The organism is Pseudarthrobacter sp. PS3-L1 (assembly GCF_030063285.1).
In the GTDB taxonomy this organism is placed as follows: domain Bacteria; phylum Actinomycetota; class Actinomycetes; order Actinomycetales; family Micrococcaceae; genus Arthrobacter.
Window position 1 is genome coordinate 571,335 of record NZ_JASISU010000002.1, and the last position, 115,343, is coordinate 686,677.

General features: G+C 61.5%; 96 protein-coding genes, 6 tRNA genes and 1 pseudogene (2 of these 103 cut by a window edge). 45 read left to right on the top strand and 58 right to left on the bottom strand.

Going from position 1 to position 115,343, the window contains the following annotated elements:
• Together QMG79_RS07045 and QMG79_RS07050 are read right to left on the bottom strand one after the other, a co-directional pair.
• Nucleotides 1-799 carry the 5' portion of a cytochrome gene (locus QMG79_RS07045; RefSeq protein ID WP_283537854.1) on the bottom strand. It extends 86 nt beyond the left edge of the window, so only the first 799 of its 885 coding nucleotides appear in the window; the start codon lies at nucleotides 797-799; its stop codon lies beyond the left edge, outside the window.
• Nucleotides 800-906: 107 nt separating this feature from the next.
• Nucleotides 907-981: transfer RNA gene (locus QMG79_RS07050), tRNA-Val, on the bottom strand.
• A gap of 340 nt (nucleotides 982-1,321) precedes the next feature.
• Here QMG79_RS07050 and QMG79_RS07055 point away from each other — a divergent pair.
• The 7 genes from QMG79_RS07055 (at nucleotide 1,322) to QMG79_RS07085 (ending at nucleotide 3,686) form a co-directional block, all read left to right on the top strand.
• Nucleotides 1,322-1,394 (top strand) — tRNA-Gly (locus tag QMG79_RS07055).
• A 54-nt stretch (nucleotides 1,395-1,448) separates the two neighbouring features.
• A tRNA-Cys gene (locus tag QMG79_RS07060) sits at nucleotides 1,449-1,519 on the top strand.
• Nucleotides 1,520-1,558: 39 nt separating this feature from the next.
• Nucleotides 1,559-1,633 (top strand) — tRNA-Val (locus QMG79_RS07065).
• A gap of 55 nt (nucleotides 1,634-1,688) precedes the next feature.
• Nucleotides 1,689-1,761: transfer RNA gene (locus QMG79_RS07070), tRNA-Gly, on the top strand.
• Between the two features lie 42 nt (nucleotides 1,762-1,803).
• Nucleotides 1,804-1,878: transfer RNA gene (locus tag QMG79_RS07075), tRNA-Val, on the top strand.
• 178 nt (nucleotides 1,879-2,056) lie between these two features.
• Nucleotides 2,057-2,326 carry an antitoxin gene (locus tag QMG79_RS07080; protein ID WP_502934708.1) on the top strand — a complete coding sequence of 90 codons (270 nt, stop codon included), beginning with the start codon at nucleotides 2,057-2,059 and terminating at the stop codon, nucleotides 2,324-2,326.
• Nucleotides 2,327-2,459: 133 nt separating this feature from the next.
• On the top strand, nucleotides 2,460-3,686 hold the full coding sequence (locus QMG79_RS07085) for a benzoate/H(+) symporter BenE family transporter (protein ID WP_283538037.1): 1,227 nt from the start codon (nucleotides 2,460-2,462) through the stop codon (nucleotides 3,684-3,686).
• Here QMG79_RS07085 and zapE read toward each other — a convergent pair.
• A complete protein-coding gene (zapE, locus tag QMG79_RS07090) occupies nucleotides 3,683-4,726 on the bottom strand; it encodes a cell division protein ZapE (RefSeq protein WP_283537856.1) in 1,044 nt (347 codons plus the stop codon). The two genes, QMG79_RS07085 and zapE, sit on opposite strands and share 4 nt — an antisense overlap.
• Nucleotides 4,727-4,927: 201 nt before the next feature.
• Here zapE and QMG79_RS07095 point away from each other — a divergent pair, with 201 nt between their 5' ends.
• From QMG79_RS07095 to ybaK, 3 genes are all read left to right on the top strand, one after another.
• Nucleotides 4,928-5,839 carry a sulfurtransferase gene (locus QMG79_RS07095; protein ID WP_283537857.1) on the top strand — a complete coding sequence of 304 codons (912 nt, stop codon included), beginning with the start codon at nucleotides 4,928-4,930 and terminating at the stop codon, nucleotides 5,837-5,839.
• 72 nt (nucleotides 5,840-5,911) lie between these two features.
• On the top strand, nucleotides 5,912-6,382 hold the full coding sequence (locus QMG79_RS07100) for a SufE family protein (RefSeq protein ID WP_283537858.1): 471 nt from the start codon (nucleotides 5,912-5,914) through the stop codon (nucleotides 6,380-6,382).
• A gap of 39 nt (nucleotides 6,383-6,421) precedes the next feature.
• Nucleotides 6,422-6,919, top strand: coding sequence for a Cys-tRNA(Pro) deacylase (ybaK, locus tag QMG79_RS07105; protein WP_283538038.1), 498 nt, complete (start codon nucleotides 6,422-6,424; stop codon nucleotides 6,917-6,919).
• A 47-nt stretch (nucleotides 6,920-6,966) separates the two neighbouring features.
• Here the strand turns inward: ybaK and QMG79_RS07110 are convergent, their stop codons facing one another.
• Entirely contained in the window at nucleotides 6,967-8,235 is a 1,269-nt protein-coding gene (locus QMG79_RS07110; RefSeq protein WP_283537859.1) for an alpha/beta hydrolase family protein, read from the bottom strand.
• A 75-nt stretch (nucleotides 8,236-8,310) separates the two neighbouring features.
• Between QMG79_RS07110 and QMG79_RS07115 the strand changes: the two genes are divergently transcribed.
• The 9 genes from QMG79_RS07115 (at nucleotide 8,311) to QMG79_RS07155 (ending at nucleotide 18,641) form a co-directional block, all read left to right on the top strand.
• Nucleotides 8,311-8,802, top strand: coding sequence for a hypothetical protein (locus QMG79_RS07115; protein ID WP_283537860.1), 492 nt, complete (start codon nucleotides 8,311-8,313; stop codon nucleotides 8,800-8,802).
• A gap of 14 nt (nucleotides 8,803-8,816) precedes the next feature.
• On the top strand, nucleotides 8,817-9,326 hold the full coding sequence (gene msrB / locus QMG79_RS07120) for a peptide-methionine (R)-S-oxide reductase MsrB (protein WP_283537861.1): 510 nt from the start codon (nucleotides 8,817-8,819) through the stop codon (nucleotides 9,324-9,326).
• A 322-nt stretch (nucleotides 9,327-9,648) separates the two neighbouring features.
• Nucleotides 9,649-11,043: a DUF6421 family protein gene (locus QMG79_RS07125; RefSeq protein ID WP_283537862.1), complete on the top strand. Its 1,395-nt coding sequence runs from the start codon at nucleotides 9,649-9,651 to the stop codon at nucleotides 11,041-11,043.
• Nucleotides 11,040-11,768, top strand: a complete 729-nt coding sequence (locus QMG79_RS07130) for an SDR family NAD(P)-dependent oxidoreductase (RefSeq protein WP_283537863.1) — start codon at nucleotides 11,040-11,042, stop codon at nucleotides 11,766-11,768. Before QMG79_RS07125 ends, QMG79_RS07130 begins: the two co-directional genes overlap by 4 nt.
• Before the next feature lie 55 nt (nucleotides 11,769-11,823).
• The gene (locus tag QMG79_RS07135) at nucleotides 11,824-12,906 is read left to right on the top strand and encodes a threonine aldolase family protein (RefSeq protein WP_283538039.1); all 1,083 of its coding nucleotides are present in this window, start codon (nucleotides 11,824-11,826) and stop codon (nucleotides 12,904-12,906) included.
• A 150-nt stretch (nucleotides 12,907-13,056) separates the two neighbouring features.
• Nucleotides 13,057-13,698: a DUF3000 domain-containing protein gene (locus QMG79_RS07140; RefSeq protein ID WP_283537864.1), complete on the top strand. Its 642-nt coding sequence runs from the start codon at nucleotides 13,057-13,059 to the stop codon at nucleotides 13,696-13,698.
• A 54-nt stretch (nucleotides 13,699-13,752) separates the two neighbouring features.
• The gene (locus tag QMG79_RS07145) at nucleotides 13,753-15,084 is read left to right on the top strand and encodes an HRDC domain-containing protein (protein WP_283537865.1); all 1,332 of its coding nucleotides are present in this window, start codon (nucleotides 13,753-13,755) and stop codon (nucleotides 15,082-15,084) included.
• 144 nt (nucleotides 15,085-15,228) lie between these two features.
• A complete protein-coding gene (locus tag QMG79_RS07150) occupies nucleotides 15,229-16,506 on the top strand; it encodes a thiolase family protein (protein ID WP_283537866.1) in 1,278 nt (425 codons plus the stop codon).
• Entirely contained in the window at nucleotides 16,503-18,641 is a 2,139-nt protein-coding gene (locus QMG79_RS07155; protein ID WP_283537867.1) for a 3-hydroxyacyl-CoA dehydrogenase NAD-binding domain-containing protein, read from the top strand. Before QMG79_RS07150 ends, QMG79_RS07155 begins: the two co-directional genes overlap by 4 nt.
• A 76-nt stretch (nucleotides 18,642-18,717) precedes the next feature.
• On the opposite strand, the gene QMG79_RS07160 is transcribed toward QMG79_RS07155, so the two are convergent.
• The 3 genes from QMG79_RS07160 to QMG79_RS07170 are packed head-to-tail and all read right to left on the bottom strand — an operon-like array spanning nucleotide 18,718 to nucleotide 21,912.
• Nucleotides 18,718-20,313 carry an ABC transporter ATP-binding protein gene (locus QMG79_RS07160; RefSeq protein WP_283537868.1) on the bottom strand — a complete coding sequence of 532 codons (1,596 nt, stop codon included), beginning with the start codon at nucleotides 20,311-20,313 and terminating at the stop codon, nucleotides 18,718-18,720.
• The gene (locus QMG79_RS07165) at nucleotides 20,310-21,059 is read right to left on the bottom strand and encodes an energy-coupling factor transporter transmembrane component T (protein ID WP_283537869.1); all 750 of its coding nucleotides are present in this window, start codon (nucleotides 21,057-21,059) and stop codon (nucleotides 20,310-20,312) included. The genes QMG79_RS07160 and QMG79_RS07165 overlap by 4 nt, the downstream gene beginning before the upstream one ends.
• A gap of 31 nt (nucleotides 21,060-21,090) precedes the next feature.
• Nucleotides 21,091-21,912, bottom strand: coding sequence for an ECF transporter S component (locus QMG79_RS07170; protein WP_283537870.1), 822 nt, complete (start codon nucleotides 21,910-21,912; stop codon nucleotides 21,091-21,093).
• A gap of 282 nt (nucleotides 21,913-22,194) precedes the next feature.
• Between QMG79_RS07170 and QMG79_RS07175 the strand changes: the two genes are divergently transcribed.
• The gene (locus QMG79_RS07175; protein WP_283537871.1) at nucleotides 22,195-23,637 is read left to right on the top strand and encodes a mycothione reductase; all 1,443 of its coding nucleotides are present in this window, start codon (nucleotides 22,195-22,197) and stop codon (nucleotides 23,635-23,637) included.
• 45 nt (nucleotides 23,638-23,682) lie between these two features.
• Here the strand turns inward: QMG79_RS07175 and QMG79_RS07180 are convergent, their stop codons facing one another.
• From QMG79_RS07180 to QMG79_RS07210, 7 genes are all read right to left on the bottom strand, one after another.
• Entirely contained in the window at nucleotides 23,683-24,708 is a 1,026-nt protein-coding gene (locus QMG79_RS07180) for a nucleoside hydrolase (protein WP_283537872.1), read from the bottom strand.
• 6 nt (nucleotides 24,709-24,714) lie between these two features.
• Nucleotides 24,715-25,692 carry an aldo/keto reductase gene (locus QMG79_RS07185; protein ID WP_283537873.1) on the bottom strand — a complete coding sequence of 326 codons (978 nt, stop codon included), beginning with the start codon at nucleotides 25,690-25,692 and terminating at the stop codon, nucleotides 24,715-24,717.
• 97 nt (nucleotides 25,693-25,789) lie between these two features.
• Nucleotides 25,790-26,347, bottom strand: coding sequence for a hypothetical protein (locus tag QMG79_RS07190; RefSeq protein WP_283537874.1), 558 nt, complete (start codon nucleotides 26,345-26,347; stop codon nucleotides 25,790-25,792).
• Between the two features lie 143 nt (nucleotides 26,348-26,490).
• Nucleotides 26,491-28,464: a 1-deoxy-D-xylulose-5-phosphate synthase gene (gene dxs / locus QMG79_RS07195; RefSeq protein ID WP_283537875.1), complete on the bottom strand. Its 1,974-nt coding sequence runs from the start codon at nucleotides 28,462-28,464 to the stop codon at nucleotides 26,491-26,493.
• 133 nt (nucleotides 28,465-28,597) lie between these two features.
• Entirely contained in the window at nucleotides 28,598-31,408 is a 2,811-nt protein-coding gene (gene acnA, locus QMG79_RS07200; RefSeq protein WP_283537876.1) for an aconitate hydratase AcnA, read from the bottom strand.
• A gap of 148 nt (nucleotides 31,409-31,556) precedes the next feature.
• On the bottom strand, nucleotides 31,557-32,993 hold the full coding sequence (locus tag QMG79_RS07205; protein ID WP_283537877.1) for a class I SAM-dependent RNA methyltransferase: 1,437 nt from the start codon (nucleotides 32,991-32,993) through the stop codon (nucleotides 31,557-31,559).
• Nucleotides 32,990-34,966 (bottom strand): APC family permease, encoded by a 1,977-nt coding sequence (locus QMG79_RS07210; protein WP_283537878.1) that lies wholly within the window; start codon nucleotides 34,964-34,966, stop codon nucleotides 32,990-32,992. Before QMG79_RS07210 ends, QMG79_RS07205 begins: the two co-directional genes overlap by 4 nt.
• Nucleotides 34,967-35,178: 212 nt before the next feature.
• Here QMG79_RS07210 and QMG79_RS07215 point away from each other — a divergent pair, with 212 nt between their 5' ends.
• Both QMG79_RS07215 and QMG79_RS07220 read left to right on the top strand, forming a co-directional pair.
• Nucleotides 35,179-35,850, top strand: coding sequence for a potassium channel family protein (locus QMG79_RS07215; RefSeq protein WP_283537879.1), 672 nt, complete (start codon nucleotides 35,179-35,181; stop codon nucleotides 35,848-35,850).
• Entirely contained in the window at nucleotides 35,850-36,590 is a 741-nt protein-coding gene (locus QMG79_RS07220; RefSeq protein ID WP_283537880.1) for a potassium channel family protein, read from the top strand. The genes QMG79_RS07215 and QMG79_RS07220 overlap by 1 nt, the downstream gene beginning before the upstream one ends.
• Here the strand turns inward: QMG79_RS07220 and QMG79_RS07225 are convergent.
• The 4 genes from QMG79_RS07225 to dut form a co-directional block, all read right to left on the bottom strand.
• Nucleotides 36,557-37,306 (bottom strand): DUF3159 domain-containing protein, encoded by a 750-nt coding sequence (locus QMG79_RS07225; protein ID WP_283537881.1) that lies wholly within the window; start codon nucleotides 37,304-37,306, stop codon nucleotides 36,557-36,559. The two genes, QMG79_RS07220 and QMG79_RS07225, sit on opposite strands and share 34 nt — an antisense overlap.
• The gene (locus QMG79_RS07230) at nucleotides 37,303-37,647 is read right to left on the bottom strand and encodes a single stranded DNA-binding domain-containing protein (RefSeq protein WP_283537882.1); all 345 of its coding nucleotides are present in this window, start codon (nucleotides 37,645-37,647) and stop codon (nucleotides 37,303-37,305) included. Before QMG79_RS07230 ends, QMG79_RS07225 begins: the two co-directional genes overlap by 4 nt.
• Entirely contained in the window at nucleotides 37,640-38,401 is a 762-nt protein-coding gene (locus QMG79_RS07235) for a DUF3710 domain-containing protein (RefSeq protein ID WP_283537883.1), read from the bottom strand. The genes QMG79_RS07230 and QMG79_RS07235 overlap by 8 nt, the downstream gene beginning before the upstream one ends.
• A gap of 68 nt (nucleotides 38,402-38,469) precedes the next feature.
• Nucleotides 38,470-39,003 carry a dUTP diphosphatase gene (dut, locus tag QMG79_RS07240; RefSeq protein ID WP_502934709.1) on the bottom strand — a complete coding sequence of 178 codons (534 nt, stop codon included), beginning with the start codon at nucleotides 39,001-39,003 and terminating at the stop codon, nucleotides 38,470-38,472.
• A 128-nt stretch (nucleotides 39,004-39,131) separates the two neighbouring features.
• On the opposite strand from dut, the gene QMG79_RS07245 reads away from it, so the two are divergent.
• Both QMG79_RS07245 and sepH read left to right on the top strand, forming a co-directional pair.
• Nucleotides 39,132-39,626, top strand: coding sequence for a DUF3093 domain-containing protein (locus QMG79_RS07245; protein WP_283537884.1), 495 nt, complete (start codon nucleotides 39,132-39,134; stop codon nucleotides 39,624-39,626).
• Nucleotides 39,627-39,775: 149 nt separating this feature from the next.
• Complete coding sequence (gene sepH, locus QMG79_RS07250; RefSeq protein ID WP_283537886.1) at nucleotides 39,776-41,140, top strand: septation protein SepH; 1,365 nt, start codon at nucleotides 39,776-39,778, stop codon at nucleotides 41,138-41,140.
• Between the two features lie 106 nt (nucleotides 41,141-41,246).
• Here the strand turns inward: sepH and QMG79_RS07255 are convergent, their stop codons facing one another.
• Genes QMG79_RS07255 through QMG79_RS07270 form a run of 4 tightly spaced genes read right to left on the bottom strand, consistent with a single transcriptional unit; the run spans nucleotide 41,247 to nucleotide 46,707 of the window.
• Nucleotides 41,247-41,972, bottom strand: a complete 726-nt coding sequence (locus tag QMG79_RS07255; RefSeq protein WP_283537887.1) for a thymidine kinase — start codon at nucleotides 41,970-41,972, stop codon at nucleotides 41,247-41,249.
• Complete coding sequence (locus QMG79_RS07260; RefSeq protein ID WP_283537888.1) at nucleotides 41,965-43,188, bottom strand: alkaline phosphatase family protein; 1,224 nt, start codon at nucleotides 43,186-43,188, stop codon at nucleotides 41,965-41,967. The genes QMG79_RS07255 and QMG79_RS07260 overlap by 8 nt, the downstream gene beginning before the upstream one ends.
• Nucleotides 43,189-43,923 (bottom strand): DUF5998 family protein, encoded by a 735-nt coding sequence (locus QMG79_RS07265; RefSeq protein ID WP_283537889.1) that lies wholly within the window; start codon nucleotides 43,921-43,923, stop codon nucleotides 43,189-43,191.
• Between the two features lie 42 nt (nucleotides 43,924-43,965).
• Nucleotides 43,966-46,707, bottom strand: coding sequence for a bifunctional acetate--CoA ligase family protein/GNAT family N-acetyltransferase (locus QMG79_RS07270; protein ID WP_283537890.1), 2,742 nt, complete (start codon nucleotides 46,705-46,707; stop codon nucleotides 43,966-43,968).
• A gap of 66 nt (nucleotides 46,708-46,773) precedes the next feature.
• Between QMG79_RS07270 and QMG79_RS07275 the strand changes: the two genes are divergently transcribed.
• Complete coding sequence (locus tag QMG79_RS07275; RefSeq protein ID WP_283537891.1) at nucleotides 46,774-49,326, top strand: DNA gyrase/topoisomerase IV subunit A; 2,553 nt, start codon at nucleotides 46,774-46,776, stop codon at nucleotides 49,324-49,326.
• A gap of 102 nt (nucleotides 49,327-49,428) precedes the next feature.
• On the opposite strand, the gene QMG79_RS07280 is transcribed toward QMG79_RS07275, so the two are convergent.
• On the bottom strand, nucleotides 49,429-50,232 hold the full coding sequence (locus tag QMG79_RS07280; protein WP_283537892.1) for a GNAT family N-acetyltransferase: 804 nt from the start codon (nucleotides 50,230-50,232) through the stop codon (nucleotides 49,429-49,431).
• A 96-nt stretch (nucleotides 50,233-50,328) separates the two neighbouring features.
• On the opposite strand from QMG79_RS07280, the gene QMG79_RS07285 reads away from it, so the two are divergent.
• The gene (locus tag QMG79_RS07285; RefSeq protein ID WP_283537893.1) at nucleotides 50,329-50,847 is read left to right on the top strand and encodes a DinB family protein; all 519 of its coding nucleotides are present in this window, start codon (nucleotides 50,329-50,331) and stop codon (nucleotides 50,845-50,847) included.
• Between the two features lie 10 nt (nucleotides 50,848-50,857).
• Here the strand turns inward: QMG79_RS07285 and cydD are convergent, their stop codons facing one another.
• The 3 genes from cydD to QMG79_RS07300 form a co-directional block, all read right to left on the bottom strand.
• Entirely contained in the window at nucleotides 50,858-54,385 is a 3,528-nt protein-coding gene (cydD, locus tag QMG79_RS07290) for a thiol reductant ABC exporter subunit CydD (RefSeq protein WP_283537894.1), read from the bottom strand.
• Nucleotides 54,386-54,392: 7 nt separating this feature from the next.
• Complete coding sequence (gene cydB / locus QMG79_RS07295; protein ID WP_283537895.1) at nucleotides 54,393-55,442, bottom strand: cytochrome d ubiquinol oxidase subunit II; 1,050 nt, start codon at nucleotides 55,440-55,442, stop codon at nucleotides 54,393-54,395.
• Between the two features lie 79 nt (nucleotides 55,443-55,521).
• Nucleotides 55,522-57,138: a cytochrome ubiquinol oxidase subunit I gene (locus tag QMG79_RS07300; RefSeq protein ID WP_283537896.1), complete on the bottom strand. Its 1,617-nt coding sequence runs from the start codon at nucleotides 57,136-57,138 to the stop codon at nucleotides 55,522-55,524.
• 258 nt (nucleotides 57,139-57,396) lie between these two features.
• Between QMG79_RS07300 and QMG79_RS07305 the strand changes: the two genes are divergently transcribed.
• Nucleotides 57,397-57,783 carry a BlaI/MecI/CopY family transcriptional regulator gene (locus tag QMG79_RS07305; protein ID WP_283537897.1) on the top strand — a complete coding sequence of 129 codons (387 nt, stop codon included), beginning with the start codon at nucleotides 57,397-57,399 and terminating at the stop codon, nucleotides 57,781-57,783.
• A gap of 6 nt (nucleotides 57,784-57,789) precedes the next feature.
• Nucleotides 57,790-58,815 (top strand): M56 family metallopeptidase, encoded by a 1,026-nt coding sequence (locus QMG79_RS07310; RefSeq protein ID WP_283537898.1) that lies wholly within the window; start codon nucleotides 57,790-57,792, stop codon nucleotides 58,813-58,815.
• Between the two features lie 80 nt (nucleotides 58,816-58,895).
• On the opposite strand, the gene QMG79_RS07315 is transcribed toward QMG79_RS07310, so the two are convergent.
• The gene (locus QMG79_RS07315; RefSeq protein ID WP_283537899.1) at nucleotides 58,896-61,004 is read right to left on the bottom strand and encodes a DNA gyrase/topoisomerase IV subunit B; all 2,109 of its coding nucleotides are present in this window, start codon (nucleotides 61,002-61,004) and stop codon (nucleotides 58,896-58,898) included.
• 221 nt (nucleotides 61,005-61,225) lie between these two features.
• Between QMG79_RS07315 and QMG79_RS07320 the strand changes: the two genes are divergently transcribed.
• Nucleotides 61,226-61,447 carry a DUF7455 domain-containing protein gene (locus QMG79_RS07320; RefSeq protein ID WP_283537900.1) on the top strand — a complete coding sequence of 74 codons (222 nt, stop codon included), beginning with the start codon at nucleotides 61,226-61,228 and terminating at the stop codon, nucleotides 61,445-61,447.
• A gap of 203 nt (nucleotides 61,448-61,650) precedes the next feature.
• Here the strand turns inward: QMG79_RS07320 and QMG79_RS07325 are convergent, their stop codons facing one another.
• From QMG79_RS07325 to QMG79_RS07340, 4 genes are all read right to left on the bottom strand, one after another.
• Nucleotides 61,651-62,958 carry an RNA polymerase sigma factor gene (locus QMG79_RS07325; RefSeq protein WP_283537901.1) on the bottom strand — a complete coding sequence of 436 codons (1,308 nt, stop codon included), beginning with the start codon at nucleotides 62,956-62,958 and terminating at the stop codon, nucleotides 61,651-61,653.
• A gap of 262 nt (nucleotides 62,959-63,220) precedes the next feature.
• Nucleotides 63,221-64,558: a DUF4192 domain-containing protein gene (locus tag QMG79_RS07330; RefSeq protein WP_283537902.1), complete on the bottom strand. Its 1,338-nt coding sequence runs from the start codon at nucleotides 64,556-64,558 to the stop codon at nucleotides 63,221-63,223.
• Between the two features lie 221 nt (nucleotides 64,559-64,779).
• On the bottom strand, nucleotides 64,780-66,114 hold the full coding sequence (locus tag QMG79_RS07335; RefSeq protein WP_283537903.1) for an MFS transporter: 1,335 nt from the start codon (nucleotides 66,112-66,114) through the stop codon (nucleotides 64,780-64,782).
• 115 nt (nucleotides 66,115-66,229) lie between these two features.
• Entirely contained in the window at nucleotides 66,230-67,168 is a 939-nt protein-coding gene (locus QMG79_RS07340) for a proteasome assembly chaperone family protein (RefSeq protein ID WP_283537904.1), read from the bottom strand.
• A 269-nt stretch (nucleotides 67,169-67,437) separates the two neighbouring features.
• Between QMG79_RS07340 and QMG79_RS07345 the strand changes: the two genes are divergently transcribed.
• From QMG79_RS07345 to QMG79_RS07365, 5 genes are all read left to right on the top strand, one after another.
• The gene (locus QMG79_RS07345; RefSeq protein ID WP_283537905.1) at nucleotides 67,438-68,958 is read left to right on the top strand and encodes a leucyl aminopeptidase; all 1,521 of its coding nucleotides are present in this window, start codon (nucleotides 67,438-67,440) and stop codon (nucleotides 68,956-68,958) included.
• Between the two features lie 314 nt (nucleotides 68,959-69,272).
• Nucleotides 69,273-70,655, top strand: a complete 1,383-nt coding sequence (lpdA, locus tag QMG79_RS07350; RefSeq protein WP_283537906.1) for a dihydrolipoyl dehydrogenase — start codon at nucleotides 69,273-69,275, stop codon at nucleotides 70,653-70,655.
• Between the two features lie 113 nt (nucleotides 70,656-70,768).
• Nucleotides 70,769-72,520 carry a 2-oxoglutarate dehydrogenase, E2 component, dihydrolipoamide succinyltransferase gene (gene sucB, locus QMG79_RS07355; protein ID WP_283537907.1) on the top strand — a complete coding sequence of 584 codons (1,752 nt, stop codon included), beginning with the start codon at nucleotides 70,769-70,771 and terminating at the stop codon, nucleotides 72,518-72,520.
• A gap of 137 nt (nucleotides 72,521-72,657) precedes the next feature.
• The gene (locus QMG79_RS07360) at nucleotides 72,658-73,008 is read left to right on the top strand and encodes a hypothetical protein (RefSeq protein WP_283537908.1); all 351 of its coding nucleotides are present in this window, start codon (nucleotides 72,658-72,660) and stop codon (nucleotides 73,006-73,008) included.
• A gap of 169 nt (nucleotides 73,009-73,177) precedes the next feature.
• Nucleotides 73,178-73,606, top strand: coding sequence for an OsmC family protein (locus QMG79_RS07365; RefSeq protein WP_283537909.1), 429 nt, complete (start codon nucleotides 73,178-73,180; stop codon nucleotides 73,604-73,606).
• Nucleotides 73,607-73,709: 103 nt separating this feature from the next.
• On the opposite strand, the gene QMG79_RS07370 is transcribed toward QMG79_RS07365, so the two are convergent.
• Nucleotides 73,710-77,312 (bottom strand): S41 family peptidase, encoded by a 3,603-nt coding sequence (locus QMG79_RS07370; protein WP_283537910.1) that lies wholly within the window; start codon nucleotides 77,310-77,312, stop codon nucleotides 73,710-73,712.
• Nucleotides 77,313-77,386: 74 nt separating this feature from the next.
• Between QMG79_RS07370 and QMG79_RS07375 the strand changes: the two genes are divergently transcribed.
• The gene (locus QMG79_RS07375; RefSeq protein ID WP_283537911.1) at nucleotides 77,387-78,280 is read left to right on the top strand and encodes a TIGR01777 family oxidoreductase; all 894 of its coding nucleotides are present in this window, start codon (nucleotides 77,387-77,389) and stop codon (nucleotides 78,278-78,280) included.
• Between the two features lie 5 nt (nucleotides 78,281-78,285).
• Here the strand turns inward: QMG79_RS07375 and QMG79_RS07380 are convergent, their stop codons facing one another.
• Complete coding sequence (locus QMG79_RS07380; RefSeq protein ID WP_283537912.1) at nucleotides 78,286-80,124, bottom strand: serine/threonine-protein kinase; 1,839 nt, start codon at nucleotides 80,122-80,124, stop codon at nucleotides 78,286-78,288.
• A 139-nt stretch (nucleotides 80,125-80,263) separates the two neighbouring features.
• Between QMG79_RS07380 and lipB the strand changes: the two genes are divergently transcribed.
• The 4 genes from lipB to QMG79_RS07400 all read left to right on the top strand — a co-directional run bounded on the left by lipB (nucleotide 80,264) and on the right by QMG79_RS07400 (nucleotide 83,225).
• Nucleotides 80,264-80,932, top strand: coding sequence for a lipoyl(octanoyl) transferase LipB (gene lipB, locus QMG79_RS07385; RefSeq protein WP_283537913.1), 669 nt, complete (start codon nucleotides 80,264-80,266; stop codon nucleotides 80,930-80,932).
• Nucleotides 80,929-81,936, top strand: a complete 1,008-nt coding sequence (lipA, locus tag QMG79_RS07390) for a lipoyl synthase (RefSeq protein ID WP_283537914.1) — start codon at nucleotides 80,929-80,931, stop codon at nucleotides 81,934-81,936. The genes lipB and lipA overlap by 4 nt, the downstream gene beginning before the upstream one ends.
• Nucleotides 81,937-82,022: 86 nt before the next feature.
• Complete coding sequence (locus tag QMG79_RS07395) at nucleotides 82,023-82,766, top strand: DUF4191 domain-containing protein (RefSeq protein WP_283537915.1); 744 nt, start codon at nucleotides 82,023-82,025, stop codon at nucleotides 82,764-82,766.
• Nucleotides 82,767-82,865: 99 nt separating this feature from the next.
• Entirely contained in the window at nucleotides 82,866-83,225 is a 360-nt protein-coding gene (locus QMG79_RS07400) for a DUF3817 domain-containing protein (protein WP_283537916.1), read from the top strand.
• A gap of 6 nt (nucleotides 83,226-83,231) precedes the next feature.
• Here QMG79_RS07400 and QMG79_RS07405 read toward each other — a convergent pair whose 3' ends face one another.
• Nucleotides 83,232-83,669: an RDD family protein gene (locus QMG79_RS07405; protein ID WP_283537917.1), complete on the bottom strand. Its 438-nt coding sequence runs from the start codon at nucleotides 83,667-83,669 to the stop codon at nucleotides 83,232-83,234.
• Nucleotides 83,670-83,929: 260 nt separating this feature from the next.
• Here QMG79_RS07405 and glnA (QMG79_RS07410) point away from each other — a divergent pair, with 260 nt between their 5' ends.
• On the top strand, nucleotides 83,930-85,354 hold the full coding sequence (gene glnA / locus QMG79_RS07410; RefSeq protein WP_283537918.1) for a type I glutamate--ammonia ligase: 1,425 nt from the start codon (nucleotides 83,930-83,932) through the stop codon (nucleotides 85,352-85,354).
• An 85-nt stretch (nucleotides 85,355-85,439) separates the two neighbouring features.
• Here the strand turns inward: glnA (QMG79_RS07410) and QMG79_RS07415 are convergent, their stop codons facing one another.
• The 6 genes from QMG79_RS07415 to glnA (QMG79_RS07440) form a co-directional block, all read right to left on the bottom strand.
• Nucleotides 85,440-85,955, bottom strand: a complete 516-nt coding sequence (locus QMG79_RS07415) for a GNAT family N-acetyltransferase (RefSeq protein WP_283537919.1) — start codon at nucleotides 85,953-85,955, stop codon at nucleotides 85,440-85,442.
• A 24-nt stretch (nucleotides 85,956-85,979) separates the two neighbouring features.
• Nucleotides 85,980-86,435, bottom strand: coding sequence for a VOC family protein (locus tag QMG79_RS07420; protein ID WP_283537920.1), 456 nt, complete (start codon nucleotides 86,433-86,435; stop codon nucleotides 85,980-85,982).
• Nucleotides 86,436-86,541: 106 nt separating this feature from the next.
• Nucleotides 86,542-87,291, bottom strand: coding sequence for an amino acid ABC transporter ATP-binding protein (locus tag QMG79_RS07425; RefSeq protein WP_283537921.1), 750 nt, complete (start codon nucleotides 87,289-87,291; stop codon nucleotides 86,542-86,544).
• Nucleotides 87,288-88,745, bottom strand: a complete 1,458-nt coding sequence (locus QMG79_RS07430; RefSeq protein ID WP_283538041.1) for an amino acid ABC transporter substrate-binding protein/permease — start codon at nucleotides 88,743-88,745, stop codon at nucleotides 87,288-87,290. Before QMG79_RS07430 ends, QMG79_RS07425 begins: the two co-directional genes overlap by 4 nt.
• 186 nt (nucleotides 88,746-88,931) lie before the next feature.
• Nucleotides 88,932-91,943, bottom strand: coding sequence for a bifunctional [glutamine synthetase] adenylyltransferase/[glutamine synthetase]-adenylyl-L-tyrosine phosphorylase (locus tag QMG79_RS07435; protein WP_283537922.1), 3,012 nt, complete (start codon nucleotides 91,941-91,943; stop codon nucleotides 88,932-88,934).
• A 6-nt stretch (nucleotides 91,944-91,949) separates the two neighbouring features.
• Nucleotides 91,950-93,290 (bottom strand): type I glutamate--ammonia ligase, encoded by a 1,341-nt coding sequence (gene glnA / locus QMG79_RS07440; protein WP_283537923.1) that lies wholly within the window; start codon nucleotides 93,288-93,290, stop codon nucleotides 91,950-91,952.
• 279 nt (nucleotides 93,291-93,569) lie between these two features.
• Between glnA (QMG79_RS07440) and panB the strand changes: the two genes are divergently transcribed.
• Nucleotides 93,570-94,463, top strand: a complete 894-nt coding sequence (gene panB, locus QMG79_RS07445; protein WP_283537924.1) for a 3-methyl-2-oxobutanoate hydroxymethyltransferase — start codon at nucleotides 93,570-93,572, stop codon at nucleotides 94,461-94,463.
• On the opposite strand, the gene QMG79_RS07450 is transcribed toward panB, so the two are convergent.
• Both QMG79_RS07450 and QMG79_RS07455 read right to left on the bottom strand, forming a co-directional pair.
• Complete coding sequence (locus QMG79_RS07450) at nucleotides 94,423-94,770, bottom strand: hypothetical protein (RefSeq protein WP_283537925.1); 348 nt, start codon at nucleotides 94,768-94,770, stop codon at nucleotides 94,423-94,425. The genes panB and QMG79_RS07450 overlap by 41 nt on opposite strands.
• A 92-nt stretch (nucleotides 94,771-94,862) precedes the next feature.
• Complete coding sequence (locus QMG79_RS07455) at nucleotides 94,863-95,024, bottom strand: SPOR domain-containing protein (RefSeq protein ID WP_283537926.1); 162 nt, start codon at nucleotides 95,022-95,024, stop codon at nucleotides 94,863-94,865.
• Between the two features lie 84 nt (nucleotides 95,025-95,108).
• Between QMG79_RS07455 and map the strand changes: the two genes are divergently transcribed.
• The 3 genes and pseudogenes from map (at nucleotide 95,109) to QMG79_RS07470 (ending at nucleotide 97,621) form a co-directional block, all read left to right on the top strand.
• Nucleotides 95,109-95,987 (top strand): type I methionyl aminopeptidase, encoded by an 879-nt coding sequence (gene map / locus QMG79_RS07460; RefSeq protein ID WP_283537927.1) that lies wholly within the window; start codon nucleotides 95,109-95,111, stop codon nucleotides 95,985-95,987.
• Nucleotides 95,988-96,051: 64 nt separating this feature from the next.
• Nucleotides 96,052-96,855, top strand: a complete 804-nt coding sequence (gene ppgK, locus QMG79_RS07465) for a polyphosphate--glucose phosphotransferase (protein ID WP_283537928.1) — start codon at nucleotides 96,052-96,054, stop codon at nucleotides 96,853-96,855.
• A gap of 29 nt (nucleotides 96,856-96,884) precedes the next feature.
• Nucleotides 96,885-97,621 (top strand): annotated as a pseudogene (locus tag QMG79_RS07470) (SDR family oxidoreductase).
• Nucleotides 97,622-97,643: 22 nt separating this feature from the next.
• Here the strand turns inward: QMG79_RS07470 and nrdR are convergent.
• The 3 genes from nrdR to QMG79_RS07485 form a co-directional block, all read right to left on the bottom strand.
• On the bottom strand, nucleotides 97,644-98,141 hold the full coding sequence (nrdR, locus tag QMG79_RS07475) for a transcriptional regulator NrdR (RefSeq protein WP_283538042.1): 498 nt from the start codon (nucleotides 98,139-98,141) through the stop codon (nucleotides 97,644-97,646).
• A gap of 122 nt (nucleotides 98,142-98,263) precedes the next feature.
• On the bottom strand, nucleotides 98,264-99,637 hold the full coding sequence (gene hisD, locus QMG79_RS07480) for a histidinol dehydrogenase (RefSeq protein WP_283538043.1): 1,374 nt from the start codon (nucleotides 99,635-99,637) through the stop codon (nucleotides 98,264-98,266).
• A 93-nt stretch (nucleotides 99,638-99,730) separates the two neighbouring features.
• Entirely contained in the window at nucleotides 99,731-100,306 is a 576-nt protein-coding gene (locus tag QMG79_RS07485) for a hypothetical protein (protein WP_283537929.1), read from the bottom strand.
• A gap of 175 nt (nucleotides 100,307-100,481) precedes the next feature.
• Between QMG79_RS07485 and QMG79_RS07490 the strand changes: the two genes are divergently transcribed.
• On the top strand, nucleotides 100,482-100,940 hold the full coding sequence (locus tag QMG79_RS07490; RefSeq protein ID WP_283538044.1) for a flavin reductase family protein: 459 nt from the start codon (nucleotides 100,482-100,484) through the stop codon (nucleotides 100,938-100,940).
• A gap of 15 nt (nucleotides 100,941-100,955) precedes the next feature.
• Here QMG79_RS07490 and dnaE read toward each other — a convergent pair whose 3' ends face one another.
• From dnaE to ftsW, 13 genes are all read right to left on the bottom strand, one after another.
• On the bottom strand, nucleotides 100,956-104,513 hold the full coding sequence (gene dnaE, locus QMG79_RS07495; RefSeq protein ID WP_283537930.1) for a DNA polymerase III subunit alpha: 3,558 nt from the start codon (nucleotides 104,511-104,513) through the stop codon (nucleotides 100,956-100,958).
• A 24-nt stretch (nucleotides 104,514-104,537) separates the two neighbouring features.
• On the bottom strand, nucleotides 104,538-105,464 hold the full coding sequence (locus tag QMG79_RS07500; RefSeq protein WP_283537931.1) for an RluA family pseudouridine synthase: 927 nt from the start codon (nucleotides 105,462-105,464) through the stop codon (nucleotides 104,538-104,540).
• Nucleotides 105,457-106,089, bottom strand: coding sequence for a signal peptidase II (gene lspA / locus QMG79_RS07505; protein WP_283537932.1), 633 nt, complete (start codon nucleotides 106,087-106,089; stop codon nucleotides 105,457-105,459). The genes QMG79_RS07500 and lspA overlap by 8 nt, the downstream gene beginning before the upstream one ends.
• 72 nt (nucleotides 106,090-106,161) lie before the next feature.
• Nucleotides 106,162-106,893, bottom strand: a complete 732-nt coding sequence (locus QMG79_RS07510; protein WP_283537933.1) for a DivIVA domain-containing protein — start codon at nucleotides 106,891-106,893, stop codon at nucleotides 106,162-106,164.
• 172 nt (nucleotides 106,894-107,065) lie between these two features.
• Entirely contained in the window at nucleotides 107,066-107,353 is a 288-nt protein-coding gene (locus QMG79_RS07515) for a YggT family protein (RefSeq protein ID WP_283537934.1), read from the bottom strand.
• Nucleotides 107,354-107,478: 125 nt separating this feature from the next.
• The gene (locus tag QMG79_RS07520) at nucleotides 107,479-107,994 is read right to left on the bottom strand and encodes a cell division protein SepF (RefSeq protein WP_283537935.1); all 516 of its coding nucleotides are present in this window, start codon (nucleotides 107,992-107,994) and stop codon (nucleotides 107,479-107,481) included.
• Between the two features lie 84 nt (nucleotides 107,995-108,078).
• Entirely contained in the window at nucleotides 108,079-108,825 is a 747-nt protein-coding gene (locus QMG79_RS07525; protein WP_283537936.1) for a YggS family pyridoxal phosphate-dependent enzyme, read from the bottom strand.
• A complete protein-coding gene (locus QMG79_RS07530) occupies nucleotides 108,818-109,513 on the bottom strand; it encodes a purine nucleoside phosphorylase YfiH/LACC1 family protein (protein ID WP_283537937.1) in 696 nt (231 codons plus the stop codon). Before QMG79_RS07530 ends, QMG79_RS07525 begins: the two co-directional genes overlap by 8 nt.
• 6 nt (nucleotides 109,514-109,519) lie before the next feature.
• Nucleotides 109,520-110,752, bottom strand: a complete 1,233-nt coding sequence (gene ftsZ / locus QMG79_RS07535; protein ID WP_283537938.1) for a cell division protein FtsZ — start codon at nucleotides 110,750-110,752, stop codon at nucleotides 109,520-109,522.
• Nucleotides 110,753-110,943: 191 nt separating this feature from the next.
• Nucleotides 110,944-111,876 carry a cell division protein FtsQ/DivIB gene (locus QMG79_RS07540; protein WP_283537939.1) on the bottom strand — a complete coding sequence of 311 codons (933 nt, stop codon included), beginning with the start codon at nucleotides 111,874-111,876 and terminating at the stop codon, nucleotides 110,944-110,946.
• Nucleotides 111,860-113,242 carry a UDP-N-acetylmuramate--L-alanine ligase gene (gene murC / locus QMG79_RS07545; RefSeq protein WP_283537940.1) on the bottom strand — a complete coding sequence of 461 codons (1,383 nt, stop codon included), beginning with the start codon at nucleotides 113,240-113,242 and terminating at the stop codon, nucleotides 111,860-111,862. Before murC ends, QMG79_RS07540 begins: the two co-directional genes overlap by 17 nt.
• A complete protein-coding gene (murG, locus tag QMG79_RS07550) occupies nucleotides 113,239-114,336 on the bottom strand; it encodes an undecaprenyldiphospho-muramoylpentapeptide beta-N-acetylglucosaminyltransferase (protein ID WP_283537941.1) in 1,098 nt (365 codons plus the stop codon). The genes murC and murG overlap by 4 nt, the downstream gene beginning before the upstream one ends.
• A 6-nt stretch (nucleotides 114,337-114,342) precedes the next feature.
• Nucleotides 114,343-115,343, bottom strand: the 3' portion of a protein-coding gene (gene ftsW, locus QMG79_RS07555) for a putative lipid II flippase FtsW (RefSeq protein ID WP_283537942.1). The gene runs 505 nt beyond the window's last position; only the last 1,001 of its 1,506 coding nucleotides appear in the window; its start codon lies beyond the right edge, outside the window — the gene reads right to left on this strand; the stop codon is at nucleotides 114,343-114,345.

The window sequence follows — 115,343 nt, forward strand, 5'->3', positions numbered from 1 at the left end:
CCTCGGTGTCAGCAGACATTTCCCAGACCCGGCGTAGCGCACAGAACTTCCACCAGTGATGCCTGAGGACGTCCGGATTGGCCCGCACGGGGCGGACCTCAGTCTCGCCAATGGCGACCGCGAGGAGCAGCGGCGAATCACCGTATTTCCACCCCTCCCACGTTCCAGCCTCACCATCCACCAGGCTTTCTTCGGCCTTCATGCCTGCCACCAGCTGCATGACGACCTTGTCATCGAGCGGTTTAACTGTCCCGTCACGGGACGTGCCCTTGGTTTTATAGTCGATCAGGCACGTACGTCCGTTAATCTTCGCGACCAGGTCCAGCGTGCCAGCGTAGCCAACCGTGGCATTCCACACTGTGATCTCCGGCGCGAGGGGTTCGACGTCGTACAACTCCCACCATTCATCGAACCGTGCGGCAAATCCCTCTTCGCCGTTGGCGCCAAGTAACTCCCGGGTTTCCGTCACCGTGTGTGGCCTGCCCAGGGCGCGTAGCGCAACCTGCTCGCAGTAGTTGTGGACGCGATCTCCACGCCGGGCAGCATCATCCCGGTAAGTCTCTGCTGACTTCGCTGCCCTGGAAACGACCTGCCGGAGTTTGCCAGGGCTTCCGAGACTGTCAGCGAGGGCAGGGTCCTGGGCGAGGCTGTTCGCTCCCATATAGCCAAACCAGCCATCCAGGCCATGTGGCTGCTGTCCAATCACTGTGGTGATGGACGGCACGGTGTAGGGGACCGAGGTGGAGCGCGCGTACATGCGGCCATAATCCGTGGCATGGGCCAGAAGTGGTGCGGTCATGGAACAACCCTTTCACTGGGGTCCGACAACTTTCCCAGGCATGGGGGTCGGGAAAACAAAGATCCCCGCCAGCGCCGCGACGTTCTCGGGCTGACGGGGATCTCTACTGGTGGGCGATACTGGGTTCGAACCAGTGACCTCTTCGGTGTGAACGAAGCGCGCTACCACTGCGCCAATCGCCCCAGTGCCCTTGAATCCTAGCGGACCCTGCAGTCAAATGGGAAATCGATCCCGCAAAAACCGCCACCACAGGGCCGCACCCAAACGTCAGTCCCGCCAGGGGGCTCTACACAGTGTCCGGAACGGTGTCCGGGTTCAACCACGACCCTTCCAACAGGTCAACGCCACCTGCCGCAAATTACACCCGTGTAATTCGATCAGTTCCGCGCCGTTACAGGCGAGAAAGGCGCTCGGCCCGTGCCTCACTGGCAACGATTTGGCGAACCGGACAACCTCCTATAGAGTTCTTACTCGTTGGAAGCGAGGGAATGCCACTGCGGTATTGACGTTGTCTCCATTGTTGCGGACGTAGCTCAGCTGGTAGAGCACCACCTTGCCAAGGTGGATGTCGCGAGTTCGAATCTCGTCGTCCGCTCGCAGGACACCTTAATGATTCTGGTCCAGAGTAGATCTGGGCTGGTATCGACAGGGTGGGTTGGCCGAGAGGCGAGGCAGCGGCCTGCAAAGCCGTTTACACGGGTTCGAATCCCGTACCCACCTCGGTTTATCCATTGTTTCCAGTGAAAACTGGAAGACATTGGGCGATTGGCGCAGCGGTAGCGCGCTTCCCTGACACGGAAGAGGTCACTGGTTCGATCCCAGTATCGCCCACCAAACGGGGAAACCCGTTTCATGCGGTTCGCAGAATTTCTTCGGCGTTCTTCATACTGCGGACGTAGCTCAGCTGGTAGAGCACCACCTTGCCAAGGTGGATGTCGCGAGTTCGAATCTCGTCGTCCGCTCTCTGATCTCTTGGAGATCCCACCCCACCAAGTATTTGGTCGGGGCGATTGGCGCAGCGGTAGCGCGCTTCCCTGACACGGAAGAGGTCACTGGTTCGATCCCAGTATCGCCCACCATGACGACACCTTCGGCCGAAGGTGTCTTTTTTTGCGTCATTGCCACGTAATGCCTGCTGGCTTACGCTGTGGGCGCACACTGGCGAAAAACGGCCCGGTCGCCTAGGAAGTCGACCTCGGTCTGGGTACTATCAGTCGCAGAGGGGCAATTTGGCTCCGCGATTGAAGGGAGGTGCTCGTGGGACTAATTGACGATCTCAAGGGCAAGGCTCAGGGCCTCGTTAAGGGCAACGAAGAGGCCATCAGGAACGGCATTGAAAAAGCCGGCGATTTTGTCGATTCGAAGACGGGCGGAAAGTACGCCGGTCACATCGACAAGGTCCAGGATGGCGCTGGTAAACTCGTTGACAAGGTAGACGGGGATTCGACTCCCAGCAGCACGGACAAGCAGCCACCGGCGCAAACGCCGCCGCCTGCTTTCCCACCCACTGCGGACAAGACTCCGTAACTCTCGAGATTCTGCAGTCGTCTGACTGCCCAAGTACGTCAAACAGGGCACAGATCCGCCGTGAGGCAGCGTCTGTGCCCTTGGCGTTTAACAAATAAACATGAACCCCACGCTGCGGGTAGGGTTCATGTTTATGCGCCAACCACGGGGTACCCAGTCCTCCCCCGCCACAGCCGAGAACCTCGCACAGCCGGTCATAGCCGGAATCGTGACGGCACTGGTCGGCTTTACCTCATCGTTTGCCGTGGTTCTTGCTGGACTTCAGAGCGTCGGCGCAAGTCCAGCCCAGGCAGCGTCAGGACTGCTGGCCCTGACGCTGGTGTTCGGTGTAGGTGTCCTCTGGCTCTCGTGGCGCTCCAGAGCCCCTGTCACGCTGGCATGGTCCACCCCTGGGGCGGCCCTTTTAGCTGGGTCCGCAGCACTCACAGCAGGGTGGCCAGCCGCCGTCGGAGCCTTTATAGCCGTCGGATTCCTGATCGTCCTGACAGGACTCATCCCGGCCCTTGGCAGGTTGCTGACCAGAATCCCGGATTCCCTGGCCCAGGCAATGCTTGCGGGCGTCCTGCTTCCGCTGTGCCTGGCCCCCATCCAAGCGCTCGGAACAGTTCCCCTGCTGGTGGCACCGGTCATTGCCTGCTGGCTGGTCATGATGCGATTTGCGCCGCGCTGGTCAGTCCCCGCCGCCCTGCTCGTTGCCCTCGCTGTGATCGGGATCAGCCTAGCGCTGGCTGGGACGCCCGTCCGAACAGGGACCCTCCTCCCAGCACTGGTGTGGACCACCCCAGCATTCAGCCCGCAGGCCCTGGTCGGAATCGCGATTCCCCTTTTCATCGTCACCATGGCCTCGCAGAATATCCCGGGGGTGGCGGTGATGACGTCCTTTGGCTATCCGACGCCGTGGCGTCCGGCCATGCTGGTCACAGGCGTTGGCACAGCGCTTGCCGCGCCTTTTGGGGGCCATGCCATCAACCTTGCCGCCCTTAGCGCAGCCCTCTCCGCTGGCCCCGAGGCAGGGCACGACCGTTCCCGGCGCTGGATTGCCGCTTTCACCTCTGGCCTGGCATACCTGGTGCTGGCAGCGTTTTCTGCAGCACTGGTGACGCTTGTCTCCGCCGCACCCCAGGGCATGCTGGAGACTGTTGCCGGCCTGGCGCTCCTGGGAACACTCGCTGCCGCTATTTCGGCTGCGCTGGAAAGGGTTGAAGACCGCATCCCGGCTGCCATCACCTTCCTGGTGGCAGCGTCCGGACTCGCCTTCGCAGGCATCGCGGCGGCGTTCTGGGCCCTGCTGGCTGGACTCCTCGTCCGATCGGTTCTTCGTAGGAGGAAGGAGCCGGTGGACCCGGCAGCCACGGTCTAGGCCGCGGCTACTTTGCCTTCCTGGCCCTCGCGTGCAAGCGCGGTAAGGCGTGAGACAGCCCGGAAGTACTTCTTCATGTAGCCCCCGGTCATCATCTCCTCAGTGAAGAGGTTGTCGAACGCCACGCCACTGGCCAGGATGGGTACGTCCTTGTCATACAGCCTGTCAGCGAGGACAACGAAGCGAAGTGCCACGGACTGCTCGGTGATGGTGTGGACATCGCGCCAGACCACACCGTCAACACCGTCAAGAAGCTGCCTGTAGCGGCTGGGATGCACGCCGGCAAGGTGGTCGATCAGGGTTGCAAAATCGTCCTGGGCTACTGTTTTTCCTTCAAAGTCGGACGCGATGCGACCGGAGAGCTCGCTGTTTCTCAACGGCGCAGGAGCGTCGGGCAGCCCACGGTGCCGGAAGTCCTCCCCGTCAATACGCAGAACGTCGAACTGGTCCGCCAGGACCTGGATCTCCCGCTGGAAATCGACGGCAGCAAACCGGCCATCACCCAGGGACCCCGGCAGGGTGTTTGACGTGGCAGCCAGCTTCACCCCGGCGTCGGCCAGTTCCCGCATCAGCCGGGACATCAGCACAGTGTCTCCCGGATCATCCAGTTCAAACTCATCGATGCACACCAGCCTGTAGCTGCTCAGTGCTTCCACAGTCTTGCGAAACGACAGCGCACCGACAAGGTTTGTGTATTCCACAAAGGTGCCAAAAGCCTTGGGCCCAGGAGCTGCGTGCCACAGGGAGGCGAGGAGGTGGGTCTTGCCCACACCAAACCCGCCGTCAAGGTAGATCCCTGCACGTGAGGTCTCCTTTTTGCTGAACATCTTCTTGAAGAAGCCGCCGGAATCGCCGGTTCCTACACCAGCGGCAAAACCCTCGAGCGCCTGCACCGCAGCGCCCTGGCTGGGCTGGGCCGGATCCGGACGGTAGCTGGCAAAGGACACCTCACCAAACCTGGGCGAGGGATAAAATCCGTTGAGGAGCTCGTCCACCGAGACTTTCGGCGTCCGCGCGGTGAGCTGTTCAATCTGTGCCAAGGGGATCCATTCTGGAAGTGCGGGTATCTCCCACAGAATACCGGCAAGCTGGCATGGGCCCTGCCGCGTCGAAGCCGGCGCACGGACGTGAGCAAGAGCATATTTCCCAACGTTAACGTTCTTACGCAGCAGGCTGCAGCCATGACTAGGGTGGAAGGTGGGTACACCCACCGAGTATTTTCCAGTGAAAGGCCATGCACCATGCCCTACGCAGTTGAAGAGAACGAGAAATTTTCCGCCTACGCCCACCCCGAGCGCCTCGTCTCCACAGAATGGCTTGCCGCAGCCATCGAGGCTGGCGACGTTGCAGGCGGCGACCTGGTTGTTGTGGAGTCCGACGAGGATGTCCTCCTCTATGAGATGGGCCATATCCCCGGCGCTGTCAAGATCGACTGGCATACAGACCTCAATGATGAAGTCACCCGCGACTACATTGACGGCCCAGCGTTTGCAGAATTGGCTGCCGCCAAGGGAATCTCCCGCGACAGTACAGTGGTGATCTACGGCGACAAATCCAATTGGTGGGCTTCCTACGCGCTCTGGGTCTTCACCCTCTTCGGTCACGAGGATGTCAGGTTGCTCGACGGCGGGCGCGACAAGTGGATCGCAGAAGGCCGCGAACTGAGCCACGAAACGTCAACACCAGCACCGGCCACCTACCCGGTGGTGGAGCGCAACGACGCTCCCATCCGAGCTTTCAAGGATGACGTGCTGGCCCATCTGGGCAACCCACTCATCGATGTCCGTTCTCCGGAGGAATACACCGGGCAGCGCACCCACATGCCCGCCTACCCTGAAGAGGGCGCCCTGCGTGGCGGCCACATTCCCACGGCTGCTTCCATTCCCTGGGGGCGTGCGGCGGCAGAAAACGGCACCTACCGCAGCCGGGCAGAACTTGAGGCCCTCTATCTGGACGAGGCAGGGCTCAAAGCCGGTGACGACGTTGTGGCCTACTGCCGCATCGGGGAACGCTCGAGCCACACCTGGTTTGCCTTGAAGTACCTGCTGGGCTTCGAGTCGGTGCGCAACTATGACGGATCCTGGACTGAATGGGGCAATGCAGTCCGCGTGCCCATTGCCAAGGGCACCGAACGTGGCTCCCTGCCCGCCTAGGTGGACGCGCGGCGTCCCCTGCGCGGGATGCCGGCGAGGGGGTAGGGGCACGCATTGCGTAGGATTGGTCCAATGACAACCTCTCCCCTGCCTCCCGCCCTGGCTGAAATAGTTGACGACTTCCAGGCGCTGACGGAACCTGACCGCCTCCAGCTCCTCCTCGAGTTCTCACGTGGCCTTCCGGAGCTTCCGAGCAGGCTGACCAACCACCCTGAGCTTCTGGAACAGGTAGTGGAGTGCCAGTCGCCGCTTTTCCTGACCATCGAGAAAGAACAGACTGACGACGCCGACATCTTCAGGCTGTTCTTCAAGGCACCTCCGGAAGCACCCACCACGCGTGGTTTTGCAGCAGTCCTGCACGAAGGCCTGGACGGGCTCAGCGGCGACGACATCCTCGCTGTCCCGGATGACATGCCGGAGCTTTTGGGCCTCACCCGGGCCATCACGCCCCTGCGGATGCGTGGCATGACAGCCATGCTGGGACGGATCAAGCGCAAAATCGCCGCCGACATGGCGCACACGCGCGCCGCAGCGGATTCCTGACCCTACGCGGCAATGTACCTGGATGGGTAGGGTCCGATGATGAAGCACAAGGTTGCCGCAGCGGGAACCCCGGCCCTGGTGGCCCTCACGGCCGCAGGCGTCGACTTCACAGCGCATCCATACACACATGAGCCAGGTGTGACCCAGTACGGGCTGGAAGCTGCGGCGGCCCTGGAAGTCAGCCCCGCAAAGGTCTTCAAAACCCTGATGGTGGAAGTTGATGGCTCCCTTAGTGCCGCCGTCGTCCCCGTCACCGGCACCCTTGACCTGAAAGCGTTTGCCGCGTCGCTAGGGAAAAAGAGGGCCGCCATGGCGGCCCCGGCGCTGGCCGAAAAACGGACGGGCTACGTCCTCGGCGGAATATCTCCACTAGGACAACGCCACCCTGTCCCCACCGTCATCGACGACTCGGCGCTGACCCACAGCACCATCCTGGTATCAGGGGGAAAACGCGGACTGGACGTTGAGCTTTCTCCTACGGACCTGATTCGACTCACTGGCGCGATAATAGGTCCCATCGGGCTACCCGGAGGATAGCTTCCTTGGGATGCCGGGGTGACTCCGCCTGGAGCCCAGACCAGGCCTCAGAGTGGCGGCGCCGCCGGGGCTGGATCCCCGGGATTGGCGCGGGGTGCCAGCTGCTGCTGAAGCCAGGAGCGCACCAGCGATTCCCACCGGCCCGGATCTACATTCCATTCCTTGGTGTGACGTGCTTCCTGGAAGGTCTCGAAGCGCACCATGTCAGGATTTCGTTCCGCGAGAGCCGCGGAGGGTCCGTACGGCACGTACTCATCATCGACGCTGTGCAGAATAAGGGTCGGCGTCCGTAGCTCCACTGCCCGGCTCACCCAGTCCATCGCCTTGAGGTCAACGGGCGCTGACAGGCCGGTAAGCCGACGACCAAGCGGGTGGGCAAGCATCAGTTGTCCGTAGCGCCCCACGAGGTTGGGGATCCGGTTGAGGACGGCATGGTGCGCCAGCACGTTGATCCAGTCGATGACGGGCGCATCGAGCACCATGGCGCGGATCAGCTGCCTGTAGCGGGAAAGATCAGCTGCCTGCAGGCAGATGGCCCCACCCATCGACCATCCAAAGAGCATGACCTCCGCAGCCCCGTGGGCCAGGGCATAGGCGATTGCAGCATCAACGTCTTCCCATTCGGTACTCCCCAGGCCGTAGCGTCCATCATCGGCAGAGGGCGCCTCGCCGTCGTTTCGATAGGAAATGAGCAGGCTGGTCAGCCCGGCGGCCTGGGCTACCGGCACTGCCCGGAGCGTTTCCTGCCGCGACGCACCACGGCCATGGACCATGATGGCCCAAACCGGGCCCGGCTCTGCTGGCCTGATCAGCCAGGCGGGTGCCTGTCCGTTTTGGACATCGATCAGTACATCCTCCGCATCAAGACCCATGGCTGCCGGATCGGGGAAAATCGCCCCACCCCACCAGCCGCGCGTAGCGGTCTCCAGTGTCCCCTGGTAGACCTCCTCCACGTCCCGAAGGACAGTCCGTTCAGCGGGTGAGTAGGAAATGATCCGGCCTATGCGGGCGTGCCCCTGGCCACCATCGAAGTACAGGCTGTAGACACCGTCCACGGTCGTGTCATCAGTGGCGGCCAGGATGACGCTGAGGCCACCGTGCTCGTCACGCGGGACAGCGAGGATCTCTTGATCGGCCACGCGCTGGCGGGAGGGCGTGATGACGCGCCGTGCGAAGTAGACGGCCAGGGCAGAGGAGCCACCGGCCAACACCCCAGCCAGCGAACTGCCACCAATAATGCCGCCAATGGTCCATTTGGTCCGCAGGGACATACCGGATTCGACCCGCAAGGCTGGGGACTTGGTTGAAGATGCCATGTCCCTATTCTCACCGGTCGGACCGCTTCCGCCACATCGGTCAACGATCACTGCGCCGCGTACTAGGCTGAACCCATGAGTGATCCAATTGTCATCCTGACCGAAGAACCCCTTGGCCCCGAAGATCGCGCCAACATTGCGCAGTTGGCGGATGGCCGCGAGACACAGCTGGTGGTGCTGGTGCCAGGAAACACCGAGCGCCACCTCCTGGTGGACTTCCTCGAAAATCTTTCACTCTTGGAATTTGCCAAGGCATTCCGCGATCTTACGTCCACCACGGCGGACGCCACCGAACAGCGTGCAGAAGCCCAAGAGACTCTCGATACTTCCCTGCAAACGCTCGCGGGGATCAGCACGGACCTGAGCGGTGAGGTCCTGGCCGGGACCGCCGTGGACGGCCTTGTCGCCAAGGTCAACGAGATCGGGGCAACGCAAGCCGTCGTCATTACCCGTCCGCACGCCGTCTCGGACACCTTCCACACTGACTGGGCCAACAAGGCGCAGGACCAGCTGGGAGTCCCCGTCCTGCATCTCTACGCAGGATCGGGATTTATCGGCGACTCCTGAGCGTTGACCCTGATATGAGTATTTTCGGAAAAAAATCCACTGATTCCGCATCCTCGCCCGTAGCCGAGTTTGTCCCTTCACCTCACCAGCCTGCGGCACCCACCGTCGTAAAGAGTGATGAGGAGTGGCGCCAGGAGCTTTCTGCGCAGGAATTCCAGGTCCTGCGCCAGTCAGGAACTGAACGGCCCTATACGGGTGAGTACTGGGATACCCATACAAAGGGTGTTTACCAGTGCCGTGCCTGCGGTGCAGACCTGTTCACCAGCAATGAGAAGTTTGATTCACACTGTGGGTGGCCATCGTTCTGGGCCCCCCTCGCGGAGGAGAAGGTGCGCTACATCCATGACCGCACCATGGGCATGGCACGCATCGAGGTCCGCTGCGCCACCTGTGATTCCCATCTGGGACACGTTTTCGAGGGTGAGGGCTACGGCACCCCGACTGACCAGCGCTTCTGCATCAATTCGGTCTCCATGAAGCTGGTCACCAGCACTACAGACCCAGCGGATGCCACGGACGGCTGAACACCTTCTGCTGGAGCAGCTGGACCCTGTAGAGAGAAACGATGCACGTGGCGACAGGCGGGTACCCCACCTGTCGCCACTGGCATCTCAGGTCCCGTCGGATCCCCCGCGTCAGGTCCTCGGGAGCCAGCGCGGGCCACTCCTGGATGAGCGCGGTGTACGTGTCGATGATGAGCGTGGCGAGGCCAACGCCTCGAAGGGCTCGAACCGCTGAAGAGCCGATCCAGCACCAGAGTTGCTTACCCTTCTGGCAAATTTGAGTTAGAAACCCTGTCTTGTTGCTACGCTCATTGAACACCGCAACAAGGGAGGCGCAGCAGCCATGACCATCACCACCACAGCCCGCTCAGAGTCCATCACCGGGAGCATCACAGCGACCAACGCGGACTGGCTCAGCCTCCGACGTGCCGCAGAGTCGCTTCAGCTGCTCCAGGTTAAAGACGGCTCGATCCCTGATGCGGAACAGCATGGCACCGCCGCAGAACACGTGGATCAGCTGGTCGCTGGCATCGAAGCACTTGCGCCAGCATTCCCGCACGACGCCGACTACCTCACTGCAGTGGTTCAGGACTTCCGCCGCTGGAGCTTGGCGGGCTTCCCCGTCCCGGACTTCCTCGATTCCCTGCTTGAATTCAGCCCCCAGCGCGACAGGCTCAATGGCCGACAGCATTTGGTGGTCTTTCCCATGTATACCCAGAACGGCAGTACCAACAGGTTTGTTGAAGCAGTGTTGATCGAGGTCATCTGGCCAGATTTCATTGCCGAACTGGAAGCTGGCGAGTACTCAAACAAGCTATTCGTCCCCATCCGCTTCATCGACTTCACGCCCGGTTATGACACGAACTCAGCGGTTCTCTTTCCCGAATCCGTTGGCGTACGGACCACGCCGACATTCACGTGGGGCGGGATTTTCGCAGACCGCGAGGCTGCGCGTTTCCGGCGTGTGCTGCGCGCCGCCGCGGAGATCACCTCCCTTGAGCTTCCTGCCGGTGCACTGGACCTCCTTGAGAGCCAGGAACTCACCGAAAAAACCTTTGTCATGTGGGACCTGATCCACGACCGCACCCACATGCGTGGCGACCTGCCCTTTGATCCCTTCATGATCAAGCAGCGCATGCCGTTTTTCCTCTACTCCCTCGAGGAGCTTCGCTGCGACCTCACAGCGTTTCGCGAATCCGTGCGGATTGAGAAGGACGAGGACGCCGACCCGGCGGCCAGGGAACACGCGAAGCTAGTGCAGTACGCCGTCATTTTCGACCGGATTTTCCGCTTTGCCATCACCGGTTCCCGGGTGCGCAACTACGACGGACTGGGTGGCCAGCTCCTCTTTGCGTGGATGCACCAGCACCATGTCCTGCATTGGACTGACACCAAGCTGACCATCGACTGGGACGAAGCGGCCGACGTCGTTATCGCCCTGGGTGCAGCAATTGAGGAGCTCTACTGGCGCTCAATAGACCGTCCCAAGACCGCCCACTGGTTGGCCGCCTACCAGCTGGTCTCATCGACAGTGACCCCCAACCCAGCATCAGTCTGGGCGCGGGGTCCGCAGGCCCTACCCCTGGATGGCCCGCCCCGTGGACTGACCGACCAGGTTCTTGATGATGAGTTCCCGCTGTCAATGTTTTACGAGGCATTGGAGAAGAAAATGCGCGGAGTTATCGAATCCACAGCCGGCATAACAGGCGCCACTCCCGCGCCGGCTGCGGGCGCATGACCGGGCAGCAGACCTCCGCAGTACCAGCCGCTGCTGACATCCGTACGGTCCTCGTGACCGGCGGCAGCGGCCCCTCGGGCGTCGCGGTCTCCACCGCACTTGTGGCTGCTGGATTCCGTGTTGTGAGCATTGGATCCGACAGGGCACGCAGCGAGCAGGCCGCCGCCATCAGTGGCGCCACCGCCATGGTCTGCGATCTTGAGGACGCGGCGGACGTTGAGCACCTGCGTGAGCGGGTGATGGCGGCCAGCCCCGGACTGGCCGGAATCATCCATCTCGTCGGCGGCTGGCGTGGTGGCGCTGACTTCACATCCCAGAGTGACTCAGACTGGGACTTCATGGTGGCTCGTGCCGTGACCACGCTACGCAACGTCACACGCACTTTCCACCACGACCTCGCAACACAGGAGGGCTCCCGCTTCGTTATGGTGTCCTCAACGGCCGTAGGGAAACCGACGGCGAAAAATGCCAACTACGCGGCAGCAAAAGCGGCCGCAGAATCGTGGACACTGTCGCTGGCCGACAGTTTTGCAGCGAACAACAACGACAGTGCAGCCGTTGTCCTGGTGGTCAAATCCCTGGTGGACGACGCGCAGCGCACGGCTCAGCCAGAACGCAGGTTCCCCGGAGCCACGGATGTACACGACCTGGCATCGGCCGTCGTCAGGCTCTTTGATACTCCAGGGCATGAGATCAACGGGCACCGCATCACGCTGGCACCTTGACCATCATGCGACGGCGCTGCCCTGGCAACCCTAGACTGAGAACGTGAGCGAGAACATGACAGCAACCCAGACCAACCCGGCACGGATCCACGACACCTCCGTCCGGGGATTCGCATCCGATAACTACTCTGGAGTCCATCCCGAGGTACTTGAGGCCCTGGCCGCAGCCAACACCGGACACCAGGTGGCTTACGGCGGAGATGACTACACCGCACGCCTCCAGGAAGTCCTTGAGGATCATTTTGGACCTGGCATTGAAATGTTCCCGGTGTTCAACGGCACCGGAGCCAACGTCCTCGCCCTGCAGTCGATCCTGCCCCGCTGGGGTGCGGTTGTATGCGCCACCACAGCACACATCAACGTTGATGAAAATGGTGCGCCTGAGCGAATTGGCGGAATTAAGCTCCTGCAGGTCGCAACTCCGGACGGAAAGCTGACACCGGAACTTATCGATCAGGAGGCATGGGGCTGGGGCGACGAGCATAGGGCACAGCCGTTGGCTGTCTCCATCACGCAGACCACTGAACTAGGCACCTGCTACACCCCTGCAGAAGTTAGGGCCATCGCGGACCACGCCCATGCCCGCGGAATGAAGCTGCACATGGACGGAGCTCGATTGGCCAACGCAGCAGCTTCCCTGGGAGTGCCCCTGCGGGATTTCACCACCGATGCCGGGGTGGACATCCTGTCCTTCGGTGGCACCAAGAATGGCCTGCTTTTTGGCGAGATTGTCGTGGCCCTCAATCCTGCTGCGGCCGACGGGCTGCTATACCTGCGCAAGATGAACATGCAGCTGGCCTCGAAAATGCGCTTCCTCTCTGCCCAGTTCATTGCCCTGATGCAGGACGGTCTCTGGCTCCGGTCCGCACAGCACGCAAACACCATGGCTGCCCGCCTCCGCTCCGGAGTGGATGGCCTTGCAGGAGTCGTGCCCACGCAGGCGACGCAGTCCAACGGCGTCTTCGCCGTCCTTCCTGCTGGCGTAGCAGACAAACTCCGCGAATCCTTCCGTTTTTATGACTGGAACGAGGCCACCGGTGAAGTTCGATGGGTCTGCTCCTTCGACACCACCGAAGAAGACGTGGACTCCTTCGTCACAGCTCTGCGACGCGAATTGGCTGCCACTTCGTCGCAGTAAGCCCCTGCTGGCCAGTACCCGAGGGCACACTCCGGGCCGCTGGCCAGCGGGAAAACGGTGCACCGGCAGCTGTCACTGCGCCGTGTCCCAAAGGCACAACGGGCGGCGTGCCTGCGAAGGATACTTCGCTTTCCTGAGTATTCTTCGAGAGTGAACGATCTTACCCATGTGCCTGCAGACTTCCTGCACGCACTGGGAACCTTGCGCAAGGCCAGGAACCGCAGCGAAGTCCGACTTGCCGAAATCCCTGCGCCATCCCGACTCGCGCCCTTTGCAGTCGCTTTGGGGGCCGAAGTCATGGCCGGACAAGCGGGTGCGGCAGCTCCCGTTCACGGTCCGGCCGCATCGGCATTGAGCTCCACTGTCGGACAGGCTGAGGATGAGGAAGTGGCCACAGGTCGTTTTATCCTGCTCCATGATCCGGCGGGCTCCCCCGTCTGGGATGGTGAATTCCGGATCGTCACCTACATCAGGGCCCAATTGGAACCAGAGATGGGCAATGACGAGATGCTCGGCACCGTTGCCTGGACGTGGCTGGTCGAGGCACTGGAGAATCATCAGGCCCCCTACCGGTCCGCCGGCGGAACAGCTACGCGCGTGCTGTCGGAAAGCTTCGGAACGCTGTCCGGCCGTCCTGGGACCATTGACCTGGAACTGCGTGCATCCTGGACTCCTGCGGGGCCCAATGTGCAATCCCACCTGGAAGCCTGGTCAGACATGGTCTGCACGTTTGCCGGACTGCCGCCCCTTCCCGAAGGTGTTACGGCACTGCCGGGACGACGCAGGAACTGAACCGATGAAGTTGAATCTGGGGGCGTTCGCGTGTTTCGGTAAACTGTATTCACCATGACCCCTAACATTCCGGACGTAACCGCAGCTGGCGCTCCTGCTGCCGAGTCCCCTCCCCACATCAACGTCGATGGATTCGAGAAATCCATCCCGGAAATCGTCGCCCTCTCAGAGCCACGCGAAGGTGTCCCCCTGGTCATCGAAACCGCCGCCGGGCTTCAACGCTGTGCCGCTGCACTCGCGGCCGGTACCGGTCCGGCAGGAGTCGATGCCGAACGGGCATCGGGATTCCGTTACGGCCAAAGGGCTTTCCTGGTCCAGATCAGGCGCGAGGGCGCCGGGTCCTGGCTTATTGATCCCGAGCCTTTTGAGGATCTGTCCATCATCAATGAAGCGCTTTCCGGGGTGGAATGGATTCTGCACGCCGCCAGCCAGGATCTCCCGTGCCTGTCCGAACTGGGCATGTGGCCGGACCGCCTTTTCGACACGGAACTGGCGGCACGACTTGCTGGCCTTCCCCGTGTGGGGCTGGCCGCGGTTATCGAACAACTCCTTGGTTTCGGACTCGCCAAAGAACACTCCGCTGCGGACTGGTCCACTAGGCCGCTACCCGAACCCTGGCTCCGCTACGCGGCCCTTGACGTCGAAGTCCTCGCGGAACTGCGCGAGGAGCTGGTGGAGCTCCTGGAAGCCGACGGGAAGCTGGAGTACGCGGAACAAGAATTCGCAGCGATCCTGACCGCAGGCGTGGCACCACCCCGGATCGATCCCTGGCGTAAAACCTCTGGTCTGCACCAGATCCGCGATCGTCGTCAGCTGGCAGCGGTTCGCGAACTGTGGATCGAGCGCGATGCACTGGCCCGCAAGCGGGACGTGGCCCCTGGCCGGCTTATCCCCGATTCGGCCCTGGTTGCAGCAGCAAAAGCCATGCCCTCGACGGTCCCCCAGCTCCTCGGGACAAAAGGCTTTCATGGCCGAGCTGCCCAGCGGGAAGCTCCGCGCTGGCTGCGTAGTATCGCCGCAGCACGTGACCTTCCAGAGCTGCCACCTCTGCACTTGGCCACCAACGCACCCCCACCTCCGCGCGCCTGGGCTGACCGTGACCTTGCGGCAGCCGAGCGGCTCGCCACAGTCCGGCCCGTGCTGCAGGCCAAATCGGAGGAAGTCAACATCCCGCTGGAGAACCTCCTCACCCCGGACTTCCTGCGCCGCGTTGCCTGGCGCCCGCCGTCTGACATCAGCATGGAGACTGTGGCGGAAAGCCTGCGGGACTTGGGCGCGCGTGAATGGCAGCTGGGACTGGTGGTCCCCCTGATCACCCATGCCTTCCTCAATCCCCAGCCGCTGCCGGAAAAACCCACCGGCGAAAACACCCAGGCCGCCTCCTAGGGGCTCGGCCCCGCGGGGAACCCGGTTGCGTGCTGGACAGGCGCTCCTGGGCACTCTTGCGCCGCAAGTTACTCACCAGTAACATTAGGGTCACTGCTGTTCGCGCAGGCTTGAGCTACAGACCGTCTCGATGAGGAGCACTTTGTGAGTCCAGAACGTACCCCCGGAACCCCCCGAGCCGTCCGCGACGTCGTCTTTGTTGATGGCGTCCGGACACCCTTTGGGCGTGCGGGCGAAAAGGGTATTTACGCCGGTACCCGCGCCGATGACCTCATGGTCAAGTGCATCCGAGATCTCATGCGGCGCAACCCAACACTTCCTGCGGAACGAATCGACGAGGTAGCTGTCGCTGCCACCACGCAGACAGGGGATCAAGGCCTGACCCTCGGCCGGACAGCGGCCCTCCTCGCCGGACTGCCTAGGACAGTGCCGGGCTTTGCGATCGACAGAATGTGCGCTGGTGCCATGACGGCTGTAACGACCACAGCCAGTGGAATCGGGTTTGGTGCCTACGACGTTGTCATTGCTGGTGGTGTCGAGCACATGGGAAACCACCCCATGGGGTCCGGGGTCGATCCCAATCCACGTTTCATGTCGGAGCGGCTGGTGGATCCAGCAGCCCTGAACATGGGAAACACGGCCGAAAATCTCCATGACAGATTCCCGGCAATCACCAAAGACCGGACAGATGCCTACGCTGTCGCATCACAGCAGAAATTTGGCGCAGCCCTCGACGCAGGGCATATACAGCCAGATTTGGTTCCCGTGGCCACCATGAAACCTGGACAGGGATGGACAGTCCACACCACGGACGAGCCGCCGCGCCCCGCAACCACACGCGCTGACCTCGCGGGGCTCAGGACTCCCTTCCGAGCCCATGGGCGGGTAACTGCCGGAAACGCCGCCGGGCTTAATGACGGTGCCACAGCCGCAATCCTCGCTTCCTCGGAGACAGCACAGGAGCTCGGCCTTCCCGTGAAGATGCGTCTTGTCAGCTTTGCCTATGCCGGAGTAGAGCCGGAAGTCATGGGGATCGGCCCCGTGCCAGCCACGGAAAAAGCACTCCGCAACGCTGGCCTGGACATCAACGACATTGGCCTGTTCGAGATCAACGAAGCCTTCGCCGTCCAGGTTCTCAGCTTCCTGGACCACTTCGGGATCGCCGACGACGACCCTCGCGTCAACCGCTATGGCGGGGCGATCGCCGTCGGCCATCCCTTGGCGTCCTCTGGTGTCCGGCTGATGACCCAGCTGGCGCACCAGTTCGCTGCGGATCACAGTGTTCGGTACGGCATCACCACCATGTGTATCGGGCTGGGCATGGGTGCCACAGTGATCTGGGAAAACCCCAACCACGCTGAGTACAGCGGCCAGGCCACGAGTTCCCTGGGCGCAGCAGCAGAAAAAGGAGCACAGGCATGAGCGCCAAGGATTTCACCAGGCTCGCTGAACTTTTCCCGGACGAAACCATAACGCACTCTTATGTGCAGGACATAGTCCTGCCGGGTGTCGATGGAGCCAGCCCCGGTACTTTCGCGCTCATCACACTGGACAATGGCCTGGACCACACCAAGCCCACCACCCTGGGCCCCAACACGTTGATCGAACTGGGTGCCGTCCTAGAAGCACTGCGCGACCGGGCCGTCAAGGGTGAGATTGTTGGTGTTGGCGTCACTGGCAAACCCTATTTCCTGGTGGCTGGCGCAGACCTCTCTGCGGTGAAGACCCTTGATAACCCAGAGCACGGGCTGTGGATGGCCCAACTGGGCCACGATGTCTACAACACCCTCGCCACCATGGGTGTCCCCAGCTTTGCATTCATCAACGGCGTCGCACTGGGCGGCGGGCTGGAAATCGCACTGCAGTCCACCTACCGCACTGTGTCCACCGGCGCCGGAGCCCTGGCATTGCCCGAGGCTTTTATCGGCCTTGTCCCCGGCTGGGGTGGGGTCTACCTCCTGCCGCGCCTGATAGGGCCGGAAAACGCCACCAAGGTGATGATCACGAATCCGCTGAGCAACAACCGCACGCTGGGCGGGCCTGAAGCGTTTGCCATGGGAATGGCAGATGCTCTTTTTGAACCAGCAGATTTTGTGGAGCAGTCAGTGGCCTGGGCAGCCCAGGTCATCGCTGGAAACATCGTGCCGGAGCGGACCCAGAGTGTTGATCCGATGGATAAGGTCGTGACGGAACGCTGGGACGCGGCCATTGCGGCGGCGAGGACCTTCGTGGAGTCCAAGACTTCCAACGCCGCGCCGGCACCAGGAAGAGTCCTGGACATCATGGCAGCGAACCGGACCATGACGGCAGCAGAATCCGCTGAGCTCGAATGCACGACGCTGGCGGAACTCATGCAGACCGACGAATTCCGCTCTACGGTCTATGCTTTCCTGGACCTGGTGCAGCGTCGTTCCAAGCGCCCAGCCGGTGCACCGGACCGCAAGCTTGCCCGCCCCGTCACCAAGGTGGGTGTCGTGGGCGCCGGACTCATGGCCGGGCAGTTAGCGTTGCTTTTCGCCAAACAGCTCAAGGTCCCCGTGATCATGACGGATATCGACCAGGAACGGGTGGACCGCGGCATAGCGCATGTGCACGCCGAGGTAGACAAGCTGCTGGCGAAGAAGCGCGTCAGCCAGGACGCTGCCAACCGAACGAAGGCACTGATTACGGGGTCCGTATCGAAAGAGGCGTTTGCTGACGCTGACTTTGTGATCGAGGCTGTCTTTGAAGAACTTGGTCTCAAAAAGCAGGTGTTCGCCGAGATCGAAGCGATAGTCCGGCCGGACTGCATCCTCGCCACAAACACGTCGTCGCTCTCTGTCACAGCCATGGCGGAGGACCTGGAGCACCCAGAGCGGCTGGTGGGATTCCATTTCTTCAACCCAGTGGCTGTCATGCCATTGCTGGAGATCGTCCGTGCCCCAAAAACTGATGACGCGGTCCTGGCAACCGCCTTCGAGCTGGCCAAGGGCCTGAAGAAGAAAGCAGTGCTGGTCAAGGATGCCGCAGCATTCGTGGTGAACAGGATCCTGCTCCGACTCATGGGAGAGGTCATTGCTGCGTTCGACGAGGGAACACCCGCAGACGTTGCCGACCGGGCGCTGCGACCCATGGGACTTCCCATGACCCCTTTCACCCTTGGTGCAATGGTGGGCCTTCCCGTGGCACAGCATGTCCAGGAATCCTTGCACGAGGCTTTCGGCGACCGCTTCCAGGTTTCCGCCAACCTCCAGACGATGATCGACCACAAAATCCCAGCGCTCTGGGCGCCTGCTGAAGACGGCGGCCACGTCATTCCGGCGTCCACAAGTGAGTTGCTGACCTTCGGCTCCAATCCCTCAACGGCAGCGGAAGTTCTTCGCAGGACCGAAGACGCCCTGGCCCAAGAGGTGGGTTTCATGCTTGATGAAGGCGTTGTTGCGGGGCCAGAGGACATCGACCTCTGCATGATCCGCGGTGCTGGCTGGCCGATGTTCCTTGGCGGCATTACGCCGTACCTGGACCGCGTGGGCGCTTCCGAGCGGATGACTGGGCGACTCTTCCACCCGGCTGGGTAGGCTGGCCTGGACGTACCCGTTCCACCATTGATGCAGCAGGGCACCGTCCCATCGCGTGGGACGGTGCCCTGCTGCATCACGGCTCCGCAGGCACCAGTATGCCGTCGGACAAAACCAGGGTTTTGTGCGCTGCCTCAGCGGCAAAGTCAACGTCGTGGGTGACCAGCACGACGGCGGCGCCCGCCGCTGCGGCTACGTGGATTGCCCGCACCAGGAACCGCCGCCCATGACCGTCAAGGGCTACTGTCGGTTCGTCCAGCAGCAAAATGGCGGGACGACGAGCCAGGACGGTGGCGAGGGCAAGGAGACGCTGCTGGGAAGCTGGCAGCTCGGCAGGGTGGCGCGAGGAGGCTCCGGAGAGTCCCACCACGTCCAGGGCATGGGTTGCGGCGGCAGCGATCGTGCCTGCCGAGCCAGACAGGCCGAAAGCCACCTCACGTTGCGCCGTACGTTCGAAGAGCTGGTCCCTGGGCTGTTGAAAAAGTAGTCCCACCGCCGCGGCAACCGTCCCTGTCGCCTGCCCGGCAATGTCCTTCCCCTCGATCAAGACAGAACCGCTGTCCGGCTGCAGCAGACCATTGAAGTGCCGCAGAAGCGTGGATTTCCCGGCACCGTTAGGGCCCGTTATTGCGATGACCTCACCCGCCTGAAGCGACAGGTTGACCCCGCGCAGGACCGTGTTCGGGGGAACGGCGCGCTGGGCGTTGCGCCGACGCAAGGGCCTGCGTTGCCGGGCCACCGGGCCAAACGCGAACTGGACGTCAGTCAGTTGTGCGGCAGGGAATTTTGAGCCGCCGAGATCCGGGGGTAACGCACGATGGGCTGACCCATCTGGCATCAGCTGGGCATCGACGGGTAGATCGGTTGCTGGGGTGCTCCCCACCCCGCCGCAGCCTGCCGAGACCACCAGGCCCGCAGCAGCGAGTGCCGTAAAGTCAGGCAGTTCAGCCATGATTCCACCAGCACTCAGGCTACCTTCCTGCAGGAGGAACCAGTGACCAGCGGCACGCACCAGGGCATCCACGCACTGGCTGAGGACAAGGACTGCCGTCCCCCGGCCAGCGAGATCGCGCATGAGGGTTACCAGCCCTGCCGCTGCTTCCGCGTCAAGGGATGCAGCCGGCTCGTCGAGAATCAGGACCTCCGGATTCATGATGACAACGCACCCGATGGCAAGCTTTCGCAGCTCTCCACCGGAGAGCGTGGTGGGGCTGTGCTCCAGGAGGTGCGTCAACCCAAGACGTCCGGCAACATGCTGCACGCTCTCCCGCATGGCAGCAGGGCTCACCCCACGGTTCTCTAGTCCGAAGGCAAGCTCCTCCCCCACTGTCGCCCGGACCATGGAGAGCACAGTTGTGCTGTCCTGCGGCACATACCCCACATGGCGGGCCCACTCCGCGGCATTGATGGCTGGATCATCGTCGGTTCCCTCGAAATGGAGTATCTGGCCAGCGACCTCAAGGACACCGGAGAGAAGGCCTGAGTTCCCTGGCCTCGACCACCCGCCCAGCAGTCTGCCGAGAGTGGTTTTTCCGCTGCCGGAGGCTCCAAGAAGGGCCGTGATGGTACCTCGTCGCAGGGCGAGTTCCAGCCCCGTCAGCACGGGACCTGCTTCGTCGTGGAAGGTGAAGTGCTCCACACAGGCGCGGAGAACCGAGCTTTCTTCGGTCACCAGTTCCCACCCGGCAGACTACTGGAGAGCCGGAGGCCCACAACAACGGCGGCGCATAAGAGAACGAGCCAGCGCAGGATCCGCTGCGGCAACGGATCCTGGACCTGTCGGTAACTAGTCGGCCTGGCGGCCGAAACAAATCCCCGGGCCTCAAGGGCCTGGGCCCGGCCGGAAGCTTCTTCCACCAGTGACAACACCAACGGCAAAGCCTGCAGCCGGAACGCTGCAATACGGGAGGGAAGATGCCGTCGGATGACCAGGCCGCGCGCTTCCTGGGCCTGGCGGATACGTAGCTGTTGCTGACCGATGGCAGGTACCAGAGCCAGCGTTGCGGCCAGCACAAATGCCACCCGGCCGGAAACGCCCCTGGCGGAGAGTGCTGCCACCAGGTCGGGAACACTGACCGTGCACGAAAATACCAGCAGGGGCACCACTGCGGCGCCAATCCGGGAGGCGCGTTCAGCGGCAAAAGTGAGCCCCTCTATGGTCACTCGGGCCGGTCCCCACTGTGCAATGACTGTGGTTCCCTCCGGGAAGAACAGCCCGTGCACCATGAACAGCGCCAGGCAGAGAGGCACCAGGATCATAGCCGAGGCAGCAAGAACCTGGGCTCCACGCCCGGACATGAACGACAGCGCTGCTGCCGTCGCCATGACCGCAAGGGACAACGGCACGCTTGCTGCCGCCGTCGTCACGACGGCGGCACTGCCAGCGATGGCCAGGGACGTGAGCGGGTGGAGTTTCATGGGTACCTAGGCGGAACCGCGGAGAAGGTCGTCAGTTGGTGGCGTCGTCGCGGCCCGTCCCGGCAAGGACGTTATGGCGTCGGACAAAGGGGAACTGCAGCCGGGCCCGCCGCGGAAGTGCATAGACCAGGAGAGCCACAAGGGTAAAGACGATCGCCTTGTCCATGGGGTCCGAAAGGAGCGCCTGCTTGGTAATGGCGGCGAAGAGCGTATCGCCCATGGCGCGAAATGCGCTCACAATGGCGCCCGTAGCGACCCCGGAGGTACCGCCAAAGACAAACGCCGCCACGGGTGCTGACACCACGCCACCAATGATCCCGGTGAGGAAGCCTGCGATCGGCGCGAAATAGAAGCGGCGGAAGAGACCGTAGCGTGCGGCCAGTCCGGCGAGGGCACCAATGAGTGCAGCTCCTGCTGCGAACGGCAGGACTGTCGGGTTGAAGAAGGACCAGATGATGCTGCTCAGTGCGCCTGTTGCAGCTCCGGCAGCGGGTCCCGCCAGCACAGCAATCAGCACGGTGCCTATGGCATCAAGGTAAAACGGCACCAGGGTACTTCCGACAAATTGTCCGAGCACAATATTGAGCACCAGGGCCACCGGGATGAGGACCAGCGTGCTCGCCGGCAGGGTAGGCAGAACGGCCATGATAAGGAGAATGGCGCCCACGAGGAAACCAGACAGCGCGATCAACGCCGCTGCACTGCCGGGACCGCCCGCGATGTCAGAAGGTTGGTTGAGGACCAGATAGGCATAGGTTCCCGCAATGGCGAGGGCACCAAGAATTTCGAGCAGGCGCCGCTTGCGCGCAGCCGCGGGGGCCGGCGCGGGCAGCGTCAGGGAGGTCGATGACATTGAAGTTCCTTCAGGGTTTGGGGCGCTGGTCCGAATACTTCCAGATCCTGCTTTTCCAGACGCGATGCACCCACCACCTCCGCAGTATGCGGCGGCAAAGGTCGGAACATCATGGACGCCGCCTATGTCACCTGAGCGGCAACCGGAGGTACTCATTGCCCTTCCGGTCCAGCACTGAGTCTACCGGGAAAGCCATCGGGGCTCGCCGCGCTGCCGCATGGAGTGATGATCCCCTAGGCTGGTTCTGGGCGGCTGGCCGTCCACTGACCCGAAAGGCCCAGAATGCCGCATTACGATCTCGCCATCATTGGTTCCGGTTCCGGAAACTCACTCATCACTCCCTTCTGGGATGACAAGCGGGTTGCCCTCATCGACGGTGGCACCTTCGGGGGCACGTGCCTGAACGTGGGCTGCATCCCCACCAAGATGTTCGTCTATCCAGCCGGCCTGGCCGCCGCACCTACAGAGGCCGGGCGGCTTGGCGTTGACCTGACACTGGACGGCGTCCGCTGGAATGAAATCCGGGACCGGGTCTTTGGCCGGATCGATGCCATCTCTGCGGGTGGACGCAGATACCGGGACGAAGAGCTGGATAATGTTGATCTGTATGCGGAGTACGTGAAGTTCACCGGCCCAAGGGCACTGCGCACGGCTTCCGGAGTTGAGATCACCGCAGACCGCATCGTGATCGCCGCCGGCTCCCGAGCCCGCATACCCGACGTTCCCGGCGTCGATCTTCCGCAGGTGCACACCTCCGACACCGTCATGCGCATTGATGGACCACCCAAAAAAGCCGTGGTCGTGGGTGGCGGCTACATTGCAGCGGAATTTGCCTCGATTTTCCACGGCGTGGGCGCCGACGTCGTCCAGGTGAACCGCTCGCAGTCACTCCTGCGCGGCAACGACCAGGAGATCTCCCGCCGGTTCGCCATAGCCGCCGCCGGGCGATGGGACCTTAAACTTGGCTGGCGCCTCCTGGAGATTCAGGCGGGTGATAGTCAGCGGCCGGCCGACGGTGCCGAGGTAACAGTGGTGTTTGGCAACGACGCAGGAGAGACGCTGAAGCTCCAGGCTGACGTCGTCCTGCTGGCTACCGGCCGCATTCCCAACTCGGACACGCTTGACCTTGATGTGGCAGGATTCGACCTTAGTGCTGACGGAACGCTCGACGTCGATCCGTTCCAGCAGGTCCTTTCCAACGGGGTCGCCGTGGACGGAATCTACGCCCTTGGCGACATTGCCAATCGCCACCAGCTCAAGCATGTGGCCAATCGCGAAGCCCGCGTGGTCTCCCACAACCTCGAACATCCGCAGAGCCAGCGCCCCCTGGACACGAGGGCCGTGCCGTTTGCAGTCTTCAGCACTCCGCAGATTGCAGCCGTTGGATTGACGGAGGATCAAGCCAGGGAGCAGGCCGGCGAGGGCGTCGAAATTGTCACGGCCATCCAGGACTATGGAAGCACCGCCTATGGCTGGGCCATGGAGGACAGGGAAGGGATCGTCAAGCTGGTTGCGGAAAAAGCCACTGGCAAACTGCTCGGTGCCCACATTATGGGACACGAGGCCTCCCTCCTGATTCAACCCCTGATTCAGGCAATAACCACCTCAGTGCCGGTGTACACCATGGCACGCGGACAGTACTGGATCCATCCGGCACTGACCGAGGTGGTGGAAAATGCCCTCCTGTCGCTCGGTGTTGACGAACCGGCGGATGCGCCGCTCTGAGCCAGCGATGCTGGCGTCCGCCGTTGTGGACCCTTGCTAGCCTCCCTACCCCAGGGTGACGGCGAGAGCCCCGACGGCAGATATCAGTTCCTGAAACGCTGCGTCCGGATGGTTCACTGAGACTATCCGGGCGTTGGGCGGCTGGGCCCAGAGCCCACGGAAGTCGGCCACGGTTGTGCCCATCAGGAGCGCGGATTCAGTCTCCACGTCAACTGTCGCAAGCCTGGTTTCCACCGACAGCGTCCCTGCAGCCACACCGGCCGCAAAATAGTCGTGGACGTGCGCCAGGTATCCCTGGTCATAGTGCCGATGGAATTCGAAGTAAAATCTCAGAGCATCCGAGAGCTGTCGAATCAGGGCATTGTCGGCAGTGCTCCGCTGCCCTTCCGGCTGATCTCCGTCCACGTGTTCAGGCAATGCCAGGCCAGCAGCCTCAGCCAGGAGGCGGACGTGCTCCGGGTGCATTTCAATCCGTTCCGTGGTGTCCAACGAACAGACGACGGGCAGCTTGTCCACGGCCCGGCCCCGGTACGCTGCAAAGACCTCCTTGGCCGCATGGGGATCCACATGGGTATTCCACTCCGCCGTGGGAGTGGTGTTCCCCTGGTGGTAGAAGCTTCCGCCCATGATGACAACTCCTGCGAGGAGCTCGGGCAGCGCAGGCTCCCTACGCAGGGCCAGGGCAAAGTTGGTCAACGGAGCAGTGATCAACGCCGTCAGCTCACCAGGCCTAGCCCGGGCATGGGCAACCCACAGGTCTACGGCGTCATGTTCCGATAAACTGCCCTGCGGATCTGGGAGCTCTGCGTAGCCCAATCCCTGTGGTCCATGGGTCTCTGGTGTGGTCACAAGCGGTATGTGCAATGGAGCGCGAGCACCAATGGCGACTTCGATGCCCGGCCGGCCGCACAGTTCCAGAATCGCTAGCGTGTTCCTAGCGACCTGGTCCGCATCCACGTTGCCGGGAGTGGCCGTGACGGACACAAACTCTGTCTCCGGCAGCGCGGAGAGGTAAACGAGGGCAAGGGCATCATCAATGCCGGTGTCCACATCCAGCAGGAAGGATGTCATGGCTGCCTAGAAGAGGGCTACTTTGGGGACCTTCGGAAAAATGGCATCCAGCTCCTCACGCTCCGCGTCAGAGGGCAGCCAGGATGCTGCTGCCGCATTCTCGACAACCTGTTCGGGCCGGGTGGCACCAGCAATGACGCTGCCCACCGAGGACTGCGCGGCAAGCCAAGAGAAAGCCACCTGGATCTCACTCAGATTCCGGTTTTTCGCAAACTCGCTGAACTGGCCCAACTGCTGCCAGTCGGCGTCGTCCACGAGGTTACTGCGGGTGTGGCTGAGGCGCGAGCCTGCAGGCGCCTTGCCCTTCGTGTACTTTCCGGTGAGAAGGCCGTTGGCCAAAGGGAAATACGGAAGTACTCCGAGTCCAAATTCCTCTGCGGCGGGTGTGACTTCGAGCTCGGCGCGGCGGTCCAGGAGATTGTAGTGGTTCTGGGTGGAAATAAACCTAGTACTGCCAAGTTCCCTGGCCACATATTCGGCCTGGGCGATCTGCCAGCCTGACCTGTTGGAGTGGCCAAGGTAGCGGACCTTCCCGCTGGACACGAGGTCATCGAGTGCACTCAGGGTCTCGTCGATGGGCGTCAGCGGGTCAGGAGTATGGAACTGGTAGAGATCTATCCAGTCGGTCCCCAGGCGGCGCAGGGATGCTTCCACGGCCTGCACAATGTAGCGCCGGGAGCCCCGAGCACCAAAGTCCGGTCCACTGGCACCCTTCATGTCCATGCCAAATTTGGTGGCCACAATCGCCTCGTCGCGACGGCCATGAAGCGCCTTGCCAAGCATCTGCTCACTGAGGCCCGGTGAAGAACCATAGGCGTCAGCTACATCAAAAAGGGTGATCCCGGCGTCAAGGGCCGCGTGGACCACAGCATCGGTTCCCTGCTGGGATTCTGTGGCCGTCCCGGCCCGGCCGAGGTTGTTGCACCCCAGGCCAACAACGGAGACGGACAGTCCGGACTTTCCAAGGCGGCGGTAAGCAGTCATGTTTTCCACCCTACAACGCATCATCAACCTCCACCGTAGCCGGGCCCCGCATGGGCGTCCTATGGCGGCAGGTGTCCCCGTCGGAGAGGAGCCGGTCTTAGAGGGCGAAGCGCGTGGCGTTCTTGGGGCCGTGCTTGAGCTTCAGCACTGTCGGCTCGCCATACGTGGCTGAGCCGATACTTAGCTTGGTAAAATCGAGGTCCTCGGTCCGAATGCACACCTTAATGGCGTTGACAGCCTTGTTCACATCAGGGCAAAGGCAGAAAATGTTCAGTTTTCCGTCAGAAAATTCCGAGCGGTCAACGATGCCGAGACCTCGCCAGGCCAAATGGCTGATGAGTGCGTCCTTGGCCTTTTCCTCAAGGTAGCGGTCCCGGTCCGTGCCCACTTTCGTCTTGAGTGCATACTGCGCAACCACCCAGTGCTGCTGATCATCCGGGATCTCTGCGTAGCCATCCTCGGCGCACTGCACGGCAAACGCATCCATCAGGCCCTCTGCCGCATCGGCTGCAACGTCTGTCTCATCCGTGCTGCTCTGATGCCCCACGACTCCGTGGTTCATGACGAACTGGCTGTAATCCTCGTCAAACCAGGCCTCGCGAAAATGCAGGACCTTGTCCTCGTCGCGCCTGTAGACCCTGATAATTCCGCTCATGACTGTCCTCTCGTGAACCACTCCGCCGACATGCCGGAAAGGGGGATTGCCGGACAGTGTGTGTCCGGTACATCTGTTCTTCGCATCCAGCCGTGTGATGCGGCCACCACGTCCCTTCGCGGACAGGAGCCAGCTGAGAGCAACTATATAATCGGCAGGCTGCCTGTCGCCGGGTGTTCCTGGCCCGGAAGAGGCCTCGCAAAGGGGACCTTGGTCCCCAACACCTGCGCGACGACGTCGTGAGTGATCTGCTGGGCGGTGATACCCACCCGCTCAAGGACTTCCTGGCGGCTGCCGTGGTCCAGGAACTCCACGGGAAGACCCACCTCATTGAGCGCAGTATCCACCCCGGCAGCCCGCATTTCCTGGCGAATCCGCGACCCCACTCCACCAGCCCGAACACCGTCTTCCAGGCAGATGACAAGCCGATGGTGGGAGGCGAGGGCAATGATCGACTGGCGCACGGGGAGCACCCATCGGGGATCCACCACGGTGGTGCTGATGCCTTGATCACCAAGACGATCGGCCACGTCAAGGGCCAACTCCGACATGGTGCCGACGCTGACAATCAGGACGTCATTCCCGGCAGAACCTTGCGGCCTGCGCGCGAGGACGTCAACACCATCGCTGAGTCGCTCGATGGCATCGACCTCGGCCCCGACCGTTCCCTTGGAATACCTCACGACGCTCGGCGCATCCGCGATCGCCACGGCCTCACGGAGTTCTTCGCGGAGCCTGGTTGCATCCCGTGGAGCAGCCAGGTGAAGCCCCGGAATAATCTGGACCATGGACATGTCCCACATACCGTGGTGGCTTGCCCCATCAGGTCCCGTGACACCCGCCCTGTCCAGGACGATTGTCACACCGGCCTTATGCAGCGCAACATCCATCAACAACTGGTCAAAAGCCCTGTTCAGGAAGGTGGCGTAGATTGCGACCACAGGATGCAGCCCACCAAAAGCCATGCCAGCTGCCGATGTCAGGGCGTGCTGTTCGGCGATACCGACGTCAATGACGCGTTCCGGGTGCCTGGCGGCAAACTTGTGCAGACCAACCGGAATAAGCATGGCGCCGGTGATCCCGACAATATCTGGACGTTCATCGGCAATATCCGCGATCTCGTCGGCAAAGACGGAGGTCCAGGATGCAGCCCCTGCCTCGCCGGTCGGTGCGCCGGTTTCTGGATCAATAATGCCGACCGCATGGAACTGGTCTGCGTCATGGGCGCGAGCCGGCGCATACCCGTGGCCCTTTTCCGTCATGCAGTGGACAATCACCGGACCCGCATAGGTACGGGCTGTGGAGAGCGCGTTTTCAAGGGCTGCAAGATCGTGGCCATCAACGGGCCCAATGTACTTCATGCCCAGGTCCTCAAACATGCCCTGGGGTGCCCACCAGTCCTTGATGCCCTTTTTCATGGCATGCAAGCTCTTGTAACTGAACTGGCCTACTGGGCCGCCGTTCTGGAGCTTCTTTTTGGACCAGTCCAGTGCGCCCTCGTAGGCCGGTGCTGCACGGAACGAGTCGATGGTGGGCCGCAACGACGCGAGGTAGTCAGCGAAGCCACCCACGGTTGGCGCATAGGAACGGCCGTTGTCGTTGACCACAACAACAACGCGACGGCGCTTGTCGGCGGCAATGTTGTTGAGGGCCTCCCAGGCCATGCCGCCAGTCAGTGCGCCATCGCCCACCACGGCTACCGTGTACCGATCACCCTCACCCGTCAACTGGCGGGCACGTGAGATGCCATCCGCCCACGACAGGGACGATGATGCGTGTGAACTCTCGACAATGTCGTGTTCTGATTCCGACCTCGACGGATAGCCAGAGAGCCCACCCTGCTGCCTGAGGGTGGAGAAGTCCTGACGCCCGGTCAGCAGCTTATGCACATACGACTGGTGGCCGGTATCAAAAATGACGCTGTCACGAGGTGAATCAAAAATTCGGTGAACCGCCACTGTCAGTTCCACCACACCGAGGTTCGGGCCCAGGTGTCCGCCCGTCTGGGAGACATTGCTGATGAGGAAAGCCCTGATCTCCGTTGCAAGCTGTTCCAGCTCAACCTCGGTAAGGCCTTTCAGGTCCTGCGGGTTCTGGATGGTTTCCAAGATGCCCAACGGTCCCTCCTTCGGGTGGTAGACGTGCCTGTTAACTCTAACGCCTCGCAGAAATTGCGAGACACGCAGAGCCCCGGCTGGTCGGTGACCGGCCGGGGCTCTGCAAGGGATGAACTCAGCTAGTAACTATTGATCAGCTGGCTGAGATCTGGCGCAGGACGTACTGCAGGATGCCACCGTTGCGGTAATAGTCGGCTTCGCCAGGGGTATCGATACGCAGTACAGCGTCGAAGGAAGAGGTGGAACCGTCCTCCTTGGTAGCCGTAACCTTCAGCGTTTTCGGGGTCGTACCCTCGTTCAGGACTGTCACGCCCTCAACGGCAAAGTGCTCGGTGCCCTCTAGTCCTAGCGTTGCTGCTGACTCCCCTGCGGGGAACTGCAGTGGCAGGACACCCATACCAATCAGGTTGGAGCGGTGGATGCGCTCATAGCTCTCGGCCATGACTGCCTTGACACCCAGGAGTGCCGTTCCCTTGGCAGCCCAGTCACGCGAGGACCCTGAACCGTATTCCTTGCCAGCCAGGACCACTAGCGGTGTGCCTGCTGCGTGGTAGTTCTGGGCTGCATCGTAGACATAGGCCTGTGGACCCTGGTCCTGCGTGAAGTCGCGGGTGAACCCACCCTCGACGTCCTGCAGGAGCTGGTTGCGGATACGGATGTTCGCGAACGTTCCGCGGATCATGACCTCGTGGTTACCTCGGCGTGAACCGTAGGAGTTGAAGTCCTTGCGCTCGACACCATTGGCCAGCAGGTACTGCCCGGCGGGAGTGTCCGACTTGAATGAACCAGCAGGCGAGATGTGGTCAGTGGTGACTGAATCGCCCAGCTTGAGCAGAACGCGTGCACCGGAAATGTTCTTGACGGCGTCCGGCTTGGCGGGCATGCCATCGAAGTAAGGGGGCTTCCGCACGTAGGTGGAGTTCGGATCCCAGGCGAAAGTGTCGCCGGCGGGAGTGTCGAGTGCCTTCCACCGGTCATCCCCGTCAAATACGCCTTCGTAGCCCTTGGCAAACATTTCGCTGTCAATCGAGGAGTCGATAACCTCCTGGACCTCCACGGGGTTGGGCCAGATGTCCTTGAGGAAAACGTCGTTGCCGTCAGTGTCCTGACCCAGGGCGTCAACACCAAAGTCGAAGTCCATGGAACCAGCCAGGGCGTAGGCGATGACCAGGGGCGGTGAGGCCAGGTAGTTCATCTTGACGTCCGGGTTGATGCGGCCTTCAAAGTTGCGGTTTCCGGAAAGCACAGCCGTGACCGACAGATCGTGCTCCTGAATCGCCTCGGAGATCTGGCTTTCCAGCGGGCCCGAGTTGCCAATGCAGGTGGCACAGCCGTAACCCACCGTGAAGAAACCGAGCTTCTCCAGGTAGGGGTTCAGGCCTGACTTCTCGTAATACTCCGTGACAACCTTGGAGCCGGGAGCAACAGAGGTCTTCACCCAGGGCTTGGACATCAGGCCCTTCTCGACGGCGTTGCGTGCCAACAGCGCGGCGGCGAGCATCACCGAGGGGTTGGATGTGTTGGTACAGGACGTGATGGAAGCGATGGAGACCGCTCCATGGTCCAGTTCGAACGTCCGGCCATCATCCATGGTGACGTGCACCGGATTGGACGGCCGGCCGTGGGCGCCGTCAGCAGCGGAGACCAGACGCGGGGCGTCAGTGGTCACCGAATCAGCGTGCGTGAACGACGGCGCATCAGATGCCGGGAACGATTCGTCCAGGGCCTCGTCAACGCTGCCACCACTGAGTGCCACATAGTTATGGATGTCCTTGCGGAACTGCTCCTTGGCATCCGTCAGCTCAATACGGTCCTGGGGACGCTTGGGTCCGGAAATGGAAGGAACAACCGTGGAGAGATCCAACTCGAGGTACTCGGAGAAGCGGATATCCCTTGCGGCGTCGTGCCAGAGTCCCTGCTCCTTGGCGTACGACTCCACCAGAGAGACGTTTTCTTCTGAACGGCCGGTGAGGCGCAGGTAATCGATGGTGACATCGTCGATCGGGAACATGGCAGCCGTGGAGCCGAACTCCGGGCTCATGTTGCCGATGGTGGCGCGGTTTGCCAGCGGCACTGCCGCAACACCTTCGCCGTAGAATTCGACGAACTTACCCACGACGCCGTGCTTACGCAGCATCTCGGTAATGGTGAGCACGACGTCAGTGGCGGTAGCCCCTGCCGGAATGGAACCGGTCAGTTTGAATCCCACAACGCGGGGAATGAGCATCGAGACAGGCTGGCCCAGCATGGCAGCTTCGGCTTCGATGCCGCCCACTCCCCAGCCCAGCACGCCCATGCCGTTAACCATGGTGGTGTGTGAGTCCGTCCCGACGCAGGTATCCGGGTATGCACGGGTGACTCCATCGATCTCGCGCGTCATGACGGTGCGCGCCAGGTATTCAATGTTTACCTGGTGCACAATGCCGGTTCCCGGTGGCACCACCTTGAAGTCGTCAAAGGCAGTCTGGCCCCAGCGAAGGAACTGGTAGCGCTCACCGTTGCGCTGGTACTCGATCTCCATGTTGCGTTCCAGGGCGCCGGCGTTGCCGAAAGCGTCGATCTGGACGGAGTGGTCGATCACCATTTCGGCGGGTGCCAGGGGGTTGACCCGCTTGGGGTCACCACCCAATTCCTTGACTGCCTCACGCATGGTGGCGAGGTCGACGATGCAGGGAACTCCAGTGAAGTCCTGCATGATCACACGGGCAGGCGTGAACTGGATCTCTGTATCAGGCTGGGCATCTGGATCCCAGCCAGCCAAGGCGCGCACGTGATCGGCGGTGATGTTCGCGCCGTCCTCGGTCCTCAACAGGTTCTCTAGCAATACCTTGAGGCTGAACGGAAGGTTTTCTGCACCTTCAACGGAGTTCAACCGGAAAATTTCGTATTCGGTTCCGGCTACATTAAGTTTGCCTTTTGAACCGAAGCTGTCCACAACGCTCATCGCAGGACTCCTCTCGCAACAGTTTCATCTTTGCCGCGCGGTTGACCCGTTACCAGTTAGGCAGTCCTAACGGAAATGCGGATTGCACCCCCTACCCGGAGCAGGTTGCAGGAGCAACCGTACGCGACGTGGATTACTCTCCCCCATCCTACGGGGTGGCGCCCTTGGGAGTCAGCAGCGCCACAGTTTCCAGGTGATGGGTGTGCGGATAGAGGTCAAAGGCCCGCAGTTCGGAGAGCTCCCAGCCGCCTTCCTGAACATATCCGACATCGCGCGCAAACGATGCTGGGTCGCAGGAGACGTAGGCAATGGCTTTGGGTGCCGAGGCCAGGAGCTGGCCGATGACAGCCTTGCCTGCACCTGCGCGCGGCGGATCGAGGACAATCGAGTCAAAGGACCTTTGGGCGGACCGTAGGACTTTTTCCACACGCCCCTCAATGATCTCCACCTGCGCGGCTCCGCGGACGTTCTTTCGGGCATCCCTGCTGCTGCCGGCTGCGCCCTCAATGCTCAGGACCGTGCCGCTTTCCCCCACGGCAGCGGCCAGTGGCACGGTAAAGAGACCGGCGCCAGCGTAGAGATCGGCGACTGAGGATCCATCCCGTAGGTGGCCTGCACCGGTCAAAAGTTCCAGCACGGCAGCCACCAGGGTGTCCGGGCCAGCCTTGTGGATCTGCCAGAACCCGCCACCGGAAACACGGTAGTCGTGGCCGGCAGCGGTTTCCTGGAGCCAGGTACGGCCACGGAGCTGGGTCACAGCGCCCGTCGCTGCGTCGAGGGCGGCGACAGAGGCATCCCCAGGAACCTGGGCAGCCAGCATGCGCAGCCGTCGCGGTTTTGTGCCTGCTGCCGGAACCAGGAGGACCAGGGGGGCGGAGCCATTGGCGGGTGCGGCCACCTCTACCCGTGTTATCCCGTCAAGGTCCAGGTCCCACAGGGCAAGGTCGTTGATGGCCTGCACAGCAAGCGGCATTTCCCGTACTGCAAGGATATCTTCGGAACGGTGGGCGTGCATTCCCAGGCGGCCACCACGCGTCATGGAGTAGGCTGCCCGCGTCCGCCACCCCAGACCCTCGGTGCCGCTAGCACCGAGGCGACTGCCGGCGTCGGACGCCGCATCAGGTCCAGTACCGCTAGGTTCTGACGGGGCAACACCAACCCCCTGGACCTCAACGGAGACATCGAGGCCTGCCAAACGCTGCAGCTGTTCCGTCAGCACTGCGGCTTTGAGTTCGCGCTGCTTGGCCAGTGTCATATGCCCAAACTCAGCTCCCCCCACCGGTGCATGCCCATTGGCCCATGTCCGCAGCGGATCCGCAGCATGCCAGAAGTGCTCCACGCGCTCCGGGTCGGCCGCCAGCACTTCAATGGTGTCGGCACGCCAGAATTTTGCGTTCTCACCGGCGTCGGTGATCCTGACTTTTACCTTCTCGCCCGGCACTGCATGCCGGACAAAGATGACCCGTCCCTGGTACCGGGCAACGCAGTGCCCACCGTGGGCAACCGGTCCGACGTCGATCACCACTTCGGTAGGTTGCTGGGCCTCGCTGGCTGCCGCGGAGTTGGGCTGTGTGAATTCATTCATCGCATATCCTGCATATTCTTTGCTTCTTCGGAAGATTTCAGTTGCCACGGGACGCTGGCCACCATGACGCCGGGCTCAAAGTGCAGCCGGGTCTTGATGCGGAGCGCCGTCTGGTTGTGGACCAGCTGCTCCCACCACTTACCCACTACATACTCCGGGATGTACACCACAACAAGGTCCCTCGGGGAGTCCTTTCGCATGGTCTTGACGTACTCCATGATGGGCGTAATGGTCTCCCGATAAGGGCTGGAAAGGACGGTCAGGGGAACAGGGATGTCCAGCTTGTCCCAGTCCGCAATGGTCTGCGCAGTCTCATCGGGGTCGATATCCACAGTAATGGCATCCAACTGGGACGGCCGCGATGCACGTGCGTAGGCCAGCGCGCGAAGAACAGGTTTGCGCACGTGGGAGACCAGGAGAACTGCGTGGACCCGGGTGGGCAGCGCACGTGGCGAGGAATCCTCATCCACTGCGAGTTCCTTCGCAACATTGTCATAGTGGGCCCGGATGCTCCACATGATCAGGTACAGCACCAACATGGCTAGGAGTGCAATCCAAGCACCCTGCTGGAACTTCGTTATCAGCACAATGACCAGGACAAGTGCCGTCATGCTGAAACCGATGGTGGTGATGATCCTTGACTTCATGATCTGGCGACGCACTGTCTTGTCCCTGGCCAGCTTCAGGGCCCGGCCCCAGTGCCGGATCATGCCGAGCTGGCTGGCAGTGAAGGAGATAAAGACACCAACAATGTAGAGCTGGATCAGCTTGGTGACGTCAGCGTTGAAGGAGATGATGAGCACCAGCGCCCCTGCGGCCAACGCGAGGACGCCGTTACTGAACGCCAGCCTGTCGCCACGGGTCCGCAGCTGACGGGGCAGGTAGCCATCCTGGGCGAGGATGGAGCCAAGGACCGGGAACCCGTTGAAGGCCGTATTGGAGGCAAAGACCAGGATGACACCCGTGGCGGCTACCACAATGTAGAACGGCAGGGACCCGGCCCCAAAAATAGTCTGTGCAATCTGGCTGATGGCCGGGTTCTGAATGTAGTCCTCGGGCAGTGGCTGGCCGTTGAGCAGGAACTCTGTTGCTGGATCGAGCACAATATGAACTTTGGTGGCGTTGGCCAGGTACATGATGCCGGCCAGCATGGAGGCACCAATGACGCCGAGAAGGAGCAGGGTGGTCGCCGCGTTTTTGCTCTTGGGTTTTTTGAAGTTGGGAACACCATTGCTGATGGCCTCCACGCCAGTGAGCGCCGCAGCCCCCGAAGAAAAGGCCCTGAGGAGGAGGAAGGCCCCGGCGAGGCCCACCATCCCCTCATCGAAGCCGGGGGCAGGCACGATCGTGAACGCCGCCGAGGGTGCCTCCGCGAGGGTTCCCGTGGCCGCCTGGAAGACCCCCACGGCTGTCATCCCGAGGATGGATGCCATGAAGATATATGTCGGAACGGCAAAGACGTTGCCCGCTTCCTTGATGCCCCGTAGGTTCACCAGGGCAAGGATCACGACGCCGACAGTGGCAATGATGGCCTGCCTGCCATGCAGGGAAGGTACAGCAGTGGTCAGGTAGGAAGCCGCCGAGGACATCGACACTGCGACGGTCAGGACATAGTCGACCAGAAGCGCCGAGGCCACCGTCAATCCTGCCGGCTTTCCCAGGTTGACGTTGGCAATCTCATAGTCACCGCCGCCGGAGGGGTACGCGTGGACGTTTTGCCGGTATGAGGCAACAACAGTCAGCAGAACGACCATGACGGCCAGACCTACCCAAGGCGAAAAAGCCACGGCGCTGACACCGGCGAGGGCCAGTGTCAAGAGGATTTCATCCGGCGCGTAGGCCACTGACGACAACGCATCGGAGGCAAAAATGGGCAGCGCAATACGCTTGGGAAGCAGGGTGTGGGCCATCCGGTCGTTTCTGTACGGCCTGCCCACCAGCACGCGCTTGGCGGCATTCAGAATGTTCAACACGAGGGTTCCTTGAGGCTACTCACAATGTCCCACACCGGTTGAGGACTAGAGCAACCTTACGACACGTCCGGCAGCCCGGATCTGATCCTTGGCGTTCCGGGCTGTCTTGGCACGGCGGGGAATCGCCTTTGTGCCTCGCGCCTGAAATGAATCCCCCGTGACTGTAGAGTTTTGTCCTGCAGTGCAGGGATGCAAGAACTAAGGAGATCCGCGTGGCGCACTTTGTGATCATGGGTTGTGGGCGCGTTGGCGCCACGCTCGCCCACACACTCGAAGATGCCGGCCATTCGGTGGCCATCATCGACCAGGATGACAGGGCGTTCCGGCGCCTGCGGGTAGGTTTCACCGGCCGTAAGGTCACGGGAGTGGGATTCGACCGCGACACCCTCAAGCAGGCAGGCGTGGCTGAAGCCTATGCATTTGCCGCTGTCTCCAGCGGTGACAACTCGAATATCCTCGCAACCCGGGTGGCGAGGGAAACTTTCCATGTCCCTCACGTGGTGGCGCGTATTTACGATCCAGGGCGGGCGGAAATCTACCAGCGGCTCGGGATCCCCACGGTTGCTGCAGTCCGATGGAGCGCCGACCAGGTTCTCCGCCGCATTCTCCCGGAACAACACCTGACAGGCGATTTCCGGGAACCCTCGGGCCGTTTGGTCCTCGCTGAACTTGACGTAGCCGCAGCCTGGATCGGACATCGCGTCGCTGCCATCGAAGACGCCACCGGGATCCGGGTGGCTTACCTCACCAGGTTCGGCGAGGCCATGCTGCCCACAGCTGGCACCGTCTACCAGGAGGCCGACACAGTGCACGCCATGCTTCCCATTGACAGGACCTCAGAAGTCGCCCACATTCTGGCCAAAGCGCCCGCCAAGGAGCTGTAGTGAAAGTTGTGATCGTCGGGGCTGGCAGTGTCGGTTCCTCCATTGCCCGCGAATTGCTCTCGCACAAGCACGAGATTCTGCTCATTGACGTCAAACCGGAAGTAATCGGTCGCAGCGGGCTGAGGGGTGCGCACTGGCTGGTGGGCGATGCCTGCGAACTCAGCACCCTGAAGGGAGCCAAACTGGACGAAGCCGACGTCGTCGTGTCCGCCACGGGGGACGACAAGGTCAACCTGGTGGTGTCCCTGCTTGCAAAAACAGAATTTGGTGTGGGACGGACAGTGGGTCGCGTGAACAATCCAAAGAATGACTGGATGTTCAACGATTCCTGGGGTGTCGATGTAGCTGTGAACACGCCCCAGCTCATGACGGCGCTGGTGGAGGAAGCGGTGGAGATCGGCGACCTGGTGCGCCTGCTGACACTTCAGACGGGCGTTGCTTCACTGGTGGAGTTCACAGTCCCCCACGATTCGCACGTCATTGGCGCGACCGTCGGAAGCATCAGCTGGCCCGAGGATGCCACCCTTGTGGCGATCCTGCGCGATCACGCCCCCATCACACCTACGCGTGACGAGACCATCGATGGGGGCGACGAGCTGTTCTTTGTCACCACGATTGCCGCCGAGGACGACCTCCGGGCGTTGTTGTCGCCGGAGAGCGCCGGCCACGAGGGTTCCGACGCCGAGGATGTCACCCGAACGGAATCTCACGGAGCCGACGACGATGGGTTCGACGGCTGATCGGAACCGGCGTTGACGGGCCGGGTCACCAGCCAGGCGATCCAGATCCCGAGAATGTAGAGCGGCGCTCCCATGATCAGCCGCGTCGTCGCCAGGGCGGCAAGGCCGTCCGGTCCCATCAAGTACAGCGGCACCTGGACAATCAGGCGCAAGGCCAGCACCGAGACAATGATCCAGGTACCCAGGCGGTAGGCCCTGACACGAAGTGGGTCCTTGCGCCATTCCAGACCCTCATTGCGGACAAGCCCAAACAGCAGGCCGGCAATGGGCCACCGCACGGCAATCGACAAGACCATGGCCACGATATATACGGCATTGGTCAGCAGCCCGGGCAAATAGAAGTCCTCTGCTTTGCCGGTGCTGTTGGCGAACCAGGCAGAGATCCCGACTCCCACCACCCCAGCGAGTGCCTGTGTCAGTGGCTTGCGCTGGACCAGCCGAGTGATGGTAAAAATTGCTGCCGCTCCGAGGGCCGCGATGAGCGACGGCTGGAGATCGCGGGTGAGCGTGAAGGCAACCAGGAAAACAAGACCCGGCAGGATGCTCTCCGCGATTCCCTGGACACCTCCAGCGCTCCCCAGAACATCAACATGTCCTGCCGCGGTTCGGCGCAGGCCAGCTTTTTCTGCGTAACCTTGGGCCAGCCCGCTACTCGGTTCGGCGGCGTTCGTCCGCGGTGTTTCGTCGTCGGGCGGTGGGTGTTGGGCGGACGTCATGACTTCTCCTGGCGGGACAACAATTCATAGCGGGGATTGAACATGGTGGGCATGCCCTGGTTTCGGGCCAGCATGCCCTCCAGTTGGACTTCCACCCCGGCCGCGATGCCCGGGATCCGCCGCCGGCCTATCCAGACCACCTTCAGGCGGGGCCGCCCTGCTCCAGCGGGCGCATCCGAATCCGAGACAACTGCCGTGAAGTACGACGTGCTCTCGGCTGATGGATAGGTGACAGATTCGATGTGGCCACGGCAGAGAACCCGGCCGCGCGCGGGAAGACCACTGATGGAGTGGGCCGTTCGGTGCACGTGCGGCCGGGGAATCCTGGCATGGTCAGCCAATCTGGGTAGTCTCCGGTCCCCGTTCAGGCTTACGAAGTTCAGGAGCGGCTGCCGGTGCAGCTTGTTGCGCGCCAGCCCCAGGAGGCACAGCCCCAGGAACGGGAGACTGGGCAGCCTCTTTTGGAAGCCGCAACTGGAGAAGATCCCGTGGTGGCATGGGGCTGTCTCCGCGGAGGACCACAACCTGTCGGAAGAGCGCCTCAAGATCCTTGGCTGCGTCAGCTTCAAGCGCCGCAGGTCCGCCAAAGACGCCGCGCAGGAACCAGCGGGGTCCGTCCACACCCACGAACCTGGCGACACGGTAGCCCTGGCTGCCGTCAGCGGTGGTGGCCGGCAGTTTGGCAATCAGTTCGGTTCCGAAGCTGCCTTCGACGTCATCGATCTGACCGCCCTGTCCGCCAACTGACTGGCCGATCTGGACCCGGATCTCGTCCCACAACCCCTCCGTCTTGGGTGCGGCAAACGCCTGCAGCTGAAGGCTCGAACCATTGAGGTCCAGTGTTACCGCAATGACCCGCTGCGTTGCCTCTTCAATTTCAAGCCGCAGCTGGAGGCCCTCACTGGGTGCGATCAGCAGTGCACCCAGGTCGACGTAGCCGTCGGTGCTGTCAATATCCGCGAAATCGAAAGGACCTACGGGCGCATCGCTTCCCACGGGATCCGCCGTGTCTTGAGGAGCATCAAGCTCCGCCGGTGACACCCCGGATTTGTCCGACTGGTTCTGCTTAGCTTTCTTGCCACGCCCAAAGACCATGTGTTTTCCGACTCCTCGTTAGTGTGAACATCAATCGTGTGCTGAGTATGCAGCAGGTGCTGCGCCAGTCAATGCGCTGGCGTTTGGCTCTCTGCTCCGAAACCGCCGGTGGATCCGAAGCCCCCGACGCCGCGGACTGAGGAACCGAGCTCTGGGACGGAAATGAACCGAGCATGCTCCACACGTTGGATGACAATTTGTGCAATTCTATCGCCGCGGCGGAGAACGATTGCAGATTTACGGTCCGTATTCAGGAGCGTGACCGAAATTTCGCCCCGATATCCTGCATCCACGGTTCCCGGTGCATTGACCACTGTCAACCCGTGTTTGGTGGCCAACCCCGAACGGGGATGAACCAGTGCCACAAAACCGAAGGGCAGCGCGATCGAAACTCCCGTGGGCACCAGGCGGCGCTCCCCTGGCTCAAGCACAACATCCTCGCGTGTCCGCAGGTCCGCCCCTGCGTCACCAGGGTGCGCATACGACGGCGGCTCCAGCCCGTCGTCGAGCATCTTGAGTTCGATATCAATGGTGCCCGCATCCTGGTTGGTCACGGACGAGGGCTCGGTTGGCACAGCATCTGCTGCATGGTGTTCAGTCACAATGCTTCATCCTAACTCCAGGCAGGGCGTGGCGGCACGGTGCGCGGCGGCACTGTGGCAGCCGCGACAGCCTAGAGGAATTGGGGGTGCGGGATGAAATACCCCCGCAAAGGTGGGAAGCTTGGACCATGCCCGATTCACGTTCCAGCGCCCCGAGTCCAGCCAACAACGTCAGCCCAGCTACTCCTGTTTACCGGGAAAAATTGTGGCCCGCCCTGTGGATCTGGGTTGTGGTGGCCGGTATTTCAGGCGCTGGAATCCTTGTTTTCGCTCCGATTAGCTTTGGTGCTGGCCTGACTGCGGCTGCAGTGCTCTTTGTCATCATGGCCGTACTTCTCATCCTCTCGACCCCCCTCATTGAGGTTACAGACCGGACCTTCACCGTAGGCCGGGCCACGATTGAACGTCAGTTCATTGGCGAGGTTGCTGCCTTTCGCGACGGCGAGGCAACTGCCGAGCGTGGAGTCCGGCTCAACGCCGTGGCTTACCTCTGCATCCGTGGCTGGGTCAGTCCCGTTGTCCGGGCCACCATCACTGACCCCTCAGACAGCACGCCCTACTGGCTTACTTCCAGCAGGCATCCTGAAGACCTCGTGGCGGCACTCACCACACGGCCGGAGTAGGCCTGACTGTCAAGAGCGCCGCAGCGGAAAATCGCGGCAACGTGTGATTCCCGAACGGAATATCACGGCGCGCCCTCACAGGTGCAGCACTTTACTGCCCATCAGTGGCAGAGTTTCGATAGATATTAATGCCATAGTGGAGGACTTGTATGCAGGATCTACGGCTTGTAGGCGTCCACGACGACGGAGAACATCTCCTGTTGAGCGGAGCCGGCAGCGAGATGTTCCGGCTGCCACTTGATGAGGCACTGAGGGCTGCCAGCCGCCCGGTCGCCAAGAGCCCAACGCGCAGCGCGCCCGTTGCGCTCTCGCCACGCGATATCCAGGCACGGATCAGGGCCGGAGCGACGGCGACTGAAGTATCCGAGCTCTCAGGCATCCCGTTGGCCAAGGTTGAACGCTACGAAGGGCCTGTGCTTGCTGAGCGCGATCACATTGCCCAGCAGGCTCGCAAGGTCGAAGTAGCTGCTCCCTTGGCGGGCCAGGATTCGTACCGATCAGCCTTCGGCGACGAGCCTGCGTCGCTCGATGAGATGGTGTCCCACAGGCTCTCCGCCTATGGAGTGGACCCCGCTACCGTGGAGTGGGACTCGTGGCGCCTTCCGGACGGAACCTGGGCAGTCGTCGCGCGCTTCGAAGATACCTCGGAGCACCAGAGCGCGATTGGCGAGGCACCTCCGGCCCGCTGGGTATTCAGCCCGCTCCGGAAATCGCTCCAGAATGCCAACCGCTGGGCGCAGCAGCTCAGCGAGCTTGAGCCTCTGGACGGACCGCTCCCCTCCCGCCGACTCTCAGCCGTGTCCGACCAACCCTTTGATTTTGAGTCCGACGCTGCAACCAAAAGTCCTGACGGAACCCCAACTGCCTCCCAGGTATCAGTCCCTACGCCGGAGGACGACGTGGCGTCGGCGGCAGACGCGGATGGCCTTCTGGATATGCTCCGCTCACGCAGGGGCCAGCGCCTCGGTACTGACGAAGATGGAGATGACGCTCTCGCCCTTCTCCTCACCAACGGAGTCCCCGCGGCACATCCGCGTCCCAGTGAACACCCCGACGTCGTCCAGGAGGAGCAGAACTCCCCTGCCGCAACGGGTGGCCCTGAGTCTCGTTCAGATTCGACGGAAACAGCAGAGCGCGAACGTCGGCCGTCCACGGGTTCACGGCTGAGCCTTATTCCACCGCTGCGTGATTCTTCCGACGATTCGTTAAGGCTGCACGATGGCGTCAGCACGGAGACCCGTGAGGTAACGATCCAGGCTGCGCCGACCCCTCGGGAGAATCCTTCCGGTGCAGAGGCCCCAGCCCGCCCGTTATCCGGAAAGCCGCGAAGTAGTGGCCGGAGCGGTCTGAACGAACTCCTTGGTTATGGCAGGCCACGGACGGACACGTCGGAGGGCAGCGGAGAAGACGATGCAGCATCCGATGCCAAAACACCCGAGCGTCAACCGTCCAAGCCGAAAAGATCAAGCGTACCGAGCTGGGACGACATCGTCTTCGGTACTCGAGGCGACTGACCGTTAGCTCTACCGCGCCCCGTTGCCGTGACCCGTATGCGGTCTCGCGTCATGCCCGGTGTTCCTCCATCGGGGCTAAAAAGTGGTGCGGTGCTCACCGCGAGGTTCACGGTGCTGCAGCGGCAGGCTGGTCCTTTCGTGGCAAAGATTCAACATCAAAAGGCAGCAACTGATCCTGCTCATCGATCATCGTCGCTGCGTGGGCGCTGACTCGGCGCATGTAGTGCCTACGACACAGGGTTTCATACCCCACCACGTCGGCAGCCGGGCCTGTTGCATGGGCTGCGTCGGAATCCCTGGCCATGTCGACGTCACCCACCACCACCTGGGCACCTTCCACCACCATGATGCCGTTCACCGTGCGCGCATTCTGCGTGGCCCGGCGTCCACACCAGCAGAGTGCTTCTACCTGTAGGACCTGGACACGGTCAGCAAGCTCAATGAGCCGTTGGGAGCCGGGGAAGAGCCGCGTGCGGAAGTCAGCCGTGATCCCAAAGGCAAAAACGTCCAGTTCCACCTCATCAACAAGGCGCGCAAGTTGCTCAACCTGCTCTGGCGTATAGAACTGCGCCTCATCACAGATGAGATAGTCCACACGCTGGCCACGCGTGCGCCTCTCCATGACTTCGACCCAAAAGTTCGTCCGGTCACTGACTTCCACGGCGGCTTTCTGCAAGCCAAGCCTGCTGGAGATCATTGACTCTCCTGCACGGTCATTCCTGCTGAATCGGATTCCGCCCCTGCCACGGACCCGATGGTTATGGTCCATCTGCAGCGCCAGCGTGGACTTTCCGCAGTCCATGGTTCCTGAGAAAAAGACAAGCTCAGCCACGGGTGGACTTCTTTCCCTCAGCCGCGAAACAGAGCAGGGGTACCTCGCGCTCGGCCCGGGTCAGTGACCCGTGTTGTCCCACCACCTCCATGGACTCGGCCCGTACGCGGCGGGTGTCGTACAAGGCCATTGTTTCGCGGACCGCAATCATGATGTCCCCAATCCGCCCTTCAACTTCTGGGCGAACGTCCCCAAAGAGCCCGGCAGCGATACCCTCCGCACGGGTAAAGGCCCAGATTCGGTCGCCGAAGCGGTTCCGCCAGGAAGCCAGCAGTTGGGCGTGCTCCGCGGGTGTTGCGTCAGGTTCAAGGTACAGGTGCACCATCCGGGGTTCCCCGGCCGTGTGCCGGACTCGGTGTATCAATGAAGGATCCGCCGAGTAGTCGATCCGTTGTGATGCGGGAATGTCCACCATTCCATGGTCCGCAGTGACCAGAATGGTTGTCCCAGCGGGTAGGACACTGTTCAGTCGCTTGACCGTTGCATCAAATTCCTCGAGTTGGTGCTCCCACTGCGCAGATTCGGCGCCGTAGCGATGCCCGGCCTTGTCCAGGTCATTAACATAGAAGTACATCAGGGTCCTGTTGCTGGACCGCATGGCCTCTGCCGCAGCTGACGTCAGCGCATGCGGATTGCTGCCTCCAGAAAACCGGCCCCCGCGAAGCGCTGCCCGGGTCATGGCCGAGTCGCTGAACCGGGGAAGGGCCACCGTCACAACATCAACTGTTGCAGCAGACCGTTCAAGAACTGTGGGAAAGGGTTGCCACTGGAGGGGGTCGACGGCGGCATCCCAGTTCCCCAGCATATTAACCACCGTGTCGTGGTCGGGATCCACGACGTCGTAGCCCACGAGTCCGTGCTGGCCTGGCGGGAGCCCTGTGCCAAGGCTTGCGAGCGAGGAAGCGGTGGTAGACGGAAATCCAGAATCGAGCCAGGTCGGGACAACGCCCTGGCCACGCTGCTGGATGGAGCGGAGGAACGGAGTGTGCGCCGACTTCTTTCGAAGAAGGCTTCGGCCGAGCCCATCGGCAAGGACAACGCAGACACGCTGAGCTTGTGGAAGTCCCAACCGGTTGGTAAATTCCGGCACGCCGATACTTGCCGCCGCACTGGACAGAACTTCCGCAATGGACCGCTGCCCGAAAGCAGGGGCAACGGGGACATCAGCTGAAGCAGGATTACGGACGGCGTCAGTGCCAGAGGTCGACTGGTGCATCTAGCGCTGGTGCCCGCGGCTCAGGCGCGTGCCGAACACACCTGTACGGGGCCTCGGAGTGGACGGAATGTGTGCACTCGGGGCGGCAGATCCGGTATTGACGGCACGCAGGGCCCGAGCAAAAAGCTTGGCGTCCTGGACTGCTTGGGGGCCATCAGCTTCGGCGCTGATCCGCAGGACGATGTCCTCCTGGGCAATGCTGCCCGTGTACCCGTGGTCCGCTTCGCACTGCGGATCGCCACAGCTTGCGGGCCCCATGTCAAGGCGCTGTCCGCCGGACCAGGCAATAGCAAGCGTCAGTTCACGCACCGGGTCGCTCGGCTTGTAGTTCTGCGGCTGGGCATACATGTAGCTGAGCACCACGGAACGGATCTGGGCCACTGGCACTGATTCAGTGGAAATTTGGGCCACGATCTGCTCGCCGGCGTCATCAAGCTGCTGGTCATCGACGTGGGTGATCACCAACATGTCCCGGGTCAGCACCAAGACGGTGATGTGCCTGCGAACTTCGGCTCGGTCGAAATGGGTCTCCAGGTGGACCAGGTGTGCAACACAGTCACGCCCGTCCAGGGCATCGTTAACAACGTCAGCAACGAGGAGCGGATAAAAACCTGCCTGCTGCAGCGCTGTATCGAGGCTTTGGCCCTGGGCGCTGTGGGTGTGGGAGCCGTGGTGGCCTGCCGCCTTCTTGCCGCCTGCCTGCTGCGGGTCCGGCGTGGGGGGCTGTGAAGTCATAGGTCCATTTTCACAGATCAGCCGGTCACTTGCTAACTCCGGTCAGCCGCGCATGGCGCGCCGTGCGCTGTCCGTTCTGCGCGCTGGGTTGCCAATTTTGATGTCCGCCGCAAGGATGGCAAGTCCATCCGTACCGGCAAGCACGGGATTGAATTCCACCAGTGCAATTTCTGGATGGGTGTCCTTGAGGAATGTCAGCCGGGCCACGAGGTCCTCGAGTGCGGCAACGTCCACCGAGGGCAGTCCCTGGTAGCCAAAGAGTTTCTTCGAAGCCCGCGGGGCCCTGATGAAATCCCTGACATCGGATCCGGACAGTGGTGGCACGCGGTGTGCCCAATCGTCGAGCAGGTTCACAGCATCCCCCGCCATTCCGAATGACACAACGGGTCCCAGCAGTGGGTCCTCGATCGCGCGCATGACGCAGGCTTGACCGACGGGTGCCATGCTCTGGACCTCCAGCGAAGGAGAGCCATACCCGGCCAGGGCACGTCGGGTAGTCGTGATATCGCGCCGCAGCGCCTCCGCATCCTCGATGTCCAGCCGGACTCCGCCAAGGTCAAGACGATGGCGCAGGCCCGGGTCGGTGGTTTTCAGGACCACCGGCCAGCCAAGGGTTTCCGCAGCCGCAATTGCCTGATCTGCGGTGTCAAAACCCATTGAGGGAAGCACTGTGATGCCGTAGTGCCCCAGGAGGCTTGCTGTCTGCGTCTGGTCGAGAGCCAGGAGCTGCTCTCCGGTTACCTTGACCAGCAGTTGTTCCACCTCCGCCCGAGCCTCCTCGACGCGGCAGCCCTCAGGTTCCTCGAAGACACCGTGATCGCGGTCGACCCACTGCGAATAGTTCACAGCTGATGCGAGCGCGGACACTGCAGAGCCGGCATTGCTGAATCCGGGAATTCCCCGTGCGCCCGGCACTTCCGCACCCTCGGCTGGGCCAGGGCCGCCAGGGGCTGCGGCTGGGGCAGCTGCACCTAGGATTCCTTCGACATGGATGGCTGGGTCCAGTATCCCCGTGAAGGCGGCGACCACTGGTTTGCCCGCCGCGACGGCGGCCTCGGCCAGGACCGCTGCGATCTTCTCTACTGTCAGGCCCCGTGCAGGAATCAGGGCTACCACCACGGAGTCGACAGTTCGTGCGTCAAGTGCCTGGTCCAGGACGGCCCGCAGTGCGGGCAGCGCCAACGACATGCCCTGGTCAAGATCCACGTCTGGAATCATTCGGTCCACTTCAAGGCCGTGGACTGCCGCACTGTCGGCCACGACCAGGCCGAGTGCCCGGGAATTGCTGATCACGGCCACCCGCGGCCCTCGCGGGAGCGAATGTCCTGCCACTACTTCCGCCACGTCCAGCAGCTGTTCCACTGTCTGAACGCGGATGACGCCGGACTGCCGCAGCATCGCGTCCAGGGCGCCAGCGGGTGCCTGCGTGGTGCGGACGGCATGTCCAGGAGGGAGTTGCAGACCCATGGAATCGGACTTGGCGACGATGACGGGCTTGGTCCGCGCTAGGCGTCGGGCAAGCCGCGAGAACTTCCTGGGGTTGCCAATCGACTCCAAATAGAGCCCGACGGCGGTTGTGTCGGCGTCGTCCTCCCAGAACTGCATCATGTCGTTGCCGGAAACGTCAGCACGATTGCCCGCTGAAAGGAATGATGACAGGCCAAGGCTGCGCCGACTTGACGCAGCATAGAGAGCTATTCCGATGGCCGCTGACTGGCTGAAGAGGCCCAGGCTGCCCCGCGCCGGCAACGTGGGGGCCATGGAGGCGTTGAGGGAGACATCCGGATGAGTATTGACGATCCCCAGCGACGCCGGTCCAATGACCCGCATCCCGAAGGACCTAGCATTGCGCACCAGGGCCCGTTGCCGAGCCAGTCCGCGCTCGCCGTCGTCGGCAAATCCGGCACTCGCAATGACGAGGCCTTTTACCCCTGCGGCGGCGCACTCACTGACCACGCTGTCCACCTGTTCGTAGGGAACGGCAATCACGGCAAGCTGGACTGGTTCCGGAACGTCGGCCAGCGAACCGAAGGACATCATGCCGGCAAGCTCTAGCGCCTCGGGGTTGATGGCATAGACGGGTCCGGTGAACCCACCTTCAATGATGTGCTCCAGCAACTGGTACCCCACTGTCCCCCATGTGCGACTGGCGCCGATAACGGCAATGGAGCTTGGAGTCAACAGGTCCCTGACGCTGCGCGCGTCGGCGCGGTGTTCACGGGCCTCCATGACTGCAAGGGATTTCTCCGTGGGGTCGATAGTGAATTCAAGGCTGATCACACCATCGTCAAAGTGCCGCTGAACGTCGTAGCCGGCATCGGAGAACACCATCAGCATCTTGCGGTTCTCCGGCAGCACTTCAGCGGTGAACCGGCGGATTCCGTTGTCCCTGGCCGCAGCAGCAAGGTGTTCGAGGAGGATGGATCCAATGCCGCGGCCCTGGTGGGCATCGGCAATGTTGAACGCCACCTCTGCATCGGTGGGATCGTCGAGGCGGTCATAGCGGCCAATCCCCACTATCGCCCCACCGATGGTGATTACCAGGGCCACCCGATCCCTGTAGTCAACTTCCGTGAAGCGTTTGAGTTCACGGCTGCTCAGCCTTGCCTTGTAGGCAAAAAACCTCATGTAGACAGAATTCTGTGACTGCCCGGTATGGAAGAGTTGAACGGCGTCCGCGTCAGCAGGGTGGATCGGGCGCAGATGTGCAGTGCCGCCGTCGCGCAGAACGACATCCGCTTCCCAATATTCTGGATATACGCCGTCCACCGGCTGTTCCACCATAGGCTTAGCCTAGCTAAAATCTGTTCCCGCACACCCGTTTATTCGTATAAAGGATCCCTCGCCTCCATGGCCCGCCGCCAAAGCCCCACCCCCGCCGGGGATACCGGCGCGGATTTCACCGAGAACATCGTCGATATTGACGTCACCTCCGAGATGGAGGGCTCATTCCTGGAGTACGCCTATTCGGTGATCTACTCCCGCGCCCTCCCCGATGCCCGCGACGGGCTCAAGCCGGTCCAGCGCCGCATCCTGTACATGATGAGCGAGATGGGCCTGCGGCCGGACAGGGGCCATGTCAAGAGCGCCCGTGTCGTTGGCGAGGTCATGGGCAAGCTGCACCCCCACGGAGACACGGCCATCTATGACGCACTGGTGCGGATGGCACAGGACTTCTCCCTGCGGCTGCCCCTGGTGGATGGCCACGGCAACTTTGGCTCGCTCGACGACGGTCCAGCAGCTCCGCGGTACACAGAAGCACGGCTTGCAGCGGCTGCGCTGACGCTGACGGACCACTTGGATGAAGACGTTGTTGACTTCGTCCCCAACTATGACAACCAGCTGACCCAGCCTGAGGTCCTGCCTGCAGCATTCCCCAACCTCCTGGTCAACGGTGCCACGGGAATCGCCGTCGGCATGGCCACCAATATGGCTCCACACAACCTCGTGGAGGTGATTGGAGCTGCCCGCCACCTGATTGCCCACCCGGACGCCACACTTGAGGACGTGATGCGGTTTGTTCCCGGCCCGGATCTTCCCACCGGCGGGCGGATCGTGGGCCTGGACGGTATCCGTGATGCCTACGCCACCGGGCGGGGGTCCTTCAAGACCCGAGCCAAGGTGGAGATTGAACAGCTCTCGGCCCGACGCACTGGATTAGTGGTCACGGAGTTGCCGTACATGGTGGGTACGGAAAAGGTCATCGAAAAAATCAAGGATGCCGTCAACGCGAAGAAGCTGGCCGGAATCAGCGACATCGTGGACCTTACCGACCGCAAACATGGGCTGCGCCTGGTAATTGAACTCAAAAACGGCTTCAATCCGAACGCGGTGCTGCAGCAGCTGTACAGGTACTCGCCCATGGAGGATTCCTTTGGAATCAATAACGTCACACTGGTGGACGGCCAGCCACAAACGCTGGGATTGCTTCCGCTACTGACGGTCTACGTCAACCATCGCCTGGACGTGGTGCGGCGACGGACGGCCTTCAGGCTTGGAAAAAAGCAGGACCGGCTCCATCTTGTCGAAGGCCTGCTGGTGGCCATTGTCGATATTGACGAGGTCATCCAGATCATTAGGTCCTCTGACGAACCATCCGCCGCCCGCCTTCGCCTGATGTCCATCTACGACCTCACCGAGACCCAGGCAAACTACATCCTGGAACTGCGGCTCCGCCAGCTCACCCGCTTCTCGCTTATCGAACTGGAGAAGGAACGGGACGAACTCCTGCGGGAGATTGCGGAACTCGAGGCAATCTTGGGGTCCGACCAGCGCCTGCGGTCCCTGGTTTCGGACGAACTTGCTGTTGTTGCGGAAAAGTACGGCACTCCCCGGCGCACGGTACTGCTCGAATCGGAGGCCGTCTCGCCTACAGTTGCCTCCGCACTTGCAGCAGCTGGCACGGGCAAGGGCAAGGCATCTCCCCTGGCCCTGGAGATTGCGGATGATCCCTGCTGGGCCATCCTCACCGCTTCAGGACAGATAGCGCGCACCACGGGCCAGGATCCGCTGGCTGAATCCGGACCGCGTGCCAAGCACGATGTCTTCCGGTCAGTGGTCAAGACATCTGCCCGCGGAGAAATAGGCGCTGTTACCTCCAAGGGCAGGATGCTCCGCCTCCAGGTCATGGATATGCCAGCCCTGGTTCCCATGTCCGGACTGCCAAACCTGGCAGGCGGAGTACCGGCCAAAGACTTTGTCACGCTGCTGAAGAATGAAACGCTCGTCGCCTTCGTCCCCCTCGATGAGGTTCTGGCTGTTGGCACCTCGCAGGGCATCGTCAAACGTGTCCAACCGGAGTATCCACTCAACCGGGAAGACTGGGACATTATTGCCCTCAAGGACAAGGACGCCATCCTAGGCGTCGCTCCTGCTGGCAACGACGACGACCTTGCTTTCGTCACGAAACAGGGCCAGCTCCTGCGATTTGGCGCCTCCGTTGTTCGGCCGCAGGGCCGGACCGCAGGTGGCATGGCAGGTATCAAACTCGCCACCGACGACGTTGTGATCTTCTTCGGTGTTGTCGCGGCACTCGATGATGCCGCCGTCGTCGTGACCATTGCGGGAACGCAGGGCGCCCTCCCCGGCACGGCCCCGGGGACCGCCAAGGTCACAGCATTCTCGGAGTACCCGGCCAAGGGACGCGCGACAGCCGGCGTCAGGGCGCATCGCTTCCTGAAGGGGGAGGATCTCCTTCTGCTGGGGTGGGTGGGCCATGGCCCGGCAAAGGCTGCTTCCGCTGCTGGAATTGCACGTTCCCTCCCCCAGGAACACGGCAGGAGGGACGGCTCGGGCATCCCGCTGTCCCAGGCGGTGGATGCAGTTGGACCTGCCATGGCGTGGCCGGACCCTGCGCCGACGGAAGACGCTGATGCAGCAGAAACGCGCCCCGGCCTCTTCTGAGTACTGACCCCACTGGCTTTCCCCACCTTTCAGGGGCGCGCACGGCGTTTCCCCAGCGACACGCCGTCGTCCTGCTGTCTCGGCCGCCAAAGGTGGGGAATCTCAGCGGCGCCATTCATACGGTGTGGTGGTGGAGACCTTGATGAGGCCATACGCCTCGAGGATGGGCCGTGAAAACTCGGTGGAATCGCTGTGCATCAGGGTTTTGCCTAGGCGAAGTGCCGCACGCGCCCGTTCGGCAGTCAGCGCCCGGTAAATGCCCCTGCCGCGCCACGCCTCAAGGGTTGCTCCTCCCCACAGGCCAGCAAAGTCGGTGCCTGCCACAGGTTCGAGCCGGCCCGCGCTCACCACGCTCCCGTGGTGCTCAGCCACCCACAGTTCCATGCCGTCATCACGCTCCAGCCGGTGAAGCACGTCGTTGGCACGGGACTCCGATACTTCGTCGCCGAAGGCGGTGTCCTGCATTGCGCTCATGGCCCGCACATCACTTTCACCGGTGATGCGACGGAGGGTGACACCTGCGGGCAAAGGAATGTCTGCTACCAGGCCAGCCGAATGACCGATCATGATGGACTCTGGATCATCCGGGACAAAGCCGTTGCCCAGCAGCGCATCGTGAAGTCCTGGTGCTGCGTCGTGACCCCGGGACTTCCACTCGACCCTCGTCATGGCGGGGTCTTCCCCAAAGTGGTTCAGCACCTCACGTACCCATCCCTGAAGAGTGGACTTCCCGGCGCCCCCGAGATCCGCATAGGTAACAAAGCCTCGTCCACCAGCGAAAGTCACCAACCGTAACGGGCCTAGTTGCTTGATCTTGAGGGCACTTGGGGTTTCGGCATCGGTACGGAGTTGGCTGTCATATGCGTGGAGGAACTCGGCCCTGCGCGCGTCCTGAGGGGTATGCATCGTGTGCCACGCTAACAGCAGAACGGGAAAGTCCGGCTCCCGTAACAAGGTCTTCGCCCTGGTTTATGAGAACGCCACACCCCTTAGACTTCTGGCATGCCAATCACTCCTGATCAGAAGGACTGGACCTGGGTCCTGTCCCGCCCTTGCCCGGACTGCGCCTTTGACGTTGCGACGGCCACCCCTGCCACTGTTCCAGGCATTATCAAGAGCTTGCTTCCGCGGTGGCGGGCGGCACTCCGACGTCCGGACGCAGCTCAGCGCTCCACCCCAGATTCTTGGTCAGTGCTTGAGTACGCAGCGCACGTCCGCGATGTGTTTGCGCTTTTTGACCAGCGGCTACACCTCATGCTTGACGTCGACAACGCCGAGTTCGCCGACTGGGATCAGGATGCGGCGGCACTGGATAGCGGATACGCATCCGCAGATCCTGCGGTGGTCAGTGCGGAGCTGACCGCGGAAGGGGAACAGATCGCCGCGTCATTTGCCGCAGCACCGGAATCAGAGTGGTCCAGGACAGGAAGACGCAGCAACGGCTCTGCCTTCACAGTCCTGACGTTCTCGCAGTACCTCCTGCACGACGTGGTGCACCACACACACGACATCGACGCCTAAGTACCGGCGCTCACGCCACGTGAGCCAACCGGAGCAACTGGTCGTCGCTGCTGATGTCCGCGGCGTTGTGCGTCACGAGGATTACCGTGCGGTTGTTGAGTCCGCGCCGGAGATCATGCAGCATGGTCTCCCCAATCTCGGCGTCCAGGTGTGCTGTGGGCTCGTCGAGAAGCACGACGTCGGCGCCCGACATCAGCGTTCGGGCCACCGCAAGCCGTTGCCGTTCGCCGCCGCTGAGGAACGCACCGCCCGGACCGATTCGGGTGTCGAGTCCTTGCGGCAGCCGGCGCAGCAGGCTCGACAGGCCAACGCATGCGAGCGCATCGCGCATGGCCGGTTCCAATGCCGCGGATCCACCACCTGCACCTGGTTCACAGGCAACAAGGAGGTTGCCGCGGATCGTGGAATCGAACAGATGGGCTTCCTGTGGACACCATGCTGCCCGCCCCGTGACCTGCACCGATCCAGCAGCTGGCGCGAGGAAGCCAAGCAGTACTGAAAGAAGCGTCGACTTCCCTGAACCGGAAGGCCCCGTGACTGCGAGCCAGCGCCCAGGTTCCACTGTGGCATTGAGTCCCCTAAAGACGGGTTCCCCTCCCGACCACGCTGCGGAGAGGTGCGACAGCTTCACGCCCTCGGATCCACCGTTGAGCGGCGCAACGGGAACCAACCCGTCGCCGTCGGCCGCGTGCTCACGCTCAAAAACTCCGGCAGCGGCCATGCGTCGCGTGACAGCCCGCAGTGCAGGGAACTGCCGCACTGCTGTTGTCATCCCAGCGTAGGATTCCACAAGTGCCAACTGCATGAGGACAACAACTGCGGCTATTTCCGGGGCAATGCTGCCGTCGGCAATCCCTGGCCCGGCGAGGAACAGGCTCAGCAGTGCCGCGCCACCGCATGCTGCAACGGTGATGCCCTGGCCCAGGCCTTCGGCCCACGCAGTACGCTGCGTGGCGGCAGTTGCTTCCCGGTCCGCTTTTCGGAGCCGGGCAAGGATTGTGGGCGCAACAGCGTTGACCTGCAGTGCCGCGCGGCCATCGAGAGCCGAAGAAATACGCCGCAGGACGCCTTGCCGCAGGAGCTGCTCCTGGACGGCAGCCCGACGGTCAGCAACGAGGGACACTACGGGAGCCACCAGCAGGCTCAGGATCAGCGCTCCCACCGTCGCAGGCAGTGCCGCTGGAACGAGAAGCGCAGTGGTGATGACGGCGGCGGCACCCACGCCCAGCGCTGTCACGGGGGGCAACGCCACGCGGGGAATCAGGTCACGGACAGTGTCTACGTCGTCAATGACGGTACCCAGCACGCTCCCACCCTGCAAAAGACGACGCAGTGACAGGGCCCGCCGGCTCAGGGATTCCCAGAGCCTGCCACGGAGAGTTGTTAGGGCCGAAAAGACAGCGTCGTGGAGGACAAGTCGCTCCGTGTATCTCAGGACAGCCCGGCCAATACCAAAGAACCTCACACCAACTATTGCCGTAAGCAGGTAGAGGATGGGCGGTTGCTCTGACGCCCTGATGATCAACCACCCCGAGAGGCCAGAAAGCGCGACGGCGAACAGCGCTGCCAGGGTGCCCAGGAGCCCTGCCAGCAGGAACTTTGCCCGCACCGGAGCCAACAGGCGGCGCAGAATGGTCACGGTACCCAGGCCTGCGCTGGCAGGCAGGTTCCCCGGCGCCACGTCGTCGGAGCCTGCCGAGGCGGCTAGGACCGTCTGTGGGACATCGTGCGCATCGCCTGTTGTCACACCGGCCAGGCTACTGGTGGCCACGTCAGCGTGTGGACGTACAGCGGTGGTGCCGCGGGCACTGGCGCCCACCCACTCGCTGCGCCCGACGCGGGCGCTTGCATGGGCAGCAACTCCGAGGGGCAACCCCGCGCCGACGCTCACTGTCCGGTCCGCGATCTCGCGCGTCGCGGAATCGTGTGCAATGAGGATGGTTGTCACACGTCCGCGGAGGGTTTCGATGGTAGTCCGGAGCAGCGTAGCTGACGCATCGTCAAGGTGCGCAGTCGGCTCGTCAAGGAGTAGGAGCGTGGCACCGGCATGGATCCGGGCCAGCCCACAGGCGAACGCCACCCGACGTAGTTCCCCGGGGCTCAGTTCAGCAGGGTGCTTGTGTGCCAGATGACCAGCAGCAGCAGCTTCGAGGCACTGCTGCGCGGTCGCGGCAGAGATTGCCGATTCATGGGCCGCAGCCCCTACTCCCACGTGAGTGTCGGCACTGGCAAGGTAGAGCTGTACTTCCTCCAGTGCGCTGTCTTCGACCAGGACGGGATGCTGCGGAACATAGGCGATCCGTTGACGGTCCACTCCGGTCAGGGCACCCACCACGGTGGTCCCCGTTCCCCCGCGCACAGCCCCGGCCAGCACCGCTAAGACAGTACTCTTGCCAACGCCGCTGGGCCCGTCGAGGGCTGTGACAAGTCCAGCAGGGGCGCTGAAATCCAAGGGCCCCACCGCGGCGGCCTGCCGTCCGGGGTACGTCACGCTCAGGCCGACGGCGGTGATCGCCCTTGGCGCCGAGTCGCCGGCAGTCCTGCGGGAGGGATGGGCGATGGGCAATGCCAGGGGCTCCGGAGCTTCAGTTGTGGCGCGGGCGGCAGACAGAGCTGCCCTGCCATCATCGCTGGCATGGTGAGCGGTACCGAGCTCCCGCAGTGGCAGGTAGCAGTCAGGAGCAAGGATCAATGCCAGCAGCCCTGCCTCAAGGGGCATATCCCCATGGACCAACCGCACTCCGATGAAGACGGCTACGACTGCGACCGACAGGGTCGAGATCAGTTCCAGCGCCAACGCCGACAGGAATGCGGTCCGGAGGGTACCCATGGTCTTGTCCCGATAGTCCCCCGAGATGTCTTCCAACGCCTGTCGCTGCGCGCTCGCACGGCCAAGCCCAACCAGGACCGGGAGGCCCTTCGCCAATTCGAGCATGTGGCTGGAAAGCCGGGACAGCGCTGCCTGCGCGTCGCTGACCTTGTCCTCTGTGTAGCGTCCGATCAACACCATGAACAGTGGAACCAGCGGCACTGTTAGTACCACCACCAGGGCGCTGACCCAGTCAGCGAAAAGGATCCGGACACCGATCAGGAGGGGGATCGTCGCACAGTTGACCAACGCCGGGAGGAACTGTGTGTAGTAATTGTCCAGCGCATCCAGGCCCCGTGTGGCCAGGACTGCCAGGCCGCCGTCGCGCCCTCCACCGTCCCCCGGCGCGTCCCGCAGTGCCCGCGAAAGAAGGCTGGCCCGCAGTTCTTCCTTGACCCCGAGGGCTGCCCGGCGAGCTGCCACGCCCTGTGCCCATACGGTCACGGCCCGCAGGAGTACTCCAGCGGCGCCAAGATACATCTGGGCCTGCCAGTCCAGGACCGGGCCAACAGAGCCCGCTTCAGCGACTGCACTGCTGGCCAGGCTGGACAACAGTGAAGCGACTGCCTGGGCCATGAGGACCAGAGACAGCGCCTTCAACGCGGCAATCAGGCCCAGGATGTAAAGGGCTGCCCGCGCTGCGGGACCCTTGGGAAGTTCAGGACGCACGGAAAAATCAGTCTTTCTTTAGGAGTGCTTTGGCAGCAATGGCCGGTAAGAAACTATGGGCTTCCGGGATATGGGCCGCGCTGACACGACGGCGGAACACCCAGTAGGTCCAGGACTGGTAGGCGATCACCAGGGGTAGTCCTACGGCCGCCACAATGCTCATCAGTCCCAGGGTGTAGTCAGACGAGGAGGCATTGCTGATGGTGAGGTTGAAAGCGGGATCGAGCGTCGAGGGCAGGACCACAGGGAAAGCCGCACCGAAGATTGCCCCGGTTGAACCCACCAGCGCGATACCGAGAAGGACAAAAGCTTTGCCTTCGGCGCCCTTTCGCTCGGCAGACCATGCAGCCGCAGCGGCTATAACCGCACCCATCAGAACCAACCAGGTCCAGAGTGTGCCAGTCAGGAGCTGGACGCTCACAGCCCACCCCACCAGGGGAACCAGAAGAGCCGGCAGGAGCCTGACAAACCACCGACGTGCCCGGACACGGATCTCGCCGTCTGTCTTGAGCGCCAGGAAAGCAAGCGCATGGATCAGGGAAAAACCAACGACGCCGAGACCACCGAGCAGCGCATAGCCACTGAACCAGGCAAGCGGACCACCCTCGCGGTCGCCGTTGGCATTCAGCGGCAGGCCCGTGGTGGTCAAGGCCAACGCCGCGCCAACACCGAACGCTGCAAAGAATGAGCCAAGGGCAATGGCCCAGTCCCAGCGGTTCCGCCACTGCCGCGTATTGATTTTGCCGCGATATTCGAACGCCACTGCTCGGAAGATAAGGGCTGCAAGAACCACCAGGAGTGGGAGGTAGAGTGCAGAAAAGAGGGAGGCGTACCACATTGGAAAGGCCGCGAAGGTTGCGCCCGCCGCTGTCAGAAGCCAGACTTCGTTTCCATCCCAGACCGGACCGACAGTGTTGAGCAGGACTCGACGCTCGGTGTTGTTGCGGGCAAAGAGCTTCATGAGCATGCCGACGCCAAGATCGAATCCCTCAAGGAAGAGGTAGCCGGTCCAGAGCACCGCAATGGCGATAAACCAGATGGTGGGGAGTAGTTCCATACTGTAGTCCTATGCCGTTCTGTTGAGCTGTGCAGTGACCGGACGGATCTTCTGGGTACGTGGGCCATCACGCACTGGGTCAGTAGGCGAAGGCAAGGACATCGTCACCCTCCTTGGCGTTGCGGCCACTTGCTCCGGGGTCATCCTCATCCTCAGTACCGTCATGGCCACCGGATGCGTCCCCGCCGTGAGCGAGTTCGGGCATTGCCGAAACGACACCGCCCCTCACGTAGGTGACAAGGAGCTTGACCTCCACCACCAGGAGCACACCGTAGATCGTCGCGAGCACCACCAGCGAGGTGAGTAACTCCCCTGCTGTAACGCCAGGGGACACCGCAGCCGCAGTAAACATGAAGACCTGGTCTATTCCGTTCATGTCAGGATTGGGAGCCACCACAAAGGGCTGGCGCCCCATCTCGGTAAAGATCCAGCCTGCCGCGTTGGCCCCGAAGGGGGCCATGATGCCAAGAACAGCGAGACGCATCAGCCAGGGCGATGCTGGCACGGTGCCCTTACGTGTGATCCAGAGCGCCACAAGCGCTGCTAGGGCAGCCAGCCCGCCGAAGCCGATCATGGCTCGGAAACCCCAGTAGGTGACTTCCATGACCGGAACGTAGTCGATTTCCTGGCCCGCACGCTCGCCGTAGATCGGGTTGTCCGGCAGATTGGTTCCATAATCGGCCTTGTACTGGTCCAGCAGACTGTTGACACCCTGGACCTCGGTGGTGAAGTCGCCCTTGGCCAGGAAGGAGAGGATTCCGGGAACCTCGATAAGGGCCTTGATGTCATCACAGTTCTTGGAACCGAGGTTGCCAACGCTGAGAATGGAGAAGCCGGTACCGTCATGGCAGGCCGCCTCGGCCGCAGCCATCTTCATGGGCTGCTGTTCGAACATCAGTTTGCCCTGCACATCTCCGGTAATAGCGGTGCCTGCAAAGGAGATCATGGCAACCACTGCACCGATCCGAAGGGACCGGATCCAGACGGTATGGTCGCCCTTATCCCGCCCAGGAGTGGTACTGGATCCGGGAACGACCTTCCCATCGGGACCAACAGTGTCGATCCCGTCCTTGCGACGGCGCCACAGGTGATACCACGAGATGCCGAGGAGGAAACCGCCAGCAACGGCCAAGGCGCCAAGGATAGTGTGCGGGACGGCCACTAGGGCCGTGTTGTTGGTGAAGACTGCCCAGGCGTCCGTCATGACGGGTCGGCCATCGATCATCTCAACACCAACCGGGTGCTGCATCCAACTGTTGGCCACGATGATGAAGTAGGCGGAGAATACGGAGCCAATCACCGCAATCCACAGGCACGCCAGGTGAACCTTGGGTTTCAGCTGCTTCCAGCCGAAGATCCACAGGCCCAGGAAGGTCGATTCAACGAAGAAGGCCAGAAGCGCTTCGAGAGCCAGGGGGGCACCGAAAACATCTCCTACGAACCGGCTGTATTCGCTCCAGGCCATCCCGAACTGGAACTCCTGGACGATGCCCGTGGCAACACCCATGATGAAGTTGATCAGGAACAGCTTGCCCCAAAACTTGGTCATCCGCAGGTACTCCTGCTTGCCGGTACGCACCCATGCGGTCTGGATGACAGCGACCACGAGGCCTAGGCCGATGGTCAGCGGCACCATCATGAAGTGGTAGACGGTAGTAATTCCGAATTGCCACCGGGCAATTTCCAAGGCGTCCAAGGCGGTCCCAACTGTTGGCGGGGTTTCTTCAGTTTGAATTCTACAGAACGTAGAAATCAACTTCTGCCGAGTGTAGAACACATGAAGTATCCCAGCGAAATCCAACCGCCACTAGGGTCCAACGACTCATAAGGCACCGGCGTTAGTTCTACTGAACGTAGAAACACGCGCGAAAACCCTGTAAAGTTTGGTGAAGTATTTAAGAACGATGACGGCCGGACATCAGCAGGCGGCCGCTGGAACCGAAAGAAGAATCGAATGGCAAGCCTTGGGGATCTGGAAAGAGCGGTCATGGACCTCCTGTGGGCTGGTCGTGAAGCGGCCACAGCAAACACCCTGCGCGATCAACTTGCGCAAACCTCGGTTGCCGTCGGAGGAACTGCCGGACACGAGGGCAAGGAACTTGCCGTCACCACGGTGTTGACGGTTCTTTCCCGGCTGGAGAAAAAAGGCTTGGTCGAACGGGAGCGCGGAATGCGCCCGCACCGCTACCAGGCCGTCTCAAGCAGGGCTGACCACACTGCCGAACTCATGCACGAAGTCTTGGGCTCCGCTCCAGACCGGGAGGCGGTCCTCGCCCGTTTCATTGGCTCCGTCACCTCGACCGAAGCGGAGACCCTGCGTAAGCTCCTGGGTCGCGACTGACCGACCATGTTCTGGACCTCATATCTTCTGGCGGTCCTCGCGATAGCGCTGGCATGGCCAGTGCCTATCATGCTCTCCCGTGCGCAGTGGCCCGCACGGGCGCCCTTCACCGCCATGATTCTTTGGCAAACCATCGCCTTGGCGGGTGGTTTGTCAATGATTGGCGCAATGCTTGTTTACGGTCTCGAACCTGCGGGCGAAAACCTCATTGCCGGAGTGCGTGCCGTCGCCGGCATGGTCTTGTTCAACGCTCCCACCACAGTTCTGGGCTTCTGGCACATCTTTGCCCTCTCGGCAGCAGCGTTGTTGACTGTCCATCTTCTTTTCACACTGCTGCTGACGTACCTGCGCATCCAAAGGCAACGCGGTAGGCATCGGGAACTCCTCGACCTCCTGGCCAAGCCGACCGCAGACGGTTCAGCGACCATGGTCATCAACCACGACTCTCCGGTGGCTTACTGCCTACCCGGAGGTGCGAGGTCCGTGACTGTCCTTTCCGATGGGCTCATGTCCGCACTGGAGCCTGACGAACTGCGGGCCGTCCTGCGCCATGAAAATGCCCACCTGAGCCAGCGACATCACCTGCTGCTTTGGGCATTTGCCGCCTGGCGTCAGGCCCTGCCATGGCTGCCAACGACCCGGCTTGCACAGGACGCAGTCAACTCCCTGATCGAGATGCTGGCTGATGACGTGGCCCTTAAGACGGAGAGCAAGGCGTCCCTAATCAAAGCTATTGCGATAGTGGCCAGTGCGCCAGAACGCGCGAAGGCGGCTGCACGCTTCGCACAATCCGGACCTGACGCCCAAGAGCGCACTGACACCCTCTCGCCTGCGGTCGGTTACCCGGCGTCCCCGTCGCTAGAGCTCATGCAAGCGTCGGATTCCGCGCGGACCACAGCGTCCCGGGTGAGTCGTCTTTTGTCCCCGCAGGAGCCTCTGGCGCCAGTCACCACAGGTGCTGTGCTGCTCCTGTGCGGGATGCTGCTGGCCGTCCCGACGGCACTCCTGATTGTGCCGGGCCTGCTCGGCTGACACTGCTTGCGCCGTGAGTGGTGGGCCAGCAGCTGGACCCCCTCCCCCAATCTTGGAATAGTGTCGAGCCGTCCCTCATCTCAGGCGTCGATGCGCTCTCGGTCCAGGCCAGCGGCACCAGCGATGATGAAGTCCTTGCGAGGGGCAACATCTGATCCCATCAAAAGATCAAACATTGATTCAGCCTGCTGGGCGTTTTCTATGTTCACCTTGCGCAGCATGCGATGGCGGGGGTCCATGGTGGTCTCGGCCAGTTGCTCTGCGTCCATTTCGCCGAGGCCCTTGTACCGCTGGATGGGCTCCTTATAGCGCTTTTTTTCTTTGACAAGCCGCTTGAGTAGCGTGTGAAGTTCCGACTCAGAGTAGGTATAGATCATCTCGTTTGCCTTCTGACCGGAGTTAATGACCTCTACCCGGTGCAGCGGCGGGACAGCGGCGTACACGCGACCATCATCGATCATCGGACGCATGTAACGGAAGAACAGCGTCAGGAGAAGTGTCCTGATGTGCGCGCCATCGACGTCGGCGTCTGTCATGAGAATCACTTTCCCATAGCGGGCAGCCGCAATGTCGAAGCTGCGGCCTGAACCAGCACCCACCACCTGAATCAGCGCGGCACATTCGGCATTGGAAAGCATGTCCCCCACCGATGCCTTCTGTACGTTCAGGATCTTGCCTCGAATCGGAAGCAGGGCTTGAAAATCCGAGGACCGAGCGCGCCGGGCAGTGCCCAGCGCCGAGTCACCCTCGACTATAAACAGTTCAGATCTAAGAACATCGTCCGTGCGGCAGTCGGCAAGCTTGGTAGGCATGGACGAGGTCTCCAACGCATTCTTTCGACGTTGGGTTTCCTTATGCACTCGCGCCGAAATACGCGATTTCATCTCGGCGACGATTTTCTCGAGCAGCTGTGCGCTTTGCGCCTTGTCGGCACGCTGCGCGGAGCCGAGCTTGGCAGTGATTTCCTGCTCAACAACGCGGGATACGATGGCCCGAACGGCTGAGGTGCCAAGGATTTCCTTCGTCTGGCCCTCAAACTGCGGCTCGGCAAGGCGGACTGTCAGTACCGCCGTCAGGCCGGCAAAAATGTCATCCTTGTCAATCTTGTCGTTCCCCGCTTTGAGTTTGCGGGCGTTGGCTTCAACTGCCTTGCGGAACGTCTTGACAAGGGCCTGCTCAAAACCGGACTGGTGCGTGCCGCCCTTCGGGGTAGAAATAATGTTCACGAAGCTGCGCACAGTTGTGTCGTAACCTATTCCCCAGCGCAGCGCTATATCAACTTCGCAGTCCCGTTCAATTTCGGCCAGTTCGCTGTGACCTTTGTCGTCGAGGACAGGGACCGTCTCCTTGAACTTGCCGGAACCATGCAGGCGCCAGACATCAGTAACTCCTGCATCGATGGCCAGGAAGTCGACAAATTCCGAGAGCCCCCCGTCGTGGTGGAAAACTTCCTCATGCGGACCAGCCTCCCCGGGCGTCCCCGGGACTCGGCGTTCATCGCGCACTGTAATTTTGAGTCCGGGGACGAGGAAGGAAGTCTGACGGGCCCGGGAGGCGAGTTCGTCATAGGAGAATTTGGCATCCTTCGTGAAGATCTGCCGGTCAGCCCAGTAACGAATCCTGGTTCCGGTCACCCCTCGCTTGGGCTTCCCCGCGATGTCCAGCACTGAATCATCCACAAAGGGAACGAACTCCGCCGCAGGATCTGCGCGCCGGCCAGCGTCCTGGAACCGGCCTGGCTCACCGCGGCGGAAGGACATCCGGTAAGTCTTACTGCCCCTGTCGACCTCAACGTCCAAACGTGCCGACAGTGCATTCACCACTGACGCACCAACACCGTGAAGGCCACCGGAGGCAGTGTAGGAACCCCCGCCGAACTTTCCGCCGGCGTGGAGCTTCGTGAAAACCACCTCAACACCCGTCAGGCCGGTCTTCGGCTCCTTGTCAATCGGAATGCCACGACCGTCGTCGTGGATTTCCACGGAATTGTCGGCATGCAGGATCACCTTGATGTCATGACCAAATCCTGCCAGCGCCTCGTCAACAGAGTTGTCGATGATCTCCCACAGGCAGTGCATGAGACCTCGGGAGTCAGTGGAACCGATGTACATGCCCGGTCGCTTCCGAACAGCCTCAAGACCCTCCAGGACAGAGAGGTGCCGTGCAGTGTAATCAGAACTTGGTGCCACGTCGGGGTGCGCTCCTTTGGTACGTCAATCTTGGCCCGTAGGGGCTGTACCAAGCCTAGTCGGCAGCGGGCCTGGACTCTTGTCGCAACACCGGCAACCCCCGGCTCGGACACCGTCGTTACGGACACGTGATACGCGGACAGCGAAAGTCGGCCATCCGTAGCCTAGTCTGACTCCGAATGCTGGTTATATAGAGGAACAGATCTACTGAGGAGGCCGAAATGACAGCAGCAATTGCGGACCGCATGCTCAATGCACTGGACCGGTGCGATCGTTGTGGAGCACAGGCATATGTCCGTGTTGTACTTGAGTCCTCCGGCGGTGAGCTGCTCTTCTGCGGCCACCACGCCCGTTCAGTCGAAGCGAAGCTCAAGCCGCTGAGCTCCGACTGGCACGACGAGACCGGCAGGCTCCACGAAAAGGAACCGGTCTCAGCCGACTGATTTCACGACACAGGCCACAATGCAGCATTGAGCTGCAGAGCAGGGTATCCCCAGAGGGGATGCCCTGCTTTTTTGTGTGTTCAAGAGTGTCTAGTGCCACACGTCGGGCAAGGACACGACACTGGCCGTGTAATAAACGAACCAAAAAAAGAGGCACCCTTCACAATGTGAAGAGTGCCTCCCGACGAAACATTGTTCAGCTCTCAGTCCAGGTAGTCGCGCAGTACCTGAGAGCGTGAAGGATGGCGGAGCTTAGACATAGTCTTTGATTCGATCTGGCGGATGCGTTCCCGCGTTACACCATAGACCTTGCCGATTTCGTCTAAAGTCTTCGGCTGTCCGTCAGTGAGCCCGAACCGCATGGCCACCACACCGGCCTCACGCTCGGATAGCGTGTCCAGGACCGAGTGGAGCTGCTCCTGCAGGAGGGTGAAGCTCACTGCGTCTGCCGGGACCACTGCCTCAGAGTCCTCGATGAGGTCACCGAACTCGGAGTCGCCGTCTTCACCAAGGGGTGTATGGAGCGAAATGGGTTCCCGACCGTACTTCTGGACCTCGACGACCTTCTCGGGGGTCATGTCCAGCTCAAGAGCGAGCTCTTCCGGTGTTGGTTCGCGTCCCAGGTCCTGAAGCATCTGGCGCTGCACACGGGCAAGCTTGTTGATGACCTCGACCATGTGGACGGGAATACGGATAGTACGCGCCTGGTCTGCCATGGCGCGGGTGATTGCCTGGCGGATCCACCACGTGGCATACGTGGAAAACTTGAATCCCTTGGTGTAGTCAAACTTCTCAACAGCGCGGATCAGCCCGAGGTTACCCTCCTGGATGAGGTCAAGGAACAACATTCCACGGCCTGTGTAGCGCTTGGCGAGGGAAACAACAAGGCGAAGGTTCGCTTCCAGGAGGTGATTTTTTGCACGCTTGCCGTCGTGGATGATGAATTCGAGCTCACGCTTGAACTTCGGATCCATCGCGCCGTCGTCTGCAGCAATCTTCTCCTCGGCAAACAGCCCGGCCTCGATGCGGAGGGCAAGGTCGACTTCCTGCTCAGCGTTCAGCAGGGCGACCTTGCCGATCTGCTTCAGGTAGTCCTTTACAGGATCCGCCGTGGCGCCTGCGGACATGACCTGCTGCACGGGGGCATCGTCGTCATCCGCATCGGAGTAGACGAAGCCCTTCCCCGTAGCCGCGGCAGCAGCCTTGGCACCGGCAAGATCGGAGTCCTCGGCAGGCTCGGAACCATCCGGCCCCAGGTCGTCCTGGTCTTCGTCGGAGTCATCATCAGCGGCTTTACCTGCTGCCTCAGCAGCTGCCTTTGCGCCAGGCTTTGGGCCGCGCTTCTTGGGCGCAGGCTTCGCATCGCCGCCGGCGCCATCGCCAGCAGCTTCGCGGATAGCTTTGTTTGCCGCCCTTGTGGCAGCACGCTTGGCGTTCGTCGCGGCTTGCTTCTCCTCAGGGGACAGCTCAGTCTGGTCGGTAGATTCCGTCTTCGCGGAAGAGGGGGTCACAGAAAACCTTTCTAGCAGCGGTCTGTGGATCGCCGTACGGGCAACACCACTATGACCCTGTCAAGTCCGTGGAAAGCAATAGATGATCGCACGGAAAGCAGAGTCACACTCAACAACTGCCAAACGAGGCGAAATGTTCCCGTTTCCGGTCACATTCCGATTCATCTGATTCACGGACCCAACCGGGTCTCAGCGTCTATTGTCTCACGACTTTGTCAATTAGCGGCCTAGGCTCAGTAATTTTCCAGCCCGGGACACCACGCTATGCCGGGTCCGGCCGAAATTTCTGCCACGCAGATTCTGGCTTTCCTGCCCAGCCGCACAGAGTCCCCCGCCCCACCAGATCCTGCAAAAGCTCTGCGAGTCGATAGCCTGGTTCGGTCACCAACGCCCGGTTGAGATAGACACTTGCATAGGAACCCCGGCCCCGGCACCACTCAATCCAACCCTTTCCCGTCAGGGCTGCGGCTTTAGCCTCGGGAGTGCCGCGCAGGATGCACTGTTCCAGGGCAGCCTCAAGGCCTTCCACATGGTCCCACAGAGGCACCGAGGGAGCCATGCCCAGGAGGACTTCCCCATAGCCTGGAGCGCTATTTCGCATCCGCAGCGGGGTACAGTGCCCGCACTCGGCAATCAACGCGTTGGAAAATCCGGCAGAAACCTTTCCGCCGCCATTCCCGGTCCTTGGACTTTTGCCGGCTTGTTCCTGCACCGTCGGCTCCTCAGTCGCCTTTTCTGACCACGGCCACAGCGTCTGTCCTACGTCAGTTTCATCATCAAAAAGTCCAAAATCCTGAACCCCCACCAAGGCGACCCCTGCACCGGCCGCAGCCATCACAAGGATTGCATCCCGCCAGGCGGGGATCCGGAGGGTGGCGCATAGGTACGCCCCAATGTTCGCCTCCTTGTGGAGCGCTCCAGCACGGGAATGGCGGAGGACCGCACCATCGCCCATAGCCCTATGCCAGCATTCGAGCACGGCCAGGAACTGTGGCCTGCTGTGCTCACGCAGCCGAAGATCACCCAACCACCGCTCCTCGGCCAGAATTTCCGCTGGGAGCGCCGTCGCAGCAGGTGACACGAGTGCGTCCGGACCACTGTCCACACGACTTCCGCGCAGGATCAGTTCTGCACTGAGGAAGCTGTCCGAAATCTCAGAAAGAGGTCTCCCCCACGAAGGACAACACACCCGATCGAAACAAAAGGCGTCCCGCCACCTCTCCTCTCCAACAAACCAGGCATCGCGGACCGGCAGGCCGGCGGCACCCAGCGTTGCACTGAGGGAACCTAGGAGACCGGTTAGACGCTCACTCAGGGAAGACCAGGCATCAGAACTGTAGATTGCCAGGAGTGAAGCGTCCGCCGCCGTGTCCTGTAGGAGGTAATCGCGCACAGTTTCCGAGAATCGAGACAGGGTGGCGTCCGGACCCTCCGTGCATTCATCCCCGCGCGGCAGGTCAACGCGAAGTGTTGCACCCAGTCTCTTGCCCTGGACCGTGATCGCTACCAGGCTTTGCCGCGGCCAGTACCCGAGGGAATGCGGAATGAAACCAAGAATGTCCTGCGGCCCGCCTGCGCGGAGCGTCTCCGATATAGTCATGGCACCACAGTCCTGCGTCCCGCGCGGTGCTTCCAGGGGGCAATCACACTATGTGGATAACGATCCCGCTCGGAGTTCGCGACATGCCCGACACGCAGCCTGGCTCCGCGAGACAGGCTCGGGCACGATAGCTACGAAAGCGAAGAAGAGCTGCCCGCGAGCGATTGAAAGAGAATGGCAACCGCCGGGCAGGGACGCTCGGCTTTATGGTCCCCGAAGAGCTACTGATTCTCCCTGCGTAGATCGCGGCGCTGTCGACGTTGCTCGGCCATGGTTCGCAACAGAGGCTGCACAACCACACCCTGGGCTGCCATCTGGTGCCGGACTTTCTTCTTGGCTGCCAGGATGGCCGTTGATCCAACAGCAAGCAGGAGGAAATGCACGCTGAGGGCAATGCGAAATGCATCAAGGCCGTAGAGTTCCCCCTGCGAATAGCCTGTGGCGTAGAGAATGTCCAGAATGGTACCAACAAGAAAAATCGCAATAAGCGCTGCGAAGAAGCCACCTACGTTGACAATTCCGGTGGCCGTCCCCATCCGGTGCGCAGGGTTGAAAGTTCTGGCGAAGTCGAATCCAATCATTGATCCTGGACCGCCGACAGCGAGCACCACCACAAGGACGGCCAGGAGCCACAGTGGCGACCGCCCGGGATACAGCAGCACCGCAGCCCAGGCAAGCGCAGTCATCCCCGCAATGAGCAGCACCATGGTGGAACGCCGAAGGGGGTGACGCGAGACAAAGCGGCCAAAAAAAGGCCCGACTGCCATGGCAGTTGCGACGTAGAGGGACATGAGCCCCGCGACGGTTGCCGAATCGAGCCCCTGCCCAGAGATCAGGAACGGATATCCCCAGGTCATGGCGAAAACCGTGCCTGCAAACTGGATGGTGAAGTGGCTCCACATGCCAAGGCGCGTACCTGGCTGCTGCCAGGCGTGGCGGAGGGAACGACCGATGTCCCTGATGCCCTGGTTGGAGGCCCTGGCTTGCACCCCCGGTGGCGCATCCTGAAGCAGAATCAAAACCAGGACCGCGGCAAGACCACCCATGCCAGCGAGCATCAGAAAGGCGGGCGTCCACCCTGCCGCACCGAGGACCAAAGCAAATGGCACAACGCTGAAAAGCTGGCCAAGTTGGCCGGACATGCCTGTCAGTTGAGTGACCAGCGGCACCTTTGCTGGTGCGAACCACAGAGGGATCAGCCGAATGACGGAAATAAACGTCATTGCATCACCCGCACCCACGAGAACCCTGCCCAAAACCCCTGCCGGAACCGTGTCGGCAAAAGCCATCTGCAGCTGTCCCAGCCCCATGAGGACCGCACCAGCGGCGATCATTGCCCGTGATCCAAACCTGTCAACCAGGATCCCCACGGGAATTTGCAGGCCCGCATAGACCAGCAGCTGCAGGACGGTGAAGGACGAGATTGCCGCCGCACTTGCCTGAAATCGCTCCGTGGCTTCGATTCCAGCCACACCGAAAGAGGTTCGCTGGGAGACGGCCACCAGATACGAGAAAATACCGACGGTCCAGATGAGCCATGCGCGGGGTGCAGTCACAGTCCCATTATGCCGTCCGGCCAGCGATGACTTCCCTGAGACTGAGGATCCAGCAGAGAAGGAGACTACAGGGTCAACACCTCCGCGCCTGCCAGCGGTGGACTCGTAAAGGGACTCAGGCCGTGGGATTCTCACGTGCCAGATAAGCCTCTACGGCCGCACCGAGGGCGTCTGCGTCGGGGAGCTCATCGTTCTCGTCAGCCAGCAACGACCGACGCACTGTTCCCTCAGCCTTTTCGTCGTATTTGGTTTCCAGGCGCGAGACAACCTGCTGGACGTCCTCGGAGGCGCTCACCTGGTCTGCGATCTGGCGACCCACCTCACGGCCAGCCTCCCGCAGCCTGTCACTGGGAAGCATCAGCGACGTTGCCGCGCCAAGGTACTCCAGCCCGGCGACGGCTGCGGTGGGATATTCGGCATCAGCAAGATAGTGCGGAACATGGATAACGTACCCGGCGACCCCCCGGCCCGCCTCAATCAGGCGAAGCTCCAGGATGTGGCCAATGGCCGCCGGGACCTCAACAGTGGGTTTCCAGACAGAGATACCTTCGATGAGTTCGGGCCGATTGCCATGCACTGTCACCCCGACGGGCCTGGTGTGCGGCACAGGCATGGGGATGGAGTGGATCCATGTCACCAAGTTGACGTCGAGCTTCTCCACAATTCCTACCACCGCACGTGCGAATCGCTCCCACTGCAGGTCGGGTTCGAATCCCGCAAGCAGGAGATAGGGCTTCCCCAACCCATCCATGAGGCGGTAAAGAGCCAACCGGGGCGCCTGGTAGTCCTGGATATGATCTTCCACGAAGGACAGGTGGGGGCGTCGGGAACGGTAGTCGATGAGCTGGTCGGCGTCGAAAACTGCCACTGGTTCGGCATCCGGTGAGTCCAGCAACTCAGCGTTGATCTGCCGCACCACCTGACCAGCGTCTGCAAAGCCGGTAAAACCCATCACCATGTTCAGTCCACGGAGTTCTGGGCTATGAAACAGGCCGATGTTACTGGCATAGAGGGCATCCGGGTCGAGCAGCGACCCTGAAATCCGTTCAAGCACGGCGTCGTCCTTTCGTGGTGACGGGTGATTTACTCCTTTCAACGCGCCAGCACCCAGGTCCATTCCTTGGCGCTTGCACTGCCTGCAACTGTGGCGCACATCTCAGGGAATTGCCCACTCAGTGTGCCAAGAGACTACGATCAAAAGTGCCGGCACATGAGCTGAGCGCAGGTGGAAGCCACCAGTGCCCGCTGTGCCGGAAAGATCATGGCTGGGCGCCAAACATGCTGTCCTAGCCGGAAAAATCAGAGAATTGAGGACTGTACCTCGTGGTGAAAAATGTTGAAATCGGCCTAAGCGCGATCTCGCGTGACCTGAAAAAAGCGGCTGCTGACGCCATCGTGATTGGTGTCGGCCAGGGCAGCGATGGGCCATTCCTGCTCGAAAATCCGCTGGCTGCAAAATCAGCTGAGGCGTTGACTGAGTCCCTGAAGGCCCTTGGGGCAACTGGCGCAGCCGACCAGCTTCTTCGACTGCCAGGACTCCCGGAGACGGGAACCAGCATCATCGCCCTGGTTGGGGCCGGAAAGGTCGACGCCGGGGGCACGCTCACGGGCGAGGTCCTGCGCCGAGCCGCAGGTTCTGCAGTCCGCCAGCTCGCGGGGACGGGTACCGTCATCCTGGCACTGCCTACCGCCACGCTCGGCGACGTTGCCGCAGTCGCCGAGGGGGCCGCCATGGGCGCCTACTCTTTCACCGAATACCGCAGCAGCACCGAAGGCCTCAAGGAGCCCGTCCGCAAAGCCGTGATCTTCACGGAATTGGCATCCGATGCGGCCCTGCCCACAGTCCTCAAGCGCGCAGGTGTGATCGGCAAGGCAGTGAACGCGACCCGCTCACTGGTCAACCAGCCCCCCAGCCACCTCTTCCCGGAATCATTTGCGGATGCCGCCAAGGAACTCTCCAAGGGCCTGCCCGTCAAGGTCACCGTCTGGGACGAGAAGCGACTCGAAAAGGAAGGCTTCGGCGGCATCATGGGTGTCGGCAAGGGCTCCAGCCGCCAGCCGCGCCTTGTGAAGGTGGAATACTCGCCCGCCAAGGCCACCGCCAAAGTTGCCCTCGTGGGCAAGGGAATCACGTTCGACACGGGTGGAATCTCCCTCAAGCCGGCTGCCAACATGGGTGACATGAAATCGGATATGGCGGGCGCCGCCGTCGTACTGAACACGGTCCTGGCGGCAGCGGGACTTGGCCTGCCCGTCAAGGCAACGGCATGGCTCTGCATCGCTGAAAACATGCCGGGCGGGGCAGCATCCCGCCCTGCAGACGTCCTCACCATGTTTGGCGGCAAGACGGTCGAGGTCCTCAACACCGACGCCGAAGGCCGTCTGGTCATGGCTGACGGGATCGTAGCCGCCAGCGAAGAGTTCCCCGACGCTATTATCGACGTCGCGACACTTACCGGCGCCCAGCTGATCGCGCTCGGCAACCGAACCGCCGGCATCATGGGTGCTGATTCCGTGACCGGCCCCCTCAAGGTCGCTGCTGATCGAGCCGGAGAACTCGTCTGGCCCATGCCGCTCCCCGAGGAGCTGCGTCCCAGCCTTGACTCCCAGGTTGCAGACCTTGCAAACATTGGCGAGCGTCACGGTGGAATGATGACCGCTGCCGTCTTCCTGCAGGAGTTTGTCGGCAAGGACAAGGCCGGCGACACCATTCCATGGGCACACGTCGATATTGCAGGTCCGTCGTTCAACAACGCGAGCCCCTACGGCTACACACCAAAGCAGGGCACCGGTTGCACCGTTCGGACGCTGGTGTCCTATCTGGAGGACCGCGCGGACTCGTAGCGAATCCACCACCACACCTATTCCCTGCGGGTGCGCACTCACCGCTCCAGCGCAAAGGCAGCACCCGCAGGGAATCCCGCCACTCCGAAGCCCGCTCAGCGGCCGTTCCGGGTAACACCGGGCCCCGTGACTCTCACCACAGGACTTCCAGAATCATGGCAGCAGGGTGGAGCATGGATAGGTGGTTCGCTAAGGTGAAGTTTGGTAGTCACAAATGCAAGGGAATCCACCTGCTGGCATAATCTCGGCAGGACAGGGTTCAAGACCAGATGATGCGTATACCCGCCTCATCATTCACGCGAGGGAGCGTCTAAGTGGCCGATCAGGCAACTGCGCAAGAATTCGACCTGCTGGTACTCGGCGGAGGAAGTGGCGGATACGCTGCTGCCCTGCGGGCCCGTCAACTGGGCCTAACAGTCGGCCTCATTGAAAAGGGAAAACTGGGTGGCACCTGCCTCCACAACGGCTGCATTCCCACCAAGGCACTGCTGCACTCGGCGGAACTTGCGGACCACGCCCGCGACTCTGCCAAGTACGGTGTGAACGTCAGCCTTGATGGCATCGACATGAGCGCTGTCAACTCGTACAAAGACGGCATCATCGCTGGCAAGTACAAGGGGCTGCAGGGACTCATCAAGGCCAAGGGCATCACGGTCATCGAGGGAGAAGGAAAACTCCAGGGAGCCGACACTGTTGTGGTCAACGGCACCGCGTACAAGGGAAAGAACGTCGTGCTGGCCACGGGTTCCTACTCTCGCTCCCTTCCGGGACTGGAAATTGGCGGCAAGGTCATCACCTCTGACGAGGCCCTCAAGATGGACTACATCCCCAAGAGCGCGATCATCCTGGGCGGCGGTGTGATCGGCGTCGAGTTTGCCTCTGTCTGGAAATCCTTCGGTGTGGACGTCACAATCATCGAGGGCCTGCCCTCGCTGGTACCCAATGAGGACGCCACGATCGTCAAGAACTTCGAGCGGGCCTTCAAGAAGCGCGGTATCAACTTCTCCACCGGAATTTTCTTCCAGGGCGTCGAACAGAACGACGACGGCGTCAAAGTCACCCTGGTGGATGGCAAAACCTTCGAGGCTGACCTGATGCTCGTGGCCGTAGGCCGTGGGCCCGTCACAGCGAACCTCGGCTATGAAGAGGCAGGCGTCACCATCGACCGCGGCTTCGTCATCACCAACGAGCGCCTGCACACGGGAGTGGGCAACGTCTACGCCGTCGGCGACATCGTTCCGGGTGTCCAGCTCGCGCACCGTGGCTACCAGCAGGGCATCTTCGTGGCGGAGGAAATCGCAGGCCTGAAGCCGGTTGTCATTGCGGACATCAATATCCCCAAGGTCACCTACTCCGAGCCTGAGATCGCCACTGTCGGATATACCGAAAAGGCAGCCAAGGAAAAGTTCGGCGAAGACCAGATCCAGACCCAGGAATACAACCTTGCCGGCAATGGCAAGAGCTCCATCCTCGGCACTGCTGGCTTGGTCAAGCTGGTCCGCCAGAAGGACGGTCCCGTGGTGGGGGTCCACATGATCGGTTCGCGTATGGGCGAACAGGTCGGCGAAGCACAGCTGATCGTGAACTGGGAAGCCTACCCAGAAGACGTAGCCCAGCTCCTGCACGCCCACCCCACCCAGAACGAGGCTCTCGGCGAAGCCCACCTCGCACTGGCTGGCAAAGCCCTGCACGGCTGATTTTCCGCAGCACCCTGAGCCTGGTGCACCCTGCATGATCCGCAGGGTGCACTAAGCTCAAACCCAGTCAGCAATCATCCGCACTAAAGATCAATAAGGAGAACGGGGACGACATGTCTGAATCCGTTAACTTGCCCGCCCTCGGTGAGAGCGTCACCGAAGGAACCGTCACCCGCTGGCTCAAGCAGGTAGGTGACCGGGTAGAGGTGGACGAGCCGCTGCTCGAGGTTTCCACCGACAAAGTAGACACCGAAATCCCCTCTCCGATCGCTGGCGTGATCGAGGAAATCCTGGTGGCCGAGGACGAGACTGCAGAAGTTGGTGCACCACTGGTCCGCATCGGCGACGGAAGCGGCGCCTCGGGTGATGCCCCGGCTGAGGAAGCGCCTGCAGCAGAAGCACCCTCCACCGAGGCCGAGCCGTCAGCGGCACAAGAGGCACCCGCGCAGGAAGAAGCCCCGGCAACCGAGGCATCGCCGGAACCTTCGGGCGACAGCCACGAGGTAACACTCCCGGCCCTGGGTGAGAGCGTCACCGAGGGAACAGTCACCCGCTGGCTGAAATCCGTTGGTGACAGTGTTGAGGTCGATGAGCCGCTGCTGGAGGTCTCTACCGACAAGGTTGATACAGAGATCCCCTCCCCGGTGGCCGGCACGCTCCAGGAAATCCGCGTGAACGAGGACGAAACGGCAGAGGTCGGCTCCGTCCTGGCAGTCATCGGTTCCGGTGCAGCACCCAAGGCTGAGGCGCCGAAGGCTGAAGCTCCCGTAGCCGCTGAGCCCAAGGAAGCACCCAAAGCCGAGGCACCTGCACAGAAGACTCCTACGCCGGCAGCTCCCAAGGAAGCACCGAAGTCGGCGCCCACGGAGGCTCCGAAAAAAGAGGCACCCAAAGCCGAAGCTCCGAAAGCCGAGACGGCCTCGACCGGGAGTGAATCAGGCTACGTCACTCCCCTCGTCCGCAAACTCGCCAACCAGCACGGCATTGATATTTCCTCGCTCAAGGGCACTGGTGTTGGCGGCCGCATCCGCAAGCAGGACGTTGAGGCAGCCGCTGAGGCCAAGTCCGCACCTGCAGCGACAAAGCCAAACCCAGCAGCCTCACCGGCCGCGTCTGCCGCGCCAAGCGCAGCAGCATCGTCATTGCGTGGCACCTCCCAGAAGGCTCCGCGGATCCGTCAGGTGATCGCCCGTAGAATGCGCGAGTCCCTGGAAGTCTCCACCCAGCTGACGCAGGTGCACGAGGTCGATATGACCAAGGTTGCCAAGCTCCGGTTGCGTGCCAAGAACTCCTTCCAGGCCCAAAACGGGGTCAAGCTCACGTTCCTGCCGTTTATTGCCAAGGCTGTTGCTGAAGCCCTCAAGCAGCACCCGAAGCTGAACGCTGAATACGACGAGGCCAAGCAGGAGATCACGTACCACAATGCCGAGCACCTTGCCATTGCGGTGGACACGGACAAGGGTCTGCTTGTTCCGGTCATCTCCGACGCCGGTAACCTGAACCTTGCTGGCCTTGCTGGCAAGATCGCCGACATTGCCGGCCGCACCCGCGACGGCAAGATCGGCCCCGACGAACTGTCTGGCGGTACCTTCTCGATCACCAACATTGGCTCAGTAGGCGCGCTGTTTGACACCCCGATCATCAACCAGCCCCAGGTTGGAATCCTGGGGACGGGTGCGATCGTCAAGCGCGCAGTTGTTGTCGCTGACGAGAACGGCGACGATTCACTGGCAATTCGCTCCATGATGTACCTCTCACTGACGTACGATCACCGTCTCGTGGACGGCGCTGACGCGGGTCGGTTCCTGCAAACGCTGAAGGCCCGGCTTGAAGAAGGCGCCTTCGAAGCGGACCTGGGACTCTAAGGAAGCAACCTGAAAAACGCCCCCTGCCACAGTGGAAACACTGTGGCAGGGGGCGTTGGCGTTGGATCAGCCTGTTCGCCTGCGCATCAGGTGCTCGAATTCCACCGTCCCACAGCACCACTGGCTAAGCTGGTGCCATGCAAATCGTTTATAGCCTCCTCGTCTTCCTTCATATCGTCGGCGCAACAATGATCGTCGGTATCTGGATCGGCAACATGAAGTCCCCGACAGTCCACCCACGCCAGTTCGATGGAGCAGTCCTCCAGCTCTTAACCGGTATCGCAATGATGGGACTCATCCCAGTACTGGACATTGATGCCAACTACTTCAAACTCGGCATCAAATTTGCTATTGCACTGGCGGTTGGAGTGCTGGCATTCATCGGCCGGAGGCAGTACAAGCGTGGTGATGGCGTGGACAAGGCCCTTGCGCACTCCGTGGGCGGACTGGCCCTGTTGAACGTGGCTATCGCGACCATCTGGAACTGACCGGCATCATCGACAGCAGTTCCTTGGCGGTGCGGTCCACCTGTCCAAGGCCTACTGAAAATCATCTGAGAGCGGACAGACGGTGCGTCAGCTCGTAAGTATCCTTAGGATCATTGCTGGAGGGTCTGGCAGATGCCGGACCCGAGTTGAACATCTCAGAGGAGTGGACATGGCAGTAACACGCAGCGCACACACTGTATGGAACGGAAACCTCATGGAAGGGTCCGGAAACACGACCCTTGACACCTCCGGCCTCGGGACCTTTGATGTCACATGGAAGGCCCGCTCGGAGGCTGCCGAAGGAAAGACCAGCCCTGAGGAGCTCATTGCCGCAGCCCATTCAGCCTGCTTCTCGATGGCGTTCAGCAACGCGCTGGCCGAGGCTGGCCACACCGCCGAGGAAATCAACACAAAGTCTGACGTTGGCTTCAAGCCCGGAGTTGGCATTACCGGCAGCCACCTGACTCTGGAAGCGCGCGTTCCGGGCATTTCCGAGGAAGATTTCCAGCGCATCGCCGGAGAGGCCAAGACAGGCTGCCCCGTTTCCGCCGCGCTGACAGGCATTGACATCACCCTGGATGCAACACTGAAGTCCTAATCATTCCGGGCATACGAAGAGGCCCCGCTACCGGTTTCCCGGTGGCGGGGCCTCTTCGCTGTCTGACCACACCGTGGCCCACGTTTTTCTTTCCTAGGGTCGCCTACTTCTTCCGGGGCGGAAGCGGAGCCGGCTTCAGCGTCCGGTAGCCTTCCCGTGCAGGAGGCAAGTCGGTAGGCAGCTCCTGGATCATTTCCTTCAGCGCACCGATACCGTATTCAAGTTGGGGGTCTCCTCCAGCAGCGTACGCGTGCGGAGGGAAGAGCACCTCAATGTCAGGATCCACGCCGTAGTTTTCCACGCTCCAGCCAACACCCCCGGTAAACCAGGTTGCATACCGCGGCTGGGTGACACCTGTCCCATCCGCAAGTGCGTACCGGTTGTCGATCCCCACGACGCCGCCCCACGTCCGGGTGCCAATGACAGGCCCTATCCCCCGCAATTTGGAGACTTGCGTGATGATGTCCCCATCCGATCCAGCAAATTCGTCGGTGATGATAATGACGGGCCCGCGTGGCGCGTGATGTGGATACGTTTCAGGCCGTTCCCCACGTGGCATGGACCAGCCTGTAACCTTCCGACCGATCAGCTCGGCCACCAGCTGCGACGTGTGCCCGCCGCGGTTGCGTCGGACGTCGACAATCAGGCCATCCAGCGCCGCTTCAGAATCCAGGTCGCGGTGCAACTGGGCCCAGCCATGGGCCATCATGTCCGGGACATGCAGGTAACCATAGCGCCCATCCGACGCCTCCCGGACAGTCCGCCTGTTGCCCGCCACCCATTCCTGGTACCGCAGACGTTCTTCGTCCTTCATGGGAACAACTGCAACGCGCCGTTCAACCCCGGCAGCCGCGCCATGGGAATCACCGTTCCGGACGGTCAACTCAACAGCCCTCCCGGCGGCCCCCACCAAAAGCATCGCCGGCGTAGTTCGCTCTGCCAACGTGACGCCGTCGACCGCCAAGAGGACATCCCCCTTGCGTACATTCACACCGGGCCGCGTCAGCGGCGAGGTAGCGAGCGGATCAGACGACTCGCCAGCGAGTACCCGGGTGACTTCCCACCCAGATTCCGTCTGTTCCAAATCTGCGCCCAGGCGACCCTGTGCCCGGCTGTCCTTCTCTGCCACAGCGAAGGGCCTGACATAGGCGTGGGACGTTCCGAGTTCTCCGTTGACTTCCCAGAGCACGTCCACAAGGTCATCATGGGAACCCAGCCGGTCCACTAGTGGCAGGTAACGGGCGCGCACTTCCTCCCAGTCCTGTCCTGCCATGTCAGCTGCCCAGAAGAAATCACGTTGCAGGCGCCAGGCTTCGTTGAATGCCTGGTGCCACGACTGCACCGGATCAAGCAACACACGGATACGGGTCAAGTCCACGGTCAGCAAGGTGCCCTTCTCCTCGTCCGCCTTGGCGTCTGCGGGGACCACAGTCACTTTCTTCTCGTGGACCACCACCAGTTTTTTACCATCCGCCGAAACCCGATACGTGGACGCGGCCTCTACAAGTTTGGTTGCCTTTCGCCGGTCCAGGTCGAAGCGGGTGAGCGACGCTGGAGTGTCTTTGTCGTCCTGTGCAGCCCGGCCGTCACCCAAAACCCCGCTCAGGGGCGTGTCCAGCCACAGGAGTGCTCCTTCCACGGCACTGAGCTTCGAGTAGTTTCCCTGTGTCACAGGCACCGTGATGATCCGAAGCGCCAGGCCTTCCCGGTCCACAGACACCGGCTGCTGAAATTTCGTCTCTCCATCGGCTCGACCTACGGGACTGTCGTTGCGCTCCGAAACTGAGTCGCCATCCGGGACGAAGGCGGTAGGGCCGAAGGGCGACGGGGTGTCGGCCGCCAGAGCCACAAGGTAGGGCTTGATGGGCGTAGGAAACGACAGGTCAAAGGCGTGCCCGTCGTACACCGGATCGAAGCTTCGGTTGGAGAGGAAGGCAAGAAAACGTCCGTCGGGGGTGAACGCCGGTGAGTCATCGTTGAAGCGGCCGTCTGTAACGTCAATAATGGCTGCTTGCTGGTCTGCGACCCGCGCCATACGAAGCCTGCTCCGCGAACCGAATGCTGTCACGGGCTCACTCCAGGCGAGCCAGGCGGAATCAGCGGACCAGCAAAGATCCGTAATGGTGCCGTCTCCGATGCTGCTGACAAGGCGCAGGGACCTCGTGAGCGTATCGAGCACATAGACCTCACCGAATGCCGTTGCGAGCGCCACCGAAGCACCATCAGGGCTTGCTTCCAGGGCACTGGCCCGTCCACCCGAAGGAATGGGAAAAGACTCATTCCCGGAGGGGCTCAAAACCTGTTCAGCTGTATCGGGGGCTGCTGCGGTATCCGCCGCAGTGATGTTACGTTCAGCCGCTTTGCCTTCCAGAGCCTTGCCCGCGGACGCGCCATTTGCAGAAGCCATGCTTTCCAGTGGACTGCTGGCGACTCCGCCACCGGTTTTATCAGGTCTGCCTGGAACTGTTCCAGTTGCTGCTGGAATTGGCCGCGGGAGGACGGCGTCGTCCTCGCTGGGTTCACGAAACCCCGTTGACGGTGTCGCTAAGCTCTCCCCCTGCTGTGGCGCAGCGTTGCTGGCTGCTGCCACAGCAGTCCTGTCGGGGCCCGATCCTGAAGTGGAGGCAATGTCCCGCAGGAAAAGTGCTTCTTCGCCACCGTGGTCCGCCACATAGGCAATTCGGCCGCCCGCAACGGGACGCGGTAGCCGGCCACGCACACCGGTCGTGCCCTCGACCACGCGGGAGGGGCCATCCTTGTGGCTGAGCCAGTGAATGGTCCCGTGGGCCTCGACGGCGCTGGATTTACCCGTTGCGTCGGGCACTACTTCGCCAAGATGCTTGCTGACGTTCAGCGGTACCGGCCGCCGGTTGGCGGAGGCTGAACCGAGGCGGATCTCCACTTCCCGAGGCTCCGACTCCAGATTCTCAAGAATCCACAGCTCTCCGGCAGACTCGAAAGCAACCCTCGTGCCGTCAGTGGTCGCGTGGCGGACGTAGTAGTCCTGGTGGTCAGTATGCCGGCGCACATCTTTCCCATTGGGCAGAGCCGAATAAAGGTTCCCATACCCCTCGTGGTCCGAGAGGAAAGCGATACGTCCCTTGACCCACAGCGGATCCGTAAGGTTACCGTCAAGTTCCGGCAATAGCCTGTCGAATTCACCGTTGCCGTCCGCATCGATCCACAGTTTCCCGGCAGTGCCCCCACGGTAACGCTTCCACCAGGCAGGCTCACGGGAAAGAACGCTGGAAAGTACCACTGGCCGTTCATCGCCCACCTCTGGGCCAAAGGCCACACACTCCACGGGCCCGAACGGCAATTCCTCTGACCAGCCACCCTGCAGGGGAACCCGGTACGCGTGTGTGTGCCTGGATTCGGCTTGTCGGAAGCCGCTGGTGACGACAGCGTCACCGGCGGCTGTAAAACCCTTGAGCTTCGTGCTGGCATGCCCAAAGTACGTCAGTTGACGGTAGTCACCACCGTCAACATCCGCTGTAACCACTTCAGGGGACGTTCCCTGGATCACCGTCCACACCAAGCGCTTGCCATCCGGTGAAAATCGCGGATTCTTCGCCGGCAACTGAAGTGCTGAGACACGCCAGGCACGGCCTCCGGACACCGGAGCCATCCAGACATCATCTTCTGCAACGAACGTCAGAAGGTCGCCATGCACGTGTGGATAACGGAGGTAGCTTGAAGAAGTCATCAAATGATCATAGTCACGACGCGTGGGGCTGGTGGGGAGGTGCCAACCGCGCGCCAGCCGTGATCTTATGGAACATGCGCATAGTAATAGCCGGGGCCTCCGGGCTCATCGGAACAGACCTGACAGCAACCCTACGATCCCAGGGCCACTCCGTCATGGCCCTCGTCCGCCGTGAACCTTCAGGGCCCCACGAGGCACGCTGGGATCCGGCGTCCCTGAGCCTGGATCCCAGCATCCTGGAAGGCGCCGATGCCGTGATCAACCTTTCCGGCGCCGGAATCGGAGACCGGTTGTGGACCAAAAAACGAGTTGATGTCCTCGTCGGATCGCGCCTGAAAGCCACAAGAACCCTGACGCAGGCAATGGCAAGCCTTTCCACGCCCCCAAGCGTCTTCCTGAGTCAGTCCGCGTCTGGCTATTACGGAGATACCGGCTCCACCATCATCACGGAGGACCACGCGGCGGGCACTGGTTTCCTTGCGGATCTCTGCGTCGAGTGGGAGGAAACCGCACACCTGGCCCCTGCCGGAGTACGCGTCGTAACGCCGCGGACAGGGATTGTCCTCAGCCCCAAGGGGGGCGCCCTAGGCAAACTGCTGCCACTGCTCAGGCTTGGCGTGGGCGGCCCGCTGGGCAGCGGACGGCAGTTCTGGCCATGGATCAGTCTCCCGGACGTTTCCGGAGCCTTGAGTTTTCTGCTCACGGCCGACGTTGAGGGGCCAGTCAACCTGGCCGGCCCACAGAGCGCCGACGTGAACACCCTGACCTCGGCTCTGGCAACAGCACTGCACCGGCCAGCATTTCTCAAGGTACCCGGGCCCATCCTCAAGCTTGTGATGGGAAAGATGGCGCAGGAAATGCTCCTTTCCGGCCAGCGGATGGAGCCTGCAGTCCTGACGCGTAGCGGCTACACGTTCGAGCACCCCACAGTGGATTCTGCGGCTGCATGGGTCGCAGACTCGCTCTAGGGCCCTCAAGGGAAACCTAGGATCTCGCTGATCCGCCATTCATTTTCCGGCCTCACCAAAACGATCCGTAGATTACTTGTCGCGCTGGCCGCGTGTTCGCTGACGACTGCGCTTCCCGAGAGTTCCCGGTATGCGGAGTTCCCGGCGTGCAGGTCAATGCAGAAGCCACAGGGTGACTCAACCTGTGTCATGGCTTCCAACACCATGCTGAAACCGTCCAGGATTATTCCCTTTGCCCGGAGTTCAGCAGCAAGTCTCAAATCTGCTGCCTCCGCGGGAGAGCCCTGTGCGTTGACGCGATTCAAAAGAGCCATCTGGCCAGTCCGCAGGGCCTCCGAACGCACCCAAGCCAGTCCCTGAATTGCCTGAAGAGGGTCATCAGAACGCATGAGGTCCTGGACGCGGGCCGGGATGCCAGGCACCACCGCACCCTGGTCCAGACCAGCTGGGACCGTTGTGGCTGCCGGGCCGGGGACACCGGGTGGGCGAGCAAGATGAGTCGAACCACTTGCCTGCCCAACGTCGTGGGCAGGAATGCCTGGGTGATCTGGACCCGAAGTTGCTGCCACCGACGCAACGGCAGCAGAGGGTGGTTCCCGGTCGGGAGAATAAACACCCATCTGTTCCGGGAATGCTGCGAGACAGGCAACTGATGCGACAACGAGGCAGGCTGCGGCTGAAACGATGACCCAGGCTCGACGAAGCATTGGCGGTGCCTCACGGCGCCGCCGCCGTCGACTTTGGTCGTGGACGTGCCTCGGCGTACGCCGTGCCCGGACAGTCCGACGTGAAGTCCTTCGTGGGGCTTGCACATGGGAGGCGCCGGCGGTATGGCCCACCATCCAGGTTGAACTTCTGAAGAACCGTCGCCAGGATCGCAGGACCACCGTCAGGGGGCCAGGTTCACCAGGGGTGACGCTACGCCGGGTGAGAAGCTCCGGCGCCACAGTCGCGTGGACGACTCCGGCAAGGGAAAGACTCGTCGGCTCGGCGCTGCGATAAATGGCAGTGGCGAATTCCGCTGCAGTGGGCCGCGCCCGCCTGTCTGGTGCAAGTCCAGCTTCCAGTGCCGCTGCCAGGGCGGAGGGCACCCTTGGATCGGACACCGGGAGCGGCATACGGCCCGAGATCGGGGGTGGCACCCTGCCAGTGAGACAAAACCAGCCCACTGCGGCAAGCGCGTAGACGTCCCGTTCGGGCTGCAGCCCAGCCCTGATGACATCCTGGGGTGCCGGGTCGGCGAACTCCAGCGTGCCCTGGGCGTTCTCCGCCACGGGCTCCCCCACCCTGTGGGCAATGCCCACGTCCGCCAGCAAAGGACGCCCATCAGCCATAAATAGGATGTTCCCGGGCGAGACGTCTGAATGGGTGATCCCATGGGAATGCAGGTATGCCAGGGCCTGTGCCACAGGAGTCAGGACAGTCACGGTTTCCCCGACGCTGAGCGGCCCCCTTCCTAGGACCAGGTCTGAGAGCGATCCGCCCGGGGCATAGTCAAGAAGCAGCGCTGGAGAACCTCCCACGCCGTTATGGCCAACACCAGCTGTGATGACGTTATGGGAGCGCACCAGGTGCGGATGCTGCAGGACCGAATGGATGCGCACTTCACGCAAAAGTTCCTGCTGCGTCGCAGTGCTGACAAAGTCGCAGGTGTCAGCCGTGGACGTTCGGTTCGTGCCATCGATCTGGAAACCGTCCTCGAATGGAGGCTGCGCAAACAATTTCAGGGCATATCGGCGTCGCGTGGAATCATCGGTGACAAGCCATACGGAGGCGCTGCTTCCCTGTCCCAAGAATCTTTCAACAGTGAAACCTGCCACCTCCGGAACCGGATTTTCTCCCATCTGCGCTCTTTCCATACCCCAGAGATACTCCCTTTTGGCAAACGACGCAGAAGTTATCCACACTGCTCCGGTGGCGCTGACAGTGAGAGCTTGAGCACGAAACCGGGCTGCTGATGCCCAGAGGTCTAAACTCCTTAACATGACTCTTGAGTTTCACCAGCTGGGTCTTGCCCCCGATTACGTGGATTACGTGCGGGGCCTGGATACACAGCAGAAAGTCCATGACAAAGTTGTCGCTGGAACGGCGCCGAGCACCGTGTTGCTCCTTGAACATGCAGCGGTCTACACCGCTGGGAAGCGAACCGAGGACCACGAACGGCCTTTCGATGGCACCCCCGTGATACCTGTTGACCGGGGCGGAAAGCTCACCTGGCATGGACCCGGGCAACTGGTGGGATATCCCATCATCAAGCTGAAAAATCCGGCCGGTATCCGAGACTACGTCGAGCGGCTGGAAGCGGTGATGATTGCCGTTCTTGCGGACTACTCCATCACGGCACAGCGGATCAAGGGACGAGCGGGCGTCTGGATCCCCGCGGACACATCAGGTCCGGCACGGAAGATTGCCGCCATTGGAATTCGCGTCCACGACGGAGTCACAACCCACGGCTTCGCCATCAACTGCAACAACGACCTTGCCCCCTATGGACAGATCATCGCCTGTGGAATAGCTGACGCTGGCGTGACCAGTATCGCCCAGGAAACCGGGCGCAATGTAGCTCCGCGAGATCTCGTGTCGCGCATCACCGAAGAACTACGCAACAATGAAGATGCCCTAGTAGCCACCCACGAAGGAGCAATGCTGTGACCCTGGCACCCGAAGGCCGAAAGATGCTGCGGATCGAGCAGCGCAACGCGGCCACCCCGGTGGAACGCAAGCCCGATTGGATCAAAGCCAAGGTTCAGATGGGTCCCGAGTTCGTCAATCTCAAGAACCTGGTAAAAAAAGAAGGCCTTCACACGGTCTGTGAAGAAGCTGGCTGCCCCAACATTTTTGAGTGCTGGGAAGACAAGGAAGCAACGTTCCTGATCGGCGGTTCTGAATGCACAAGGCGGTGTGACTTCTGCCAGATCGATACGGGCAAGCCCTCTCCGGTGGATATGTTTGAGCCAACTAAGGTTGCTCGGTCCGTACTGGCCATGCAGCTGAGGTACGCGACTGTCACTGGCGTGGCCCGCGACGACCTGGCCGATGAGGGCGTCTGGCTTTATGCCGAGACTGTCCGCAAGATCCATGAACTGAACCCGGGGACAGGCGTTGAACTCCTGATTCCGGACTTCTCAGGCAAACCGGAGCACATTCAGGCCATCTGCGATTCCAAGCCAGAGGTGTTCGCGCATAACGTTGAGACCGTACCGCGGATCTTCAAGCGCATACGGCCAGCCTTCCGGTATGAGCGCTCCCTCGATGTCATCACCCAGGGCCGCGACCTCGGCATGGTGACCAAGTCCAACCTGATCCTCGGCATGGGTGAGACACGGGAGGAAATCTCGGAAGCCTTGCAGGACCTGCACGATGCAGGCTGCGACCTGATCACCATCACACAGTACTTGCGTCCCAGCGAACGCCACCTTCCGGTGGACCGCTGGGTCAAGCCGCAGGAATTTGTCGATCTTCAGGATGAAGCTGCGGAAATCGGGTTCCTTGGCGTCATGTCAGGTCCGCTGGTGCGCTCCTCCTACCGTGCTGGCAGGCTCTGGGCTACGGCCATGCGAAAGAAGGGCCTCGAGATACCTGCTGCGCTGGCTCATATTGAAAGCTCCGGCAGCACCAGGCAGGAAGCCAGCTCGCTGATCGCTGCGCACGCCTAGGCCCACACCAGACTCCACCGGCTCAGCAGCGCACTGCCCCCTGGCAGTGCGCTGCTGAGCCGTGAATCACGTAGAATTGACGCACTATGGCTAAAACCCCTGATTCCAGTACCTCTTCCGCCGACGCACCGAAGCGTGGTCTCTTCTCCCGGAAGCCCAAGGCCAACAAGGTCAAGAAGCCGAGCCGACTGAAGCAGATCGGCGAGGTCTTCACCATGACCCGCAAGCACGATCCCATGGTCCCGTGGCTGATGCTCCTGGTGTTCCTCGGTGTTGTTGCGCTGAGCTTCCTAGTTGGCTTCCTGCTGGATAACTGGATCACCGGACTTATTATCGGCCTCCCGCTCGGGCTCCTGGGAGCCACGCTGATTCTTTCACGCCGGGCGGAACGGGCTGCGTTCGCCCGGATTGAGGACCAGCCCGGCGCATCTGGAGCCGCCCTGGGAACACTGCGACGCGGGTGGATCACTGAGGATCAGCCTGTTGCAGTCAACCCGCGGACCCAGGATGCCGTCTTCCGTGCCATCGGCCGTCCAGGAGTCATCCTGGTAACGGAGGGTCCGTCACACCGGGTCAAGCCCCTAGTTGATGCGGAACGCAAACGGCTCAGTCGCATCCTTCCCAACGTGACTGTCCACGTGATCCAGAGCGGAAAAGGAGAGGGACAGGTTCCCCTGAGCCAGGTGGCAAAGAAGATGGGGAAGATGAAAAAGGAGCTCACCAAGCTGGAGGTGAATGCTGTGTCAAAGCGCATCTCATCCCTTGGTAACAGGCTCCCTATCCCCAAGGGCGTCGATCCCTACAAGGTCCGCCCACAACGCGGCCGCTAGAATTCCGGTCAGCCCCGGCGCCGGTCACCTCCGGTTGCCGGGGCTTTTTGTTGTTCTCCGGCACCAATCACAGTTTCCGCAACGAGCGTCAAGGACAAAATGGTGAAACGACCTTCCACAGCAGCTGTGCTGCGCCTTTTCCGTATCCTCGCAATTGGTGAAGCATGCAGCTGGGCCGCGTTGCTGATCGGCATGTTCTTCAAATGGGTTCTGCAGACCACCGAACTCGGGGTGGAGATTGCAGGACCCATCCACGGGGCTCTCTTCATTGGCTACGGAGTGACCGCTTTGGTTCTGTGGCGGCTCCAGCGCTGGCCTTTTCGAGTTGCACTCTTCGCTGGCTTTTCCGCTGTTATCCCATTTGCCACGATCGGCTTTGAACGCTGGGCGGATCGCCATGGTTACCTGACCGACAACTCCGGCGCGGCTGAAGATGTCCTGGAGTCCGCTGCCGGGTAAGTCCCGCTAGATCCTTATCAGGATGGTATCCATGGCCTTGTCGTGAAGACCGCGGTGGTCGGGGTCAAAAACAACTGCCGGAATCACTAGGCAGAGGAGAACTGCCCGGACGACGCCGGCAAGCGGCCCGGCAGGTCCGCCACCGAGGCGGACCACATGGATGCCCATGACCCGGTGGCCAATACTGTAGCCCAGCGTTCCCACCAGGAGAATCTGCTGGATTCCGAAGATTGCCAGCGTGGCCCACTCGTCACCACCGAACGCGAAATTGCTGATCAGCAGGCTCAGCCCCCAGTCAATACAGATCGCCAGGATCCGCCTGCCCGCACGCGCTATGGACCCAGAGCCGGATTCGGGCAAGCCGAGCCGCTCTCCCGGATACCGTGAAATCCCGGACGTATCCGGACCTGACAACCATGAACCAATATCTCTTCGATCTACCACATCCCAAGTTTAGCCATTCGTGGGGTGTTCACGTTGTGGCATGCGTTAGACCACAGTGTGGACACCAGATACCTTTAAGAACAGAACGCCGCTGTGTAACCTCCCTGAAACAATGTGGACACGGAAGGGAAACCCCGTGTCCCTAGGGTGGTAGAAGTTACATGCAGCTGCGGGCCCGATGTCATTAGGACGGCCTTCCCATTGATTGGGCTGGACCATATGGCTCTCAGCCAGAGATAAAATATGCGTTAGGAGCATAGATGTTCAAGACTGCGGACGAAGTCCTCAAGTTCATCAAAGACGAAGACATCAAGTTCGTCGATATCCGCTTCACCGATCTCCCCGGCGTACAGCAGCACTTCAACGTGCCAGCCAAGAGCGTAGACGCTGATTTCTTCATCAACGGACAGCTCTTCGACGGATCATCGATTCGTGGCTTCCAGGGCATTGCCGAGTCGGACATGCAGCTCATCCCCGACGTCACCACCGCCTTTATCGACGCTTTCCGCATGGAAAAGACCTTGGCGCTGAATTTCTCGATCGTCAACCCGCGCACCGGCGACCCCTACCACCGCGACCCGCGTGGAGTTGCAGAGAAGGCTGAGGCGTACCTCGCTTCCACCGGCATCGCCGATACAGCGTTCTTTGCACCGGAAGCTGAATTCTTCGTTTTCGACAACGTACAGTACGAATCTTCCCCGCAGGGCAGCTTCTACAAGATCGACTCAGAAGAGGCTCACTGGAACACGGGACGTTCCGAAGAGGGCGGAAACCTTGGTTACAAGACTCCTGTCAAGGGCGGCTACTTCCCTGTTTCCCCCACTGACAAGCAGGCTGACCTCCGCGATGCCATGTGTGTTGCACTGGACGAAGTCGGCCTCGAGGTCGAGCGTAGCCACCACGAAGTCGGCTCTGCCGGCCAGGCGGAAATCAACTACAAGTTCACCACGCTGACCCACGCTGCCGATGACCTGCAGAAGTTCAAATACGTCATCAAGAACACCGCTGACGCCTGGGGCAAGTCTGTGACTTTCATGCCCAAGCCTGTCTTCGGCGACAATGGCTCGGGCATGCACTGCCACCAATCACTGTGGAGCAACGGCGATCCGCTGTTCTACGACGAGAAGGGTTACGCCGGCCTCTCCGACATGGCCCGCTGGTACATCGGTGGACTGCTGAAGCATTCTTCAGCAGTGCTGGCCTTCACGAACCCGACTGTGAACTCATACCGCCGCCTCGTCAAGGGCTTCGAAGCACCCGTGAACATGGTCTACTCCCAGGGAAACCGGTCGGCCGGTATCAGGATCCCGATTACGGGCACCAATCCAAAGGCCAAGCGCATTGAGTTCCGCGCACCGGATCCCTCGTCCAACCCCTACCTGGCATTCGCTGCCCAGCTCATGGCTGGCATCGACGGAATCCGTAATCGGATTGAACCGCCGGCTCCGATCGACAAGGATCTCTATGAGCTCCCTGCCGAGGAAGCCAAGGACATCCCCAAGGCTCCGGGCAGCCTGGAAGAAGCACTCGATGCCCTGAGCGAGGACAACGAGTTCCTTCAGGCTGGTGGCGTCTTCACCCAGGACCTGATCGATACCTGGATCGAATACAAGTACGAGAACGAGATCCGCCCGCTTTCACTGCGGCCCAACCCGTACGAGTTCGAGCTCTACTACGGCGTCTAGTCTTGTGATGGAAAACTGCGGTCCCACCCTTTGGTGGGGCCGCAGTGCTTTAACGCGGTGCGGAGGCAGGTGGAAGGGAAAAGTATCAAAACGTCCTGTACATGATGCGCTGCGGACCAGCGTTGCCTCCCAGATAGGTGCCACTGTCCACAAAACCGGCGCGGCCGTAGACGGCACGGGCGGCGAGGTTGTGGTTGTTCACCGAGAGAACTACCCCTTGTTCCTGACCGCCCAGTGCAGCGGAGCGTTTACGCGCCTGCTCCCAGGCAGCCACGGCGGCCAGCTTCCCAATGCCGCGGCCCTGGAAATTCCTGTCTACGAGGAAGCCACGCAGGAGCCAGGCCGTGTCGTCCAAGTCCCAGCCAGCTGCACAAGCGGCACTCCTCTGCAGCGTGAGGACACCAGCCGGGACGCCGTCGGCCTCCATGACAAACGGGTGGCGGGTCGGATCCTCAAGGGCCAGCAGCAGCATCTTCAGTGGTTCGCCAACGAACCTCTCCTGCCCGGGAGCGAGGTTCATCCCCGCGACGTCGCCCAGTTTGATGGCAATCGCATCGCCATCCAGTTCACGCAGGTCAATGAGCCAGAGGGAAGGTGCCATAAACACCAGCCTAGTCGCGGTGAGTCAGGCTTCCGCTCTCTCGGCAGAGCCCTGTCCTGGGGCCTCCCCTAGAGGTTCAGCAGACGGTCCTGCCGGATCCATCCAGAATACTTCCCACAGGTGCCCATCCGGATCCTGAAAGCTCCGCGTGTACATGAAACCGTGGTCCAGGGCTTCGCCAGATGGCGCACCGCCAGAGGTCAGTGCCGTGCTGGCAGCCCTGTCGACCTCCTCGCGACTGTCGACGGAGTAGGAGACGATTGTTTCGGCGCCGGTGACGGTGCTGGCGACGTCCTTGGTGATGAAGGACCGGAAGTAGTTCTCCACGAGGAGCATCACGCAGGCGTGATCGTTGACGATCATGCACGTTGCATTTTCATCGGTGAAGCTGGGATTAAAAGTGAACCCTAGGTCACTGAAGAACGCCACGCTCCGGGGCAGGTCCTTCACCGGCAGGTTCACGAAGAGTTGTTTGGCCATGCGCCAAAAATAGCACTGGCCCGGTGAACTGTCATTAGTTCACCGGGCCGGTGCCGAAGCTGGCTCCCCAGGACGTCAGGCCGACGCCTAGCTTCTCAGGGGCGTGTCAGAGAACCTTGGACAGGAAATCCTGGGTTCGCTGCTGCTGTGGGTTGTCAAAGAGCACTTCCGGCACGCCCTCTTCACAGATGACGCCGTCAGCCATGAACAAGACCCGGTCGGCAACTTCCCGGGCGAAGCCCATCTCGTGGGTTACCAGCACCATTGTCATACCTGACTTGGCCAGGTCCTTGATGACTTGCAGCACCTCCCCCACCATTTCAGGATCAAGTGCCGACGTGGCCTCGTCGAACAGCATAATGTCAGGATTCATGGCGAGTGCACGGGCGATCGCCACACGCTGCTTCTGGCCCCCAGAAAGCGAGGCCGGACGGGCGTCCGCCTTTTCCGTCAGGCCTACCCGCTCAAGAAGCTTGAGTGCGGAAACCCTGGCTTCCTTCGTCGTTTCCTTCTTGAGCTCCACGGGGGCCAACATGATGTTCTCGATGACGCTCATATGTGGGAAGAGGTTAAAGTGCTGGAACACCATGCCTACGTGGCGCCGGACTTCGTTGATGTCTACTTTGGGGTCGGCAACGTTGAACCCGTCAACTCGCACTTCGCCGGCAGTGATCTCATCGAGCTTGTTCAGGCAGCGCAGAAAGGTTGATTTACCCGACCCTGATGGGCCAATCACGCAGACGACTTCGCCCTCCGCTACGTGGGCATTGATGCCTTTGAGGACCTCGTTGGACCCAAATGATTTTTTGAGTCCCTTGACGGAGATCTTGGTCGGTGCAATCGTTTCGGTGCTCACTTGTTGAACCTCTTATCCACAGCGTTGGCCAGTTTGGTCAGCAGCATGATGACGACGAAATACATCACGGCCACAATAAACAGTGTTTCGGTGATGCGGAAGTTTCCCGCGTAGATCTGCTGGCCCTGGTACAGGAGTTCGGCGAAACCAATCGCTAGCAGAAGCGAGCTGTCCTTGAGCATGATGATCAGTTGGTTGATCAGGGACGGTGTCATGATCTTGAATGCTTGCGGAACAACAACCTTTTGCATCGACTTGTTGTAACCCAAACCTAGGCTTCGGCTTGCTTCAAGCTGGCCCGGATCCACTGACTGGATGGCACCACGGACGATCTCGGTAATGTACGCCGCTGAGTTCAGGCTCAAGGTCAGCACAGCAGCGACCCAGATATCAATGGGCTGGCCGGTCAACTGCGGTATGCCGAAGTAGAAGAAGAATGCCCACACCAGGAGCGGGGTCCCCCGGAAGATATTAACAAAGGTGGTGGCTACGCCGCGCAGGACGATGTTGGTGGAGATTTTGAGGAATCCCATCAGCAGTCCGATCACCATAGCCACAGCGAAGGAGATTGCCGTGACGAGGACTGTGTTCCCCAGGCCCTTCATAAGGGCGGGAAAGCTGTTGCCCAACAAATCCCAGAAGGAAGACTCAGCGACCTGCTCCGGGTTCTTCAGGTAGGTGTCGAGGATTGCCTGGTACTGCCCGTTATCCTTCAGTTCTGCCAAGCCCGTGTTAAACGCCGCAAGGAGTTCTGGATTCTGGCCCTTGTTCACGGCAAATCCGTAGGATCCGCCAGCTTCTTTGTCGGTAACGGCCTTCAGCCCGTTGTTCTGGCTAATGCCATACGCGAGCACCGGATAGTCATCAAAAACAGCTACGGCGTTGCCGGACTTCACCAGTTCGTACATCGTGGCAGATTGGTCCAGTGGCTGCACGGTAAACCCATACTGGTCCGCAATAGAATTTGCGAAGGTCTCGCCTTCGCTGCCCGTCTTGGCAGTCACTGTCTTGCCACGAAGATCCTCGTACGTTTTGATGTCTTCGTTGTTCTTGGCCACGGCCATCTGGACACCGGACTCGAAGTACGGGTCCGAAAAGTCGTAGATTGCTTTGCGGGCATCAGTGATGGACATTCCGGCTATCACGCCGTCCACCTGGTTGGAGGACAGCGCCTGGAGCGCAGCGTTGAAACCCAACGATTTGATCTGGACCTGGAAGCCCTGGGTTTTGGCCACTTCACGGATGATGTCCATGTCAATGCCGGTAAGCTCACCACTACCGTCACGGAATTCGAACGGCGCGAACGTGGTGTCCGTACCAATCACATAGTCCTTGCCGTCAACTGCCAACGGAGGCTGCACAGCCGCCTCCTGCCCCAGGATGGTCTGCGAGGGGGCAGATCCCTGGGGTGTCGTGACCGGTGCGGCGACGGCGCCTGTCACGCCAAGGAGCATGGCTGCGGCTGCAAGCCACGCTCCCAGAGCAGTTCGTGACCGCAACGCGCGGCTCCTGGAGTGATGGACTGTGCGCAAGGTTGCACCTCTTGAATCGGCGGGATACCGGCGCCAGGCCGGCAAAGTACTCAGTAGAGGTTACCCTCTTGCCACTCTGCTGTGGCGAAGCTCTCCGGCGCGGGGAGGCTAGTGGCCGTAAAAAACTCGTTCAAAGACTCCCCTGGCCATCCTGCTGTGCCGAAGGTAGTCCTCCTCAAGTGCCGTTGCATTGCCGGGATCGTAGCCGCACCACCGTGCAATTGCCTCAAGGTCACGCCGGGAAGAGGGCAGCAGATCCGAGGCTTTTCCAGTCCAGATCACGTTTGCGGAACGGATCCGGCTGGCCAACCGCCACGCCTGCGAAAGCACCGCTGCGTCATCGGCAGTGAGGAGTTCCAGTGTCACTGCAGCCGCAAGGGCTTGAATCGTTGATGTGGTCCGCAGCTCCGGGTGCTGCCCAGCATGCTGGAGTTGAAGGAGCTGAACGAGCCACTCCACATCGCTGAGTCCGCCGCGGCCCAGCTTGAGCTGCCGTGCTGGATCCGCCCCACGGGGAAGCCGTTCAGACTCCACTCGGGCTTTGACCCGGCGGACTTCGCGGGCGTCATTGTCTGACAGTTCAGCCGGATACCTGACAGGGTCAATCAGCGCCTTGAAGTCGGCCGCCAGGGCGTCGTCCCCTGCCATGGGACGGGCCCGCAGCAGCGCCTGCGCTTCCCAGATCAAAGACCAGCGGCGGTAGTACTCAGCGAACGAATCCAGGGAACGCACCATGGCACCATTTTTCCCTTCGGGCCTGAGATCGGCATCAATCTGGAGCACGCGCTCGGCCATGATGGCTGGCTTCAGTGGCTGCGTCAGTAAGCTGGACAGCTTGCCCACCAGGCGGCTTGCCTGCTGCTGTGCTTCAGCATCTGAGAACCCTGGCAGCGCACGGTACACGTACATCACGTCGGCGTCTGAACCGTAACCAATCTCCCGTCCCCCCTGGCGACCCATCGCGACCACCAGGACCGCAGCCTTCAGCGGCCCCGTCGCCGAGACAACGTTTTCGGCTACCCGCAGGGCACCCAAAACAGCTGCCCTGTCTGTGTCAGCAAGTGCCGCACCAACGGCATCCTGGCTGAGGAGCCCCGCAGAGTCCGCAATCGAAATGCGAAGAATCTCCCGACGCCGGATAAGGCGAATGAGTCGCATGGCGTTTTCGGGATCCGCATGCCTGGACATTTTCGAGGTAATTTCCTGCCACTGCGCCTCAAAGGTGAGCGGCACAAGCTCTTTGTCAGAACCCAGCCACGCCACCGACTCAGGGGAAACTTCGAGAAGATCGGCAATCAACCGTGAATTGGACAGCACATGGCACAGCCGCTCCGCAGCGGCCGTCGAGTCCCGGAGTAGGCCCAGATACCAGTGCGTGGTGCCGAGAGTTTCGCTGACCCGCCGAAACGCAAGAAGGCCAGCATCCGGATCGACACCCTGCGCCAACCAGTCCAGCAGCACGGGCAGCAGCTGGCGCTGGAGTGCAGCACGCCGGCTCAGGCCCGCCGTCAGGGCAGCAATATGGCGCATGGCTCCCTGCGGATCGCGGTAGCCGAGGGCAGCCAGCCGACTCTGGGCGGCCTCCGGGGTCAGGCTTGCTTCTTCGCTGCTGAGCCGGGCCGTGGAGTTGAGGAGCGGACGGTAGAAGATGCGTTCGTGTAGCTCCCGAACGGATTTTTTGGTTTTCAGCCACGTAGCCATGAGTGCGTCGGGGTGGGGCCGGCCGGTGGCGAACGGACCGAGCATCGCTTTCGCGAGGGAACGCAGCGCTTCGTCGCGCACCGGCAGCAAATGCGTCCGGCGGAGTTGGAACAGCTGGATACGGTGCTCCATGACCCGAAGGTACCTGTAGGCGTGGTCAAACGCGGCAGCATCCGAACGTCCAATGTAGCCACCGGCGGAGAGCGCCGTGATCGCCGAGGTCGTGTCCCGGCAGCGGAGGGATTCATCTGACTTTCCGTGAACAAGCTGCAGTAACTGAACAGTGAATTCGACATCACGCAGGCCGCCCCGTCCGAGCTTGATCTGCCGCTGCTGTTCGGCAGCCGGGATGTGTTCTGTCACGCGGCGCCGCATAGCCTGCACCGACTCAACAAAGCCGTCACGTCCTGCGGAGGCCCAGATCAGCGGCTCAACAGCGCTCTCATACCGCTTTCCGAGCTCTGCATCGCCGGCGATGGTGCGTGCCTTGAGGAGCGCCTGGAACTCCCAGCTTTGGGCCCACCGTGCGTAGTACGTTTCGTGGGAGGCCAGGGTGCGCACCAGGGGGCCGGATTTACCTTCAGGGCGAAGATTCGCGTCCACCTCCCAAAGACCTGGCTCCCGTCCCGGTGCACCGATGGCTCTGGAGATACCGCTGGCTAACGCTGTGCCGATGGTAGTTGCCTCGGCATCCCCGAGCCCGCCTGCGTCAATGACGTAGATGACGTCGACGTCGGAGATGTAGTTCAGCTCGCGGGCGCCACATTTGCCCATCCCAATCACAGCAAGTCCTACCGCTGCGATCTCGGAGGCGCTGAACTGCCCTGCCGCCTCGGCACGAGAGACTGCGAGTGCAGCCTCAATGGCCGCCCCGGCCAAATCAGCCAGTTCGGCTCCGGCAGCAGGCATGAAGTCCAGAGGGTCTGCGGCACATAGATCCTTGATGGCCAGGTCCACGACGCCGCGCCGGTAAGCGGCGCGCAGGGCAACGTACGCCTCTGGTCCCGTCACTCCTGCAACCGGCCGTGCAGCTTTCGGATCCGCTGCCACTGATGTGAGCAGCTGCTCACGTATCTTCCGAGGATCTGCCTGGATGGGCTCGGGGCTGACGCGGACGTCAAAGGCTGACAGATGGTTGGGATGGCGAATCAGGAACTCTGCAAGAGCCTCCGATGCACCCAGAACCCGGTAGAGGGGTTCGCTCGTCGCAAGGTCAGCTGCCGCCAGGTTTTTCAGGCCGGGATGTTTCTCAATAAGGCGCACCAGTGACTGCAGTGCTGTATCCGGATTTGCGGCAAGGTGCAGCCCCGCAAAGAGCTGCTCCCTGTCCAGGCCTTCCAACTCGGGAGCGGCCAGGAAACGCTCACCCTTCTCCAGGTCACTGAAGCCCGCCGATATCAGTTGTCGTGCAAGGCTCATGGGTGGCTACAGGATGCCCAGGTTGCGCTGCAGTTCATAGGGTGTCACCTGGAGGCGATAGTCCTGCCACTCGGCACGCTTGTTGCGCAGGAAGTGTTCGAAGACCTGTTCTCCCAGGATTTCTGGCATGAGCTCCGAATCTTCCATGGCGCGGATTGCGTCGTGCAGGCTGGCAGGCAACGGGTCATGGCCCATGGCCCTGCGTTCGGCCGAACTCAGCGACCAGACGTCATCTTCGGCTGCGGCGGGCAGTTCATAGCCCTCCTCGATACCTTTGAGGCCGGCTCCGAGCAGGCTCGCATAGGCCAGGTACGGGTTTGCCGCCGAATCGATCCCGCGGTATTCGATGCGCGCGGACTGTCCCTTGCCCGGCTTGTACAGCGGGACGCGGACCAGTGCAGAACGGTTGTTATGGCCCCAGCTGAGGTAGCTCGGCGCTTCCCCGCCGCCCCAGAGCCGCTTGTAGGAATTCACGAACTGATTCGTCACGGCCGTGAACTCGGGTGCGTGGCGAAGAATACCGGCAATAAACTGTCGCGCAGTTTCTGACAGCTGAAACTCTGCTCCGGCCTCATAAAACGCGTTGGTATCGCCCTCAAAAAGCGAAAAGTGGGTGTGCATGCCGGAACCGGGGTGGGCAGTGAATGGCTTAGGCATGAACGTGGCGTAGGTATTCTGCTGCAGGGCCACCTCCTTGATGACGGTCCGGAATGTCATCAGGTTGTCGGCCGTCTGGAGCGCATCCGCGTAGCGCAGGTCGATCTCGTTCTGCCCCGGCCCCGCCTCATGGTGGCTGAACTCGACGGAGATTCCCACGGATTCCAGCATGGCAACTGCAGTCCGTCGGAAGTCCTGCGCCACGCCACCCGGAACGTGATCGAAATAGCCGCCTTCATCAACGGGCACCGGTGCGCCGTCGGGTCCGGGTTCCTGGGATTTCAAGAGGTAGAACTCCACCTCGGGATGCGTATAGCAGGTGAAGCCCATATCCGCAGCCTTGGCGAGGGTCCGTTTGAGGACGTTACGGGGATCTGCTGCGGAAGGTTCGCCGTCGGGAGTCAGAATGTCGCAGAACATCCTCGACGTCTGCTCTGTTTCACCGCGCCAGGGCAGGATCTGGAACGTCGATGGATCCGGCTGCAGGAGCATATCGGATTCAAAAACCCGTGCGAGCCCTTCAATGGCCGAACCGTCGAATCCGAGGCCTTCCTCGAAGGCACCCTCAACTTCTGCCGGTGCCAGCGCCACCGATTTCAGCGACCCCACCACATCGGTGAACCACAGACGGACAAAACGGACGTCGCGCTCTTCAATTGTGCGCAGGACAAATTCTTGCTGGCGGTCCATGGTTGCCTTTCTCCGGTCTGCAATCTCGCAGCGGATCCCGTGAAGCAGGGACCTGCGGCAGTTCTTCCATCACCTTACTCAGCATTGGCTGCCGATGCTGGCGTGACCCGACCCCGTAACACAGGGTTTACCAGCCACCGCACGCACCCCACCGGACGCGTCGGTCCACCTGAAGGGTTCACGCACGCCGTTGTCCCCTGGTGGGCCGGCCCCTAGTCATGGACGGACAGGGGCCAGCACAGGTGGCATCGAACGCATGCGCACCGCTACGCTCAAGCCATGGCCCCCACCAGCATTCCTGATGACAGCACGCCCGCCGAGACCCCAGCGCCCTATGGCACAGGGCCAACCGCCGCCGCGCCGACGCCCGGTAAGCCAGGAGGCAGGGTCCGCACCCATCATCTGCAGCAGTTCAAAAACCAGGGCCAAAAATTTGCCATGTTGACTGCCTACGAGCAGTACTCGGCGGAAATCTTTGATGCGGCAGGCATCGAAGTTCTCCTCGTGGGCGACTCCGCCTCGAACAATGTCTTTGGGAACGAAACAAGCCTGCCCGTGACGGTGGATGAACTCCTTCCCCTCTGCCGCGCGGTCTCGCGCAGCGCCAACCGGGCGTTGGTGGTGGCGGATCTGCCCTTCGGAAGCTACGAAGTTTCGCCCCAACAGGGTATTGCCACAGGCGTTCGGTTCCTTAAGGAGGGACGGGCGCATGCCGTCAAAATCGAAGGCGGCGCATTTTACGCCGAGACAGTCCGCGCCATGGTCCAGGCTGGCGTCCCCGTCATGGCCCACATTGGTTTTACCCCGCAGAGCGAACACGTGCTGGGTGGCTACCGCGTCCAGGGACGCGGCGAGGATGCCGACCGCCTGATAGCTGATGCAGTGGCACTGGCTGACGCTGGCGCTTTCGCTGTGCTGATGGAAATGGTCCCCCAGGCAACGGCCGCAGCAGTAGATGCCGCCGTCGGTGTTCCTACCGTTGGAATTGGTGCCGGAAACGCCACGACTGGTCAGGTTTTGGTCTGGCAGGACATGGTCGGGCTGCGTGGTGGAAAAATGGCAAAGTTCGTGAAGCAGTATGCTGACATCCGTTCAACGCTGCACAGTGCCGCCCAGGAGTTTTCCGCAGAGGTCAAATCGGGGACATTCCCGGGACCGGAGCACTCTTTCTGACAGCTGAGGCGAGCTGTTCCACGAGGGTATCGAGGCCGGCATCCGCTAGCTGACTGCGTGTATCTACGATGATGACGGGTGCTACCCCCAGCGGTTCGGCCCGCAGTTGCCAGTCATCCCACCGAGCCTGGTCCTGTTCCTGCGGGTGGTGCACGGGGTGCCTCTCCCGGGTCCGCCAGCGCTGTCGGGCTAGATCGGGCCCGGCATCGCACCACAGTTCGGGCACGACCGTGCGGGATGCCGCCCCTGCGTCGGCCAGCAGGAAATCCCTGTCCCTGGGAGCGAACCAGAAAGATTCCGCAAGCATGGGACCGGGCGAGGGTGGTTTTACCGGCTCCTGGCATTCCATTAACAAGAACCAGCGGACGCGTCAGTGGTACACCGGATTCCACTGAAAGTTCAGTTCTCGTCCTTATCCCAGGCTTCGTTGCGGGCCTTGACCTTTTCAAGTGCACTGGCAGCCTCGTCCCGCGTTTCATAGGGTCCAATCAGTTGGCTCCAGTCTGACTGCCTGCCAACTTCAATCTCATGCGTGTTGACGTTGTACCAGTAATCGCCCATGACGGGGCTCCTTCATCCTTGGTTCGGCGACATTCACCCGTGTGGGGGTTCGTTGCGCTGTGTGCTGCCTTATATGATCAATCTATGCCTTCCCACGCTTCCCCTGCACCCTCTGGCACCCTGACCCCAGGGACGCTGAGCCCCCGTCGGGACGTTCCGCAGGGCATTGCCCGCCCCGAATATGTTGGCCGGCCGGCGCCCGCCAAGTTCACCGGCTCAGAGGTGAAGTCCGCCGAGACTATCGAAAAAATCCGGCATGCCAGCACCATCGCAGCCCGAGCGATCGTTGAGGTGGGCAAACACATAGTTCCAGGCGTCACCACGGATACCCTGGACCGGGTGGGGCACGAATTCCTTCTGGACCATGACGCATACCCTTCCACCCTGGGCTACAGGGGTTTTCCCAAGTCACTGTGTTCCTCGCTCAATGAAGTCATCTGCCACGGAATCCCCGATTCCACGGTGGTCAACGACGGCGATATCCTCAATATCGATATCACCGCCTACATCAATGGCGTCCATGGCGACACCAACGTCACGTTCCTGGTAGGGGACGTCGATGAGGAATCCACCCTTCTCGTGGAACGCACAAGGGAGTCCCTGAACCGCGCCATCAAGGCTGTGGCGCCAGGCCGCGAGATCAACGTCATTGGGCGGGCCATCGAGTCCTATGCCAAGCGGTTCGGGTACGGAGTGGTCCGGGACTTCACGGGGCACGGGGTGGGTGAGGCTTTCCATACCGGCCTCATCATTCCGCACTACGACGCAGCGCCGGCCTACAGCACTGTGATCGAACCCGGGATGGTTTTCACCATCGAGCCAATGCTCACCCTCGGCACGGTTGAATGGGACATGTGGCCAGATGACTGGACGGTTGTCACCCGGGACCACAAGCGGACCGCGCAGTTTGAACACACGCTCCTGGTCACCGAGGCTGGAGCCGAGGTCCTGACCCTCCCCTGAGTTTCCCGGTGGACCGTGCCGCGGCCGCCTTTGATCCTGCCAAAACCACGAACGGACAAACAAAGTGAGCAAGAAGGACGAAAAGTCGCCCAAGCACGAACCGATGATCGGCATCGACATCGGCGGAACGGGCATCAAGGGTGGCATTGTCGACCTGAAAAAGGGGAAACTGATCGGCGACCGATTCCGGGTTCCGACCCCGCAGCCAGCAACCCCCGACGCCGTTGCAGACGTGGTGGCCAAGGTTGTGGAGGAACTCAGCTCACGCGACGACGCGCCGTCACCATCCAGCCCGGTAGGCGTGACCTTCCCAGGCATCATCCAGCACGGCATTGTCCTGTCGGCGGCCAACGTAGACAAATCGTGGCTCAACACAGATATCGACGCACTGTTGACAAAGCGCCTCGGCCGGCCCGTTGAAGTTATCAACGACGCCGACGCAGCTGGCCTGGCTGAGGCCCGCTACGGCGCCGGCAAGGGCGTTGACGGCACGGTCATGGTGATCACTCTCGGCACCGGAATCGGTTCAGCATTTATCTTCAACGGGCAGTTGGTGCCCAACGCCGAGCTTGGCCACCTGGAGATCGACGGCTTTGATGCAGAAAGCAAAGCCTCAGCAGTCGCTCGGGAACGTGATGGCCTGAGCTGGGAAGAGTACAGCGTCCTGCTGCAGCGCTACTTCTCCCATGTGGAGTTCCTCTTCTCCCCCGAGCTCTTCATCGTGGGCGGCGGAATTTCGAAGCGCGCCGACGAGTACCTGCCACGACTCGATCTCCGGACCAAAATTGTTCCGGCGGAACTGAAGAATGAAGCAGGAATCGTGGGCGCGGCACTCGAAATCGCCGTCCACCACAACATCGCAAAATAACTGTGGAGGCCGGTCCTGGGTCTGCTTCGGTGGCGATCGTCACGGGGGCGAGCCGTGGGATCGGCGCAGCCACTGCCCGCCGGATCGCTGCATCCGGCTACGCCGTCGTCGTCAACTATTCGCAGGACGACGACGGCGCGGCGGGCGTCGTGGCATCCATCGCAGCGAGCGGAGGTACTGCGCTCGCAGTCCGCACCGATGTCAGTTCTGCCTCAGGGCCAGCAGAACTGTTTGATGCTGCCCAGGGCCTGGGGACGGTCACTGCGCTGGTCAACAACGCTGGGATCACCGGGAACCGCGTAGGCCCCCTGGAGTCCGTCCCGGCCGCAACTCTGCAGCACGTAGTTGCGGTCAACGTCACGGCCGTGCTGCGGCTCTGCCAGGAAGCCGTCCTGCGGATGGGGACACACCATGGCGGTTCGGGTGGGTCGATTGTGAACATCTCATCCACTGCCACCAAAGCCGGGTCACCCGGCACGTGGGTGCACTATGCGGCAACCAAGGGGCGGTTGACGTGCTGACAGTGGGCTTGGCTGCTGAGGTTGCAGCCCATGGAATTCGGGTCAATGCCGTATCTCCCGGGAGCACCAACACTGGACTCCACGCGGCCGCCGGGGTGCCTGACCGGGTAGCGCTCCTGAACCCAACCATTCCAATGGGCCGCGGTGCAGAGCCGGAAGAAATTGCCGCCGCCGTAGCCTGGCTGCTGTCGGCCGATGCCGGATATGTTACGGGAGCGATCCTGCCTGTGGCTGGCGGACGGTAGTGTTCGCCCCAGGAACCGACAGTCAGGTTTGGGTGTTGCCCAGTTTCATATCGGCTCCGGTGGCTCCCTCGACCTCAGCCTCATGGCGCAGAATCGAAATAGCAGTCTCGAAATCCTCGAGTGAGTCAAACGCCTGATAGACGCTGGCGAACCGAAGATACGCCACCCTGTCCAATTTCTGCAGAGGCCCGAGGATTACCAGGCCTACCTCGTGGGCATCAATCTCAGCAGTCCCGGAGGCCCGAATGTTCTCCTCGACCTCCTGGGCCAGTAGGGCCAGGTCGTCTTCGCTGACGGGACGGCCCTGGCACGCTTTCCGCACTCCGTTGATCACCTTGCTGCGGCTGAAGGGCTCGCCCACGCCCGAACGTTTCATCACCGACAGGCTGGTCGTTTCCACGGTGGTGAACCGTCGTCCACACTCAGGACACTGACGACGGCGGCGGATGGCAGAACCGTCATCAGCCATCCGACTGTCAACCACCCGTGAGTCAGGGTTGCGGCAGAAAGGGCAATACATGGGTTGTTCCTTTCCTGCTGTCATGACGTGGTCTGGAGGGGCACACCGGAGCGACCCAAAAGGCTAGGCTAGGCGTGCCACCCCATTTTAGGGCTTCATGTTTGCTCATAACAACTGTGTCATTACTCGACGTGGGTTCTGGGACCAGGTTCGAACCGGATCGTGGCGGCGGCCCCGTGTGCCGGGAGATTCTCTGCGTTGGCAAGGCTCACAATATGCTCACTCACTTCCCGAAGGGCATCACTGGTGTAGTTGACCACCTGCACAGCACGGAGGAAAGCGGTCACATTGAGGCCCGAGGAAAAGGCGGCGGTGCCACTGGTGGGCAAGACGTGGTTTGACCCTGCGCAATAGTCCCCGAGACTGACCGGACTGTACTCGCCAACAAAGATGGCGCCAGCATTGCGGATCCGTGCTGCGACGCCGGGGGCGTCTGCCGTCAGGATCTCCAGGTGCTCAGCTGCGTAGGCGTCGCACACTGCGATCCCCTGCTCAATGTCATCGACCAGCACAACACCTGACTGTGGTCCAGACAGCGCTTCGAATACCCTGGCGGCATGCTGTGTGGCCAGTCCCTGCCGGACGAGTTCCAGCTTCACAGCGGCAGCCAGCTCCGCCGAGGCGGTGATGAGGACCGATGCTGCTCCAGGGTCGTGCTCGGCCTGGCTGATGAGGTCTGCGGCAACGACCTCCGGGCGGGCGGTGGCGTCCGCAAGGACCGCAATCTCCGTCGTCCCGGCCTCAGAATCAATCCCCACGACTCCCTTGACCAACCGCTTTGCGGTAGCAACAAAAATGTTGCCCGGGCCCGTGATGACATCCACTGGTTCAAGTGGCCCTACGCCGTCGGCTGTGGGAACCCCATAGGCAAAAGAGGCGATGGCCTGTGCACCGCCAATGGCGTAGACCTCCGTGATGCCCAGGAGCTGGGCTGCAGCCAGGATGGTGGGATGCGGCCATCCGCCAAAATTTTTCTGCGGCGGGGACGCTAGAGCAATGGACGGCACTCCTGCCGCGAGAGCGGGGACGACGTTCATGATCACTGACGAGGCCAGGGGCGCAAGCCCACCTGGTACATAGAGGCCCACCCGGGACACCGGAATCCACTTCTGGGCGACCGTTGCCCCGGCACCAAACGACACTTCGACATTCTGGGGTCGCTGGCTTTCGGCAAAGACTGTTGCCCTTCGGATCGATTCCTCAAGGGCGCTGCGGATTCCCGGCTCCAAAGCGGACAATGCAGCTTCCATGACAGCTGCAGGAACGCGTGGGTCCGGCAGCTCGACGCCGTCAAAGGTCGCGGAAAGGTCCTGTAGTGCCGCAAAACCGCGATCTTGGACATCGCTAATGATGCCCCGTACAGTGCGTTCGGCTTCCTCGGTGGTCTGATGCTGCACCCTCGGCATGGCTTCACGCAACTCCGCAAGCGACAGTACCCGCCCCCTCAGGTCTACAGTGCGGAATTCGAGGTCTCGGACGGCCGGGACGGGAGGCATCGTTGAAGCTGCGGGAGAACTGGAGGCATTGGGTGTAGGGCTCACGCTGACTATTTTACGCACTCCTGGCCCGGTCTTCGGAGCACGCCCGCGCTACTGGCGGTCTGTGGCATTCCTCTGGGCCTGGCCGCCCTGCGTGGCAGGACGCCCGGCAAAGAGTGCGCCGAGCGATGCAACAAAGGTCAGGATGGCCACGGTGGCCGGCCAGAAAACCAGAACAGAGAAAGAGCGCAGTGAAAAGGCAATACTGGCGTTTGCTGCGGTATCCAGGCCCGGCCCCCACCACTGTCCTGCCACAACACCTGCCCCCCAGGCGACAGCGGCCCCGAGCAGGCCTCCAGCTACCGCAAACCCCACCTGCTGGTCCCTGTCCTTGGTACCGCGCGCGAGGACAATTATGGACGCCACCACGCCAGCGAAAACCAGCAGCGCGGCAAGCGTCAGGTCACGGGGAAACCAGGCTTCGGCATTGGTGCCGAGCGCAAGATCGGGATTCCCGCTGAGGAAGTTCGCGCCCGACGGAGCCAACAGCCACCACCCCACCCCAAGGGGAAGTCCTGCGGCAGCGCTCCATGGAAGCCAGGCCCAAGGTCTACGCTCTGGCGGCGAAGCCGAACCCGGGACTGGCGTTTCGGAAACCACGGAAGCGCTTGGCACTGGCTGCATCATGGAACATACCGTAACAAACGATATGACAAGGGCACCCGCGGCGCATGTTAAGTCACGAATTCTTTCCCACAGTGGGCGGGCTTAAGGTTGATTCCGTCCACTCTTTGCCTAGCGCCATCAGGGAGCTCCACCAGTGTCCGAACAACAGCAGGCGTTCGCCGTGACGTTCAAGGAAATGTTCCGCCGCCATGCAGCAGGCGTTGCCATCATTACTGTGAACTACAAGGGCGAACCTTTCGGCTTCACCGCAACGTCCGTTGCCTCCCTCTCAGCCGAACCGCCACGCTTCACCTTCAATATGGCTCGCAGCTCCAGTTCATGGCCTGCCATCGCCAATTCAACGTTTATCGGCGTCCACATGCTGGGTCTGGAAAACCAGCAGTTGGCCGACCGCTTTGCCCGCACCCGCAACAGGTTTGACGGCGACCACTGGGAGGAAGGACCCGAAGGAGTCCCAGTGCTCAAGGACGTTGCCGGCTGGCTGATCGGCAAGGTCCAGATGCGATTGTCTTTCGAGAACAACGCGGTCGTGGTGGTCGAAGTTGTCGGCGGCCAGGTGGGTGAACCCGCAGCTCCCCTGCTGTACCACGCAGGGGGCTACGGCCAACCAGTTCCTGTCGACTACGTCATCTAGGCAGCAGGGAAGCTCCTAGCCGTCCAGGCAGGCAGGTCCCAGAAGCACCTTGAGGTCTCCAAACAGGGATGGGTTCGGATTGACCCGAAGGTGGACGGGTAATGCCATGACCTGGACTCGGGAATCACCGTGCAGGTTGATCCTCACCTCTGAGTTTCCATGGTGGTTACGCAGTACGTCACCCAGCTCGGTCACCACCGCCTCTGTGGCCTTGTGATTGGGCATGGAGATCACCAGCGGTCCGTTGGTGCCCTGGCTGAGGTCCGGAACGGAAAGTTCCATGCAGTTCAGCGCAATCGCTCCGTCATCGCGCCGTTGGAGCCGTCCCTTGATGACCACAATGAGGTCCTCCGCGAGCACTGTGGCGATCGGGCCATATACCTGACCGAAGAACATCACCTCAATGGAGCCGCCCAGGTCTTCGATTTCGGCCCTGGCGTAGGCATTGCCACTGGCTTTGGCAATGCGCCGGCTCAGGGACGTGATCATTCCAGAAATCGTGATGATGGCACCGTCATGCGGCCCGTCATCGGCAATAATCGAGGTAATCGACTGATCGGCGTGTTGGCTGAGGACGCCTTCCAACCCCTGTAGTGGATGGTCCGAGACGTAGAGTCCGAGCATGTCCCGTTCAAAGGAGAGCTTGTCTTTCTTCTCCCATTCGGGAAGATCTGGGATGTCGATGCTCAGTGAGGCTTCTGACTCCTCCTCGCCGAATCCGGCAAAAAGGTCAAACTGACCGATAGCCTCGTTGCGCTTGAGGGTAATCACCGAATCTATAGCCTCTTCATGGATCATCACCAGGGACCGGCGGTGATGGTTCAGCGAGTCAAAGGCACCAGCCTTGATCAGGGATTCAATGGTGCGTTTGTTGCAGACCACAGCAGGAACCTTCATAAGGAAGTCCTTGAACGACGTATAGGCCCCAGCAGCGTCGCGGGATGCCACCATGGCGTCGACCACGTTGACGCCGACGTTGCGGATAGCTCCCATCCCAAAGCGGATGTCTGTCCCCACCGGGGTGAAATTCAGGGAGGACTCATTAACATCCGGTGGCAGGACCGTGATACCCATCCGGCGGCACTCGTTGAGGTAGAGGGCCGACTTGTCCTTGTCATCGCCCACTGAGGTCAGCAACGCCGCCATGTACTCGGGGGCGTAATGGGCTTTCAGGTAGGCGGTCCAGTAAGAAATAAGCCCGTAGGCAGCGGAGTGCGCCTTATTGAAGGCATAGTCGGAAAACGGCAGCAGGATGTCCCAGAGAGTCTTCACGGCAGCCATCGAATAGCCGTTGTCCTGCATGCCCTGGGAGAAGCCGGCAAACTGCTTGTCCAGCTCAGACTTCTTCTTCTTGCTCATGGCCCGCCGGAGGATATCTGCCTGCCCCAGGGAGTAACCGGCCAACTTCTGCGCAACAGCCATGACCTGTTCCTGGTAGACAATCAGGCCATATGTTCCACCAAGGATCTCCGAGAGCGGCTCTTCCAGTTCGGGGTGGATGGGAATGACATCCTGGATGCCATTTTTCCGCAGCGCGTAGTCATTGTGGGCGTTTGCACCCATGGGTCCTGGCCGGTACAGGGCAAGGACTGCAGAAATATCCTCAAAGTTGTCAGGCTTCATGAGCTTGAGCAGGGCCCGCATGGGGCCACCGTCTAGCTGGAATACGCCAAGGGTGTCCCCGCGGGCCATTAGTTCATACGACGGTTTGTCATCAAGGGCCAGGGCATCAAGGTCCAGCTCGTGGCCTCGGTTCAGCGTGATATTTTCCAGGGCGTCAGAAATGATGGTGAGGTTTCGCAGCCCCAGGAAGTCCATCTTGATCAGGCCAAGGCCCTCACAGGTGGGGTAGTCGAACTGGGTGATGACCTGGCCATCCTGGATCCGCCGCATGATCGGGATCACATCAATGATGGGGTCGGAGGACATAATGACGCCAGCCGCGTGAACGCCCCACTGGCGTTTGAGGCCCTCGATGCCCAGCGCCGTCTCGAAGACCTTCGCGGCCTCTGGATCAGTCGCGATCAACTGGCGGAAATCGCCTGCCTCGCTGTAGCGCTTTGATTCCGCGTTCTGGATATCAGCCAACGGAATGTCTTTGGCCATGACTGCTGGAGGCAACGCCTTAGTCAGCTGTTCACCCATGCTGAAGGGGTAACCCAGCACCCTGGAAGAGTCTTTGAGTGCTTGCTTGGTCTTAATGGTTCCGTAGGTGACGATCATTGCCACCCGTTCATCACCATATTTCCTGGTGACATAGTCAATGACCTCTGACCTGCGACGGTCATCGAAGTCGACGTCGAAGTCGGGCATGGAGACCCGGTCCGGGTTCAGGAAACGTTCGAAGATCAGGCCGTGCTTGAGGGGATCAAGGTCAGTAATGCGCATGGCGTACGCCACCATGGAGCCAGCACCTGAACCACGGCCCGGGCCAACCCGGATGCCGTTGTTCTTGGCCCAGTTGATGAAGTCGGCCACCACCAGGAAGTACCCCGGGAAACCCATGGAGGTAATGACTTCCAACTCGTAGTCTGCCTGCGTCCTGACTTTGTCGGGAACACCATCCGGGTAGCGGAAGTCCAGGCCTGTCGCAACTTCCTTGACCAGCCAGGATGTCTCGTCCTCACCTTCCGGGCAGGGGAAACGGGGCATGTAGTTGGCACCCGTATTGAAGGACACCTCACAACGCTCAGCAATCAGCAGCGTGTTGTCGCAGGCTTCAGGATGATCGCGGAACAACTCACGCATTTCACGGGGTGATTTGAGGTAGTAACCGCTTCCCGAGAAGGCGAACCGCGAACCGCCGTTGTCATACGTAGGTTCCAGCAGTGTGGAACCTGACTGGATGGCCAGGAGCGCCTCATGCGCCTTGGCGTCGTGTTCGTGCGTGTAGTGCAGGTCATTGGTGGCCACCAGGGGAAGGTTTAGGTCCTTGGCCAGGCGCAGTAGGTCACCCGTCACCCGTCGCTCGATATCGAGACCGTGATCCATCAGCTCACAGAAGTAATTCTCTGCGCCAAAAATATCCCGGAACTCGGCGGCGGCTGCCACAGCCTCCCGGTATTGACCGAGCCGAAGCCTCGTCTGCACTTCACCGGACGGGCAACCAGTAGTGGCAATCAAGCCATCGGAATACGTGTTGAGCAATTCCCGGTCCAGCCGGGGCCATTTACCAAAGACGGCGTCAAGGGAAGCAATGGAGGACGCCCGGAACAGGTTCCGCATCCCCGTGTTGTTGTAGCTCAACAGCGTCATGTGCGTGTAGGAGCCGCCACCCGAAAGGTCGTCTTTGCGCTGGTGTTCTTCGCCCCACCGGATTCTGGTCTTGTCCGTCCGGGCTGTGCCAGGGGTGACATAGGCCTCGACCCCGATGATCGGTTTGATGCCCTGGTCCGTGGCACGCTTCCAGAAATCGAAGGCCCCGAACAAATAGCCGTGGTCAGTCGTGGCAAGGGCTGGCATGCCCAGCCGTTCCGTCTCATCAAAGAGCTCCCCCAGACGGGCTGCGCCGTCCAGCATGGAGTATTCAGTGTGGTTGTGCAGGTGGACGAACGAGGCGTTGCTGGAAGTCACCGGAACAGTCTACCGCCGGAAGGCTCAGGCATCTCCGCTAGCGAGTACCTCCAGGGCATAGACCAGGTCTGCTGGATAGTCGCTGGTGACTGTGACGGGTTCTCCGGAGCGGGGGTGCGCAAACGTCAGGGCTCGAGCGTGCAGCCATTGCCGGGTAAGACCCAGCGTGGCAGCCAGTCGTGGATTCGCGCCGTAGGTCAGGTCACCAGCGCATGGGTGCCGGAGCGCGGAGAAATGGACGCGAATCTGGTGCGTGCGTCCGGTTTCCAGATGCACCTCAACCAGCGTTGCCTTGCCAAACGCTTCAAGGACCTCGTAGTGGGTGATCGAGGGACGTCCGTCTTCGATAACAGCGAAACGCCAGTCGTGCCCCGGGTGTCTGCCAATGGGTGCATCGATGGTGCCCTGGAGCGGATCGGGAAGTCCCTGGACTACAGCATGGTAGACCTTCTCGACGGTGCGCTCCTTGAAGGCACGCTTGAGGACCGTATATGCGTGCTCGGTCTTCGCCACCACCATGACCCCCGATGTGCCGACGTCAAGCCGGTGCACAATTCCCGCGCGCTCAGCTGACCCGGAGGTAGAAATTCGGTACCCAGCCCCAGCCAGGCCGCCCACAACCGTAGGGCCAACCCAGCCCGGTGACGGGTGAGCGGCCAGGCCAACCGGTTTGTCGATGACCACAAAATCCTCATCGTCAAGCAGGATTTTCAGTCCCTCCACAACTTCCTCCACTACCTCAAGGGGATCCCGCCGGTCAGGGAGGGAAACCTCCAGCTCTGTTCCCGCCGTAATTTTGGATGACTTGCCGACGGACTTGCCGTTGGTGGTGATGTGGCCATCCATCAAAAGCGTTGCGGCAGCCGATCGAGAAATTCCGAGCAGTCGAGCCACTGCTGCATCCGCGCGCAGCCCAGCGACGTCCTCACCCACGACATGGCGCTCACTCATCTCTCGCACTATCCCTGTCATTGGTTTTTCCATTACTGCCCGATGTATCCGTTGCGGCTGTTGATTCTTTTGGCTTCTTCCCGCCAACAGTTCGTGAGCCATCCATGTTGATGCCCAACAGCGTCAGAACGATGATGGTCGCGACTGCTGAGACCACTGCAGAGTCAGCAATATTGAAGATCGCAAAGTTAGGGAAGGAAATGAAGTCAACAACGTGTCCCATACCAAAGGATGGCTCGCGAAAAAGCCTGTCCGTCAGGTTTCCCAAGGCGCCTCCGAGGAGCAGACCTAACGCAAGCGCCCACCAGCGCGAACCGATCTTAGGTACCTGGAGGAGGATGACGATGGCGACAACGGCCATGATGATGGTGAAAATCCAGGTGACGTTCTCACCAATGGAGAAGGCAGCACCAGAATTGCGGATGAAGTACCAGTGCAGCAGTGGCGGAAGCACAGCTATCCGCTCGCCTTCAACCATGGTGCTGGTGACCCAGAATTTGGTGAGCTGATCAAAAACATACGCGAAGAGTGCAAAGCCGAAAAAAAAGCCGAAATACACCGCACGTCGTGACGGTCGGGGTGCGGGAGCGGACTCAGGTGCCTCAGCGGCGGGTTGATCTGTCATGGTGCTTTCAGTGTTAATAAAGCAAAAAGCCGGTGGCAGAGTTTTCCTCGGCCACCGGCTTAGACTTTTGAACTAGTTGGCGTCGCTGCTTTCGGGAGCTGCTACCGAGCCGCGGGCATCAAGGTCACGGAGCTGGCCCTCGATGTAGGACTTGAGGCGTGAACGGTAATCACGTTCGAAGCCGCGAAGCTGCTCGACCTTGCGCTCAAGCACTGAACGCTGCTGTTCGAGGGCGCCAAGGATCTTGCGGGACTTCTCCTGGGCATCGTTGACCAGGCTGCTGGCTTCAACCTGTGCCTCGGCAATGATTTTGTCCTTGTGCTCCTGGCCGTCAGCAACGTGACGATCGTGCATCTGCTGGGCCATGGCGAGCAGACCGGCTGCAGACTCAGCGGAGACGGAGTTGGTGGGGGCAGGCGCAGCTGCGGCAGGAGTAGCGACAGCCGCAGCTGGCGCGGCGGCGGAGGCTTCCTTCTTCTTGTTGGCCTCTGCAGCATCAGCAGCTGCCTTGGCAGCCTTGGCCTCCTCTTCGGCCTTGGCTTTGGCCGCGGAGTCATCCTTGGCATCGGCCTTGACAGGGGCTGGGACTTTCTCCACAACAGGAGCCGACTTTGCTGCGGCTGCGGGGGTGCCTGAGCCAGACTCGGCGACCTTCTTGCGAAGGTCCTCGTTCTCCTGGGTCAGGCGACGGAGTTCAACGACGATTTCGTCCAGGAAGTCATCGACTTCATCCTGGTCGTAGCCTTCGCGGAACTTGGTCGGCTGAAAGCGCTTGTTGACAACGTCTTCTGGCGTCAAAGCCATCTGGTCACCTCATTGGTCTAGTTAGTCAGTAGGCCTTCCGGCCGTCCTTGACTACGGTACCTAAATATCTTCTGCTTACTCTAATTCAACACCGTGGTGTCAAACCTCTTCGACGCGTCCGCACTCGACTTTTCCATGGCGGTAAAGGTCGGCGTGGCAGCCAAAGAGAAATCTATGCCAGACCCCGGGTCACTGCCATGCCAATGCTTACCGCAATGAACAGCACGAGGAATCCCAGGTCAAGCGAAATGCCACCCAGCCTGAGCGGTGGAATCAGCCTACGCAAGACCTTCAGGGGAGGATCTGTGAGGGAGTACACCGTGTGGGCAGCGACAAGCGCAACGCCCCGGGGGCTCCATTCCCTTGCAAACATCTGAACCCAATCAAAAACCAGCCGAATGACCAGTGCGACGAAAAAGAGCAGAAGGACAAGATAGACAAGTCCGAAAACTATTCCCATGACTTATCGTATATCTCCGTGTTCATTCCGGCAGCCGAGGCGTCCAAGTAGCAAAAGTATCGGTCCTGTTTCAGCAAGGATGCCAGGCAGGATGACCTGCCTGGCATCAACAAGGGATAGTGGGATCAGCTTTGGTTGAAGAAGCTGGCCGTTGTTTCACTGGCCTTTTTGTCATCGCCAATCACTTCAATGTACGACGGTGAGAGTAGAAACACCTTGTTGGTGACACGCTCAATACTACCGCGAAGACCAAACACCAGCCCTGCCGAGAAGTCCACCAGTCGCTTGGCATCCGATTCGCCCATGTCGGTGACGTTCATGATCACGGGAATTCCCTCGCGAAAACTCTCCCCAATCAACTTCGCGTCATTGTAGGACCGCGGATGGATTGTGGTGATTTGGCGAAGGCCTGGGAGGTCATCGCGGCTCGACGCCGCACGCTTGATGGGAGTCACGGGGGCGCGGTATTCCTCTTCGGCTGATTCTGGGGTTTCACGGACAGCAGCGGGACGACGCTCTTCCCGATCTCGATCGTTGGTGTCGTCCTCGTCCCGGGCCAGGACATGCTGGTTAGAGTCGTAGTGCTCGTCGCCGTCGGCGAGCCCAAGAAGGATCATTGTCTTGCGCAGACCGCCGGCCATGGTCGACTCCTCATCGTTTCCAGTGGCGGGAACCCTGCCGTATGGCAGAGTAGAAGCCCACCGATTGCTTCCAATACTGTGACGCTACCCCACCGCAGGACGTGAACCGAGAATATCCGAACCGATCCGCAGGTGTGTCGCCCCGTGGCGGATTGCTGCTTCTAGGTCCTGGCTCATTCCGGCCGAGATGGCTGCTGCCGACGGGTGGTCGCTACGCAGACGTGCCGAGATTCCCGCAAGCTTTTCAAAGGCCCTGTCCGGGTTGGCGCCCAGTGGGGCAACAGCCATGACACCAGCCAGCCTAAGGAGGCCCCTCTCCGCAATTGCGTCAGCAAGCGCTGGGACATCCGCGGGGTCTGCTCCTCCACGGCTGGTGGAAGCATCATCGTCCAGGGTGACCTGTATGAAGATCTCCAGGGGACCACGACCTGTCGCATCGTGCTCATGGTCAACCGCCCGGCCCAAGGCAGCTGCCAGTGCACTCCGGTCCACTGAATGCACCGAGGCAGCGTATCGGGCAACGGACTTGGCCTTATTTGTCTGGAGTTGGCCGACAAAGTGCCAACGGAGCCCTAGATCCCCCACCTCAGCAGCCTTGGCGGCAGCCTCCTGATCGCGGTTTTCACCAAAATTGGTGATGCCCAGCCTGGCAAGCGCCTGGACGTCGGCAGCGGGGTGGAACTTGCTGACCACAATCAGCATCGGCGGTGTCTCTGCTCGGCCCGCAGCATCGACAGCGGACGCGATCCGAGCCTGGACGGCAGCGAGGTTTTGTGCCAGGACTGCATTCCGATCCGCCGCTGGTGCGGGCGTGACGCCCGGCTCAGTCATTGTTCCAGACCAGGCCAGCAAACCGACCTGTGTCAGCGGCGCGGCGGTAGGAGAAGAGATTGGGTGTTTCCAACGTGCACGGCCCCTCATAGGCAACGGTGACACCGGCTTTCGCCAGTTGATATTTCCCTGCGGCAGGAAGGTCAAGGGCAGGAGTACCCCAGGACGTGGTGGACCACGATTCTGGGACAGTCTCGGCAACAGCTGCGCGCAGCTCATCAGGCACCTCGTAGCACCTTCCGCAGATTGATGGCCCAAGCCACGCCCGGATACTGACGGCACCACGTTCCCTAAGATGGTGAACTGCTGCCGGGATGACACCGTTGAGGATCCCGGGACGCCCTGCATGAGCTGTCCCCATGACGGCACCACCATTCTCCTTGACGCCCACAAGGAGTACTGGAATGCAGTCAGCGACCATGATGGCGAGGGGAGCCGATTCGCTGACGGAAGCATCGGCGGTGATCACCCCTTGGGTACCTATATCCACGGAGGCGACAGTGTTCCCATGCACCTGGTTCAGGTACTGGAAGGTCCGCGGGGCGATTCCAGCGGCCTCCTCGACCTCCAGGCGACGGCGTAGCACATCGCTTGCGTTGTCCTTGACGTGGAGAGCCAAGTTACCGGCCCTGATGTCCGTGAAGGCCACTGCGACACCGGGCATCGCCTCTCCACGCCAAAGAAACACGGCTCTTTACTTCAGGAAGTCTGGGACGTCCAGATCATCGGACTTGCCGCTGGAGAGATCAGGCTCCACGACGGTGGGAAGGTCGACGTCAAATCCGGAGTCGGCCGGCACGGCGCTGGGGCGCTGCTGTCCCCAGTTGCTCAGGCCCGCGGCACCGATACCGGCGTGCAGCGGCTGCACGTTGGAGGGAGCTGCACCGTTTCCCGCAGACTGGGTGGGTGCCGCCGCAGGTGCCGCTGGACGCTGTGGTGCGGCCGCGGGCTGCGACTGATCCATGGACGGCGACGTTGCCTTGACGTCGTCGAAGCCAGCAGCAATGACCGTGACGCGCGCTTCATCGCCGAGCGCATCATCGATGACGGCACCGAAGATAATATTCGCCTCCGGGTGGGCCACTTCCTGGACCAGGCGCGCTGCCTCATTGATTTCAAACAGGCCAAGGTCAGAACCACCCTGGATGGAAAGCAGGACGCCGTGTGCGCCGTCAATCGATGCTTCCAGCAGCGGCGATGCGATGGCGAGTTCGGCGGCTTTGACGGCACGATCCTCGCCACGAGCTGAACCGATGCCCATGAGCGCTGAACCCGCGCCCTGCATGACGGACTTAACATCGGCAAAGTCGAGGTTGATCAGGCCGGGGGTGGTGATGAGGTCGGTGATGCCCTGCACACCGGAAAGGAGGACCTGGTCTGCTGAACGGAAGGCATCCAAAACAGAAACGTTGCGGTCGCTGATTGAAAGAAGGCGGTCATTGGGGATGACAATGAGGGTATCCACCTCGTCGCGGAGGGCATCAATGCCAGCTTCTGCGGAGCCAGCACGACGGCGGCCCTCAAAGGTGAACGGACGGGTGACCACACCAATGGTCAGGGCACCGAGGGACCGGGCAATCCGAGCCACGACGGGGGCGCCGCCGGTTCCGGTGCCGCCACCCTCACCCGCTGTAACAAAAACCATGTCGGCGCCGCGGAGGACTTCCTCGATTTCGTCAGCGTGGTCCTCAGCGGCTTGCTTGCCCACCTCAGGGTTGGCTCCAGCGCCCAGGCCCCGGGTCAGTTCGCGGCCGACGTCGAGCTTGACGTCGGCGTCACTCATGAGGAGTGCCTGCGCATCAGTATTGATGGCGATGAACTCGACTCCCCTCAGTCCAACGTCGATCATGCGGTTGACTGCGTTTACGCCGCCGCCGCCGATGCCGACGACCTTGATGACGGCCAAGTAATTCTGCGGTGCTGCCACGGTACGTGTCCCTTGTTTGTGTCCTGTTGCGAAATCTGGCGTGAGTACTACTTGAGCCTTAGAACCCTAACCCTCGACTTGAGGGTTACAGTTATGTCAAGTAACTCTTGTTTTTGACGGTATTTGCTCTGCTGTGTACATGCAATAACCGCCGCCGCGTGTCGTGCGAATCCCTGGTGTTTAAGCCTGTCTCACCGTGTAACTGGGTTCCTGGGAACGCTGACGTCATAAACCTTGATGGGATTTTTCGGATCCATCGGCACTTTGAGAAGCGCCTCCAGCACCTTGGCTTTGAGTTCACGGTCCCCCGCATTGCCCCACACTACAGTTTGACCGTCCACGAGCTTAAGTTCCACGGCATCCACCGACTGGGCCGATGCATTGGAGAGCCTGGCCAGAATATCGGCCGGGAGAGCATCAAGGACAGCTGCAGTGGCCTGGAACAGATCCTGACCGATCGTGCCAGCGCCGCCGTCGATCAGCGGTAGCGCCACGCTGGCCGGATCAGCGGTGCTCCCAAGGGACACGCCTTCCACATCCACCAGCGTGAACTGCTCACCCTGCTTGATGATGGCAACGGGGATCCGTTCCTGGATGTTGACCACCAGTTCCCCCGGCGGTTCGGCATGGGACGTGACAGCCTTGACTTGGACCAGGGGTGAAAGTAGCTCCTGGACCTGATCATTGCCTATCTGGGGCAACGGCGTCCCGTTCAGTGGCCCAAGGGCGTCCTGCACCTGCTCTGGCGTGAGCAGCGAGGTGCCGGTGACACGCACAGTCTTCAGGGCCATCAAGGGTGAGTAAAACGCAGCAGCAACCGCACCACCGCTGAGGAGTACCACCAGAATGAGGCTGATGAGGATGTTCCGGCGGACGCGCTTCCGCTTTGGCTGCGGGAAGGCAACGACGTTTCCAGCAGGGATGCGGACGGAGTCCCGGGATCCACGTGGTCCTGCACTGGTACCACGCGCAGTCTCGGGAGATAGCGGAGCTGAACGGGAGGCAGAGATCACTGATTCTGGGGCTCCGCGGCCGGCCTGACCGCCGTTGCTCGGCACCGAAACCCCGGAGCCTACCTTGGAACGGTCAGCCGCCGGGTAACCAGGCTTACGACTGCCGGGCACGGAGTTCTTCCACGATCAGCGGCCCGTAGGCCGTCACGTCACCGGCACCAATGGTGAGGATCACGTCACCTGACTGCGCTCCCGCGGCAATATCGCGGGCAGCGGTTGCCGTCTCGGCAGGCTGACCACCCTGACCAAGCAAAGCGGTGATGAGCTCACTGGTCACCCCGGGAATGGGATCTTCCCGCGCCGGATAGATGGCCAGAACCAGCGCCGTGTCCGCAGCATCCAGGGCGGCAGCGAACTCCGCGGCAAATTCGCGAGTCCGGGAGAATAGGTGCGGCTGGAACAGCACATGGACCCGGTGACCGTCTGCCACAGATCGGGCCGCAGCCAGCGCCGCGCGCACTTCGGTGGGATGGTGGGCATAATCGTCGTACACCCGGACTCCCGCAACGCTACCCTTGAGCTCAAAACGCCGGGAAGCGCCAGAAAATCCCGCAAGGGCCGCCACGGCATCCTGCGCGGCTACACCCAGTTCCACGGCGACAGCCACGGCAGCGGCAGCGTTCAGTGCGTTGTGCCGGCCCGGTACCTGGAGAACAAGCGGGAATGTCTCATCCCCAACGCTCACTGCCATTCCGTCAGGGCCACGGTCATGGAGCACGACGTCGGCAGTGGCGGCTGTTCCGTAGAGTACCGTTCTGGTGCCGCCCCCCTCAGCGGTGCGCTGCGCCAGAGCCAGCGCACCGGCGTCGTCCGCGCAGGCGATCAGCGCACCGTCGGCTGGAAGAAGTCGGGAGAAATCATCGAAGGATGCGAAGACGGCCTCGGCTGTCCCGTAGTGGTCCAGATGATCCGCCTCGACATTGGTGACCACGGAGAACTTTGGGCGGTAGTTCAAGAAAGAGCCATCCGACTCATCGGCCTCGGCAACAAAAACAGGAGTCGATCCGCTGGCTGCGTTGACCCCGAGCGCGGGGACGTTGGCACCGATGGCAAAGGACGGATCCAACCCGACTCCGCGCAGCAATACGGCGATCATTGAAGTGGTGGTGGATTTCCCGTGTGTGCCTGCCACAGCAACGACGGTATCGGTCCCCATCGCCGCAGCCAGGGCTTCGGAGCGGTGTAGCACCGGAAGCCCAGCTTTCCGTGCGGCTGCAAGTTCGGGGTTGTCCGCCCGGATGGCAGAGCCCGCAACAACTGTCTCGGCCGTCTCTACATTTTCTGCCGCATATCCAACATGGATGCGGGCGCCGGCTGCTGCTAGGTCAGCCATGACAGGAAGGTCTTTGGCATCTGATCCGCTGACGGTCAGGCCACGGGAGACCAGGATCCGTGCGATGGCGGACATCCCCACACCACCGACTCCGATGAAGTGGATCCGGCCCAAGGCCGACTGATCGTACTGCGGGCTGTTCATGCCGATACCGCTTCCAGGACTAGATCAGCCATGCGCTGATCGGCGTTTCTGATGCCAAGGGTGTGCGCTGCTTCGGCCATTGCCCGCCGGGCAGCGGGGCTGGAGAGCAGCGGAAGCAGATGGTCATTCACCCAGTGCGCTGTGAAGTCAGAATCACTGACCATCAGCGCGCCGCCTGCCGCAACAAGTCCGGCGGCGTTGAGGGATTGTTCACCATTGCCGATCGGCAGTGGGACCAATACTGACGGCAGTCCGACGGCAGCTACCTCGCTGACGGTGGCTGCACCGGCCCGGGCCAGAAGGACATCGGCTGCGGCGTAGGCGAGTTCCATCGCATCAACGTATTCCACCTGATGGTAACCGGGAGCCTGCAGGGGCTCGCCATCGGTTCCGGCAACTGTCTTTCCACGGCCGGTGATGTGCAGGGTCTGGACACCAGCTGCAGCAAGCGCCGGGAGGCACTGGGCGATGGTCTGGTTGATGCTCTGGGCACCGGAGGAGCCTCCGGTCACGATCAGTGTTGGCAGCGTCGGATCAAGCCCTAGCAAGGTCCTGGCTTCCGCGCGGCGGCCCTGGACATCGAGGCCCGAGACTTCGCGACGCATGGGCATGCCCACATGAACTGCGCGACGCAGCGGAGTCCCGGCGAAGGCCACGGCGGTTGTCATGGCCAGCCGTGCACCCACCCTGTTTGCGAGGCCCGGCCGGGCATTGGCTTCATGGATCACAATAGGTATCCCCCGTTTTTTTGCGGCGAGGTACATCGGGGTACACACGTAGCCGCCAACGCCGACGAGCACATCGGCTCCGGCCTCGTCCAGGATGGCGCCTGCCTGCCGGACAGCAGCTATCAGCCGTCCTGGCAACCGCAGGAGATCAACGGACGGCCGCCGCGGAAAAGGCACCCGATCTATGGTGGCCAGGTGAAAACCTGCGGCAGGGACGAGGCGCGTCTCCATACCGGACGGCGTCCCGACAGCGACGATCGAGGCATTCGGACGGGCGTCGCGGACCGCCGAAGCGATGGCGAGCAGTGGACTGACATGGCCAGCGGTACCGCCGCCGGCCAGGACCACTGACAGAGATGAAGGCATAGGTTGTTACGTGCGCTTTCTGGTGGTGTGCGTTCCCGGCGTGGCCCTGCTGGACGTCGCCGTCCGCTGGCTCTTACCGGACGTGGCGGGCGCTGTCGGCCGGGTTTGTGTCTTCGTCGATTGAGCTGCAGCAGAACTCTTGGCAGGCGGCCGGGACTGAGTCTTTGGCTTGGTCCCGGCCTTCACTGTTGTAGCTGTCCTGGCCCTCGATGTTCGCGTGGATTTCATGCTGGCCCCGAGCTTGGAGAACCGCAGGAGCTTCCGCGGCCGGGCATCAGGGGGCATTTGTTCCCGGGCAAGGGACAGCACCACCCCAATGGCGCAAAGGGACATCAGCAGCGCGGACCCGCCGTAGGAGATAAACGGCAGCGGCACGCCAATCACCGGCATCAGGCCTGTGACAACTGACATGTTCACAGTGGCTTGGCCCAGGAGCCAGACCATGATCGTTCCGGCGAGGACCCGGTGGAAAAGGTCGTCTTGGGCAACGACAACCCGGTAAATTGCTGTCCCAAGGATAGCGAAGAGCACCAGGACGACGGCGGTGCCCACCAGGCCCAACTCCTCACCGATGATGGCAAAGATAAAGTCATTGTGGGCTTCCGGGATCCAGCTGTATTTCTGTCTGCTTTGGCCGAGTCCGACCCCGAACCAGCCACCGGACGCCAGCCCATAAAGGCCGTTGGTCGACTGGTAATCTGCACCAGGTGAATTTTCGCAGGCCTGGCCCGTCCACCAGGTGGTGATGCGACAGACGCGGTTAGCGTTTGTCGCAGCAAAGAGCGCTGTTGCAACCCCCAGGATTGCTGCAGCTGCAGCGAAGAACGATGGCCTGACTCCGGCAAAGAACAGCGCTGCTGCTGCGATAAGCATGATGATCATGGCCGTACCCAGGTCGTTGCCGATGAGTACCAGGGCAATGACGAGGAGGGCAACAGGGGCGACGGGAACCGCAGCATGCTTCCAGTTCGCCAGCAGTTTGCTCTTCATTGCGAGCACGGAAGCCA

Coding starts and splice junctions, on each gene's coding strand:
- QMG79_RS07085 (WP_283538037.1), top strand. CDS start 2,460: ATGCGCCAACCACGGGGTACCCAGTCCTCCCCCGCCACAGCCGAGAAC.
- QMG79_RS07095 (WP_283537857.1), top strand. CDS start 4,928: ATGCCCTACGCAGTTGAAGAGAACGAGAAATTTTCCGCCTACGCCCAC.
- QMG79_RS07100 (WP_283537858.1), top strand. CDS start 5,912: ATGACAACCTCTCCCCTGCCTCCCGCCCTGGCTGAAATAGTTGACGAC.
- ybaK (WP_283538038.1), top strand. CDS start 6,422: ATGAAGCACAAGGTTGCCGCAGCGGGAACCCCGGCCCTGGTGGCCCTC.
- QMG79_RS07110 (WP_283537859.1), bottom strand. CDS start 8,235: ATGGCATCTTCAACCAAGTCCCCAGCCTTGCGGGTCGAATCCGGTATG.
- QMG79_RS07115 (WP_283537860.1), top strand. CDS start 8,311: ATGAGTGATCCAATTGTCATCCTGACCGAAGAACCCCTTGGCCCCGAA.
- msrB (WP_283537861.1), top strand. CDS start 8,817: ATGAGTATTTTCGGAAAAAAATCCACTGATTCCGCATCCTCGCCCGTA.
- QMG79_RS07125 (WP_283537862.1), top strand. CDS start 9,649: ATGACCATCACCACCACAGCCCGCTCAGAGTCCATCACCGGGAGCATC.
- QMG79_RS07130 (WP_283537863.1), top strand. CDS start 11,040: ATGACCGGGCAGCAGACCTCCGCAGTACCAGCCGCTGCTGACATCCGT.
- QMG79_RS07135 (WP_283538039.1), top strand. CDS start 11,824: ATGACAGCAACCCAGACCAACCCGGCACGGATCCACGACACCTCCGTC.
- QMG79_RS07145 (WP_283537865.1), top strand. CDS start 13,753: ATGACCCCTAACATTCCGGACGTAACCGCAGCTGGCGCTCCTGCTGCC.
- QMG79_RS07155 (WP_283537867.1), top strand. CDS start 16,503: ATGAGCGCCAAGGATTTCACCAGGCTCGCTGAACTTTTCCCGGACGAA.
- QMG79_RS07165 (WP_283537869.1), bottom strand. CDS start 21,059: ATGAAACTCCACCCGCTCACGTCCCTGGCCATCGCTGGCAGTGCCGCC.
- QMG79_RS07170 (WP_283537870.1), bottom strand. CDS start 21,912: ATGTCATCGACCTCCCTGACGCTGCCCGCGCCGGCCCCCGCGGCTGCG.
- QMG79_RS07175 (WP_283537871.1), top strand. CDS start 22,195: ATGCCGCATTACGATCTCGCCATCATTGGTTCCGGTTCCGGAAACTCA.
- QMG79_RS07180 (WP_283537872.1), bottom strand. CDS start 24,708: ATGACATCCTTCCTGCTGGATGTGGACACCGGCATTGATGATGCCCTT.
- QMG79_RS07185 (WP_283537873.1), bottom strand. CDS start 25,692: ATGACTGCTTACCGCCGCCTTGGAAAGTCCGGACTGTCCGTCTCCGTT.
- QMG79_RS07190 (WP_283537874.1), bottom strand. CDS start 26,347: ATGAGCGGAATTATCAGGGTCTACAGGCGCGACGAGGACAAGGTCCTG.
- acnA (WP_283537876.1), bottom strand. CDS start 31,408: ATGAGCGTTGTGGACAGCTTCGGTTCAAAAGGCAAACTTAATGTAGCC.
- QMG79_RS07205 (WP_283537877.1), bottom strand. CDS start 32,993: ATGAATGAATTCACACAGCCCAACTCCGCGGCAGCCAGCGAGGCCCAG.
- QMG79_RS07225 (WP_283537881.1), bottom strand. CDS start 37,306: ATGACGTCCGCCCAACACCCACCGCCCGACGACGAAACACCGCGGACG.
- QMG79_RS07235 (WP_283537883.1), bottom strand. CDS start 38,401: ATGGTCTTTGGGCGTGGCAAGAAAGCTAAGCAGAACCAGTCGGACAAA.
- QMG79_RS07245 (WP_283537884.1), top strand. CDS start 39,132: ATGCCCGATTCACGTTCCAGCGCCCCGAGTCCAGCCAACAACGTCAGC.
- sepH (WP_283537886.1), top strand. CDS start 39,776: ATGCAGGATCTACGGCTTGTAGGCGTCCACGACGACGGAGAACATCTC.
- QMG79_RS07260 (WP_283537888.1), bottom strand. CDS start 43,188: ATGCACCAGTCGACCTCTGGCACTGACGCCGTCCGTAATCCTGCTTCA.
- QMG79_RS07265 (WP_283537889.1), bottom strand. CDS start 43,923: ATGACTTCACAGCCCCCCACGCCGGACCCGCAGCAGGCAGGCGGCAAG.
- QMG79_RS07270 (WP_283537890.1), bottom strand. CDS start 46,707: ATGGTGGAACAGCCGGTGGACGGCGTATATCCAGAATATTGGGAAGCG.
- QMG79_RS07275 (WP_283537891.1), top strand. CDS start 46,774: ATGGCCCGCCGCCAAAGCCCCACCCCCGCCGGGGATACCGGCGCGGAT.
- QMG79_RS07280 (WP_283537892.1), bottom strand. CDS start 50,232: ATGCATACCCCTCAGGACGCGCGCAGGGCCGAGTTCCTCCACGCATAT.
- QMG79_RS07285 (WP_283537893.1), top strand. CDS start 50,329: ATGCCAATCACTCCTGATCAGAAGGACTGGACCTGGGTCCTGTCCCGC.
- cydB (WP_283537895.1), bottom strand. CDS start 55,442: ATGGAACTACTCCCCACCATCTGGTTTATCGCCATTGCGGTGCTCTGG.
- QMG79_RS07305 (WP_283537897.1), top strand. CDS start 57,397: ATGGCAAGCCTTGGGGATCTGGAAAGAGCGGTCATGGACCTCCTGTGG.
- QMG79_RS07310 (WP_283537898.1), top strand. CDS start 57,790: ATGTTCTGGACCTCATATCTTCTGGCGGTCCTCGCGATAGCGCTGGCA.
- QMG79_RS07320 (WP_283537900.1), top strand. CDS start 61,226: ATGACAGCAGCAATTGCGGACCGCATGCTCAATGCACTGGACCGGTGC.
- QMG79_RS07330 (WP_283537902.1), bottom strand. CDS start 64,558: ATGACTATATCGGAGACGCTCCGCGCAGGCGGGCCGCAGGACATTCTT.
- sucB (WP_283537907.1), top strand. CDS start 70,769: ATGTCTGAATCCGTTAACTTGCCCGCCCTCGGTGAGAGCGTCACCGAA.
- QMG79_RS07360 (WP_283537908.1), top strand. CDS start 72,658: ATGCAAATCGTTTATAGCCTCCTCGTCTTCCTTCATATCGTCGGCGCA.
- QMG79_RS07365 (WP_283537909.1), top strand. CDS start 73,178: ATGGCAGTAACACGCAGCGCACACACTGTATGGAACGGAAACCTCATG.
- QMG79_RS07370 (WP_283537910.1), bottom strand. CDS start 77,312: ATGACTTCTTCAAGCTACCTCCGTTATCCACACGTGCATGGCGACCTT.
- QMG79_RS07375 (WP_283537911.1), top strand. CDS start 77,387: ATGCGCATAGTAATAGCCGGGGCCTCCGGGCTCATCGGAACAGACCTG.
- QMG79_RS07380 (WP_283537912.1), bottom strand. CDS start 80,124: ATGGGAGAAAATCCGGTTCCGGAGGTGGCAGGTTTCACTGTTGAAAGA.
- lipB (WP_283537913.1), top strand. CDS start 80,264: ATGACTCTTGAGTTTCACCAGCTGGGTCTTGCCCCCGATTACGTGGAT.
- QMG79_RS07395 (WP_283537915.1), top strand. CDS start 82,023: ATGGCTAAAACCCCTGATTCCAGTACCTCTTCCGCCGACGCACCGAAG.
- QMG79_RS07400 (WP_283537916.1), top strand. CDS start 82,866: ATGGTGAAACGACCTTCCACAGCAGCTGTGCTGCGCCTTTTCCGTATC.
- glnA (WP_283537918.1), top strand. CDS start 83,930: ATGTTCAAGACTGCGGACGAAGTCCTCAAGTTCATCAAAGACGAAGAC.
- QMG79_RS07415 (WP_283537919.1), bottom strand. CDS start 85,955: ATGGCACCTTCCCTCTGGCTCATTGACCTGCGTGAACTGGATGGCGAT.
- QMG79_RS07420 (WP_283537920.1), bottom strand. CDS start 86,435: ATGGCCAAACAACTCTTCGTGAACCTGCCGGTGAAGGACCTGCCCCGG.
- QMG79_RS07430 (WP_283538041.1), bottom strand. CDS start 88,745: ATGCTCCTTGGCGTGACAGGCGCCGTCGCCGCACCGGTCACGACACCC.
- QMG79_RS07435 (WP_283537922.1), bottom strand. CDS start 91,943: ATGAGCCTTGCACGACAACTGATATCGGCGGGCTTCAGTGACCTGGAG.
- glnA (WP_283537923.1), bottom strand. CDS start 93,290: ATGGACCGCCAGCAAGAATTTGTCCTGCGCACAATTGAAGAGCGCGAC.
- panB (WP_283537924.1), top strand. CDS start 93,570: ATGGCCCCCACCAGCATTCCTGATGACAGCACGCCCGCCGAGACCCCA.
- QMG79_RS07450 (WP_283537925.1), bottom strand. CDS start 94,770: ATGCTTGCGGAATCTTTCTGGTTCGCTCCCAGGGACAGGGATTTCCTG.
- QMG79_RS07455 (WP_283537926.1), bottom strand. CDS start 95,024: ATGGGCGATTACTGGTACAACGTCAACACGCATGAGATTGAAGTTGGC.
- map (WP_283537927.1), top strand. CDS start 95,109: ATGCCTTCCCACGCTTCCCCTGCACCCTCTGGCACCCTGACCCCAGGG.
- nrdR (WP_283538042.1), bottom strand. CDS start 98,141: ATGTATTGCCCTTTCTGCCGCAACCCTGACTCACGGGTGGTTGACAGT.
- hisD (WP_283538043.1), bottom strand. CDS start 99,637: ATGCCTCCCGTCCCGGCCGTCCGAGACCTCGAATTCCGCACTGTAGAC.
- QMG79_RS07485 (WP_283537929.1), bottom strand. CDS start 100,306: ATGATGCAGCCAGTGCCAAGCGCTTCCGTGGTTTCCGAAACGCCAGTC.
- QMG79_RS07490 (WP_283538044.1), top strand. CDS start 100,482: ATGTTCCGCCGCCATGCAGCAGGCGTTGCCATCATTACTGTGAACTAC.
- QMG79_RS07500 (WP_283537931.1), bottom strand. CDS start 105,464: ATGAGTGAGCGCCATGTCGTGGGTGAGGACGTCGCTGGGCTGCGCGCG.
- lspA (WP_283537932.1), bottom strand. CDS start 106,089: ATGACAGATCAACCCGCCGCTGAGGCACCTGAGTCCGCTCCCGCACCC.
- QMG79_RS07510 (WP_283537933.1), bottom strand. CDS start 106,893: ATGGCTTTGACGCCAGAAGACGTTGTCAACAAGCGCTTTCAGCCGACC.
- QMG79_RS07515 (WP_283537934.1), bottom strand. CDS start 107,353: ATGGGAATAGTTTTCGGACTTGTCTATCTTGTCCTTCTGCTCTTTTTC.
- QMG79_RS07520 (WP_283537935.1), bottom strand. CDS start 107,994: ATGGCCGGCGGTCTGCGCAAGACAATGATCCTTCTTGGGCTCGCCGAC.
- QMG79_RS07525 (WP_283537936.1), bottom strand. CDS start 108,825: ATGACTGAGCCGGGCGTCACGCCCGCACCAGCGGCGGATCGGAATGCA.
- murC (WP_283537940.1), bottom strand. CDS start 113,242: ATGAACAGCCCGCAGTACGATCAGTCGGCCTTGGGCCGGATCCACTTC.
- murG (WP_283537941.1), bottom strand. CDS start 114,336: ATGCCTTCATCTCTGTCAGTGGTCCTGGCCGGCGGCGGTACCGCTGGC.